Annotated in this window: 101 protein-coding genes, 9 tRNA genes and 2 other annotated features (1 of these 112 running past the window's edge); of the genes, 11 read left to right on the top strand and 99 right to left on the bottom strand. The window is 30.2% G+C overall.

The annotated features are described in order from the left end of the window. From QMG30_RS17070 to QMG30_RS16980, 19 genes are all read right to left on the bottom strand, one after another. On the bottom strand, positions 1-210 hold the 5' end (the start) of the coding sequence (locus tag QMG30_RS17070; RefSeq protein ID WP_281817457.1) for an alcohol dehydrogenase catalytic domain-containing protein. The gene continues 876 nt to the left of window position 1, outside the view; only the first 210 of its 1,086 coding nucleotides appear in the window; its start codon is at positions 208-210; its stop codon lies beyond the left edge, outside the window. A 170-nt stretch (positions 211-380) separates the two neighbouring features. Beyond that, positions 381-1,373 (bottom strand): ABC transporter permease, encoded by a 993-nt coding sequence (locus tag QMG30_RS17065; RefSeq protein WP_281817456.1) that lies wholly within the window; start codon positions 1,371-1,373, stop codon positions 381-383. Then, positions 1,366-2,880: a sugar ABC transporter ATP-binding protein gene (locus QMG30_RS17060; RefSeq protein WP_281817455.1), complete on the bottom strand. Its 1,515-nt coding sequence runs from the start codon at positions 2,878-2,880 to the stop codon at positions 1,366-1,368. Before QMG30_RS17060 ends, QMG30_RS17065 begins: the two co-directional genes overlap by 8 nt. A 108-nt stretch (positions 2,881-2,988) precedes the next feature. Continuing rightward, entirely contained in the window at positions 2,989-3,948 is a 960-nt protein-coding gene (locus QMG30_RS17055) for an ABC transporter substrate-binding protein (protein ID WP_281817454.1), read from the bottom strand. Between the two features lie 253 nt (positions 3,949-4,201). Next, complete coding sequence (locus QMG30_RS17050) at positions 4,202-4,777, bottom strand: ANTAR domain-containing response regulator (protein ID WP_281817453.1); 576 nt, start codon at positions 4,775-4,777, stop codon at positions 4,202-4,204. 43 nt (positions 4,778-4,820) lie between these two features. Continuing rightward, positions 4,821-6,683, bottom strand: coding sequence for an ATP-binding cassette domain-containing protein (locus tag QMG30_RS17045; RefSeq protein ID WP_281817450.1), 1,863 nt, complete (start codon positions 6,681-6,683; stop codon positions 4,821-4,823). A 326-nt stretch (positions 6,684-7,009) separates the two neighbouring features. Beyond that, positions 7,010-7,720 carry an L-ribulose-5-phosphate 4-epimerase gene (locus QMG30_RS17040; RefSeq protein WP_281817449.1) on the bottom strand — a complete coding sequence of 237 codons (711 nt, stop codon included), beginning with the start codon at positions 7,718-7,720 and terminating at the stop codon, positions 7,010-7,012. 387 nt (positions 7,721-8,107) lie between these two features. Next, positions 8,108-8,761 carry a zinc dependent phospholipase C family protein gene (locus tag QMG30_RS17035; protein WP_281817447.1) on the bottom strand — a complete coding sequence of 218 codons (654 nt, stop codon included), beginning with the start codon at positions 8,759-8,761 and terminating at the stop codon, positions 8,108-8,110. Positions 8,762-8,837: 76 nt separating this feature from the next. Further along, the gene (locus QMG30_RS17030) at positions 8,838-9,389 is read right to left on the bottom strand and encodes a GNAT family N-acetyltransferase (RefSeq protein ID WP_330680770.1); all 552 of its coding nucleotides are present in this window, start codon (positions 9,387-9,389) and stop codon (positions 8,838-8,840) included. Between the two features lie 145 nt (positions 9,390-9,534). Further along, positions 9,535-10,080 (bottom strand): GNAT family N-acetyltransferase, encoded by a 546-nt coding sequence (locus tag QMG30_RS17025; RefSeq protein WP_281817443.1) that lies wholly within the window; start codon positions 10,078-10,080, stop codon positions 9,535-9,537. Positions 10,081-10,120: 40 nt separating this feature from the next. Then, positions 10,121-10,261, bottom strand: coding sequence for a hypothetical protein (locus tag QMG30_RS17020; protein WP_281817441.1), 141 nt, complete (start codon positions 10,259-10,261; stop codon positions 10,121-10,123). Positions 10,262-10,287: 26 nt separating this feature from the next. Next, positions 10,288-10,872, bottom strand: a complete 585-nt coding sequence (locus QMG30_RS17015) for a hypothetical protein (protein ID WP_281817440.1) — start codon at positions 10,870-10,872, stop codon at positions 10,288-10,290. 101 nt (positions 10,873-10,973) lie between these two features. Then, on the bottom strand, positions 10,974-11,333 hold the full coding sequence (locus QMG30_RS17010; protein WP_281817437.1) for a hypothetical protein: 360 nt from the start codon (positions 11,331-11,333) through the stop codon (positions 10,974-10,976). Positions 11,334-11,364: 31 nt separating this feature from the next. After that, entirely contained in the window at positions 11,365-11,823 is a 459-nt protein-coding gene (locus QMG30_RS17005; protein WP_281817436.1) for a GNAT family N-acetyltransferase, read from the bottom strand. A 120-nt stretch (positions 11,824-11,943) separates the two neighbouring features. After that, a complete protein-coding gene (locus QMG30_RS17000; RefSeq protein ID WP_281817434.1) occupies positions 11,944-12,876 on the bottom strand; it encodes an amidohydrolase family protein in 933 nt (310 codons plus the stop codon). A 20-nt stretch (positions 12,877-12,896) separates the two neighbouring features. Next, positions 12,897-13,877: a ribose-phosphate diphosphokinase gene (locus QMG30_RS16995; protein WP_330680769.1), complete on the bottom strand. Its 981-nt coding sequence runs from the start codon at positions 13,875-13,877 to the stop codon at positions 12,897-12,899. A 43-nt stretch (positions 13,878-13,920) separates the two neighbouring features. After that, complete coding sequence (locus QMG30_RS16990; protein WP_281817432.1) at positions 13,921-15,006, bottom strand: threonine aldolase family protein; 1,086 nt, start codon at positions 15,004-15,006, stop codon at positions 13,921-13,923. A 25-nt stretch (positions 15,007-15,031) separates the two neighbouring features. Further along, positions 15,032-15,883, bottom strand: coding sequence for an MBL fold metallo-hydrolase (locus tag QMG30_RS16985; protein WP_281817431.1), 852 nt, complete (start codon positions 15,881-15,883; stop codon positions 15,032-15,034). Between the two features lie 22 nt (positions 15,884-15,905). Continuing rightward, positions 15,906-16,556 carry a class I SAM-dependent methyltransferase gene (locus tag QMG30_RS16980; RefSeq protein WP_281817429.1) on the bottom strand — a complete coding sequence of 217 codons (651 nt, stop codon included), beginning with the start codon at positions 16,554-16,556 and terminating at the stop codon, positions 15,906-15,908. Between the two features lie 159 nt (positions 16,557-16,715). Between QMG30_RS16980 and QMG30_RS16975 the strand changes: the two genes are divergently transcribed. After that, positions 16,716-16,787 (top strand) — tRNA-Gly (locus QMG30_RS16975). 219 nt (positions 16,788-17,006) lie between these two features. Here the strand turns inward: QMG30_RS16975 and QMG30_RS16970 are convergent. The 26 genes from QMG30_RS16970 to QMG30_RS16845 form a co-directional block, all read right to left on the bottom strand. Next, positions 17,007-17,690, bottom strand: a complete 684-nt coding sequence (locus QMG30_RS16970) for a hypothetical protein (RefSeq protein ID WP_281817428.1) — start codon at positions 17,688-17,690, stop codon at positions 17,007-17,009. Between the two features lie 581 nt (positions 17,691-18,271). Next, positions 18,272-19,408 carry a M15 family metallopeptidase gene (locus QMG30_RS16965; protein ID WP_281817427.1) on the bottom strand — a complete coding sequence of 379 codons (1,137 nt, stop codon included), beginning with the start codon at positions 19,406-19,408 and terminating at the stop codon, positions 18,272-18,274. Positions 19,409-19,766: 358 nt separating this feature from the next. Then, positions 19,767-20,123, bottom strand: coding sequence for a 50S ribosomal protein L20 (rplT, locus tag QMG30_RS16960; RefSeq protein WP_281817426.1), 357 nt, complete (start codon positions 20,121-20,123; stop codon positions 19,767-19,769). A gap of 30 nt (positions 20,124-20,153) precedes the next feature. Then, positions 20,154-20,351, bottom strand: coding sequence for a 50S ribosomal protein L35 (rpmI, locus tag QMG30_RS16955; protein WP_281817424.1), 198 nt, complete (start codon positions 20,349-20,351; stop codon positions 20,154-20,156). Positions 20,352-20,378: 27 nt separating this feature from the next. After that, positions 20,379-20,873: a translation initiation factor IF-3 gene (infC, locus tag QMG30_RS16950; protein ID WP_281817422.1), complete on the bottom strand. Its 495-nt coding sequence runs from the start codon at positions 20,871-20,873 to the stop codon at positions 20,379-20,381. Positions 20,874-20,932: 59 nt separating this feature from the next. Beyond that, positions 20,933-21,065 (bottom strand) — a sequence feature (ribosomal protein L20 leader region). Between the two features lie 321 nt (positions 21,066-21,386). Next, positions 21,387-22,610 carry an S-methyl-5-thioribose kinase gene (gene mtnK / locus QMG30_RS16945; protein WP_281817419.1) on the bottom strand — a complete coding sequence of 408 codons (1,224 nt, stop codon included), beginning with the start codon at positions 22,608-22,610 and terminating at the stop codon, positions 21,387-21,389. A 21-nt stretch (positions 22,611-22,631) separates the two neighbouring features. After that, on the bottom strand, positions 22,632-23,678 hold the full coding sequence (locus QMG30_RS16940; protein ID WP_281817416.1) for an S-methyl-5-thioribose-1-phosphate isomerase: 1,047 nt from the start codon (positions 23,676-23,678) through the stop codon (positions 22,632-22,634). Positions 23,679-23,808: 130 nt separating this feature from the next. Then, on the bottom strand, positions 23,809-25,125 hold the full coding sequence (locus QMG30_RS16935; RefSeq protein WP_281817414.1) for a Na+/H+ antiporter NhaC family protein: 1,317 nt from the start codon (positions 25,123-25,125) through the stop codon (positions 23,809-23,811). A 68-nt stretch (positions 25,126-25,193) separates the two neighbouring features. Next, positions 25,194-25,841 carry an L-fuculose-phosphate aldolase gene (locus QMG30_RS16930; RefSeq protein WP_281817412.1) on the bottom strand — a complete coding sequence of 216 codons (648 nt, stop codon included), beginning with the start codon at positions 25,839-25,841 and terminating at the stop codon, positions 25,194-25,196. Positions 25,842-25,901: 60 nt separating this feature from the next. After that, positions 25,902-27,062 carry an iron-containing alcohol dehydrogenase gene (locus QMG30_RS16925; protein WP_281817410.1) on the bottom strand — a complete coding sequence of 387 codons (1,161 nt, stop codon included), beginning with the start codon at positions 27,060-27,062 and terminating at the stop codon, positions 25,902-25,904. 16 nt (positions 27,063-27,078) lie between these two features. Continuing rightward, positions 27,079-27,846: a DeoR/GlpR family DNA-binding transcription regulator gene (locus QMG30_RS16920; protein ID WP_281817409.1), complete on the bottom strand. Its 768-nt coding sequence runs from the start codon at positions 27,844-27,846 to the stop codon at positions 27,079-27,081. Between the two features lie 299 nt (positions 27,847-28,145). Then, positions 28,146-30,065, bottom strand: a complete 1,920-nt coding sequence (thrS, locus tag QMG30_RS16915) for a threonine--tRNA ligase (RefSeq protein WP_281817407.1) — start codon at positions 30,063-30,065, stop codon at positions 28,146-28,148. Positions 30,066-30,089: 24 nt separating this feature from the next. Continuing rightward, the gene (locus tag QMG30_RS16910; RefSeq protein ID WP_281817406.1) at positions 30,090-30,485 is read right to left on the bottom strand and encodes a bacteriohemerythrin; all 396 of its coding nucleotides are present in this window, start codon (positions 30,483-30,485) and stop codon (positions 30,090-30,092) included. A gap of 154 nt (positions 30,486-30,639) precedes the next feature. After that, positions 30,640-30,842, bottom strand: a binding site (T-box leader). Between the two features lie 168 nt (positions 30,843-31,010). Beyond that, a complete protein-coding gene (locus tag QMG30_RS16905) occupies positions 31,011-31,757 on the bottom strand; it encodes a YdcF family protein (protein WP_281817404.1) in 747 nt (248 codons plus the stop codon). Positions 31,758-31,804: 47 nt separating this feature from the next. Further along, on the bottom strand, positions 31,805-32,686 hold the full coding sequence (gene hslO, locus QMG30_RS16900; RefSeq protein ID WP_281817402.1) for an Hsp33 family molecular chaperone HslO: 882 nt from the start codon (positions 32,684-32,686) through the stop codon (positions 31,805-31,807). Positions 32,687-32,698: 12 nt separating this feature from the next. Continuing rightward, a complete protein-coding gene (locus QMG30_RS16895) occupies positions 32,699-33,460 on the bottom strand; it encodes a class I SAM-dependent DNA methyltransferase (RefSeq protein ID WP_281817401.1) in 762 nt (253 codons plus the stop codon). Between the two features lie 254 nt (positions 33,461-33,714). Next, entirely contained in the window at positions 33,715-37,470 is a 3,756-nt protein-coding gene (locus QMG30_RS16890) for an endo-alpha-N-acetylgalactosaminidase family protein (RefSeq protein WP_281817400.1), read from the bottom strand. 98 nt (positions 37,471-37,568) lie between these two features. Further along, positions 37,569-39,725, bottom strand: a complete 2,157-nt coding sequence (gnpA, locus tag QMG30_RS16885) for a 1,3-beta-galactosyl-N-acetylhexosamine phosphorylase (protein ID WP_281817399.1) — start codon at positions 39,723-39,725, stop codon at positions 37,569-37,571. Positions 39,726-39,739: 14 nt separating this feature from the next. Continuing rightward, on the bottom strand, positions 39,740-40,588 hold the full coding sequence (locus QMG30_RS16880; protein WP_281817398.1) for a carbohydrate ABC transporter permease: 849 nt from the start codon (positions 40,586-40,588) through the stop codon (positions 39,740-39,742). Between the two features lie 4 nt (positions 40,589-40,592). After that, positions 40,593-41,465, bottom strand: a complete 873-nt coding sequence (locus QMG30_RS16875) for a carbohydrate ABC transporter permease (protein WP_281817396.1) — start codon at positions 41,463-41,465, stop codon at positions 40,593-40,595. 132 nt (positions 41,466-41,597) lie between these two features. Further along, on the bottom strand, positions 41,598-42,944 hold the full coding sequence (locus QMG30_RS16870; protein ID WP_281817394.1) for an ABC transporter substrate-binding protein: 1,347 nt from the start codon (positions 42,942-42,944) through the stop codon (positions 41,598-41,600). Between the two features lie 218 nt (positions 42,945-43,162). Then, positions 43,163-44,737: a response regulator gene (locus QMG30_RS16865; RefSeq protein ID WP_281817392.1), complete on the bottom strand. Its 1,575-nt coding sequence runs from the start codon at positions 44,735-44,737 to the stop codon at positions 43,163-43,165. Further along, positions 44,738-46,525: a sensor histidine kinase gene (locus QMG30_RS16860; RefSeq protein WP_281817389.1), complete on the bottom strand. Its 1,788-nt coding sequence runs from the start codon at positions 46,523-46,525 to the stop codon at positions 44,738-44,740. It abuts the gene before it with no gap. A 345-nt stretch (positions 46,526-46,870) separates the two neighbouring features. Further along, positions 46,871-47,743 (bottom strand): sugar phosphate isomerase/epimerase family protein, encoded by an 873-nt coding sequence (locus QMG30_RS16855; RefSeq protein ID WP_281817387.1) that lies wholly within the window; start codon positions 47,741-47,743, stop codon positions 46,871-46,873. A 10-nt stretch (positions 47,744-47,753) separates the two neighbouring features. Continuing rightward, positions 47,754-48,611 (bottom strand): sugar phosphate isomerase/epimerase family protein, encoded by an 858-nt coding sequence (locus QMG30_RS16850; protein WP_281817384.1) that lies wholly within the window; start codon positions 48,609-48,611, stop codon positions 47,754-47,756. A 22-nt stretch (positions 48,612-48,633) separates the two neighbouring features. After that, a complete protein-coding gene (locus QMG30_RS16845; protein ID WP_281817381.1) occupies positions 48,634-49,698 on the bottom strand; it encodes a Gfo/Idh/MocA family protein in 1,065 nt (354 codons plus the stop codon). A 281-nt stretch (positions 49,699-49,979) separates the two neighbouring features. Between QMG30_RS16845 and QMG30_RS16840 the strand changes: the two genes are divergently transcribed. Beyond that, positions 49,980-50,858 (top strand): AraC family transcriptional regulator, encoded by an 879-nt coding sequence (locus QMG30_RS16840; protein WP_281817378.1) that lies wholly within the window; start codon positions 49,980-49,982, stop codon positions 50,856-50,858. Positions 50,859-50,968: 110 nt separating this feature from the next. Here QMG30_RS16840 and QMG30_RS16835 read toward each other — a convergent pair whose 3' ends face one another. The 14 genes from QMG30_RS16835 to QMG30_RS16770 form a co-directional block, all read right to left on the bottom strand. Further along, positions 50,969-51,154: an alpha/beta-type small acid-soluble spore protein gene (locus tag QMG30_RS16835; RefSeq protein ID WP_281817375.1), complete on the bottom strand. Its 186-nt coding sequence runs from the start codon at positions 51,152-51,154 to the stop codon at positions 50,969-50,971. Positions 51,155-51,213: 59 nt separating this feature from the next. Beyond that, positions 51,214-54,909, bottom strand: a complete 3,696-nt coding sequence (gene addA / locus QMG30_RS16830; protein WP_281817373.1) for a helicase-exonuclease AddAB subunit AddA — start codon at positions 54,907-54,909, stop codon at positions 51,214-51,216. A gap of 328 nt (positions 54,910-55,237) precedes the next feature. After that, positions 55,238-55,654: a YjdF family protein gene (locus QMG30_RS16825; RefSeq protein ID WP_281817372.1), complete on the bottom strand. Its 417-nt coding sequence runs from the start codon at positions 55,652-55,654 to the stop codon at positions 55,238-55,240. Between the two features lie 355 nt (positions 55,655-56,009). Further along, a complete protein-coding gene (locus tag QMG30_RS16820) occupies positions 56,010-56,618 on the bottom strand; it encodes a V-type ATP synthase subunit D (protein ID WP_281817521.1) in 609 nt (202 codons plus the stop codon). A gap of 54 nt (positions 56,619-56,672) precedes the next feature. Continuing rightward, positions 56,673-58,064 carry a V-type ATP synthase subunit B gene (locus tag QMG30_RS16815; protein WP_281817369.1) on the bottom strand — a complete coding sequence of 464 codons (1,392 nt, stop codon included), beginning with the start codon at positions 58,062-58,064 and terminating at the stop codon, positions 56,673-56,675. Beyond that, complete coding sequence (locus QMG30_RS16810) at positions 58,061-59,848, bottom strand: V-type ATP synthase subunit A (protein WP_281817368.1); 1,788 nt, start codon at positions 59,846-59,848, stop codon at positions 58,061-58,063. The genes QMG30_RS16815 and QMG30_RS16810 overlap by 4 nt, the downstream gene beginning before the upstream one ends. 13 nt (positions 59,849-59,861) lie before the next feature. Next, positions 59,862-60,458 (bottom strand): V-type ATP synthase subunit E, encoded by a 597-nt coding sequence (locus QMG30_RS16805; protein ID WP_281817367.1) that lies wholly within the window; start codon positions 60,456-60,458, stop codon positions 59,862-59,864. A gap of 66 nt (positions 60,459-60,524) precedes the next feature. After that, entirely contained in the window at positions 60,525-60,833 is a 309-nt protein-coding gene (locus QMG30_RS16800) for a V-type ATP synthase subunit F (protein WP_281817365.1), read from the bottom strand. Positions 60,834-60,855: 22 nt separating this feature from the next. Further along, positions 60,856-61,281: an ATP synthase subunit C gene (locus QMG30_RS16795; RefSeq protein ID WP_281817363.1), complete on the bottom strand. Its 426-nt coding sequence runs from the start codon at positions 61,279-61,281 to the stop codon at positions 60,856-60,858. Positions 61,282-61,395: 114 nt separating this feature from the next. Next, entirely contained in the window at positions 61,396-63,324 is a 1,929-nt protein-coding gene (locus QMG30_RS16790) for a V-type ATP synthase subunit I (RefSeq protein WP_281817361.1), read from the bottom strand. Between the two features lie 15 nt (positions 63,325-63,339). After that, positions 63,340-64,380: a V-type ATPase subunit gene (locus QMG30_RS16785; RefSeq protein WP_281817359.1), complete on the bottom strand. Its 1,041-nt coding sequence runs from the start codon at positions 64,378-64,380 to the stop codon at positions 63,340-63,342. 4 nt (positions 64,381-64,384) lie between these two features. Continuing rightward, entirely contained in the window at positions 64,385-64,696 is a 312-nt protein-coding gene (locus QMG30_RS16780) for a ribonuclease H2 subunit B (protein ID WP_281817356.1), read from the bottom strand. Between the two features lie 104 nt (positions 64,697-64,800). Next, the gene (gene addB, locus QMG30_RS16775; protein WP_281817354.1) at positions 64,801-68,211 is read right to left on the bottom strand and encodes a helicase-exonuclease AddAB subunit AddB; all 3,411 of its coding nucleotides are present in this window, start codon (positions 68,209-68,211) and stop codon (positions 64,801-64,803) included. Between the two features lie 141 nt (positions 68,212-68,352). After that, positions 68,353-69,543 carry a polysaccharide deacetylase family protein gene (locus QMG30_RS16770; RefSeq protein ID WP_281817352.1) on the bottom strand — a complete coding sequence of 397 codons (1,191 nt, stop codon included), beginning with the start codon at positions 69,541-69,543 and terminating at the stop codon, positions 68,353-68,355. 186 nt (positions 69,544-69,729) lie between these two features. Between QMG30_RS16770 and QMG30_RS16765 the strand changes: the two genes are divergently transcribed. After that, positions 69,730-70,173, top strand: a complete 444-nt coding sequence (locus QMG30_RS16765) for a hypothetical protein (RefSeq protein ID WP_281817351.1) — start codon at positions 69,730-69,732, stop codon at positions 70,171-70,173. Between the two features lie 10 nt (positions 70,174-70,183). Here the strand turns inward: QMG30_RS16765 and QMG30_RS16760 are convergent, their stop codons facing one another. After that, a complete protein-coding gene (locus QMG30_RS16760) occupies positions 70,184-70,468 on the bottom strand; it encodes a hypothetical protein (RefSeq protein WP_281817350.1) in 285 nt (94 codons plus the stop codon). Positions 70,469-70,565: 97 nt separating this feature from the next. Then, positions 70,566-71,462, bottom strand: coding sequence for a YegS/Rv2252/BmrU family lipid kinase (locus tag QMG30_RS16755; protein ID WP_281817348.1), 897 nt, complete (start codon positions 71,460-71,462; stop codon positions 70,566-70,568). A gap of 384 nt (positions 71,463-71,846) precedes the next feature. On the opposite strand from QMG30_RS16755, the gene QMG30_RS16750 reads away from it, so the two are divergent. Further along, the gene (locus QMG30_RS16750) at positions 71,847-72,479 is read left to right on the top strand and encodes a helix-hairpin-helix domain-containing protein (protein ID WP_281817346.1); all 633 of its coding nucleotides are present in this window, start codon (positions 71,847-71,849) and stop codon (positions 72,477-72,479) included. 34 nt (positions 72,480-72,513) lie between these two features. Here the strand turns inward: QMG30_RS16750 and QMG30_RS16745 are convergent, their stop codons facing one another. Further along, positions 72,514-73,086: a hypothetical protein gene (locus QMG30_RS16745; RefSeq protein ID WP_281817345.1), complete on the bottom strand. Its 573-nt coding sequence runs from the start codon at positions 73,084-73,086 to the stop codon at positions 72,514-72,516. A gap of 207 nt (positions 73,087-73,293) precedes the next feature. Here QMG30_RS16745 and QMG30_RS16740 point away from each other — a divergent pair, with 207 nt between their 5' ends. After that, positions 73,294-74,274, top strand: a complete 981-nt coding sequence (locus QMG30_RS16740; protein ID WP_281817344.1) for a CgeB family protein — start codon at positions 73,294-73,296, stop codon at positions 74,272-74,274. A gap of 209 nt (positions 74,275-74,483) precedes the next feature. Here the strand turns inward: QMG30_RS16740 and QMG30_RS16735 are convergent, their stop codons facing one another. The 10 genes from QMG30_RS16735 to QMG30_RS16690 all read right to left on the bottom strand — a co-directional run bounded on the left by QMG30_RS16735 (position 74,484) and on the right by QMG30_RS16690 (position 86,635). Further along, positions 74,484-75,521 carry an NAD-dependent epimerase gene (locus tag QMG30_RS16735; RefSeq protein WP_281817342.1) on the bottom strand — a complete coding sequence of 346 codons (1,038 nt, stop codon included), beginning with the start codon at positions 75,519-75,521 and terminating at the stop codon, positions 74,484-74,486. A 26-nt stretch (positions 75,522-75,547) separates the two neighbouring features. Next, entirely contained in the window at positions 75,548-77,839 is a 2,292-nt protein-coding gene (locus tag QMG30_RS16730; protein ID WP_281817341.1) for a glycosyltransferase family 4 protein, read from the bottom strand. Between the two features lie 46 nt (positions 77,840-77,885). After that, the gene (locus QMG30_RS16725; protein WP_281817339.1) at positions 77,886-78,959 is read right to left on the bottom strand and encodes a glycosyltransferase; all 1,074 of its coding nucleotides are present in this window, start codon (positions 78,957-78,959) and stop codon (positions 77,886-77,888) included. 108 nt (positions 78,960-79,067) lie between these two features. Then, positions 79,068-80,615: a collagen-like domain-containing protein gene (locus QMG30_RS16720; RefSeq protein ID WP_281817337.1), complete on the bottom strand. Its 1,548-nt coding sequence runs from the start codon at positions 80,613-80,615 to the stop codon at positions 79,068-79,070. A 75-nt stretch (positions 80,616-80,690) separates the two neighbouring features. Beyond that, positions 80,691-81,917, bottom strand: coding sequence for a glycosyltransferase family 2 protein (locus tag QMG30_RS16715; protein ID WP_281817336.1), 1,227 nt, complete (start codon positions 81,915-81,917; stop codon positions 80,691-80,693). A 13-nt stretch (positions 81,918-81,930) separates the two neighbouring features. Next, the gene (locus QMG30_RS16710) at positions 81,931-82,602 is read right to left on the bottom strand and encodes a glycosyltransferase family protein (protein WP_281817335.1); all 672 of its coding nucleotides are present in this window, start codon (positions 82,600-82,602) and stop codon (positions 81,931-81,933) included. A gap of 27 nt (positions 82,603-82,629) precedes the next feature. Further along, positions 82,630-83,673 (bottom strand): glycosyltransferase, encoded by a 1,044-nt coding sequence (locus tag QMG30_RS16705; RefSeq protein WP_281817334.1) that lies wholly within the window; start codon positions 83,671-83,673, stop codon positions 82,630-82,632. 15 nt (positions 83,674-83,688) lie between these two features. After that, positions 83,689-84,984 (bottom strand): nucleotide sugar dehydrogenase, encoded by a 1,296-nt coding sequence (locus tag QMG30_RS16700; protein WP_281817333.1) that lies wholly within the window; start codon positions 84,982-84,984, stop codon positions 83,689-83,691. Next, the gene (locus tag QMG30_RS16695) at positions 84,981-85,487 is read right to left on the bottom strand and encodes a GNAT family N-acetyltransferase (protein ID WP_281817331.1); all 507 of its coding nucleotides are present in this window, start codon (positions 85,485-85,487) and stop codon (positions 84,981-84,983) included. The genes QMG30_RS16700 and QMG30_RS16695 overlap by 4 nt, the downstream gene beginning before the upstream one ends. A gap of 2 nt (positions 85,488-85,489) precedes the next feature. Next, positions 85,490-86,635 (bottom strand): DegT/DnrJ/EryC1/StrS family aminotransferase, encoded by a 1,146-nt coding sequence (locus tag QMG30_RS16690; RefSeq protein ID WP_281817330.1) that lies wholly within the window; start codon positions 86,633-86,635, stop codon positions 85,490-85,492. Positions 86,636-86,796: 161 nt separating this feature from the next. Here QMG30_RS16690 and QMG30_RS16685 point away from each other — a divergent pair, with 161 nt between their 5' ends. The 3 genes from QMG30_RS16685 (at position 86,797) to QMG30_RS16675 (ending at position 89,819) form a co-directional block, all read left to right on the top strand. Then, entirely contained in the window at positions 86,797-87,810 is a 1,014-nt protein-coding gene (locus QMG30_RS16685) for a glycosyltransferase (RefSeq protein ID WP_281817329.1), read from the top strand. 113 nt (positions 87,811-87,923) lie between these two features. Further along, entirely contained in the window at positions 87,924-88,772 is an 849-nt protein-coding gene (rfbD, locus tag QMG30_RS16680; RefSeq protein ID WP_281817328.1) for a dTDP-4-dehydrorhamnose reductase, read from the top strand. Between the two features lie 33 nt (positions 88,773-88,805). Further along, a complete protein-coding gene (locus QMG30_RS16675) occupies positions 88,806-89,819 on the top strand; it encodes a glycosyltransferase (protein ID WP_281817327.1) in 1,014 nt (337 codons plus the stop codon). Positions 89,820-89,881: 62 nt separating this feature from the next. Here the strand turns inward: QMG30_RS16675 and QMG30_RS16670 are convergent, their stop codons facing one another. From QMG30_RS16670 to QMG30_RS16635, 8 genes are all read right to left on the bottom strand, one after another. Beyond that, positions 89,882-90,955 carry a DegT/DnrJ/EryC1/StrS family aminotransferase gene (locus QMG30_RS16670; RefSeq protein ID WP_281817326.1) on the bottom strand — a complete coding sequence of 358 codons (1,074 nt, stop codon included), beginning with the start codon at positions 90,953-90,955 and terminating at the stop codon, positions 89,882-89,884. 20 nt (positions 90,956-90,975) lie between these two features. After that, positions 90,976-91,623 carry an acetyltransferase gene (locus QMG30_RS16665; protein WP_281817325.1) on the bottom strand — a complete coding sequence of 216 codons (648 nt, stop codon included), beginning with the start codon at positions 91,621-91,623 and terminating at the stop codon, positions 90,976-90,978. A 37-nt stretch (positions 91,624-91,660) separates the two neighbouring features. After that, a complete protein-coding gene (locus QMG30_RS16660; RefSeq protein WP_281817324.1) occupies positions 91,661-92,536 on the bottom strand; it encodes a glycosyltransferase in 876 nt (291 codons plus the stop codon). 114 nt (positions 92,537-92,650) lie between these two features. Next, positions 92,651-93,631, bottom strand: a complete 981-nt coding sequence (rfbB, locus tag QMG30_RS16655; RefSeq protein ID WP_281817323.1) for a dTDP-glucose 4,6-dehydratase — start codon at positions 93,629-93,631, stop codon at positions 92,651-92,653. Between the two features lie 20 nt (positions 93,632-93,651). Beyond that, the gene (gene rfbC, locus QMG30_RS16650; protein ID WP_281817321.1) at positions 93,652-94,206 is read right to left on the bottom strand and encodes a dTDP-4-dehydrorhamnose 3,5-epimerase; all 555 of its coding nucleotides are present in this window, start codon (positions 94,204-94,206) and stop codon (positions 93,652-93,654) included. Positions 94,207-94,212: 6 nt separating this feature from the next. Continuing rightward, positions 94,213-95,079 carry a glucose-1-phosphate thymidylyltransferase RfbA gene (rfbA, locus tag QMG30_RS16645; protein WP_281817320.1) on the bottom strand — a complete coding sequence of 289 codons (867 nt, stop codon included), beginning with the start codon at positions 95,077-95,079 and terminating at the stop codon, positions 94,213-94,215. A gap of 167 nt (positions 95,080-95,246) precedes the next feature. Next, positions 95,247-96,263 carry a glycosyltransferase family 4 protein gene (locus QMG30_RS16640; protein WP_281817317.1) on the bottom strand — a complete coding sequence of 339 codons (1,017 nt, stop codon included), beginning with the start codon at positions 96,261-96,263 and terminating at the stop codon, positions 95,247-95,249. Between the two features lie 4 nt (positions 96,264-96,267). Beyond that, positions 96,268-97,275: a glycosyltransferase family 4 protein gene (locus QMG30_RS16635; RefSeq protein ID WP_281817314.1), complete on the bottom strand. Its 1,008-nt coding sequence runs from the start codon at positions 97,273-97,275 to the stop codon at positions 96,268-96,270. A gap of 186 nt (positions 97,276-97,461) precedes the next feature. On the opposite strand from QMG30_RS16635, the gene QMG30_RS16630 reads away from it, so the two are divergent. Next, positions 97,462-97,680 (top strand): hypothetical protein, encoded by a 219-nt coding sequence (locus QMG30_RS16630; RefSeq protein WP_281817312.1) that lies wholly within the window; start codon positions 97,462-97,464, stop codon positions 97,678-97,680. Between the two features lie 624 nt (positions 97,681-98,304). On the opposite strand, the gene QMG30_RS16625 is transcribed toward QMG30_RS16630, so the two are convergent. Continuing rightward, positions 98,305-98,922, bottom strand: a complete 618-nt coding sequence (locus tag QMG30_RS16625; RefSeq protein ID WP_281817309.1) for a class I SAM-dependent methyltransferase — start codon at positions 98,920-98,922, stop codon at positions 98,305-98,307. A 254-nt stretch (positions 98,923-99,176) separates the two neighbouring features. Here QMG30_RS16625 and QMG30_RS16620 point away from each other — a divergent pair, with 254 nt between their 5' ends. Further along, entirely contained in the window at positions 99,177-103,574 is a 4,398-nt protein-coding gene (locus QMG30_RS16620; protein WP_281817307.1) for a glycosyltransferase, read from the top strand. A gap of 115 nt (positions 103,575-103,689) precedes the next feature. Here the strand turns inward: QMG30_RS16620 and QMG30_RS16615 are convergent, their stop codons facing one another. The 6 genes from QMG30_RS16615 to QMG30_RS16590 form a co-directional block, all read right to left on the bottom strand. Beyond that, positions 103,690-104,049, bottom strand: a complete 360-nt coding sequence (locus QMG30_RS16615) for a hypothetical protein (protein ID WP_281817305.1) — start codon at positions 104,047-104,049, stop codon at positions 103,690-103,692. A 315-nt stretch (positions 104,050-104,364) separates the two neighbouring features. Beyond that, positions 104,365-104,721 (bottom strand): hypothetical protein, encoded by a 357-nt coding sequence (locus tag QMG30_RS16610; RefSeq protein ID WP_281817303.1) that lies wholly within the window; start codon positions 104,719-104,721, stop codon positions 104,365-104,367. A 310-nt stretch (positions 104,722-105,031) separates the two neighbouring features. Continuing rightward, the gene (locus tag QMG30_RS16605; protein ID WP_281817301.1) at positions 105,032-105,385 is read right to left on the bottom strand and encodes a hypothetical protein; all 354 of its coding nucleotides are present in this window, start codon (positions 105,383-105,385) and stop codon (positions 105,032-105,034) included. 79 nt (positions 105,386-105,464) lie between these two features. Then, the gene (locus QMG30_RS16600; RefSeq protein ID WP_281817300.1) at positions 105,465-105,914 is read right to left on the bottom strand and encodes an S-Ena type endospore appendage; all 450 of its coding nucleotides are present in this window, start codon (positions 105,912-105,914) and stop codon (positions 105,465-105,467) included. Positions 105,915-106,186: 272 nt separating this feature from the next. Further along, positions 106,187-107,158 (bottom strand): glycosyltransferase family 4 protein, encoded by a 972-nt coding sequence (locus tag QMG30_RS16595; protein WP_281817298.1) that lies wholly within the window; start codon positions 107,156-107,158, stop codon positions 106,187-106,189. 832 nt (positions 107,159-107,990) lie between these two features. Next, complete coding sequence (locus QMG30_RS16590) at positions 107,991-108,839, bottom strand: DUF8814 domain-containing protein (protein ID WP_281817295.1); 849 nt, start codon at positions 108,837-108,839, stop codon at positions 107,991-107,993. Between the two features lie 135 nt (positions 108,840-108,974). Between QMG30_RS16590 and QMG30_RS16585 the strand changes: the two genes are divergently transcribed. Then, a complete protein-coding gene (locus tag QMG30_RS16585; RefSeq protein WP_281817294.1) occupies positions 108,975-109,151 on the top strand; it encodes a hypothetical protein in 177 nt (58 codons plus the stop codon). Between the two features lie 99 nt (positions 109,152-109,250). Here QMG30_RS16585 and QMG30_RS16580 read toward each other — a convergent pair whose 3' ends face one another. The 12 genes from QMG30_RS16580 to QMG30_RS16525 all read right to left on the bottom strand — a co-directional run bounded on the left by QMG30_RS16580 (position 109,251) and on the right by QMG30_RS16525 (position 115,289). Beyond that, positions 109,251-111,212 carry an FtsX-like permease family protein gene (locus tag QMG30_RS16580; protein ID WP_281817292.1) on the bottom strand — a complete coding sequence of 654 codons (1,962 nt, stop codon included), beginning with the start codon at positions 111,210-111,212 and terminating at the stop codon, positions 109,251-109,253. Further along, complete coding sequence (locus QMG30_RS16575) at positions 111,202-111,960, bottom strand: ABC transporter ATP-binding protein (RefSeq protein ID WP_281817290.1); 759 nt, start codon at positions 111,958-111,960, stop codon at positions 111,202-111,204. The genes QMG30_RS16580 and QMG30_RS16575 overlap by 11 nt, the downstream gene beginning before the upstream one ends. Positions 111,961-112,148: 188 nt before the next feature. Then, complete coding sequence (locus tag QMG30_RS16570; RefSeq protein ID WP_281817287.1) at positions 112,149-113,162, bottom strand: sensor histidine kinase; 1,014 nt, start codon at positions 113,160-113,162, stop codon at positions 112,149-112,151. Next, positions 113,155-113,865: a response regulator transcription factor gene (locus tag QMG30_RS16565; protein ID WP_281817286.1), complete on the bottom strand. Its 711-nt coding sequence runs from the start codon at positions 113,863-113,865 to the stop codon at positions 113,155-113,157. Before QMG30_RS16565 ends, QMG30_RS16570 begins: the two co-directional genes overlap by 8 nt. Before the next feature lie 634 nt (positions 113,866-114,499). After that, positions 114,500-114,573, bottom strand: a tRNA-Arg gene (locus tag QMG30_RS16560). Positions 114,574-114,632: 59 nt separating this feature from the next. Continuing rightward, a tRNA-Leu gene (locus tag QMG30_RS16555) sits at positions 114,633-114,718 on the bottom strand. A 7-nt stretch (positions 114,719-114,725) separates the two neighbouring features. Beyond that, a tRNA-Val gene (locus tag QMG30_RS16550) sits at positions 114,726-114,798 on the bottom strand. Between the two features lie 19 nt (positions 114,799-114,817). Continuing rightward, positions 114,818-114,894, bottom strand: a tRNA-Pro gene (locus tag QMG30_RS16545). 25 nt (positions 114,895-114,919) lie between these two features. Then, positions 114,920-114,994, bottom strand: a tRNA-Asp gene (locus QMG30_RS16540). A gap of 18 nt (positions 114,995-115,012) precedes the next feature. After that, positions 115,013-115,086: transfer RNA gene (locus QMG30_RS16535), tRNA-Ile, on the bottom strand. 6 nt (positions 115,087-115,092) lie between these two features. Beyond that, positions 115,093-115,165, bottom strand: a tRNA-Thr gene (locus QMG30_RS16530). A 52-nt stretch (positions 115,166-115,217) separates the two neighbouring features. Next, positions 115,218-115,289 (bottom strand) — tRNA-Glu (locus QMG30_RS16525). Positions 115,290-115,343: the final 54 nt, after the last annotated feature.

Raw genomic sequence — 115,343 nt, 5'->3', positions numbered from 1 at the left:
AACTTTGAACCAAGGAACTTCTCCTCCCCAAAACATATCAGAACCATGATATGCTTTTATATCACTACCACATATACCACAAGCTCCAACTTTTATAACTACTTCTTCAAAGCCAGCTCTTGGAACATCTACCTCTGTAACTTTGTAATCTTCTGGGCCATATGCTACAACTGCTTTCATTTTTTTTGGTAAATCAGTTAAATTTGTCATTTTTCATACCTCCATTTTTATTAAATTATTGATTGAGAAATTGCTAACTCCTAATTTAATTCTATATGCACAATATGTAGATTATAATAGTAAATCGAATCCAACATTTTGTGCTATAGAAATCAGCAAAAGGTAATTATGCAATTGTCTTTGTTGATATCTTTTATAGATTAATCTTTGTTGCGTCCACTAACATATACTGCGGCAATTATAATCAAACCTTTGAAAATTCTTTGAACATAAGGAGATACTCCAATCAAGTTAAGCCCATTGGTTAATACTCCAAGCATCATTGCTCCAAGTAGAGTACCAACGATATGTCCTCTTCCTCCGGCAACATCAGTACCTCCAAGAACTACTGCCGCTATAGCATCTAACTCGAATCCTTCTCCAGCCATAGGTTGACCTGACATCAATCTAGAAGTAATGATCACTCCACCAATAGAAGCTGTAATACCACTTACCACAAAGGGGATTATTTTATAAAGTTTGACTTTTATACCTGATAGGCGAACTGCTTCTTCATTACCACCAATAGCATAGATATAACGACCTATTGGTAAATGATTCAAGATAATGTATGCAAGGATATATACTATCACCATGATAACTACTGGTATTGGAATGATGTTGAAAAGATATCCTCTACCAATATTGGAAAAACTTGAAGGTAAACCGTTTAATGGATACCCCCCTGTATATAAAAGAGCTAAGCCCCTAGGAATTTGCATCATAGCTAATGTTACTATTATAGCTGGCAACTTCAGATAAGATATGATTATACCATTAATAAGTCCTAATGTTGCCCCTATAACTACACCGATTAATATTGCCCCGAACCAAGGTATTCCATAATCCACCATGGCAGCTGCCATCATAGTCCCTGTAAAAGCCATTACTGATCCAACGGACAGATCTATCCTTGAACTTAATATTACGAAAGTCATACCAACAGCCAGAATAGCATTGATTGTTACCTGCCTTAGTACATTACTCATATTACTTGCAGAAAAGAATTCTGGTGAAAAAATGCCCATAACGATACATAAAAGGATAAATCCTGTAAGTGTCAACATCATAGGCTCTTTATAAAACTCTGATATCTTCATCCTTACATTTCTATAACATAATTTCTGATTCTTTATTTCATTGACATCACTCATTATTAATCCCTCCAGTTGCATAATGCATTACTTCTTCTTGACTGGTATCTTCACCAATCATTTCTCCTGTTATTTTTCCGTTATATACAGTTATGATACGGTCACTAACTCCTATTATTTCTGGTAATTCTGAAGAAATCATGATAATGCACATACCTTCATTCGCTAATTCTCTCATAAGTTTGTGAATCTCATATTTCGCACCTACATCGATTCCTCGTGTGGGTTCATCGAAAATCAATATATTGCATTTGGTATTCATCCATTTAGCTAAAACAACTTTCTGTTGGTTACCACCACTCAAATTTTTAACCTTTTGATTAATAGTGGGAGTCTTGATAGATAACATCTTGACAAAATCATCTGCAACTTTATTCTCTTTTTTCTTATTGATTAATCCAATATTACTGCAGGATTTCTTCAAATTGGAAAATGTAATGTTATCTTTTACCGTCATCCCTAAAATGAGTCCTTGGGTTTTTCTATTCTCTGGTACAAGACCTATACCATATTTTAATGCATCATTTGGTGATTTGATTTCAATTGTATTACCATTCAGATTAATAATTTTAGAATCTGCCTTATCAGCACCAATCAATAATCTTATTGTCTCTGTTCTACCTGCTCCGACTAAACCAGCTATACCTAATATTTCACCTCTTCTGAGGTCAAAACTTATATCATCAACAATTTTACCTCTTTTTAATGATTTCGCTCTTAGAATTACATCATTATTTTTGATTTGCTCATAGTGTGGCCTTTCTGGATAATTGTTATCACCTATTTCTCTACCTACCATCATTTTTACAAGTTCTTTTCTAGTAATATCTTTTACACATCCAGTATTTATATGTTCACCGTCACGTAGACAAGTATAACGGTCACAAATCTCAAAGATTTCATTCATATGGTGTGAAATGAAGATCATTGTCACATTGTTTTCTTGGAGTTTTTTTATCAACTCAAAAAATTTATTGGTTTCATTTTCCGTAAGACTTGCTGTTGGTTCATCCATAATTAAGACTTCAGGATTTTCCGTCAATGCCTTTACTATTTCTACTAATTGCTGTTGTGCTACAGTTAATCTGGAAACTGGAATATCTAAATCTATTTTGACATTAATATTTTCTAACATCTCTTTTGATTTTTTTTTCATTAACTTACGATTCAATAAACCATTCTTTTTCCTTAATTCTTTTCCTAAAAAGATATTTTCATAGGCATTTAGATAAGGTATTAAACTGAATTCTTGATGTATTATACTAATCCCTAGTTTTTGTGCTTCTTTAGGGTCAGATACGATCATTAACTTACCTTTATAAAATATTTTTCCTTTAGTAGGTTGATATATCCCAGCCAAGATTTTCATAAGAGTTGATTTACCTGCACCGTTTTCACCTACCAAAGCATGTACTTCGCCGATATTTATATCAAAACTTACTTGATTAAGTGCTATAACACCAGGAAATTTTTTAGTAATATTAGAAATCTCGAATATTTTCTTCAAAGTAACACCCCCCATTTTTTCTAAATATATTGCTTGTATATATTTACAAGTCCAATCATGATACTATTCTTCTTAGTTCAAACAAAGGGAATACCCTTTGTTTGAATGTTACCAACTAAAGCCTTCTGCATTATCCTTAGTCAATAATGTTACATCTATTGGCATTACTTCTGGTACATTAGCTCCCCAATATTTTGCAAGAGCGATACCTAATCCCACTCTAATCTGGTCACGAGGATATTGAGCAACAGTAGCTTTAAAAATATCTCCATTCAAGATAGCTTCAACTGCTTCTGGATGTCCATCGACACTATATAATTTAATGTCTTTTTTGGAACTTTCTATAGCTGCCAAACAACCCAATGCCCCTCCATCATTAACACTAAAAATTGCATCAAGTTCAGGATTTGCTTGCATCATGTTTTCTGTTACTGTCATACATTTATCACGTTCTTGCTCTCCATTTTGATTATCAACTATTTCAATATCTGGATATTCTGCCATAGCTTCTTTAAAACCCTCGACTCTTTCAAGAATTGGTACCACTGGAATACCATTGATAATTCCTACTTTACCTTTTTCACCTAAATCTTCTGCCATTTGTTTTCCTGCTAAATATCCTGCTTCTTTATTTTTTGAACCTGCAAAAGAGTCAATTGGACCATTAGCTTGAGCATCTATTGCCACAACTATCACACCAGCTTCTTTAGCTTCCACAACTGCTGATTCAATACCTACACTATCTGTAGGATTAATCAATAAAATATTAGTTCCTTGTTCAATCATATCTTCAACATCACTTATCTGCTTATTTACATCATGACTAGCATCTGTTACATAAGTGGTGGCACCAATTTCCTTAGCTGCATCTTCAAATGCTTCATGCATAGTAACAAAATAAGGATTATCCATCTCTTGGAATGACATACCAATAGTTAAACTCTTCTTTTCTTCAGTAGATCCATTAGAATTATCTTCATTAGCTGTCTTATTCGTTTTTGAACCACAACCTGTAAATACCATAATTAAAGTTAATACCAATACCATTAAACATTTCGCTTTTTTCATAATATCTCTCTCCTTGTATTTATTAATTTGGAATGTACATATCTTGTCATGTGTTTCATGTGTAAATCAATAAATTCTTTGTCCCAATTAATTTATTACCATAATCACCTCCCAGATTAATTTTGAGACATAGTTGATAACCTTATATTAAAATAAAAGCCTTATAGATAGATTCACAGAATTACTCTGTAACATCTGTCTATAAGGCTATCATGACCTTATAATATAAGTACCTTTCATAAGTACTTTAGATTCAATTGTTCAAAATTTCTTTAGCTTCAATTATTTTTTTAGCTAATTTTATCATTTTTATATTCTTGTCTCTACTCATTTTCTGTAACTTTCTCATTGCTTCAGGTTCTTTCAGATTCATAGTGTCCATCAATATTCCTTTTGCTTTTTCAATATATTTTCTAGATTCAAGAAGATTTGTTGTGTTTTTTAGTTTAGCTGACAACTTTTTATATTCATTGAACCTTGACATACTAGTTTCAATTGCCACTTTAATGTCCTTCTCTGAAATAGGCTTTATCAAATAACTATAGACTCCAACCTCATTGGCTCTCTTGATTAATTTATCCTCATGGTATCCACTCACAATAATACTGGGAATACAATATTTTTCATTAATTGTTTTTAACGCTTCGATACCATCTATTAATGGCATATTGACATCCATTATAATCATATCGGGTTGTTTCTCCAAGGTCAATTTTATTGCTGCTAATCCATCCGTAGCTTCTCCAATAACCTCATGTCCAAGCTCTTCAAGATTAGCTTTTAACCCCATCAAAGATATATACTCATCTTCTGCAATTACAATTTTCATATCATCTTTTCCTTTCATTTCACTATTGTCTATTCATACTTGCTTACATACCTACAAATACTTTACAAGATGATAGGCTTAGTTCAATTTTGGCACCCTGATCATTTGAAAATTCAACTTCTCCTCCAAATTCATTTTTAATTATAGAAGATACTATCGTTAGTCCTAAACTATTTACTTTTTCTATATCAAAACCTTTTTTAAATCCCAAACCATTATCATGTATTATAATTAAAACTTGATTATCTTTTCTAATACCCTTTATATTGATTGCATTATACCTTTTTTCAAAATCTGGAAAAGCATGTTTATTGCAATTACTCACTAGCTCATTTATTATAAGAGCTATTGAAGTAGCTTTACTGTACGGTATAAACATATCTTCAATATCCAGCTTAATTTCAACTCTTGTATCCACATTGATAAATTTTATGATAGCACCAACCAAATCCTTTATATTAATTATACTTCTCCCTATTTGGTCTTTTGATAACAAATCGTGTACTGCCGCAATACTCTTAATTCTAGATACTATATTTTCTAAAACAGGAGTCAAGAATTCTTTTTGTTCTTCATCCAAATATCTCTTTTGCAATATAATGAAACTGCTTATGGCTTGAAGATTATTCTTAATTCTATGATGGCTTTCTTGAAGTAAAGCTGAACGCCCCATAAGTCTTGTATCTTCAATTGCTATTGCTGCTTGTTTTGCAAAAGCAAGTAAATACTTTGCTTCATCAGTAGAATGAACATATAAATCCTTATAGAGTATCTGTATAACTCCTGATACTCTAGACCTTACTAGAAGCGGAATACAAATGATAGTTCTGATATTTTCTTTATATTCAAACAAACTGTCAAATTCTTTATCTTGTTGGTTGGAATAATATAGTGTATCTTTTTTTATCAATCGTATTACGAATTCTTTTTTGAGTTTTGCATGTAAATCGTTTATCTTGAAAATCTTGAAAGTATCGATGATTGAATCCGTATTTACATCCAATAAATCAATTCTGCAACCATCGGCATTCATTGCCTTCGTTACACTTTCGGCCAAGAACAGCAATACATCTTTTAACTCATATTCTGATGTTAGAAATTCAGCCGCTTTGAAAATGGAATCAAGTATTTCCTTGCTTTCATAATCTCTATCCAGCTCATTCTTTTTGTAATGGTTGTTGTTGAGGATATTAAGCAGTTCCTGAGGATTGTTCTTCACTTCTTTACCTGTGAATCTTCCCTTTATCCTACCTTTGTATAAAACAGAAATATTGTCAGCTATCTTTAAAGCTTCCTGCCAGTTCTTAGTGACATATATCATACTTACGCCATTCTTCTTATATTCTCTAAGGAAATCATATAATTTAATGACTGTTCTTGTACTTAACTTCTCAGTTGGTTCAAACAAAACAACAATTTTAGGATTACCGATAAAAACCTTAGCTATCTCGACTAATTTTCTGTTTTCATCTGTGAGACTAGATACTTTCATATCTACATTGATATCAATATTAATGCGTTCTAGAATTTTCTTGGCTTGCTTCTCAACTTGCTTCCACTTAATCAATCCAAACCCTTTTGTTTTTGGGAATTTCATCAATGCAAGATTTTCAGCAATAGTAAGGTCATCAACTAATGTATTCTCTTGAGACAAAAATGATACTTCACTATCACTACCTACTTTAAAAGAATTCCTTAAGACTTGTCCCTTATAAACAATTTCACCTTTGATCTTAGGGGTAACTCCTGCCAGAGTATTGATAAATGCCTTCTGTCCAGAATTGTTTTCTCCTACAATAAAATGAATCTCTGAAACACTCAAATTCAAATTGATATCATGGATTTGGAAACCATCTAAACTATGTCCACTTAAATTCTTAATCTGTAATATAATATTATCATCCAAAAATGAATTCCTCCATTAACTGCATAAAAGAAAAAATACCCATAATGTATGCAAAACAAAAAGAACATACATACTAGGCATTCTAGACCTTTTCAATAATTCACCAACCATAAGTGAATTGTTTTATATCGTGTTTATATTATACAGCAGTTATTTTTAGCTGTCAAGCATTTTGTACATATTTTTTATTTATTAGTTGGTGTTTTATAGTAAAAAAATACATAACATTGCTAAGGTAATATATTTTTTATATTACAAATATATAATTTACGGTCTATAAATCATATTTATAAGCCATATTGTACAAAAACCTCTACCAATCTAATTCAATCTATATTACTCTCTTTCTGTTGACCGTAATAAGCATTTTTCCCATGTTTCCTAAGAAAATGTTTGTCCAGTATGATCTGCTGCATGGATTCAGTATCTTGGTTTCTACGAAGCAATTGAGTCCGAAAAGCCATTTTAGCTACTTCTTCTAGAACAACAGCATGGTAAATGGCTTCTGCAGGTGTTTTTCCCCAAGTAAATGGGCCATGTTCATTCACTAGAACTGCTGGAATCTCCAATGGTCCTCTACCTTCAAATGTTTCTACAATCAATTTCCCTGTACTTCTTTCATAATCATATGTTTCGTTTTCTTCCATCAATCTGGTGCAAGGTATTTCTCCCCAAAAATAATCTGCATGAGTAGTTCCAAATGGTTTTATTCCTATCCCTGCTTGAGCGAAGCTAGTAGCCCAAGGTGAATGGGTATGAACGATTCCTTTGACCTCATTGAATGCTTTATATAATTCAATATGTGTTTTCGTATCTGATGATGGATTAAGTTCTCCTTCAACCACGTTACAATCAAAATCAACCAAAACAATATCCTCTGCCTTCAAATCATCATATGATATACCACTTGGTTTAATTGCAACCAATCCTGCATCAGAATCAAATCCAGAAACATTTCCCCATGTATAGACCACTAGATTACGTTTTGATAATTCCATATTGGCTTCATATACTTCTCGTTTAAGTTCTTCTAGCATTTTAGTTAAACCCTCCTTGTCATTTTTTTGTAGCATTTTAATCAATAAATTTAATGTTGTAATCTCCCATTCCACTACTAGATATTTGAATAAAAACAAAAAAACCTTATAGATGTATTTACAGAGTTTTTTCTCCGAAATATAATCTATAAGGCTTTCATAACCTTATCATTTTAGTACCTACCATAAGTACTAAATCAACTTTATTCTTTTTTTTATTATACAATCCTTTTTTGTGACAGTCAATATAAATATGTTTTCACCATCTCTCATTTTACAAGACTATCTTTTATAAGGCTACATGTTACCTCTGAAATCTCCTTATAATAACTTCGTGCTTCATCTAAATCTATATTTGATGTATTACCACAATTTAATATTATACCACTATAACCAGGTTTTACCATATAAGATATTCTTAATGTATTTTGATTCCTCGCTTATGAATTCTATAATATTTGGTAGTGTAACATATTCATTTTCAGATACATCTATAGATTCCCTATCTACATAGCTTTCTCCAAGAATCCGTTGCTTCATTAGATTGATTTCTGATTCTTTTACAATATCATTTATGTCATATGCTGTTGACTTCTCTAGATATTCCCATATCTTCTTTCGTTCTGGATGTAAGTACAATTCATAATCAATTATGTATGATTCTTCATGATACATATTACCTTTTTCACTGTTACCCTCAATAGATTTTCTGAACGGTGTCCATATCTTGATATTATTCTGGATATCAGCTAATATATGGCAACAATAACCATAAATGAAGTCTTTATTATTAGCATTCCTATTCTTATCTAGAAAGGCTAGTACATTTTTAGCCCACTCATCATTATTGGTAACTCTACCCCACTTCTCATTCCCTACACAAAGATGACTTTTGAATTTCATATCGCTGTCATAGTTACTGCGGTTATGTACAGAATCAGGTGCAACAGATCCTAGCATAAAATCGTTGGGGTTTTTAATTTGTGGTGTATCTTTTATTATATTATGTGCAATCAACAGATGTGTCATTGCAAAAGGCATAACACTTCCACCTCACTTTACAATATCTAAACCATTTATATTTTTACCTAATTAAAGTTAATATTTTTTTCAAATACTATCTTTCTATGCTATCTGATAGAAATTCTTCATCCAATATAGCATACTGATAACAATCATGCCATATAGGTTGCCCATTATCAGATTTTGAGAAAAATGCTATTTTCTTGAAATATCCTTCTTTTCTCATCATAAGTCGTTCTAATAACCTCCATGAAGAAGTATTTTCAGGATTACATTTACCAATAATCCGATGAACTCCCAAATTTTCAAAGCCATATTTCATGACTCTTTTACAAGCTTCCGTTGCATAACCTTTTTTATAGTATGTTGGATTGAATACATAACCGATTTCCCATGTTAAGAATTCTTCTGGCTTCTGTTGCTGAAAATAAACATTGCCTATCAACTTATTATTTACTTTTAAACATACTGCCCAAAAAGCTTTATTATCTGATCGTGCAATCGCAAGCTGTTTGCATTCTTCTTTACTTAAAACATTATATGGTTCATACTTGACAACTTGTTCCTGTGAAAGGTAATCATACATATCACTCCAATCTTCAGGACAAAATCTTCTTATGAATAATCTATCTGTTTCTAATACCACTAAAATCATCCCCCATATTTATTATCATAATATCTTATATTTTTTTATTAAATAACACTCTGTTCCACATAGTTAACATTTTTAAAACTGAATCATAATCAATAATACGTTAAGCGTAATGTTCTATAATTTTTCAATATTGAAATCAAAAATTTTTATAAAATGTATTTAAATTAACAAAATGTTCTTTTGATAACTCATAATAAATGAAAGACTGTAACTCACCCAGTTGATTTTTCCATGAATCATAATTGGTTTTCACTTGTTTGAAACCTATTTTTTCATAAACATGTTGAGCTCTCTTATTATTAAGATTAGTATCTAATACAATTTTTTTCACATTGTATTCATCAAATAAACTAGTAATAAATAATTTAAGTATTATTGTACCTAATCCTTTATTCTGTCTTGTAACATCACAAATTTTTATTCCCATTTCAGCAGTATTGCAACCTATATACCTATATGACATTTCTCCTATTGGCTCAATGTTGTATTCAATAATTAATCTTCTACGCGTTTCATCAGAATCATTTTTCAAATCATTCTTAATCTTTTCTTCTGTAGTTTCAAGTCCATGTGGAAATCCAGCGTGTGCCATTATCTCACCATTATTCCACCATTCACAAAGTATTTTAGAATCCTTCAATTCTGCATTTCTTATAACTATATCTTCATGTTGTATTAACATTTTGTCACCTCACAACATATTAATATTTAAAATCATTTAACTATCTCCCACTATTTCTATTAATATAAATATTTAATGCTTGTACTCCTTTAATTGCAAATATTATAATTGCAAAATACATACCTATTCTTAATATTGATTCTATATAGGGTAGAATCACCATCCCACTAATATAATCCATATTTTCTCTCCTGATATCATTTTATTTTAATTAAGATTCCATTCTGTCAGACCACTAATAAATTGTAATGCACCTTCTATATCTAATTCAGAAACAATCACTTTACCATCTTTTCCTGTCCATGAATATCCTGATTCATTATCTTTATCATCTACAGTAATAAACATTTTACTGAACTTCTTATCAAAATATAATACACCAAATACTTCATTTAATATTTTTCCTCTATAATATTGATAAGAGATACGTATCATGTAATAATTATCAAATTTTATAAGATCTTGTTCCATATAATTAACATTCTTAAAAACCGGTTTATTATCAATAGCTACTTTACCACTGAAGTTCAATGGAAATACATTTTTATGTTCATCAAAATCAGGTATATCTTTGTTTCCTATAATCATATTAATCCTTACTGTATCTTTTCTTAATAAGCTTTTTCTTACAACTCCCTTTATACTGACATTTATTTTGTTATAATCATCGCTACCTAATCTGAATTCTATACATTCCTCTTGAAAATTAATTGGTTTTTCCCAATAATTCCATGATACAAAAATCAATAGCACTATTACTCCTATAACTAGTACCCTTATAAAAGCTTTCATTATTACCCCTCCAATAAAACGAACATAAATATTAGTATAAATTATAAAATCTAAACATTTTAAAACTAAGAGAATATATACCCAACCAATAATATAAGCATTTAAATTCCAATTTTATATTCCCTTTTAACAATAATTGCAATTGAACAGACAATGAACATCTCAAAAAGTTCTACATTAAATACCAAAAAGGCTAATTGAATCAATAATATCCCTAGAAATAATTGTATAATACGTAATTCATTATTATTAATGTACCTTGGCATAATTACCATCCAAAATAATGTTATAATAACTATTCTAACTGATATACCTATAATGGATCCGAAGATATAACTTAATATTACCATCATATCAGTTTTTGGTACTTCTAAGATTATCCTGATTATAAGCATTATAAAATAACCTATTAATATAGATTTGCTGATTTTATTCTTTAAAAGTGTTTTGCTACATTTCATACTATCACCCTTATTATTGATACTACGACAATTATACTATAAGAAATTTTTCATAATTAATCCATCCATCTTTTCTTCCAATCTCTTCATAATTTAGCTTATTGAATAAATATTGGGCCGGATTAGTTTCTAAAGTTGATAAAGTAATTTTTTTATAATTGCTTTTATATATTTGTTCTTCTACTTTAATCATTAAATCCGTGGCGATGCCCATGTTTCTGTAATTTTTAGATATATATATACTAAAGACACATGGATCGTCATTATAGATACTCCAATAGCTATGACCTATAACCTTACTATCTATAGTGGCTACAAACATTCTATGAATATTATCTAACATCATTTTCATATTACGTTCCTTAGCCGAATCCCATCTAAATAATTGTTCAAATTCATGTTCTATAATATATTCTCTTTCCATTAGATATACTTCATCTATATCACTTTCTTCTGCTAATCTAATTAAAATCTTACTTTTATCAATCATAGTTTCTCCTATCTATTACTATTTATCAATCTTGTTAACATAAACATATTATAACATACTCACAATGTTATTAAATATCCCTAGAATTATCTGATACACTAATTAGATGTATAATACTAATCAATAAATAGATAATCCTTTCTCTCTTATTTCATTTAATTCCTCAGCAGATAGAATACCTCTATTATACAGATTCAAATATTCATTGGAAACGCTTTGATTAAAAATAAGCATATCATCAGTATTAATCGTTACAGGTATCCCATAAGAAAATAATTTTACAATTGGATGAGTTTCATAGCTATTCACTCTATTAAGCATAACGTTACTAGTTGGACAAATATTCAACTGAACCTTATTGGCTGCTAACCACTTCATGATTTCAACAGAATTTACTGCATTGATACCATGTTGAACCTGATCCAACTCCAACATATCAACTGCTTTTCTTACTGATTCAGCATCACCAAACTCACCAACATGAGCTTTTAATATCATTCCTTTATTTTTCGCTTTCTTATAAATATTTTTATAATTATCAACTGGTTGTGTATCATCTCCAACTAAATCAATTGCCTTAAAATAATCTAAACTTAAAATCTCATCAAAAATATACTCTTCTGGTTTGATATCATCTGTACGCCCCATAGAAATCTCTGGTATGAATAAGACCTGTGGAAATATTTTTTCTTTGATTTTCTCTATGTTTTCTATATATTCATCAAAACTATTATTAAAATGAATTTTATCTCCTATACCAAAACTTAGTGTCAGAACACTTACCCCATCTTCCTTGGCTTGTAAGAATGCCCCTTCAATTCTTTTAATGAAACCTTGTTTTCCAATACAATGAGGCTTAATATTCATGTTATACCATTCTTGCATTTCATTGAGATCATTAAACTTGATTGGTAACGTTTTAGTTATGTTACTTCCAACTACATAATCGATATTTCCACCTCTAGTAGCATGATTATGCAGATCACTTTTAGAAATTTTCTTTAGACCATCTATATCATTGTTTTGTAAATAACTAATAAATTGTTCCTTCATTTTTAAAATTTAATACCCCCTTAATCTTCTATTTGTATCACTTTCTTTGGAACTTTTTCAAATAGAGGACTGACAGATTCTCTTTTGTGAATTCTATTGATAGTCTCAGCGAATAATGGAGCAACAGATACGATCTTGATTTTTTTACAATCCATAATATATGGGTTATATACAGAATCGGTAGAAATAAGTTTTTCTATTGGGCTATCCTTAAGCTTTGCTACTCCTTTTTCATTTAATAATATATGAGATAAACTTGCATATATTTTCTTTACACCACGTTTTCTAAGCTCATTAGCCAAATCAATCAATGTTCCTCCAGAAATACTAAAATCATCAACAATTAATGCATTTTTACCTTCAACATTACCTACAATTTCAATTATCTTGGCATTCTCATCATGTCCTTCTCTTTCCTTATCTCCAATTGCTACTGGAACACCTAAATACCTTGCTATTTTTCTCGCTTCTTTAGCAAAACCTGAATCTGGTGATACTACAACTAAATCCTCAATATTCAAAGATTTTATATACTCACATAGTATTGGAAGAGCGAATAAATGATCAACAGGTTTCTTAAAAAATCCTTGAATCTGAGGACTATGAAGGTCCATAGTGACTACTCTATCCGCTCCAGCTAATTCAATACATTCTGTACATACCCTTGCACGTATTGATACTCTAGGTTCATCTTTTTTATCACCTTTTGCATAAGAAAAATATGGCATTATAACTGTAACAGAACTTGCACTTGCTCTTTTGAATGCATCAATCCAAAACAGGATTTCTGTAAATTCATCATTAGGATGTAATCCCATAGACTGAACAAGATATACATCTTTATCTCTAACAGTCTCTTCTACTTTTACATACGTATTACCTTCACTGAAAGTAATGACTTTTGATTTTCCCAACTGTGAATCTAGATAATTACATATTTTTATCGCAAAATCTTTACCAGTACTACCTGCAAATACTTTTATTTCACTTTCAGTACCCAACACTATCACTCCTTGATTAATTTATTTTTCTATACCCCTACCTTTACATTATCTTATTGATTTGTGTATTCAACTCATCAAAACATCTATCTAATTTTCCCTTAGGTATTTTTCCATAAGCATCTCCTATACTTATATCAAATACATACCCATCTTCAAGTTCATTAAAATAAGGTGTTATTCCTACATCAACCCTTTTCATAACAGCTATTAACATACTCTCTAAATTTTGAATATTCTTGCTGAAATGAACATTAAACATGTTTGATACAGGTATCTTTGGTATAGTGTATATCTTATTAACACTATTAAAATGTTTAGCTAATTCCATAGACTGCTCATAATATATTTTCATTTTCTCTATTCTTCTTGTCATATAATAATCTGCACTTAAAATATATGGATATAGACTAATTAAATCTCCACCATATCTCCTTTTCCATACCTTTGATTGATTCATAAATTCCTCAGGACCTGCTAATATTGCTCCTGCTACACCACCGATACTTTTATAAAATGAAACATAAACACTATCAAATTCTCTACAGATTTCATTTAATTCTTTCTTATAGTAAGGAGCTGCCTCCCATAATCTTGCACCATCAAGATGTGTTTTTATATTATTTTCCTTACAATAAACAAGTATCTCGCTTAATTCATCCCATGTAGGAAGCTGTCCACCTATACAATTTTGCGGTAATTCTATTAATAATGTAGAAATATCCGTTCCTATTTTCTTCAGGTCATCAATAGTGAATAAACGGTCTTTCTCACCTAAAAGTACTGTTTCTATATTATGGAGTTTCTTTAAACCATCTTGTTCATATATTTCTAAATGACATAATGGATGATAAGCTACTCTATATATTTTCCTTTCATCACACCACATACGTAGAGCGATTTGCTGTGCCATAGTTCCACTGGGGAAAAATACTGCCTTTTCTTTACCAAGAATACGTGCTACTTTATCTTCGAAATCATTAATTATAAATCCTTGTCCATAAAAATCTATCATCCTATCTGGCTCTACCTTATCTATTACAACTTTTAAATCGTTAACAGAACGTGAACCATGGTCACGTAATTTATATTTGGTTTTCTTGTAAGTTTCACTCAATAATTTTGTCATTAGATTCCTCCTAGTTTATAACTAACTATATTTCTAGTTTCATACCATCATAAGCAAATTTGAAATCTATGCCTTTCTTTCTGTAAATCTCTTCGACTTTAATCAAATCATCGTATGACAATTTGTCTAACTCTTCTATATGACTTAGAACTATTTTATCAGCATTTAGATTGTCTACTATGTGTAATGTTTCTAAAAAAGTACATTCCAACTTTAAAGTTGGGGTATCTACAGGTAAGTTTCTTACATTAGTTATAGGATTAAATTCAAATACGCCTGCAGGTAGTACAGCCAAATCAACCTTTCCTAAATCTTTTGGAACTTCCCATCCGATAAGTTCATCCATAATTATTAGCACTCTTTTAGATAGACTTTCAATTAGAAATCCATATACATATTCCTCTTTAAGACGTATTGGCTTAATCACCGCATTATCTATTTTATATTCACTGTTATCCGATAAAATAATAGTTTCAATTATACCTATTTGTTTGAAATACTCAAAATGGTTCCATATACCTAATCGTTCCCTAAATCCTGGCATAACACCTTCAGGTATTAATATTTTAGTACTATTATCTTTAGGAAGATAACTTCTAAAATTATGATTCATCTCAAAAACTCTCCTACCCATAGTATGATCAGGATGCCAATGAGAATATATACAATATTTTATATCTTCAATATTGCTCCTATTTATCTGGTGAACAATATCTTCTGGAGTATCAATCAACAGATTAATGTCATGAATGAAAACACTTGGTCCCATTCTAGAATATGGTACACCTTTAATTCTTGCTTCCTTACAAATATTACAGTTACATAAAGGTCTTGGAATAGGTATTGCACCACCAGAACCTAATAATTCAATAATCATATCTTCACCTCTTTGATTAAAACTAAATACTAAAACTAAAACATTTATTATTCTTATAAATAATGTTTCTATCATCATTTGAATCTTTGTTAAAAAATAGAATTTCATATTTACTTAGCAATCTTTTTATTTCCTCATCAGTATACTGTCTGAATATCATTCCTTTTCTTTTCCCTTCTGTATAAATCATACTACCATCATCTAATGTATCATGCGCAATTGCTTTATCTTCAGCTTCTACCGAATCAAAGCTTATGTAAATAATACCATTTGGCTTAGTAATTCTAGAAAATTCTTTAATAGCAGTTTTTGTGTCCTCATATGTAATATGGTCAAGTACAGAATGTGCAATAATTGCATCAAACATATTATCATTGAATAATATATTTGTTACATTACAATTTTTATAGTTTTTGTAGTCTAAATTGATATTTTCCATAATATCTTTGGTAATTTTAATTGCTCTTTTGGAAATGTCTGACCCATAAACTTCATAATTATTAGCACTTAATATAGCGCTATAAGTACCAAATCCACAGGCAATATCACATACTCTTTTCACATTATATTTTGAAAAATACTTAAGCCACTCATGCTCTTCGTTCAAATCTATATAATTAATGAAATCCTTATAACTTTTAGCTTCCCATATCTTATCCCAAAAATCATCCATATAATAGCATCTCCTAAAATAATCTATCACGATTCTTGAAATATCTCATATAATAATTTTATCATATAATATAAATAAATCTACTAAAAACTATTGACATTTTGGTGATTTCTGATAAAATATATCTTGCGTTAAATTATTACCAAACATAAATTATAAGCGTGAGTGGCTCAGTGGTAGAGCATCGCCTTGCCAAGGCGAGGGTCGCGGGTCCGAATCCCGTCTCGCGCTTTATTCATTTAAAAGAAAACGTCTCATCAATATATCCTTTTGGTGGGATGTTTTTTTATATAGAAAAACATAATCTCTAAATTAGCAATGTCATTAAGTTAAGAAATGTTAAGAAAGAATCCAAGAAAGAAAACAACTTAATTTCTATCTTGGATTCTTTTTTTAAACTAAATGACAATCCCCCAAATATAAAGTATATTTAAGGATATTTATATTTTTTTAGTTTTCGGTTATTAGATATAATGGTTGATATTTTTTGTAATATTTTATGATGTCTCTAGTTCCATCTCCCTCAGCTACGACACTATTTGTGTTAATAACTCTTATCTTTTTTCCATCCTCAAACTCTATAACTGTTACTTCTATGAAAGCGTAAGGTTGTGTAGGTATATAACTATTGCTACCAGCACAAACAGTTCCTGTAATCCTATAATCTTTTTCTTCTAGATTATAAATGGCATTTATTAAATTTCTACCACTAGTATCACTTGGTATAATCTCTTTATTATGTGCATTCTTATAATCAAAAATGGAAGAATTAAATTTTGTTCCAAATAACCCACAGAATAAACGAGATCCAAATCCTTCATAATTAAATGAAATATCTTTTTTAAGAATTGACAATTCTTCTTGAGAAAAGTTAGATATATTTTCTTTTATTAATTCTACAATTTCTTTTTGAGTAACACATTTTACTGGTGTATCTATCTTAAATTCACAAGTAGCACCTCTAGTTATTCTCATACTTGATCTTCCTGCCAATCCATAACCGTTAGAAATCTTAAGAGATTTATATTCTCTAGTTCTATCATCATAATTAGTTTCCTTAGCAAAGATTAATGAAGAGCTTGTAAGTACCATAGAAATTACTAATATTATACTAAAAATTTTTTTTGTTTTCAAATTCAATTCCTCCTATTAGCTATATTTTTTTGTTTATTTTTGTATTTTTTATAATAATTTACTATATACACCTTAATTTGTTTTAAAATTCAATCCTCCCTCATCATTCTTACAGTAAATTATGTTTAATAGTTCGACAAATTATCTAACTTTCTTTACCATTGTCTAACTTTTTAGTAATATAATCCTATTTATAAAACTATATTCAACTACTCGAATAGGCAAAATTCAGTTAATGATTATGGTAAAAATTTCACGTTTATGGACATTGACTTTGCGAAGCAAAATCTCTCCCTGGGCACCTAACAAAAAGTGAATTTTATCCAGAGTACTGATAATATCGAACAATGAATCTCTTGTAGCAAACTATAAAAGATTTTTTCATACCGTAACTTCCTTAAAACACTATATCCAAAGGGCTTGGCCACATCTTTTTACAAATTTGTCAAGTATTTTCTTAAAATATTACATAAAAAAAAAGCTCTGTGTGTTAACACACACAAGAACTCTTTGCTTTTATTAACTTAATAACATTGCCTAAATGAGCTTATTTTAATATAATTTAGTTTTTGGAATATTTATTACATATATTGTTCAAAATACTCTTCATAAGTAATTCCTTTTTCATATATATCTTCAGCAATGTCTTTACCTAAATAACGAATGTGCCATGGTTCGTATTGATATCCTGTTATATCTTCTTTTCCTTTTTCATAACGAATGATAAAACCAAATTTATGAGCATTCTCAGCTAACCATTTTCCTTCTTCCAATTTACCAAATCTTTCTTGTAGTGCATATCCTACACCCGCACATGAAACATCTATCGCTAATCCTGTTTGGTGTTCACTTTGACCTGGCTTAGCACTAATCTTATTGGCTGCTTCATAACCTCTTTTGTTAACATTATAATTGAAGATTGAATTTTGCTTGCTATATGAACGGAATCCAGAAACCCCTACAATCTCTATTCCTTCTTGATTAGCTTCTGCAACAAGTTCTTCTAAAGCATGTGCAGCTGCTTCTCTTAGATATCTTTTTTCATTTTCACCTTCAAATGAAAACTTGATGTCTGGTTTAATTAAATCATCAGGCTTGTAATCACTAGGTAGATTCCTTTCCTTATTGACTAACACATGTATATCTGAAGGGTTTGTTACAATATGCTTTCCTTCATCATCTATCATTATAGTATTATCTTTATTGTTAGCATTATTATTGGTTACAATGTCTTTATTATTATTACTTGTATCTTTAACTGTATTTGTTTCAGCTTTTTGATCTCCTGTTTCACTAACTTCTAAGTTTACAGTTACAGCATCAAACTCATATACAAATTTTATTTTAGCGTTTTCTCCTACCTTGGCATCTTCAGAAACCTTAATATAACCATCTTCAACAGTAAATTTATCATTATTAGATATAACGATTAACTTATCCTCATCAGTTAAATCTTTTAAACTTCCATCTGTCATCAATCCATTAACAGTTATTTTATATTCATCACCAGCTTCTAATGATAAATCATCTTCGGATATCTGTAATTCCTCAATAATATTTTCTTTTTCACTAGAAGTATTTTCTTGTGTTTCACTTTCATTTCCTTGTGCAGAAGTGTCATCTGTATTTTTATTGTCTTTTATTAAGCCAATAGCTAGAACAAACACCAAACACAGAGCCCCTATAATTAATACTATTTTACCAATGTTTTTATACATCCTCATCACCTCTTGTGTTTTGATATAGCCATTTTAACATAGAGGCTTATTTATTACAACATAATATGACATAATAGAAAGTATTGTTACTTTAGTATTTAAAAACCAATTTTTTTCTTGTTGTAATTAACTATTATTCTATATCCGTTTTGTTTTAATTACATTATTTCATTATATATACACAAAACATTACTCAAAAAGGCTTTTACATTAATAAAAATAACTATATGAATTTAATAGAAAGTTAATATTTTTTTAGTTTACAAATTTTACAATAAAATACATTTTTGCAATCAAAAAACTCTCTAAAAATAGAGAGTCTATATTGTTTAATCTTATATTAAATTATATAATCAAATTAATTAACTTTAGCTTTTGCAGTTTCTACTAAGTTAGCAAAACCTTCAGAATCGTTAACTGCCATTTCAGCTAACATTTTTCTATTAATATTAACATCTGCTAATTTAAGACCATACATGAATTTACTATATGATAAACCATGAACTCTAGTTGCTGCATTGATTCTTGCAATCCAAAGTCTTCTGAAATCTCTTTTCTTAAGTTTTCTTCCTGTATATGAATAAACACCTGACTTCATTACCGCTTGTTTAGCAGTTCTGAATTGTTTAGATTTTGCTCCTCTATATCCTTTAGCTAACTTTAAAACTCTTTTACGTCTTTTACGTGTGTGTAAAGCACCTTTAATTCTTGCCATGATTTTTCCCTCCTGTTCGTTTTATATATTTTAAACGTATGGTAATATCTTCTTTATTACTTTTTCATTTGACTTATCCATCATAGCTGCATGTCTTAATGTTCTCTTTTTCTTAGCAGTTTTCTTAGTCAAAATATGTCTTTTGAATGCTTTATTTCTTTTTAATTTACCAGTTCCAGTTTTTGAAAAACGCTTTGCAGCGCCACGATGTGTTTTCATTTTAGGCATAATAATTTCCTCCTTATATAACCGTATTTATCTTTTTTTCGCCATAAACATAACCATACTTCTACCTTCCATTTTTGGATATTTTTCAATATCCGCAATGTCTACTAGACTTTCTGCAAATTTGAGCAATATTTCTCTACCTATTGCAGTATGAGCTAATTCTCTACCTCTAAAGCGCACAGAAACTTTTACTTTATCTCCATTATTTAAGAATTTTTGAGCATGTTTCATCTTAGTATCTATATCGTGTTGTTCAATATTAGGAGATAAACGAACTTCTTTTACACTGATGATGTTCTGTTTCTTCTTTGCTTCTTTTTCACGTTTAGCTTGTTCATATCTATACTTTCCATAATCAATTATTTTACATACTGGTGGTTTTGCCTTAGGAGAAATTTTTACTAAATCCAAGTTCTTTTCTCTTGCAAGTCTTTGAGCATCTCTTGCTGACATTATACCCAGTTGGTTACCTTGATCATCGATTAAACGTACTTCTCTGTCTCGAATTTGCTCATTAATCATTAATTCGCTAATAGTAGTACACCTCCAAAATTTTTTATTTACAATTCGCCTTTATCTTTATACAATAAAAAAAGCGCGTATTTAAATACCCACTCATATACATAACATAATCAATGAACTAACATTTTTTACGTATTATACCCTAGTAGCAAAAAACCCTAAGGTGAGAAGTGGATACTTCTACTTATTTTACTTCTAATTAATTATACAGGTTCATAGACTATATGTCAATAGTTTTTGATATTTTAATTGAAGTTTCAATAAAAGTATTAAATAGTGACAAAAACAAAACTAATGTATATATAGATAATTCTTTTCTAACTTTAACTGGCACTATGATTTCTTGACATAAAAAACCTCCAAAGTAAATCATCTAATTATAATTATTAAGATGTCTACTTTAGAGGTACCATATCATTCTGATATAGAATTCATCTATTTTGTTAATTATATGAATAACATCAAAATATATTTATTATGGCTAAAATCTCAATCCTAGTGGTAATTTAATATTTATACTAGATGTTTTTTTAATATATCTATGAAATCTTTACCATTCTTAATATTATTACGACTAATTATCATTTCTTTTCCAATGTTAATTAATAATCTTTCAGCTTTAACCCGTTTATCAATGTCTTCAATTGTAGTTACATCTGCTACTTTTGAATCGCCAACAACTCTTCTAATTATTTCAAGTCCAGCGCTACCAGCAGAATCAGCTAATACTGAATCTAAATACCATTTTCTATAATAATCTTTTTTAGCCATTTCATCAGTAACAATTTCTTTATATAAATTATTAAATTTATATATAAATAAATCTACGATTTCTTCTATTGTTCTAGATAACCAATCAAGAAATTCTTTTTTATTTAATTCTTCATCTTTATCTACGTCAGCTACATATGCATGAGCCCATGCAAAGAATAAATTACCAATAACATTTCCAACATCATAACCCATAGGTCCATAAAAAGCAAATTCTGGGTCTAGAACTTTTATTCCAGTTTCATTAGCAAATATTGAACCTGAGTGTAAATCTCCATGAACTAGTGCCTGAGCATTATTCATAAAGTTATTCTTCAACTTACCCACTTCGAGGATTAGATTCTCATCATCATATAATACTTCTTTAACAAACTCAAAGTTTTCTTTTAATATAATATTTCTACCTTTGTAATCAATATAAGGCTCTGTGAATACAAGGTCTTCTGATATCTTACATAAATCTTTATTAATATACTCTTTTACTTGATCCTTCTTTTCTCCTGAGTCCATAACCAAGTCTGTTGTTGGTAATAGTGTGTTTACTAAGAAAGTTGTAATATCCTCAGCTAAAGTTTGGAAAGTGTTCCTCTTTAATAGTTCTGTTCTAAGATTATGATATGCAGATACATCTTCCATAGCCAATATACACATTACAGAATCATATTTATATATTTTAGGAACTAAGTTAGGTGCTAATTTTTCTTGTTGCATTAATACCATTGCTTCTATTTTATTTCTATTTACATCTAATGCTCTACCTGATGATCTAAGCACTGTATCAGCATGTTTAATAATAATAGATTTATTTGTATTTTTATCCCATACTTTAAACACATAATTAATATTTCCATCACCAATTTCTTTGGATTGCAACTCAGCGTTATCATCAAAAAAATCAAGTTTTTCTAGTACATACTCAATGGCATCTTGTTCATTCATTCTAAAATGTTTATCAAATTTAGACATTAATATCATCTCCAATTATTATTACCAGTAGTTATCTGTTTCAGTTAAAAAATATCTATTCAAATCATATGGGCTATATATGCCCTTATCAGTTACTACTCCACTTACTAAATATGGTGGCGTTATGTCAAAAGCTGGATAATACGCTTTAACACCCTCTAATGTATTTTTTATCCCTCTGAATTCTAATACTTCTTTTGGATTTCTTTCTTCTATTTTAACCTTATCAATTGTGTCCCTATCAGGAATTCCTGTTACGAAATATGGTACTCCAAAATGTTTTGCCACAATTGCAATCTGCATTGTTCCTACTTTATTAACAATATGTCCACCCATACATATAGAATCAGCAGCTGATGTAAATAAATCTATATTTTTTGTCTGCATAGTAATCGCTGGCATATTATCTGTGATAACTGTTACATCAAATCCTTGATCATGTATTACGCTTGCTGTAAGTCTTGCACCTTGTAAGAAAGGTCTTGTTTCCGGACAAAAGAACTTAACAATTTTATTTCTTCTCTTAGCTTCTTTTAACATCATACCTATTATTGTTTCACCAAAACATTGAGTCATCACTTTACCATTTTGTGGAAACATATCCACTAAATAATTAGCAACTTCACCAATTTTTGAATATCTTCTATTCATTGAATCAACAGTATGTTTGAATATTTCTTCATCAATTCTCTGTGAATTTTCTAAGGCTTTTTTTGCAACTTCTAAACAGCCATTTACAACTAGCGCCATTCTAGAAACTGTTGTAGGTCTTGCATGTGATAGTGTATAAGCTGCATCTTGAAGATAATTCATCTGTTCTTCTTCTTTTAAATCTTTGCATTCATAAGCGGCAAGTGCCATACCCATTCCAGCTGCTGTATAAGGTCCTGCGCTTTGAGTTACCATATCAGCAATTGCCTTAGCTACTTCCTGATGAGATGCACATGTAACAAATCTAACTTCTGTTGGATAAATTCTACGGTCTAATATTTTAACTTTTCCAGATTCATACCAAGCGACATTTTCATATCTTAGCATAAATGCAAGATCTTTATCTATTCTTTCCATTATTGCTCATACCTCCTGCAATACTTACCTTTATATTTTTTTGAATATACCATATATAATATTCACAACACTATATAGGGTATATTCAGATTATATATTTATATAATTATTTATATCTCTAATTCAAATTTTATTTTTTTACTCTTAGCTTTTTATATTTAGGAAATCCAATAATAATAGACAAACTACCCATTATCAACATTAATATTGAATATATTGAATATGGTACTATTTCAACAGGTGAAATATGTCCTAAGCCTGCTGCTAATAATAATTGTCCTCCATATGGGATAATTCCTTGCACTGCTGCAGAAAAAATATCTAGTAAACTAGCTGTTTTTCTAGGATCGATATCATACTCTTCTGATATATCTTTTGCTAATGGACCTGCTGCAAGGATAGAGATTGTATTATTTGTGGTAGCAGCTGTAATTAGTCCTACTAATGCTGCAATTCCAAACTGTCCACCTTTTTTCCCTTTTACTTTAGCGGTAACTTTTTCTAATAAATAGTCAATTCCACCATAGTATTTCATAAGTCCAACTAAACCAGCAACTACAATTGCAATTATAGCTAGGTTTTCCATCCATCCCATACCTCTTTGTAAAACACCTAATAATTCCACACCATTAAAGCTAGAATTAAGCAACCCAATAATTGAACCCACACCAATACCAATTCCCAGTACAGCCATTACATTAAGTCCTATTAGTGCACTAATTATTATCGCTACATAAGGTAAAATATTTACAAATGAATACTCATAACTCTCTAGATTAACTACATTGAAAGGAACCATTGCTAATATTATTAATGTTACTATTACCGCCGGTAAAACAATAAGAATGTTTGATTTGAATTTATCTCTTAACTCCACATTTTGAGTTCTTGTTGCAGCTATTGTAGTATCTGAAATAAATGATAGATTATCACCAAACATTGCACTACCAACAACTGTTGCTAATACTAAAGCCATACTAATATCTGCTTGATTAGCGATACCAACACCAATTGGTGCTAAAGCTGTAATTGTACCCATTGATGTTCCCATTGAAAATGATAAGATACATCCAATGATAAATATTCCTGGTAAGATCATGTTAGCAGGTAGAACTGTTAATCCTAGGTTAACAATTGAGTTTACCGCTCCCATAGCATCAGCTACAGAATAAAAAGCTCCCGCTAGTATGAATATAACAACCATTAAGATTATTGTTTCTTCACCACCAGCTCTTGTAAATATAGCTACTTTGTCTCCAAAGCTTGTTTTACCACCTTTTTTATCCAATAATAAAGCAAAACCCGATGCAAATATAAATGCTACCAACAATGGCATACTACTAAAATCTTTTGTTATAATTCCTGTACCCATAAATAATACCAAGAACACTATTAATGGTAATAATCCTTTAAAATTACTATTACTATTTTCTTTGTTATTGTTCATGTTTAACCTCTCCTTAATGTTTAGTAGTTTTTAGTCAATTTGAATCAATAAATATTATGTAACTTTTTTTATGCTCTCTGTCCATATCCTTTAAACATTTCCAACATTTTATTTACTTCTTGCGTGTCGAGAATTACAGGTTCACCTATAGATTTTGCTCTATAGTATACCTCAGCACATAGTTCAATCTCTTCTGCTTTGCCAAAAGCACTTGGTAAACTTTTAGCACCTACCAATAATCCATGATTAGCTAAGAATACTGCATTTCTGTCTTTCATAGCTTCAAAAGCATTTTGAGCAAGTTCTTCAGTACTATATGTTGCATATTTAGCGCATCTTACATTTTCACCTCCTGATACTCCTATTAGATAATGAGTTGCTGGCAACTCCCAACGAAGACAAGCTAGTATCGTTGAATATACTGAATGAAGATGTACGACTGAATCTATGTCCTTTCTTTCTTTGTAGAAAATTTTATGCATTGAATATTCTGATGAAGGTCTTTTATCACCATATACAACATTATCTTCTAAATCCATAATAACAATATCTTCAGGTTTCATTTCATAGTAATCAATTCCGCTTGGAGTAATTGCCATTAGTCCTTCTTCTCTCATGAAAATACTAAGATTTCCACCTGAACCTTTAGTTAAATTTCTATCAACCATTTTCTTACCATATTCCACTAGTAATTTTCTTTGTTCTTCAAATTTCATTCTATTAATAACCCCTTTCACATCTGTATATTTAAATCTATTCTATGTCTTTTTCAACAATTATTTTGCAATGTTTAATACTTCTATAATATCCTTTTCTTCTAACTGCTTAAATCTCCCAACGAATCCTGCTTCGCCAACTGCCTTTTTAGCCATTTCCTCAAATCTATCTAATGGAATATTAGCTTCTGTTAATGTAGTTTTTAATCCTAGAGATTTAAAGAACTCTTCAACACATTGTATTCCTTCATTAGAAGCTTCTTCTTTATCAGAATTGGTAACTCCAAACACTCTAGTTGCTAATTGATTGAATCTGTCTATATCTTGATCTTTAACGTATTTCATCCATGCTGGATATATAATTGCCATTCCACCACCATGAGTAATATCGTATAAAGCACTAATCTCATGTTCAATTCTATGAGAACCCCAGTCTGAAGCTCTTCCCACATCCATAGTACCATTATGAGCTATTGTTGCTATCCACATGAATTCAGCACAATAATCATAGTTTTTAGGATCTTTTTTTAGTTTTGGTCCTATTTCCAATAATGCTTTCATAGCACCTTCAATCATGTAATCAGTTATAACCACATTTTTAGTAGGTGTAAAATATCTTTCGAATAAATGTGTAAGTGTATCTGCAATTCCACAGGATAACAAATAAGGTGGAATAGTATAACACATTTCTGGATTAAGAATTGCGAATTCAGGCATAATAATTTCTGTGTCAATACCACATTTTAAATTCTCTTCTTCATTAGTAATAATACTACTTTCTGACATTTCAGATCCGGAACCTGGAATAGTAAGTACCACCCCTACTTTTAGAGCTTTTTTTGGAGTAGCTTTTCCTGTGTAGAAATCCCATACATCTCCATCGTATTCAACACCCATAGCTATTGCTTTTGATGAATCTATTGCACTTCCACCACCGATAGCTAAGATGAAATTGATATTTTGTTCTTTACATATCTTAATTCCTTCTTTCACTAGAGATAATCTAGGATTAGGAACTACACCATCCAAAATAACATATTCTATATTATTTTGTTCCAAAGATTTGGTTATTCTATCAAGTATTCCATATTCTTTTAAATAATCTCCACCATAATGTATCAATACCTTTTTACTATATTTGGAAACATGTTTTCCAACTTCATTTTCTCTACCTTTTCCAAAAATAACTCTTGTTGCTATCTTATAATCAAAATTTTGCATGTATTTCACTCCTTAGTTATTCGCAACATACGACTTCTATTTTATGTTTTTTTAGAATTTCAAGATTCTCATCAGACAGTTGTCTATCAACAATTATTACATCTAAATCTTTTATGTTGCATATTTTGTTAACTGCTGGTTTTTCAAACTTTGTATAATCCACTACAAGAAATTTTTTAACTGAATTGGTCAACATTCCTTTTCTAACTCTAGCTTCTAAATTATGATTATCTGTCACACCGAAAAACAAATCTATTGAAGAACAACTAACAAAAGCTTTATCTGCTGAAAGGTTCATTAGACTATCTGTAGTCATATAACCTACATAAGATTTAGTTCTTCTTCTTAGTGTACCTCCTAAACAAATAATTTTTATTAACGAATTATCGGCCAATTCATTTGTTATTTTGATAGAATTAGTTATTACCGTCACTTTTTTCTTGCTTAAGTTTAAGTTTTTTGCTATATAAAGAGCTGTAGTACTACTATCAAGCATAATAGTGTCTCCATCATCTATAAAGCTGACGCTCTTGACACCAATAATTTGCTTTTCTTTTATGTAAATTCGCTCTCTTATCTTAACAGGTACTTCAGTATCCGATGATTCATATAGATAAGCTCCACCACGAACACGCTTAAATTTCATAGTTTTACTCAGTTTTTCTAGATCTCTTCTTATTGTTTCTTCTGATACATCTAACAAATCACTTAACTGGCTTATAACAATACTTCCGTTTTCTTTAAGCAATTCTTCGATTTTTTTCAATCTATCTATAGCTAACATTTTGCATCTCCTTTTGATATATCATAATCCACAAATTTTTCATCTATAGCATAATAATCTTAGCAATAAAGTTAAACCACATTTTCTCACATTTCTTAACTGTTGTTTACATTTTACCACATTATCCAACATTAAGTCAACTACTATATAACATTTTATCTATTATTTTTTAACATGATGTATTAAGACCAATTCTACAAGCATAAAAAGGTCAGCACTTTTACAAAACAAAAAAAAAGGACAGTATTTCTACCATCCGTTTCAATGTAAAATCACAAAATTTTACGCATACCTCTTTATTAATTTTCAACTTCTACAATTTCTTTACTTTCAATCTCTTTTTCGATTCTACCTATGAATTCATCTATAGAAACTGCTCCTTCATCGCCTTTAGCTCTACTTCTAACTGCGACTTTGTTTTCATCTTGCTCTTTTTGACCAACTATAAGAAGATAAGGAACTCTTTCCATTCTTCCTTCTCTAATCTTGTAACCGATTTTTTCAGCTCTTTGGTCAAATTCTACTCTGATTCCTTCAGCTTTCAATCTGTCTACAACTTCACTTGCATATTCATTATATTTATCAGAGATTGGTAATACTTTTACTTGAACTGGTGCAATCCATGTTGGGAAAGCCCCTGCGAATTGCTCAATCAATATACCGATAAATCTTTCAATACTTCCAAGAACAACTCTATGAATCATTACAGGACGATGTTTTTCTCCATCTTTTCCAGTATATTCTAAGTCAAATCTTTCTGGTAATTGGAAGTCAAGCTGGATTGTTCCACACTGCCATGTTCTTCCTATACAGTCTTCAAGATGGAAATCGATCTTAGGACCATAGAATGCTCCATCACCTTCATTAACAACATAGTCAAGACCGTTTTCATCAAGCGCCTGTCTTAGTGCCTCAGTAGCCATTTCCCAATCTTCATCTTTACCCATGCTATCTTCTGGTCTAGTGGATAACTCCATATGGTATTTGAATCCAAATACTTTGTAGACTTCGTCTATCAAATTGATAACTCCAAGGATTTCATCTTTTATCTGCTCAGGTAACATAAATATATGAGCATCATCTTGTGTGAAGTTTCTAACACGCATAAGGCCATGTAATGCTCCAGACATTTCATGTCTATGAACAAGTCCTAACTCACCAATTCTTAGTGGTAGATCTCTGTAAGAGTGCATCTTATTCTTATAAACCAACATACCTCCTGGACAGTTCATAGGTTTTACAGCAAAAACTTGCTCATCTATCTCAGTAGTATACATGTTTTCTCTATAATGATCCCAATGTCCCGAACGAATCCATAAATCTCTATTTAAGATAATAGGTGTTGATATTTCCTCATAACCTGCTCTGTTATGAACTTCTCTCCAATAATCGATTAATGTATTTCTAAGTACCATTCCTTTTGGTAAGAAGAATGGGAAACCAGGTCCATCATCGAACATAGCAAATAATTCAAGCTCTTTTCCTAATTTTCTATGGTCTCTTTTCTTAGCTTCCTCTAGCTTTTGAATATATTCATCAAGTTCAGCCTTTTTATTGAAAGAAGTACCATATATTCTAGATAACATTTTGTTTTTTTCATCACCACGCCAGTAAGCTCCTGCTACAGATAATAATTTAAAAGCCTTTACAGGTTTTGTAGTCATAAGGTGAGGTCCAGCACAAAGGTCTACAAATTCTCCTTGTTCATAGAAAGATATTACAGCATCTTTATCTAAATCTTCAATAAGTTCCACTTTGTAATCTTCGCCTTTTTCTTTCATGAACTTAATTGCTTCTTCTCTAGGCAATTCAAATCTTTTAATTTGAAGATTCTCTTTAGCTATTTTTTTCATTTCTTTCTCAATTGCTTCCAGATCTTCATTTGTAAAAGGTGTTTCCTTGTCAAAGTCATAGTAGTATCCATTTTCGATTGATGGACCTATCGCTAATTTAACTTCTGGGAAAAGTCTTTTTACAGCTTGTGATAGGATATGTGCTGTTGTATGTCTAAAAGCACTTTTACCTGCGTCATCGTTGAATGTCAATATATTGAGGTCAACATCTTTATCTATTACATATCTAAGGTCTACAACCTCTCCATCTACTTCTCCTGCACAAGCTACTCTTGCAAGACCTGCACTAATATCATTGGCTATGTCAATAACTGACATTCCATTTTCATATTCTTTTTTTGAACCATCTTTCAAAGTAATAATCATTACCATTTCTCCTCTCTAATCGATTTAAGCGTATTTAGAATCTACATCAATGATATGATGTACTATCCAGTCAACCAAAAAAGTCAACATGTTATTAATATACTCGTATTGATTCTCATCAAAATCAGTTTCTTTGAATTTTTCCAGTTTCTTAACAAACATTTTGTGTTCCACCTGATGTACCAGAAAATCATCCTTGTCATATCCATTATTCTGCATGTATATTTCTTCGTAATCAAAATGATATACCGTGTAGTCCACCAATTCATTAAGTATTTCCATAAACTCATCGTAACAATCTATTCCTTCACGGATATCCTTCGTGAGTTCACTAACCTTATCAGCTATTTCAAATAAATGTCTGTGCTGATTATCGATTTCTTCAATCCCTAGATTGTAGTTATCTTTCCATTCTAACATCAATAACACCTCCATATTCTTATTGTGTCAAAATACTGAGCTGTCTTTAATTTGATTCTAAGAATAAACACTATCCACATATGGACTGTCATATGCTTCTAATATATATTCACTTATAATATAAAAAACTCGCCTCCTTACTACACTTATTGTAGTAAGGGACGAGATTATATACTATTCCCGCGGTTCCACCCTTATTGTTTCAAGAAACCACTTATATATGATTATAACGTAATCAACGGACTTAATTAGAGCCACTCAGAGGTAGTCTTCAAATGCTTCCATATAAAAGCCTCTCAACATATGGCTTTCTCTCTGTATACTTTCCCATCCTACTCATCTCTTCACAGTGTTTAAAAAGTTTGTTGATATAATTATATCATTCACTAATAGTTTGTCAACAATAAAGTAGACTAAATATCAAAATCCTTAGAAAAATTGACGTTATTCTTCTTCAGCTTTTTTTATCCCAGATTTCAACATATCAATTTCAATATCTTTTAGCTTGAAAAACAATAAAATTAATTAGAATACTGTATCTTTTATTACAGCAAAAAATTCTCTGACATAATAGTGTGGAATTATTGGTAATAAAGTTTTTGCTGGAACTCCTTGTACATCATTAAAATATTTTTCTGCAATCTTTTTGGCTCTATAAACGTGGTAATTACTTGTTATTATTGTTATAGAAGCATTATCTTTTTCATTATTGATAATATCAAAACTATATTTGAGATTTTCCTGTGTACTTGACGATTGGTCTTCCTTGATTAACCTATCTTCATCAATACCCTTATCTATAAGATATCTCTTCATAGCTTCTGCTTCAGTTATATCTTCACTTGGTCCTTGACCTCCAGATAATATCACCTTGCAATTATTGCCTTTAATATACTCATACGCCGCTTCAAGCCTATTGGACAGAGTAAGCGAAACCGTTGTACCTCTAACAGCAGCACCTAGTACTATAGCATAATCTGTTTCTTCATAGCTTTCCTTTCTCATACTATCTCTTACGATAAAAGATTCAAATATCAAAAACACTACCAGTAAAATAATAATAAATAGAAATACCGCTACCCTAATTACTTTTGGAACATTTAACTTAACGGTATCATAGTTCTTGAATATAAAATGAAGTATGAAACATATTACACAAACTAATATCCAAAAAAATGAAAACCCAGCACCAGCATTATAAGCAGTCAAATATAAAAAGTATAATATACTAAAACACCCTAGCAGCAACGAAAAAGCAGCTAATATACCCATTGGTTCTCCCTCCTTATTAATCATTTCATCCCCATCAACATTATAAGTTAGCTTCTAGCATACTTTAATAGAGATTTTAATTCATCTACTGTAAAATAATATTTTTTATTACAGAAATGACAATTCAATTCTATTGTCTTACCCTCATCAATCATTTCGTTAATATCTTTGCTACCAATACTAATTAGAGCTTTCTCTACTCTCTCTTTAGTACAATTACAGAAAAACCTAGTAGGTTTTGTCTCTAGAATTTTTGGCTCCATACCTTCCAATAACATATTTATTACTTGTTCAGGTGTTTTTCCTTCGCTCATCAATTCAGTTATAGACGGCATTTTGCTTATTCTCTCTTCAAGTTTATTAATTACTTCTTCATCTGCATTTGGAAGAAGCTGAATAATGAATCCTCCACTATGCTTTATACTATAATCTCTATCTACCAGTACACCAAGTCCCACCGCTGATGGCACCTGTTCGGAAGTTGCAAAATAATAAGTCAAATCTTCCGCAATTTCTCCTGATACTAAATGTGTTTGTCCCACATATGGATCTTTTAGTCCAATGTCCTTTATGATATTCAAAATCCCGTTTCCTAGAGCTTTTGAAACATCAAGTTTTCCATTTTCTTTTAATGGTAGATCAACAATTGGATCATAAGGATAACCTTTTACATTGGCATTTGCATCTGATGTAACTACCAAACCCTTTATTGGTCCATCTCCACGTATTTGAAGAGTAATAAGGTCATTATCATTTTTTAACATACTACCCATCATTGATGCAGCTGTCATAAGCCTTCCTAATGCAGCTGATACTACTGGCGAAGTATTATGTTTATCTCTTGCCATTTCAACCATATTTGTCGTAACTGCTGCAAATGCTCTTATTTGATTATCACAAGCTGTAGCTCTAACAATATAATCTTTCATATTAAACTCCTTTTATGTTTGTTTTCCTTGTTCTCTAGCTATAAAATATACTCTTTCGCTAGTATGCGTTGGTAACTCTAAAGTAAAAGCATCAAAACAATTAATATATTCAAGTCCTGATTTTATTATTAACTGTTTTACCTTATCCAAATCATACATTTTTTGATAATGGGTTTCAGTGTATCTATTATAATGATTGTTTTCATCTTTTATAAATAAGGTTAAGTCATATTCATTAATCTCATCTTCTTCATAATAATAGTTGTCCCATATATAAGCACTATCTTCACTAGTTTCAGCAAATGTATTATCACTTAAAACATTATTATATTTGTAATAAGTATTTAAATCGAAAATAAATAAACCCTTAGGGTCTAAATAATTATTTGCAAGCTTAAAAACTTTCAACAGATCATCTTCGTCTACGATATAATTAATACTATCGCAAATACTTATAATACAATCAACTGTACCATATAATTCAAATTCTCTCATATCCTGTAGTAGATAAAGTATATCACTATTGTTTTGTCTAGCTTTTTCTTTAGCCACACTCAACATGTCACTTGAATTATCTACTCCTATCATATCTATACCTTTATCTGCTAATAATTGTGTAACATTACCTGTTCCACAACCTAGATCAAGAACCAATTTAGGTTTTTTATAATAATATTTCTCAATAATTCGCAATATATAATCCACCCAATCATCATAGGGCACATTATCCATATATCTATCGTAAACCATAGCAAATGTATTATAACTTGACATTCTTGCACCTTCCTAATTAACGCTATTTAAACACTATGCTTTTCCATTATAAATATTATCTAAATGTAAGTCAAGAATAGTAGCATTGGAATTTGGAGAACAAGATTAGAAATTCATTAAAACAACTATTTTACATAAATTTAATATGTTTTAATAAGACAAAAAATAAACATGTGAATATATAATATATCTACATGTTTATTTCATTAAAATAACTTCGGAAAATTTAACTGTCTTATCTATAAACTACGTATCTATTTTACAGTTACTGTAGCAATAACTATAACCTCAAATCCATTAACATAACCTTTTACTTGGAAAGTTCCTACTTGTAAGTAATTTTCTCTTTCAATACCCTCCCATGCAATAGGTAAATCCATTACACTATCATCACTTAACTTAGTTGGTAATTCTGCTGGAAGTACTGGCGTATAACCTACGTTAGTTTCTATAGCTATTGGGTCTGCTTCTATAATAGTAACTTCTTCTCTATACACTTCTATTTCAGCAATACTTGCCCATCCGCCATGACCTTCAAGAGCTTCAAGCTTAACATATCTAGCACTTGTTGGGTCAAAACTTACCGATTTCTTGTTAGCATTAACCTCCCAATTACCTTCTGCTATTTTAGTGTAATCCACTCCATCATCAGATACATATAATCTATATTGAGATATAATTCCATTTAATTGGCTACTCCTTGGCTGTACTTCTACTTTATCAATCATATAATTATCATTAAGATTTAGTGTAATTGCTTGTGGAAGAGGATCTGATAGATCCCATTTTGTATGCCATAGAGTTCCTATATCTCCATCAATAGCATTACATGCTGGTTCCCAACCTTCTTCACTTGTTGCTGTTGCAGTCATATTGGATTGTGCAACCTTACTAAGATCAACTGGTGTTATCTCTGTTGGCTCAGCTGGCAGATAATCTATTTCTCTTATTACAAGATTATCTAATACAAAATCTTTGGAATTTCCAACAACGCACTTAATTCCAATAAAACTATTTCCTGAATCGGAAGCTTGAAATGACTTTTTGAATTCTTTTGGTTCGTCAGCGAATTTGATAGGTTTTCTATATACTTCTTCTGTACCATCTCCGATTACGAATTCATAAGCATCATCAGCATTTGCTTCATATTGGAAAGTAACTTCATAGCACTGTCCTTCAATAAATCTTAGATTTTGTGGTATTGTTTGATATACTAGGCCAGTTGATTCTTTATGTGCTTTTAATGACCAAATACCATCAATGACATCATCGATTTCTTTACCGTTCCATCCTTTTTGAGTATATGGAGCATGAAGCTCTGATAGATGAGTTCTTGGGTCATTAGTTCCTCCTGCTGCACCTTTAACAAATGGATATATACCTTGAACTATATTCTCAAAATCCTCTGCAAAATATACATCATCAGCTTTAGTAACTCTTTCGGTCTTAACGATACGCAAATCATCGAATACTACTGTATCTATTCCCTCATCTACTTTTACATATATTGTGGCAGAATCATCTCCTGCTGGTACGTCAAACAAGACTCTCATTCTCTGCATATTCGTATTGTTTTTCGAATCAGCTGATATATAATTTTGGGCTATGGAACTATCTGTATAATTAGAAACATCTGTACCATCAGTTGTTATTGCTCCAATAGATGCACGTCTATTTCCTTTTACTTCTACATATACAGATGCAGCATATGTTCCCTCTGATAATCCCGTGATTTCTTGACTTATAGTCGCTCCATTGCCACCATCTACTACTAATTCGTATTGTGAATTGTAATTACGCTCTACACTTACTCCTTCACCTGTTACTGTATAGCTATCTAAATTACCATTATTAAAACCAGGATCATTAATTAATGTTCCCTCTCCAAAATTGACATCTTCTGTTATATCTACTTCTTCTTTATATACTACGTAAGGCGTAGATGCTTCAGCTGTTATAGTAACCACTCCATCAACAACCTGTAGATCTTCAATAAATTGTTTTCCTTGGTCAGTAAGTTTATATAACTTAACTGTGTCTAGTTCTTGGTAGCTTAATGGTAATGTCCAAGCACTTGTTCCACCTAATTTATTGTAGTGATATAATTTATCTTCTGTTTTAGGCTCCCATGGTAATAGATATTTATCTCCTTCAAGAACCTTAATACCATCTTTAGTTATAACTTTATTGCCAGTCTTGTTGCTTACACTGACATTGTTAGTTAAGTTAATAGTATCATCGTCCCATTTCATTATTTGGAAATGTTGTAGAAACTTAGTAGGCATATTAGTTTCAAATACCATTCTTATAGCCTCATCAAAGTTTTTGTGTCCTTGCCATCCTTCATAATCAGCTACCTCTGCTCCTCCAAGTAGCTCATTACGTGCAATCCATGTATCTTTTTGATGATTACGTATGAATCTAGCAATTTGACTATTAAAACCTTTGATATTTTTTCCACCATAATTATATTCTACAGCCCAATGATACCAAATTGAATCTTCTTCTAGAGTATTAGGGAATTCAGTTGTCATTGCCCAACCAAGAGAATTAACTTCTCTAGCTAACCTTCTTCCATTCCATCCATTTTCATACCAAGCATCTGCGTATATGAAATCAAGATTAGGAACTTCTTCCTTTAATGCTTTAAATCTATTCAGACGGTTATCAGTTGTAGCTTCTCTTCTCATTGTAGGCTTATCAAAATCAAATGATGCATCTAACCAATCCCATCCACGTTTATCAAGATTAACTAACTCATTATCAAATGCATATGCTTCTGGATGTGCACCTGTTGCAGATATATGAACTCCGAAGAATCCATTATATTTATGTCCTTTATCAACTAATGTATTCATATCTTCCGCTCCACCTTGACGTATTCCAATGTGTCCTGCATAATCAGGGTGAGCTGAATCATGTCCTTCTGATTGATATCCTTTCAATTCAACAAATTGTCCAAGTCCGTCAGTTGCAAGATATAATCTCTTAGTCTCATCAAGAGTTTTTAGAAATGGGTTAGTTGCTTGACTTGCAAAATTAAATGGAATTCTATGTATCAATAGATTAGGTACCATTTCACTTCCTTGTGGATTATTCATTATTTCACGAAATGCAACTGCGGCATCCTGCCAGTCAACACTATCATCATTATTGATATTACCTGTAATAACGACTTTTGCACTTGGTAATGGTTCTGTATCATCAATTTTCTCTGGTCTATACAACCAAGAAGTACTCCATAATGAAGTAACATAATAGTCATCTTTTCTTACACTTTGTTTATAGATACGATCATTATCTGTATCTATACTGTAATCAGGTATTGCATTAGTCCATATTGTTGCTGCCAATTCATCAGTATTAAGAATTGCATACATATAATTTACCGGAGCATTATCTATACTACTATCATTCTCTAATGATGTAAAAATATCACCACTTCCATCTACAGCAGTATACATACGTGAACCTGCAAATGCAGCACCTTTTTGATTGCTATGTACTGATAATAAGCTATGATTAGGTATTTCTATATCATTTACTAAAGTATCTCCATTTTCATCAATATTAGTTATATCAAAAAATAGCTTGTTATCTACAACTTCCAACTTAGCAGTTATTGAGACATCAATATCCGCTATATCAAGAACATATTCTGCTTCATTATCATCACTTTTATTAAACCCAACTTCTGGATGATACATTGTTCCATTAATCTTAATACTATCTAATGTCTCTTCTTGACCATACATTATTTCTCCAGTAGCCATTTGATATTTTTCGATTCTAGGAAAATTCATATCTACAAAAACGGTCATTCGAGTAGAAGAGATAGTAGTCAAATTACTATCAATATCCTCAACCCCATTAGTATAAGAATGTTGCTGTTCATCATTATTAGTAATTTCTTGTGCTGATACTTGTATTGAACCAAAAACTTGCAGTGACATAAATACAAAAGATAATATTACTACTTGTACACCTCTAAATTTACTTTTTTTCCTCATATACCTTTCCTCCTTGGTTTAAATGAAATATAAATAATTAATCAACTTCCCCTCTTCAATATTTCATGCGGTATAGGAAAGTTGAGATAATCACTTCTCTAAATATTGAACCACTTACTCTCCATAGGATTAAGTTCTATCTCTATAGAATCATTTACTCTTTCTTTGTATACAATTGTTTTTTGTATTTTGTCTGAATTATTAATTACTATATACTTCCCTGCTTCTTTGTAACAAGCACACTCTGTATGGATGTTATCAGTAGTCCATTTATATTCTATATCCCCATTCCCAGTAACCCAATATATACTACGATGTAATAAATCAACGTTTTCATCACTATATGGTAATCCGGACATATATACACTTCTTCCCTTACCATATGTATTAACAGCTAAATTAATATCCCCTTCGTCCATTGTAAGAATTTCTGTATTTTCACTAGCACTTCTAATCCATTTTATTCCTTCACCACAATCAAATGTATTATTATCCTGTAGGATAAAGTGTCCATCAGTCAATTCATCATAGTTGGTATAACTTAGAGTATATCCTGTCTCTTTGTCAACACCTAATACATCTGATAATTGGAAATAACATCCTTGCCTTTGATAAGCAGTAGGTTCACCTATTCCAATGAATCCTCCACCATCATAAACCCATTTTCTTAATTTCACCAATAGTTCTTCTTGTGCCCAGTATTCTCCACCGCTCCAAGAAGTTCCAGCATCACCGGCATTGATAATAACCCCTATATCATCGCTGATGTCTTTTTCTATAATGTCATCAAAACTTATAAACTCTACATCTACAGCCATGCCACTCAAACACTCTATAACACCCACATATGAATATATTTTTTTATACCATAACGCATGTGCTACTTGATTAGTCTGCCATTTTCTAAGATTCCCCCATGCATTTAAGATAGCTACTTTAAATGGTGCTACATAAGGTTTTTTATTATCCATGTTGTTATGTATTTCTCTGAACTCGTCACATATTGCTTCTATTCTACTGACGAACTCAGGAAACTTAAGTGCAAGACTTAGATAACCACCATAACCCATCCTATCAACAGGATTTCTCAATAAGGCTCTCCTAGCCGCTAGCCATATTTCATTAGTTTCTTTCATTACGTCATTACCTTCATAGAATGTATCTGGGAAAAAATAAGGCAAGAATCTTCCCTCAGTGTATTCTACATTAGGAATATCTGCTATCATACGTAAAGTAGTCCCATTTCCTACAGATCCTACTACTGCATCAAGTCCTATAGATTCAAAATATTTTCCATAAGGTTCTGTTCCAATCCAATTATCCCCTAAAAACATCATGGCTTCTTTTCCATACTTATGAGTTAGAGCTACACATTCGTGAGCTAATTCTGATACAAATTTCTGTTGGAAATCTATGTAATCTCTAAAAACTTGTTTTGGTATTCTAAAAGGAGTATTATAATATCCTTCATCCACTATATCTTCTTGTGATATTTTATAACCTTTTTCCTCTTCAAAAGCTTTCAAAGCTTCTGGACTGACACTAGAACTGTAACCGAACCAGTCAACGAATTTTTCTTTAGCCATTTCATTGAATATTAATGTAAAATGGTAGAAAAAAGTTGTAAATCTAACTACATCTACATCTTTATTCTCTTTCAACCATTTTTCAAGATACTCAAGAACGTGTTCTTTTGTTTCATCGTGCCTGACATCATAAGGAATCTCATGAGGCTTAGTCCAATTATTGGTTATATGATTATACATCTGTGTACTATCCCATACCTGAAATGCGAAAAAGCTTACAGTATATGTATGAAACAAAATTGGTTGATTAATAATAACTCTGTCATTATCTGAATCATACTCCCACTTGGAAGAATGTAGTACTTTTCCTGTAGTTCTGTCAATAACCTCCCACCATTTTTTTGGATCATTGTTATAATTAACTTTAAATTGTTCTTCAAAAAATCCATTCATTATATTGATTGTTAGAGGTTTATTGACAGCAGTAATACGCTTAGTCATCAATGAAACCTGCTGAACTTGTTCTTCATGTGCTCTAGCCCATTCTTGATCTGACCTTGTTGGGAAATATGATGAATATACTTTCATATGAGAATCTTTAATTCCAGCTATTAATTCTGTACCATCACTATTACGTACTGCATCTGCTCCCCATCTATCCAATAACTTAATTATTTCCTGCTCTATTCCTTTTTCAATAGGTAATGTAACCCTTCCTTTTGTCTTCATCTTAAGCTGCCTCCTTATTCTTTCACTGCTCCAGCTACTATACCATCAAATATGTATTTCTGGAAAATAATATATAATGTTACTGTAGGTATCATTACAATGATTACAGCAGCACTTAATTGAGGCCATGCCCCACTTCTCTGGCTGGCAAAACTCATTAGCATAGTTGTCAATGTACGTTTACCTTCTGAAGGCATATACAAATATGGAATATACATATCATTCATTACTTCAACTGCCTTAAGAATTCCTAATGTAGCAGTAGCTGGTACAACCATTGGGAATATGACTTTTCTATATATAGTAAAGTATGAAGCTCCATCAATCATAGCACTTTCATCGATACTTAGAGGTATCTGGTTCATGAATTGCATATATATATATATCTGCATCAAATCAGTACCGATATATATTACTATAGGTGCTAATAGCGTATCGTAAATACCTACTTTTGATATTATTCCGAACCTTGCGATTTCAGTAACAAAACCTGGTACAAGCATACCCATCAAGAAAATCAAATAATACATTTTCTTCAATTTGAAATCAAAGCGACTCAATATATAGGCTATCATCGTGGATAAAATAGCATTGATTACTACAGAAACCGTTACTAGAATAAGTGAATTCTTAAGTCCTGTGAAAACATTACCTTTTTCGAATACGAATTTGAAATTATCCCAGAAAAACTGAGTTGGAGGTTTCAACGGGAATTCTGAACCGATTTGAAATTGTGTTTTGAATGCTGCAAATATTGTAACCAATATTGGTAAGAAAACGATTAAAGTAATTACTAAGAAAAATAATAATTTTATCGCTTCTACAATCCCTTTCTTAGCTTTATATTTATTAGTGTTTTTCATGTAATCACCTCTTCTCCGATATTATCTTCTTCTGTATAGTACTTAAAATCACTATCATAACCAATAAAACAACTGCCATAGCTGAAGCCTTACCAAAATGACTGTATTTGAATGCTTGTTGTATTGTATATAGCGTGAATGTTGTACTTGATGTTCCTGGACCACCACTTGTCATTACAAATGGAATATCGAATATCATTAAAGCTCCTCTGACATTCAAGAACAAAATAATCTCTATTACAGTTCTGATATTAGGTATTACAATCTTTGAAAATACCTTGAAAGAACTAGCTCCATCAACTCTAGCAGCTTCTAACATTTCTTTTGAAATGGATTGAATACCTGCTAAGAACAATATGATATGGATACCACAGAAACGCCATATGGATACAGCTGATAATGAAAAATTAACTGTTTCCTCACTACTGATCCATTTTACTGGGTTAGCACCAAATAATGCTAGAATCTCATTTAGTACACCACCTTGGGAGCTATAAAGAAATGAAAACATATATGCTACGGCAACACCATTAATTATATATGGTAAAAAAACAATTCCTTTGAACGTTTTTGAGAATCTAACTTTATCATCTAACAAGAAAGCTATAAACATCTCAATAGGAATAAACATCAAGTGAATCACAAAATAAATTCCATTATTCCTAAGACTGACCCAAACGTCATTATCTTTGAAAACATCTATATAATTATTAGTTCCTACAAATCCTATTGTCTTACTCATACCATCCCAATCTGTAAAACTCAAATAGAAAAGTTTAAACAGAGGATATATTACGAATAGTGCCAATAAAATAGTAGGTATAATTAAAAAGCTTACTATTATAATATTTTTTTGTCTATTTCTATTATCGAACATCTATATTCATCCCCTCTAAAAGGTACTTTTTAACTAGTTATTGTTTAAATAAAGCTTTGGAAGAAAATTGATTATATCTTCTTTCAAAGCTTTGATTTACTAACTTAAATAAGCATTTACTTAATATCCAACTTATTTATTTCTTGCCGCTTTCCATTTCTTATTCATATCACCCATCATTTTCTCTAAATCTTTGCCACTTAACATTTCTTGACCCATACCTTTCATATCAAAGCTGATAGTATCTGCTATTCTCTTATATTCTTCATTTCCTGCATCGTATACAACATATTCTAGATCTATATCTTCAAAAGCTTCATTGAAGAACGGTATATCTGCACTTACGCCTTTCATAGTAGATAATTGTTGTGTATAATCTATATATTCTTTATAATAGTCACTCATAAAGAACCAGTTGATAAATTCTTTTGATTCTTCTATATGTTTGCTTGTCTTAGGAGTACCCATGAATCCTTCTGCAGTTGTAATAACATTTAATGGTTGTTCCTTGGAATCATTAACAGGAAGTATAAATATTCCCAATTCCTCTTCTTTTTTACCACCCATAGTATCATATTCTTGTGCGAACCATTGTCCTGCTGCTAACATTGCTCCTTGACCTGCTAAGAACATAGCTTTTTGTTGGTCCCATCCATATCCAAGAGGATCATCACCACATACTTCTGAGTCGTATAGATTTTTAATCTTAGTATATGCTGTATAGAAAGGTTCACCTTCAGTAAAAGGTTCATCTTTACTAGCCATCACATTAAGATATTTTCCATCATTAGCTTCCAATAATGGCATATATTCATTAAATGGATAAGTAGTCCAAGAATCTTTTCCTCCAAGTAGTAACGGTATATATTCACCTTTTTCTTTTATTGTTTTAGCAGTATCAACAAATTCATCCCATGTACGAGGAATGTCTAAGTCATATTTTTCAAATATGTCTTTTCTATAATAGACAAATTCATTAAATGAACCTTGTGGAATACCTATAACATTTCCATCCAAAGCACAATCTGTAGCTATATTATTGTTTTTAGTTGCTTCAAGGTCATTTAATGGTACCATTATATCTTTATATGTAAGTAGATTACTTGCTCTTACTAAGAATACATCTGGCAACTGATTAGCTGAGTTTCTTATTTTCATAGTATTGTCATATTCTGTCGGTTGAATCTGCTCTACCTTAATAGTTACGTTAGGATATTCTTTTTTGTAAGCTTCGCTTACGTTATTGATTTCTGTCAAGTACTCGTATCCCACTTCATTCCATGATACAAAAGTTAAAGTTACAGGTTTTTTGTCCTCACTGGCATCTTTATTTTCTTTACTTTCTTCTGAAGCTTCTTTTGAAACTTCTTGTGATACTTCTTTTTCCTTTTTATCTTCCTTTTTCTGGCAACCTACCCCTAGGATACCTATTATTAAGGTTACACATAATAAGACGCTTACTCTTTTAAATAATTTCATTCATGTTCCCTCCTATAATTTATATACTTTTAATTACATTAGTTGTAATCTCTATGTATATAATACATTATTGTTTTGTTGTTTTTAATGATTTATGGTAGGTTGTTCATGATGTTTTTTGTGCAATTATTTATTTTATATTAATTTATCGAAAATGCAATTAACATTTTCATGATATTTAATGCTTTTCATGATGTTTTTTTGTTATATCTAATATATCATGATTTTTTATATTGTTTCGGACTCATACCTACTATTTTCTTGAAAGTTCTGCTGAAGTGTTCTACATTAGCATAACCTACACAATAACATATTTCATAGATCTTCATATCTGTATCACCAAGTAGTTCTTTCGCCTTCTCTATTCTTTTTTTGGTTAAGTATTCGGTAAAAGTCAATTTAAGATCTTTAGCAAATATTTTGCTAAAATAAGCCTCGCTAAGATGTACGTACTCACATACATTCTTGAATGTGATTTTCTCCTTATAATGTTTTTCTATAAATTGTTTTGCTTTTTTAGTGGATTGACTTATTTCCTGATATTTATCTTCTTGTAGATAATTGATGATCTCTTCTATTATACTTTTAATCCAATTATTTACTTCTTCTACAGTTTCATATGATTTTATATGTTCATAGAAATTCACTTTTTCATTAGGAAGCCTATAATCTTTGTCAATATCGTTCATATATTGTGAAATCAAGAAGAATAGTTCCATGTAAGAAGTTATGATGTCATTTATTTTTCTGACTTTGAACTTGCTTATACTATAAAATATCTTATCTAATTCATGATTTACAGATTCCTTGTCAAGTCGATTCAGTGCATTTATTAGATTTCTTTCTTGACCTATAATGCTATGCCTATTACTTTCTTTCACATATACGGAATCTTTAGGGTAGATATTTTTCCCTTTACCTAATAAAAATCTTAGCTGAGAATTCTTTTTTGCTTGTTTATAAGAAATAGGTATATAATCATATCCGTTTTTTGTTTCACTGATACCAATACTTATATTAATATTGACTCCGTTAAAAAGTACATGTCGTACAGCTTCTAACGCTTCTTCTATATGCTTATTGATTTTACTGATATTATTTGTTCTGTCTGATAGAATCACTACATACTCACTTGAAGATATTGCTACTACTTCTCCATATTGTAATTTGATTAATACTTGATCTATCGCCCTTAGTACACTTCTCTCAAAGTCATTGATACTATTACTATACCTTTTACTAATCTGTTGGTAATTATCTATTAGAATACAGCATACAGTCATATTATTACTTATTAATTTCAATTTATAAGTAGCTATTTGTTGTTTTAGATTATATTTCTCACCATCATTTAATAAACTTTTTATGTATTTATCTTTATCTTTATTAATTATATTGTTGTTTTTATTAATATTATCATGTTTTTTTATTACATTAATAATTAACTCTAGAACTTGTTCAGGTTCCATCTCCCTTTTTAAAATATAATCAGTTACCCCATATTTAAAAGCTTGACGAACTAGATTGAAATCATCATATGCACTAAGTACTATGATTGAAGGATTAATATTCATTTTTCTAATTTCTTCAATCAATTTCAATCCATCCATAACAGGCATGTTTATATCAGTTATCACTACATCTACATCCATATTGTTTTTAATGATTTCCAATGCCTTTTTCCCATTAGGTGCTTCTAAACTCATATCAATGTTATGTTTTTCCCATTCAATTAATGTCTTTAATGCAAACCTGAATATGGGTTCATCTTCTACTAATAATATCTTATACATTTACTTTTCCTCTCCTTCTCCTATAATCGGAAGTGTCACCGTAACTTTAGTGTATCTCATATATTCACTTTTTATTGTAATACCATATCTTTCCCCATGATTTAATTTAATTCTTCTCATCACATTATATACCCCTATGTGATTAAAGCTTTTTTTATCTTCACTTCTTTGATTATTAATTATGTCATGTATTCTTTCTTTCTCAATTCCGATACCATTATCTTCTATATCAAATATTAAATAATCCTCTTTTATATATCCACTAACCTTAATGATACCTTTTCTATCTACTTTACTTAATCCATGATGTATAGCGTTTTCTATTAGAGGCTGTAATGTAAGTTTTATCATATGCAAAGATTTGATTTCATCACTAATATCATATGCCACAGTGAATAATTCATCAAATCTGACTTTCATTATGTATAGATAATTATTGAGATACTCAAGTTCTTGATTAACCGTAACTAAAGAATTGTTTTGCTTGAATAAAGCAGATAATAGATTCATGAAAGCATCTGTCATATTTTTTATCCCATCAACTTTTGCTATCATAGCCATTAACCTTATGGATGTCAAAGTATTATATATGAAATGCGGTTGAATCTGGGCTTGCAATGCTTTTATCTCTTCTTTGCTTTTTTCTTTTTCTTGTATGTCTCTTTCAATCATTAATTTATTTATTTCAGATACCATTATATTAAAAGATTCACCCATCTCAACTATCTCAAGACTACCTTCCACAACTATTCTGTCATCAAAATTACCTTTTTGAACACTTTTCATCTTACTTATTAATTGTTTTATAGGTGAGACTATATCTTTTATAAAGAAAACAGCAAAAATAACAAACAAACAAACGATAACAACATATATTAATACAAAATACAGCATAACCTGATTCATTTCACTTGTCAGCAAGTTATAGTCAATAATATTGACCATCAGCCATTTTTTATTATTAGTGAAATAAGTATATACCATACTTTTTTTGTTGTTGAACAATATATTATTATAGCTTTTTTCTATATAGTCTTTATTAAATAAATTATATTCTTTTATATCCTCTTTTGAAAAAGCACTATTAGAAGCTACTATAATATCATTATCTTTATTTATAAGTAAACCTGTTCCCATTCTATGATTTTGAAATTTTGCATATATAGTATCTATACTTTTAGGCATAAACACAAAACAAACAACTTCCACTTGATTCTGGTCTCCTAATATATCCGGACTCATAGTAAATAATAATTGCTTCTGGCTTAATCCAGTATTGATCATTTCATTGGTTCCTTCAGGCATTATGATCCTACCTCTGTTTTGTATAGCTTTCTTATACCAAGATTCTTTTCTGACTGTTTCTTCATTCTCTTTCAATGGACTCTTAAAATAATAATGTCCTCCACCTTTGTAAAAGAAAATAACCGAATATATGTCATCAGAGCAATTAATTAATGAATTGATTTTTGAATTGATTTGATTAGATAAGTCTAAACGATAACCCTTAGCTTCAGATTGCTTCATCATTGAAACCAAGTTAATTATCTCGGAATCATTTCCTATCATAGCACCTTTTAGAGAAACATTATTAAGTTCATCCTGTATCCTAATTGACATTTGTTCCATTGTTTGCAATACCATTTCCGAATAATGATCCACAAATATATTTTTATAAGCCATATTCAAAAAAAAACTTATTAATAATACAGGTATAACAATTATAATAATAAAATTCAGAAAATACTTTTTAGTAATACTATGCTTCTTAGCATCTTTTTTTCCCATAATTATCCCCCAATTTATCATGGTCATATTCAATCATAAAAAGGCTACGCCTTTCATAAAAATTTTTAAGAAAATAGAAAGTAGTACTATCTTGTTTAATAAAAAATAATGACCATAACAAAAATTTTTTCATTTTGGTCATTATCATTAATTTAATTATAACTTATGTATCACTTTATATTCAATACCCAAATGAACAATTTATTAATTTTTATAATTCCATTTTAATTGACATGTTAATAATAAGAATTATAAATATCACAAACTAAATAGGCTCTGTAGATAAAACAGAACCTATTATGATACAATATTAAATTATGTCATTAAATCAATATTTATTTGTCTTTATGCCATTTCTATGAATTTACGCAAATTAGCTAAACCTAATTCTATACCTTTTAATGGTTCTTCAAGTCCTTCAAATTCAATAGACAAAACACCCTTGTAGCTGTTATTCTTCATTATTCTTAAGCATTGCAGTATAGGAACATCTCCATGACCTATAATAGCGCCTCTTAAATAATTTCCACCTCTTGATAAAAACCAGCCTTCTCCAGGATTAGGTAACATACCCGATTTGATATGAAAATCTTTTGCATGTACATGAAATGCATAAGGCATCAATAGACCTACTGCTTTTTCTGGAGCTTCATCCACACATATAAAGTTTCCCATATCAACAAGTAGCCCAAAATTAGGATGATTGACACCATTAACTAATTTTTCTAACCTATCACTGTCTTGACAGAAATATCCATGATTTTCAACCATAGTCTTTATACCGAATTTCATAGCGTATTCAGTTACTTCCTTACACCCTTTAATTAATCTTGGTAAAGCATCATCAAAAGATTTTGGTCCGTTATAATCATTGGTAAATCCTATGGTAGCATCATGTCTCAATGTTTTCGCTCCAAGTATTCTTGCAACATCAACTTCTTTTTTAACTCTCTCTATCTCAGCATCTAGATCACCATTACTACCATTAATAAAATCAGCACCAATTGTATAGCTTTCTATTTCTATTCCTACTTTTTTACTTTCTTCAAACGCCATTTTTGCAAAAGACTCATTTGTTTCTCCATCTTCTAAAATGAAATTGATGAATTCTATAACGTCAAAACCCATTTCTTTTGCTTTTTTTATTACATCAATCTGTTTTAGCTTACCAGATTGCACTAATCTTATGAAACTGTAAGAACTAACTCCTATTTTCATTCTTCATCACCTATCTTATAATTTTCTCAAGAAACTCTACTGCCTCACGAATATCTTTTTCTGGATTGTTTCCTACTTCTCTTTCAATAGTTAAAAAACCGTTATAACCAATATCCCATAAAGCCTTTATATAATTATCAAAATCAACGTTACCAGCACCTAAAGGTTTTTCTAAGAAATAATCATCGCAATGAAAACCTTCTGGTATTCCTTTTGCAAAACAATCATATATATATTCTGGATCGGATTTCTTCACCATGATACCATCTTTTGCATGTGTATGAACTATATAATCTTTTAATGTATATACACCTTTTACAGGATCATCTCCTGTAACCATAACCAGATTAGCAGGGTCATAATTGACTCTTACTCCTTTACTATCTAGACTATCTAGAAATGTTTTTAGAGTTTCTGCTTTTTCTGGACCTGTTTCAATGGCGAAATATGCCCCTACTTCATCTGCATAATCACCTAATTTTTCGCAAGCTTCCTGCATGATTTTGTATCTAGCATGAGACTTGTCATTTGGTACAACTCCAATATGTGTAGTAACAATATCTGTCTCTAGATCCTTAGCTAAATCCATTATTCTCTTAGATATCTCTATTTTTTCCTTGTTATCCTCTCTAATCGTAAAACCATGACCACCTAAATCACCACATAAGGCAGAAACTGTAAGTCCATTAGATTTTATATAATCAAGTAAATCTTTTCTATCTTGTTTAGTGAGATTATCTGGTGACATATCACCTTTTACAGCATATATCTGAATACCTTGAGCTCCAACTTCTTTTGCTTTTCTAATTCCTTCCTTGACTCCCATTCTAAATGAGTCTACTATAACACCTATTTGATTTTTTCCCATTTCAACTACCTCCTGTTAATATTTATAATTTAACCTCATGTCCTAACTCAGATGATTTATATATAGCATCAAGAATTTTCATGATAGCTACTCCATCTTCTCCTGGATTTCTACACTCTACTTTATTAACTATACAATCAATAAAGTGTGCTGTTTCTCTCTGAAATATTGCAGCGAATTTATTTTTCTCTTCTTGTACAATAGGTCTTTCTTCAACAAAGTAATCATTATGTTCTTTATAGAATTCAAGTTCCGGTTCCATCTTAACACCTGCTTTGTCTCCATAGAGCATTAAATAATTATTATCCTCTTTAGTATGTAAAACCCAACTGGTCTCAATATTCAATGTCATGTCATTATCAAATTTAATCAATGCAGTTGCTGAATCTTCAACATCACAATAAGGATTATTCTTATCATAATCTTTAGCATTATATTTAGTCATGCCTTTTATATATGATTTGATTCCTAGATGATTAAATGTAGATGCTGTCACTGATACTGCCTTTGGTTTGCCTGTCAAATAACTGATCAAATCAATTACATGAACACCTAAATCAATAACAGGTCCCCCTCCTGAACGTTTTTTGTCACAGAACCATCCACCTGGATTTCCCCATTTTCTTATATAACCTGTTTTTGCATAATAGACATTACCTAATTCACCTTTTTCGATGACTTCTCTAATATAATCTGTATTTTTTTCAAATCTCCTTACGAATCCGACCATCAAAAGCCTTTTTGTTTCTTTTGCTGCATCAACCATTGTCTGCGCTTCATCAGCATTCATAGCTAAAGGTTTTTCGCATAAAACATCTTTTCCTGCTCTCATAGCAGCAATACTGATAGGTGCATGAGAATTATTCCAAGTAGTTACACTAACTGCATCTAACTCTTTCATCTTAAGCATCTCATTGTAATCAGTGAAAACATGTTCAATATTATGCTTAACAGCATATTCCTCTGCTTTTTCATTATCCAAATCACAAACTGCTACTATCTCTACATTTGGAAGTTCTTCATAGCCCTGAACATGATATTCACTAATATTTCCTGCCCCTATAATACCTACTTTGACTTTATCCATTTTCCATTCACCTCATAATATTATTACTCAACTTTCGTACCCTAACTCAATGCAAATAAACTATTATGTTTTATTATGACTCATCCATTAGCTTTCTAACATGATATGAAAAAGTTGAGTTGTTATTTTTACATGACCTTAATACTTGTATTTACATTTTCTATTTTGTAGTCTATTATAATACATATATACTAATTCTACTTTAAATCTATTGCTCAAAATTATAACTATATTGCTTACATTTATTAAACTGAAAATATTATGAAAGGTAATTATTTTAAATGGATAAATCATTATTACGTGAAAAAATGACTATGCCTAATCCTGATTTCTGTATGAAACTAACTAAAAATCATTCAAAAGGGGTTAATTCTACTGCTTTTTATACTCATTGGCATAGGGAAATGGAACTATTATACATAATAGAAGGATCTGCTTTGTTTAAGTGTAATGATAAATCATTTGTTGTCAATGAAAAAGACCTAGTAGTAGTAAATTGCAACGAAATTCATTATGGGCAAAATATAACTGAAGATTTGAAATATTACTGTATAATATTAGATCCCCACATTCTAAATAGTAGGATTATAGATTTATGTGATTCAAAATATATTAATCCAATAATTGAAAATAGGATATTATTTAATAGTGTAATAGTTAATGATAATTTGGTGGAAGAATATATCGAATCAATCAATTATGAATATACCAACCGTCAAGTTGGTTTTGAATTAAGTATAAAAGCCTCTTTATATAAGCTCATTGTTCTTTTAATGCGTAATTATATACGAACAGTGCTTACAGATACTCAAGTGAAATATCGTACACTCAATATTGATAGATTCAATGGAATCCTTAAATACATTGAAAATAATTTTACCAATGATTTAACCTTAGAGCATATGAGCGAACAAGCACATATGAGTAAATATCATTTTTGTAGAATGTTCAAGAAGATGACAGGTGATAATGTAACTCACTTTATTAATTCATTACGGATACAAGAAGCGGATAATTTACTTATTAACTCAGATTTATCAATAAGTGAAATAGCTTTTAATGTTGGTTTTAATGATACCAGTTATTTTAGTAGGATATATAAGAATTTCAAGAATACATCTCCATCCAATAGGAGAAAATTGTTTATAGAAAACAAATAGGCTACGCCTAATAAAAGATTTCAAGAAAAATAGAAAGTAGAACTTTCCTATTTTAATTAAAATAACCTTGCTATACACTTGGCAAGGTTATTTACCTGATTTAGAACAATCTATTTTTTAACACTTCGCTTACGTTTAGTCATTAATCCTCCAATTCTGCCTGTTTCTTTGGCAGTCAAGGATTTCCATCCACCAGCAGTTACCTTATCTAATAAACCTAGTTCTTCAGCAATTTCATATTTAAGTTTTTCATTCTCATTAATTACTTTTTTATCTTTACTCTTGCTATTTTCCATATATAACCACCCTTTCTATTTTAATTATGGGGTTATAATAGATATTTTATACAATAATACTAATTTTTATCAACTAAGATAGCTTTATTGATGCTAAAGGAATATAGTATTCTTTCATTTACTTTCTTTCCAGTTATATTTTCAAGAGCTTTTGAATATAATTCCATTTGTTTTTTATATCTTTTTACAAGTGTTTCTTCCTCATTATTCTTTAGATAATCAGTCTTGTAATCAACTAAGATTATCTTGTTGTCTTCAATGAAATAGCAGTCAATGACACCTTGGACTAAAGCTTTTTCGTCAATATCGCAATCTTTATATATCTCTTTTAAAGGAACTCCTAGAACAAATGGTACTTCTCTATATAACATTCCATTTGACTCGGCATCAACCATTCTTTGTAATAAATTACTTGTACTAAAAAGTGATATAGATTTTATTTTTATACTTTTTTTCTCTTTTTCAGTTATTATTTCAGCTTCTTGCAGGCTTTCCAGATATTTAATAATATAATTGTGATCTCCTAGTTTTTTATAATCAATATGCTGCATTACCTTATGGAATGCTGTACCTTTTTCACTGGATGTCAATTCTAGTTTTTCTTCCATGAATCTAGGCTTATATGGTTCAAATTCATTAAACATTTCATCATAGTCTACCATTTCGTCAGGCATACTTTGTTTTTTGATTTCAGATACAGAAATCTTAACGGGTTTTAAAATTGAATCTTTATGAGGATATATCCAATTGAGATTACTATCAAAATACTCTTTGTCATGTTCACTATATTTTTTTGCATAATCCCAATTTGATAAGCTTTCAAATGTTTCATCTTTAACCGTCGCTATATCCTCTTCTCTAGTTAAAATATCATCTTTTGTGAATACCCTTATATTCCATGAGGAACTATGGTTGAATAGTTCTTCTGGTGAACATATGGAAGGATTGGATAATAGATTCCTAATGGATTGACCATCTTTATGTCTTAAAATGGTAGGTATAATAAAATCCAAGTAACAATGTCCTTTTGAAATAATTTGGGGTATTAATAAAGTATCTTCAAAGAATAGATATCTGGATAGTTTTTCAGCTTTTTTACATATATCTTTCAGACTTCCCACTAATATCAATTTTTCTCTAGCTCTCGTAAGAGCAACATATAATATTCTTATTTCTTCTGATAGACTTTCATTCTTGATTTTTCTACTGATAACTGATTTTGGTAAAGTCTTGGTTTCATATCTCATTTCATAGTTAACATATTTAGGTCCTATGCCTATATCTTGATGTAATAATATAGGTTTATTCAAGTCCTGCATATTGAATTGTCTACCCATCCCAGCTATAAAAACTATAGGAAATTCAAGTCCCTTACTCTTATGAATACTCATTATTCTAACCAAGTTTTCACTTTCTCCAAAAACAGTAGCTTCTCCCATATCTATGGAATACTTATGTATCTTTTCTAAATACCTAATGAAATTAAATAACCCTTTATAGCTAGTTGATTCATATTTGATAGCTTTGTCTATAAGTAAATCCAGATTTGCTTGTCTTTGTCTGCCACCTGTCATTACTGAAATATAATTATAAAAATGAGATTTATCGTAAATATCTAAAATAAGTTCATCAAGAGGCATATAAACTGCTTTATTCCTCCATTCTTTCAATTGTTTATTGAACTTATCTAGTTTTCTACTAAGTTCATCTTCATTAATCGTACCAATCATATATTGAGTAAATGCATCGTAGTATTCTCCATCAGGCAGAGCTGCTTTTATTCTTACTAAATCATCAGCTTTCAACCCTACAATAGGTGATCTCAAAACAGCTATTAATGGAATATCTTGTCTTGGATTATCAATTATCTTCAATAACGAAAGTACCGTCTTAACTTCAATAGTGTCAAAATATCCAGATGTAGCATCTGTATAGGCTGGTACATCATAATTGATTAATTCGTTAACAAATGTTTCTGCTAGACTACTTGTTGATCTCATCAATATAACTATGTCTTTAAACATAGCTTTTCGGTACTCTCCTAATTTTTTATCATATATGAAATAAGGGTTTTCTGGATTGACCATCTTTTTTATTCTATCTGCAATTACTTTTGCTTCAAGTATTTCTTTTTCCATTCCTTCTTCTTCCATCATATCCTTATTATCTATAATGACCACTTCTGTTTCTTCTTTAGTTTGTATATTTTCACACGCTTTATAATCTGCTCCAAGATATAAAGCAGCTGACTTGTCGTACACAACATCACCATATGTACTGGACATTATTTGGCTGAATATATAATTGGTACTATCAATAACACCTTTTCTACTTCTAAAATTCTTATGCAGATTAATCTTTTGGTACAAACTTTCTTCTAATGAATAAGTTTCATATTTTTCCATAAACAATTCAGGTTTGGCCAACCTAAATTTATAGATACTTTGTTTTACATCACCAACCATAAACATGTTGGGGTTTTTCGCTAATATCTTAGATACGCTTGTTAAAATGGTTTCTTGTACTAGATTACTGTCTTGATATTCATCTATAAGTATTTCATTGAATTTATCTTGTAATTCAACTGCAGCATCAGATGGTACTTTATTTCCATCTTCATCTTCACCTATTAATATATCTAAAGCAAAATGTTCTATATCATTAAAATCTATAATGTTTTTCTCTGACTTGGCACTTTGGTATTTGTCAATGAATTCTTTTACCAGATTACATAATGTTCTTATAACAGGATAAGTATTGTTTATATCGTTTATTATGCTATCTCCACTCTTATAAAAGAATTCATCTTTCAATTTAGTAAAACCATCTTTTACATCGTCTCTTATGTCTTTGATTCTAGTTTTCAGAACCTCATCTACATCTTTTTTACATCTACCTATAGCACTGAATTTAATATTTATTATTACCTTGGAAATATTTTCAAAAGATGTCCCAAGAGTATCATATACTGTTCTTAAATTTTTTATATCTTGTTTTATTGTATCCAAATATCCTATAGGTCCATTATCAATTAAACATTTTTTTTCGCATTCTTCTAATATTCTAATATACATTGAAATTTCTCTATTCAAAATATTATTAATAATTTTTATCCAAGGAGTGCTGTCAAGGTTGTCTATATTATTAAAATTAAGTTGCTCTGATTTATCTTTTAACCATTTTTCTGGCCAAGGATTGCTAATGGCGAACCTATGTAATTCAAGAATTAATTCTTCAATTTTTTCATCTGATTTCCCTGTTGCATAACTTTCTATGAGATTAGTAAAATCTAAGTTATCTTCTGATTGATATTTTTCTTCTAATAATTCTTTTATAATATCACTCTTAAGAAGAGTCAATTCTGTTTCATCAGCTACTCTAAATGAAGGGTCCAAGTTAATAAGGTGGAAATTATTTTTTATTACATTAAGACAAAAAGCATGTATAGTCATAATATTAGAATTTGGTAACAATGATAGCTGTTTATGTAAATATTTGTTTTCAGGATTATCATCTATTTTTTTTTCTAGTGCTTCTGATATTCTTTCTCTCATTTCTGAAGCAGCTGCATTGGTAAAGGTTACTACTAGGAGACTATCAATACTTACTGGATTTTCTTTATCAATTACCATTTTGATAATTCTTTCTACAAGTACTGCTGTTTTTCCAGATCCTGCTGCAGCTGATACTAATAAATTTCTATTACGTGTATTAATAACATTTTGCTGTTCTTCAGTCCATTTTACTTCTCCCATTGGTATCCTCCTAAATTTGTTTCTATATCTGTATGTGTATATAATAATTATAATTGATATGAGTTGGGGAAGCAATAGGGGGGGAATTAAACATTTTATAGTATTGTTATATTATATTTTTAGTTAGACTCACGGGAATATACGTAGTGATAAAATAGTTAGTTTTACTTCGCCTTACTCCTTGAAAGGACCGGTCTTCGTAAAACTAACTATTTTATCACGTTTAATTTTTGTTGTATTGTTATTTAGTTTTTAAGTTGTTTTGTTTATGTATGTTACATATTTAATTATGATTATATGTGATAGTTATGTTATAAACAATTGATTATTAATGTCCTCTTTTTTTTTGTTTCTTTTTTTGTTGTTTCTTTTCATAATTTAGTTTAGTTATTTGTTCTTTATTTATTTTTCTCTTTTTTTTACTCTCCATTTTATTCAATTCCCTATTCATGCTAATGGCTCTTTGGGCTTTTGTTCCTATTCCTGTATTGTTAACTTCTTTTTTAATCATTTTCTGCATTTTCTTGTAATTGAGTTTTTTATGTTTATTAGGATATAGGTTATCTTGTATTTGGTGAGTAAATCTTAATTTATCAAATTCTTTTAATATCAATTTATAAATTTGATAATCTTTTGGTTCAGTTCCAAATAGATGTTTATACACACAATAGCTGTCATCATAATATTCTTCGAATATTCCAATCCAAAATGTACCATCAAATAAAACTGTCAAATCAATTTTCATAATTCTTCCCCCTGTAAATTTTCTTATGAAGAACGGACAACCCCAGGGGGGGCAGGTTACTGATATCATATATACCTATGATACGTTTGGACTACCAACCAAACTGTGTTTTTATCTCCATATTTATTGTTAAATTAATCTGCACTCGGCTAAGATCAAAATTTTCTGAGCCACATTGCAACTTTGTGTTTAATAAAGTAACTAATTTATTTATTATATTATCACTACAAAAAACCACGTAGGAAGTATAAAGTGTTATAATCACGCAGACCGACCGCTTTTCAGGGTAAGGCAAGTGATTGTGACACTTTATACCGACTTACCAAACTTTACACCAACTAATCAACTTTATCAACTAATTTCTTTTTATCATCTTCAACCTAGTGAATTCTTCTCTTTCTTTCTCTTCCAAAGCACTTTGTATATGCTTCGTCAGATCTGTATATCTTGGTATCATTATGTTTTTAAGTGCATTAGCCCTTTTTTGAGTTCTTTTTATGTTAATTGCCAATCTATATATTGCATTTTCAACTTCAGCCATCAATACAGTTAATTGTTTAACTTTATAAAACTTACTAAAAGCTTCATCAAGGGATAATGTAGTTCTAGCGAAACCATACTGTGGATGTATTTCCTCTTCAGGTATGCTAATTATTGGAATCTCAACACCCATAATACTTCTTGTCTTTATTTCAATATCTTTTTCTTCTTCTACAGCAGTCCCTATTTGTTCAACTGTACCTATACCAATAGACATATTGGCATTCTGTAGAGCATTGTAAGCTTCTGTAAAAGTGGAATCAATATGAGATTGGATTTCCTCAGCCTTATCTATTAGAAGCATCATTTCTCTTACCAGTATGTTTCTTTTTTTATCAAGCAATTCATAACCTTGTTCGGATAATCTAAGTGTATTCTTCGCTACAATCAGATTACCTTTAGTAGGAAATAATGTTGTATCCATATCATTCACTTTCCTTCACCTAAAGTATAAAACCATTAAATTAAGAGTTGTTGATCAATGTTCCTCATAATAAGGCTTATAATACTTGTCAAGTATATTTTCATCGACTCTATCCAATTCTTCTCTTGGTAGAATACCAAGTAGTCTCCAGCCTAAGTCGAGAGTTGAATCCATGACACGATTTTCATCCCTAGTTTGAGCTACAAATAATTCTTCAAACACCTTACCGAACTCCATATACTTTTTATCAATATCAGACAATTCATCTTCACCGATTACTGATGCTAGTGCTTTAACTTCTTGAACATGAGCATATGAAGCAAATAATTGATTCGCTATCTGTGGATGGTCTTCTCTAGTGAAACCTTCTCCAATACCATCTTTCATTAATCTTGATAGTGATGGCATTACTATTATTGGTGGATAAATACCTTTTTGATGCAATGATCTATCTAGAACGATTTGACCTTCTGTAATATATCCAGTCAAGTCAGGTATTGGGTGTGTTATGTCATCATTAGGCATAGTCAATATAGGTATCTGAGTAATTGAACCAGATTTTTCTCTTAACATTCCAGCTCTTTCATATAAAGAAGCAAGATCACTATACATGTAACCTGGAAACCCTTTCCTACTAGGTATTTCACCTTTTGAAGATGATACTTCTCTTAAGGCTTCACAATATGAAGTCATATCAGTTAGAATAACAAGAACATGCATATTATGTTCGAATGCTAAGTATTCAGCAGTGGTTAAAGCACATCTAGGTGTAACAATCCTCTCTACGACAGGGTCATTAGCACGATTAAGGAACATTACTACTTTCTGTAATACACCACTTTCTTCAAAGCTTCTTCTAAAATATTCTGCAACATCATTTTTAACACCCATAGCTCCAAAAACAACTGCAAAATTATTTTCGTCATCATTACCTGTAAGTTTTGCTTGTTTCACTATCTGCACCGCAAGTGCATCATGAGGCAAGCCATTTCCAGAAAACACAGGTAATTTCTGTCCTCTTATAAGAGTAGTAAGACCATCTATAGCAGATATGCCTGTTTGAATATAATTCCTTGGATATTCTCTAGATATAGGATTTATAGGACTTCCATTAATATCCCTACTTACATCAGGAATAATATCTCCAAGCCCATCGATAGGTCTTCCAAGTCCATCAAGTGTTCTTCCTAATATCTCTTTTGATAAAGGTATTTCAAGAGATCTTCCCTTGAAACTTGTTCTAGTATTAGAACTTGATATACCTGTTGTTCCTTCAAATACTTGAATGACAGCAATATCATCTTTGATTTCAATAACTCTACCTACTCTGTTTTCTCCATTATCAAGTTTAATATCTACCATTTCTTCATATGATATATCTTTTACCCCTTGTATGATTACAAGAGAACCTGTTACTTGTTTTAATCCTAAATATTCTATACTCATAGCTTCTTCCTTTCGAAACTCTTATAACTTTCCTTTACTCCATCATAGAAATCATCAATTTTTTCTCTTAAAGCATCAAATTCTTTTAGATTATCATTACCTACATTATATTTAACTTTAATAATATCATCATATATACCAGTTTTTCTAAGCTGTGACATAGGTATTCCACCATCGATAAGCTCTTTTGATTTGTCATTTAAGTATAGAATTATCTCCATCATTCTATATTGTTTTTTCATAGGTACATAAGTATCAATATCATTAAAAGCATTTTGTTGTAAGAAACCTAATCTTATGACTTTCGATATTTCAAGAGTCAACTTTTGGTCTTCCGGTAAAATATCAGCTCCAATTAATTTAACAATTTCCATAAGCTTGCTTTCAGATTGAAGTAAACTAACTATTTTAGTTCTTAATTCAAAGAAATCATCAGCTACTTTAGTTTCATACCATTTTTCTAGATCATCAATATATTCGCTATAACTATCTAACCAATGTATTGCAGGATAATGCCTCGAGTAAGCTAACTGTCTGTCAAGAGCCCAGAAACATCTAACAAACCTTTTTGTATTCTGAGTTACTGGTTCTGAGAAATCTCCACCTTGTGGTGAAACAGCACCAATAATACTTACTGAACCTTCAGTATCATTAAGATTATCTACATATCCCGCTCTTTCATAGAATTGTGATAATCTTGATGGTAAGTATGCAGGGAATCCTTCTTCCGCTGGCATTTCTTCCAATCTACCAGATATTTCTCTTAATGCTTCGGCCCATCTTGAAGTTGAATCCGCCATTATAGCAACATGATAACCCATGTCCCTATAATATTCTGCCAAAGTAATTCCCGTATATATAGATGCTTCTCTTGCTGCAACTGGCATATTAGATGTATTAGCAATCAATATAGTTCTATCCATTAATGACTTACCTGATTTTGGGTCGATAAGTTTTGGGAAATCTTCAAGAACCTCTGTTATTTCATTACCTCTTTCCCCACAGCCTATATATACAATGATATCTGCATCACTCCACTTTGCAAGCTGATGTTGAGTCATAGTCTTACCCGTTCCAAATCCACCTGGTATAGAAGCAGTACCTCCTTTTGCTATAGGAAATAATGTATCTATAACTCTTTGTCCTGTAATAAGAGGAATTGTAAGTCTTCTTCTGTTTTTAAAAGGTCTTGCCATCCTTACTGGCCATTTTTGAATTAAATCCAATTCCTTTATCTCATCTAGATCTGTCTTTATCTTAACTATGGTGTCATGAACTTTATATCTTCCATTAGGAGCAGCATATTGCACAACTCCAGACATATATGGATGTAACATGACTTTATGTGTAACCAAGTCAGTTTCTTTTATCTCAGCTATTACATCTCCGCCTTTAATGCTATCTCCTTTTTTAACAATAATCTCTACAACCCATTCTTTATCAGTATCTAATGATTCTAGATCTAAACCTCTACTAATGAAAGAACCAGAAATCTCTTCCATTTTTTTAAGTGGACGTTGAATACCATCAAAAACTCCACCTATAATACCAGGTCCCAGCTGTAACGACATAGGTTCGCCAGTAGATACTACTGGTTCGCCTACTTTTATCCCTGTAGTAGATTCGTAAACCTGAACGGTAATATCATCATTTTCTATGCTAATGACTTCACCTATTAACTTAGAATTACCCACTAAAACCATTTCTAACATCTTGAATTTGCTGGTACCCCTTACAGTTATAACAGGTCCATTTACACCTACTATTATATTTCCTTCGTTCAATATGCCACCTTCTTTACTCAATCTCAAGATTACAATTATGCAAAAATATTTCTTTCTGCCCGTACAATTTACTGTAAAATGAATCATCTATGAATATATTTCTAGTCTTATTGAATATTTTACATCCACCGATCATTTTATTATTCTTATCTTCAAGAGCAACATTGTTGTCAAATTCTTTATTAAGTGGAGCAAGATATTTTTCATCTGTATTAGCAATATATATCAAAATATCTCCCTTACCTATTTGTTCTATATCTTCTTTTATCATTTTTTTAAGATATGCACAATAATCCTTTTTAAGAGTAAAATTCTTCAATTTTTTCTCTGCATCTTCAAAAGTATCTTTTATAATATCTTCTCTAGCCTTTAATATCTTTCGTTTACTATCCATTATGGACCTTGATAATATTTCATTTTTTTCTCTTTGAATACTTTTTAATCCATTTTGAATTATTTCATATGCTTTGGATAGATATGCTAGCTCTTTTTCTTCGTATATTGCTTCAAGTTCTTTCTCTGTCTGCTCCATTATAGCTTTCCTCTTTTTAGATACATCCGTCATAATATCATGGGCAAACTTATCTATCTTCTCTTCAACAATTCGCATAATTACCCTTCTTCCTATATACAGTATTAAACGAAAACAAACAACTTAAATTCATTATTACCTTAATTATATCTTAAGTCCTATAGCTTCTCTTACATACTTAGTAATTGAATCCGGTGTTCTCCCTGTACCATGTCTATCAGGAATTTCCACAATTAAAGGTGTGTGATAATTGAGTTTGATATCATCAATTTTATCAGGAATCAATTTACCTATCTTTTCTGTTATTAATATAATCCCTATCTCCCTATCTTTTAAAGCTATATCAAGAGCATCGCTTACTTCTTCTATGTCATGTACAATTACACCTTCAACACCTGCTAAACGCATACCAGTTTTCGTGTCAATATTATCACTTATAAGGTACATTTTCATATTTCATCTACCTCCGCATATATTAACCTAGAATTAATATAGATATTATAAGTCCATAGATAGCAATACCTTCTGCAAGACCAACAAAGATAACTGTTTTACCTAATAACTTTGAATCCTCACTTATAGCACCTATAGCTGCTGACCCTGATACAGCAACTGCTATACCTGAACCAATAGCAGCTAAACCAGTAGATAATGCAGCTGCAATGTATCTCATACCTTCTGCACTAGCAACTGCTTTTTCTGCAGTTTCCGCAGCAAGAGCAGTAGTTCCTCCTGTTAATAGAACAACTGTAGTTACTATCAAGATACCGAAAAAACTTAAAACATTAATACCCAAAATAGTTTTTGCCTTACTTCCATTGATACCTCTCCTGATTGCATATACTCCAGTCCCCACTGTTACAACCACTAATATAAGTGCTAAACTCATTACTATATCCATTATATTTTCCTCCTTATTTTTCACAGCTAGATTGATTTTATCAAACTAGCATAGTTAATAATTTTTAATGAATTCTAACAACTAAAAATTATGTAATCTATTACATCTCAGATTTTAAGTTGCTTGTTTGTCTTTAATCTTAAACGGATTAAAGGTAATACCTTCACCACTGAAGAATCTACTAAATAGCTCATAATACTCAAGTCTTAATCCTTGAATACCCACTATCAATCCTTCTAAGCATATAATCAAAATATTACCGAAAATCATTACAAGTACACTACCTGTACCTCCTACCATATCTGCCATCATATGAAAAGCTAAGAAAAATCCCACATGATTAAGTGCAAAAGCTCCAACCCTTATGAAAGATATAGTATTACTAAGTATTGCAAGCAATGTCTCGATAAGTTCAAAAATAGCTTCAATAAAATATCCACCTTTGTCTTCTGGCAATATATGTTTCTTTTTCTCTATCAAGTTTCCCAGAGGATGGGATAAAAATATTAAAATCAATGGTACAACGATTAATAAAATAATTTGCCAAGGAGCGATGGTGTAATCAGTCCTCAATACTTTTGATAGAACCAAATATATTAGTGCTAAATAAAATACTAATCCTGTTATACCATTTCTATCAAAAAATAATTGTCCCATTTTTTTCTTTTTGATTGCATTCCATATATTTAATATCATTGCCATTATTAATAATAAAACACCAAATGATACTGCTATTATTAATATTAATTGTTTATTTTCCATAGGATTAATCATCGGAATAAAACCAAATAGTTTTCTTAATACTTCTTCATTACCAAACACTGAACCATAAAACACACCAAATATTCCTGATGCTACACCTGCGTATATACCTATCTTACCAAGATTACTACCTTTTTTCTTATAGATATAATAGCCTAATAACGCTATAACTAATCCCTGTCCCAAATCTCCAAACATCATACCAAACATTAATAAATACGTTATAGCTACAAATGGTGTAGGATCAAGCTCATTATATGAAGGTGTTCCATACATCTTTACTAATGACTCAAATGGTTTAAAGAATTTATTATTTTTAAGTTTAGTAGGTGGCTTAGTCTTTTTGACAGCCTCATCTTCTTCTACAATACATGTTATATCGTCATCTTCTTTAATTTTCTCCATAAAATCATTTAATTGGCTCTTAGGAACCCATCCTGTAAGATAAAAGGCATCTTTTGAATGTACTACATGCCGTCTTACATCAAATACTTGATCTAACTGATTGATTATATTATAAATATCAGTTATCTTGTCATAATTCTCTTTATAGAAGTTATCAATTTGGTTATCAATCTGTTTTTCTTCATCAGCCAATTTGGTTAGAGTTTCATCTATACTTTTTATTACTTCTTTTGGATGTCCCTTTACTTCACCTGATATTCTAATTCTTTCAAAATAAAGAGATGCAAATAAACTGTCAATACTTTCCTGAACGATTTTGGGCATAAAATAAAGTAAAAATACATGATCTTCTTCTTCGAACACTTTAAAAACAATAACTTCCAAATCCTCAACATAATGACTAAGTTTCTCAAAACTATCCTTTGGCATTTTACCAAATCTGAATTTCATAAATTCAAATTCGAACAATTTATTAATCTCAATGTCTACATTTTTAATTGGAATAATTTGTTTTCTTATTCTCTTATTTATGATAGTTTTATTTTTAATATCTTCTTTTTGTTGTATAAGAGTTTCCAGCTCATTACTCAGCTCTTCTACAACAGGTTCAACATCAAGAGCACAGTTGATTTGTCTATCATCAATATCAATCTGTTCTAGTTTTATGTCAAGATTCTCACATAATTTGCCTAACTTTTTAAATACGTTATCATAAGGATTGTGAATAGAGAAAGGGTATAATCCTTTAACTGAATCTAGTATTGATATTGCATTTACTAACTGTACATCATAAGGTAAAACATTCTTAATAACAAAATAATCTAAAGCTTTAATTGGTCCTGCTACATTTACAAAAAACATTTTTTCGATTGACATGAAATCGCCTCCTCCCTATTTTCCAAAACCTATTAAAAATTTTTTAATTTTGTTTGGATCAACATCATATCTAATTCCTTCAATAATAGTTGTTATATTCATTATTTCAACTTCTTTAGCGAACATATATCCCAATATAGGAGCAATTGAAAATGGATACATATTCATATTTTTATCATGAGTTTTGAGTATATACTCATAAAATTCTTTTTCCCAATAATGCTCGTCCGATGATAAAACGTCATTATATGGAGTTTTTTTCAATATTTCAATTATTTCATCTACACTATTACAATTGATAAGTTCTTTCAGATTATTTTTGCTTAACTTATAACGATAAGGTATATGGTACCTATACAGCATTTCTTTAGAGATATTATAATAGCTTTTACCTCTATATATCCACATAATGTTTCTTAGGTCCGCTTCCATACCAATAATATAATCTGCCACTTTCTTATCTGTACCTCTAACTAAATCAAGCTGTGCAATAAGTTTTTTATAATAATACATATCAAGTGTCATTTCAGCAGCAAATACATCTATATTTTTGTCATCTATTATTAATGGATTAAGAATAGGATAAAAATTAGTTTCCTTCAAACCATTAACAAAACTCCTAATATCTTTAGCACTAAATAACTTATTAAAATCAATAACACTATATTTGTTGATAAAAAACAGTCTTCTATCAATTTGATGTATATCTCCACCCATTTGTAATGTCCTAATCATTTTCTTTAAATCTTCTATTTCTTGTTTTCTATAGATATATCTGAAAACGGACTTTTCATTACCCTTAAGATATCTACCTATTTTAAGAGCTTCTTTTATGGTAGATTTGTATAACAGCATTTCCAGAATGCCTCTATGAACATTACTTTCATTAAGTTCTTGTAGAAAATCACTATAGTAAGTATTATTTTTTAAATAAGTTGCAACTTCCAATACACTGTTACGTAGAAGTAGTTGCTCATAGTCATCTTTTGTAAGCATTTTACCTTTCATCGCTTTGATTTTAGTAGACAGATGACTGTACTTGAACGTTGCTAGCATATGCTCACCTCTCTAGAACTGCTTTTACAAGTTCATCACTCCACATTTCTCTTTTTTCATCACCATACTGCTTCATTTTTTCAAGTTTTGATTGTGCTTTTTTTATGTTCTCATCTGCTTCAGCCTGTGCTTCATCTAGTTCCCTTTGCCTTAATTGCTTAACTTTTCTATTGGCATCATGTAATATTTTATCTTTTAACTCATCAATTCTCCTATTCATCTCTTTATTTTTGTTATCTTTTTCTTCATTTGTAGTATCTAGTACCTCTCTAGCCTTATTCTCAATAGATATGATTTTATTGATAATAGCCTCCACTCTTGCACCTCTTTTCTGTTATTATTTTAGATATATTTTTGTTTTTTAATACCTTCTCTAAATAAAAAATCTAATTATTATCATATCAAAGTTTTATAATAATCTCAACTTTTATCTATCTTTTTCCAGACATCATTTTTATCTATGTTTTCTAATATTCGATACTCATTTCCATTAATGGAAGAATCAAATTGACAAATAGAGGAATATTTGCAATATTGGCAAGCATCACCTTTACTATTTTTGTAAGGATAGATTAAAATATTACCATTCATTATCTCTTGCCCTATTTCTTCAGCCTTATGTTGAACATAATTCATTAATTTACCAAATTGTTCTTCAGAAGCTACTGAAGACCTTTTGCCTATTTGCCCTTTTTTAGTTATTTGAACTGGTATTATATTAGAATAATTATTTATGTCATTATCCATTTTGTTGATGATATCTATATCTTTTAAAACTAAACCATTCATTTTAAGACTTTTGATTATTTGCTCTTGTAATTCATCACTATCAATTTCAGAATCTGTTTTTATTATTGGATCATCAATATGATAGTAAAAAACACCAGCTGGAACTATTTTTTTGGTAGTTTTCTTCTCTTCTAATTCAGTTACTGCATTTAGATATACTAATAATTGTAACTGTAACCCATAATAAAGAGCAGCAATATCAAACTGTTTATTACCTGATTTATAATCAATTACTTTTACATAAATAGTGTCATCGGTTTCATATCTATCTACCCTATCAATCCTTCCTTTTAATTTCATGGTTTTTTCATCATCAAAATCTATTTTTAAAGAATCTATATCACCTTTGTCAGGGTCAAATGCCACTTCATAATCAGTAGGTTTGAATTCACCTTTTCTTATATGATATTGAAGTGCCCAAACAGCTCTTTTAGTTATTCTGGTAAGCCTTTTGATCAAATATGCATTTCTTCCTGTACTATAAAAAATATTATTACAATACTTATCTGCAATTTGAATAACCGTTTCTTCAACTAATTTATTTCTATCTTCATCTTTCAGATCTTTCCAATCTAGTTCCCTTTGATTAAGTTTCTTAGAAAATTCATCTATTGATCTATGAAACAATATACCTATATCCGGCAATGTTATTTCCCTTACTACTCTTTCTGACACATGTAATCCATAATCCAGGAAATGTGCAAATGGACATTGAGAAAACTCTTCTAACCTAGAAACACTATTTACAAGTGTATCTGTGTAGATACTTGTTACCAACTCATCCGATAAAGAATTTTCTTTATTGACATGATACAATCCATTTACTGCCCATTCAAGAGTATCTTTCCATGTGTTATTCGTATAATACCAACTATAGATGTCTTTCCAATAACTATTGAAACCATTACTATAATAATCTCTTAACTTACTCAACATTTTTCTAAATGTAGGTTTTTGAAGATATATATTATCATCATCAATATACTCTATATCTATAACTTGTAAACTCATAAAAATTTTTTTGATACGGCTTATAAGGATTGATGGTCTAATTGATTTACCGTCAATATCCGTTCGAGGATAACTTAAAAATAGCTTCTCACTAGGTTTAGTTAATCCTACATATATTAGGAATTGCTCTTCAAATACTTTTTTCTTGCTATTAGGAGAAAGTTCAATACCTTTATCTAACAATTTATCTTTATCTGTGTCAGATAGAATGTTCGCCTTTACAGATATCTTAGGTATCTTACCTTCATTAAGCCCTACTATAAATAATGCCTTTATTTCTCTAAGTCTAGACCTCTCTAAATCTCCAACTACAATTTGGTCAAGCCCAGGAGGAACCAGTCCCATTTCACATTGCTCCAACCCTGATTCTAATATGACACTATATTCTTGCAATGTAATTTCTTCATCACCTAATATATCCACTATATTATCTAGCAGTTCCATTACAAGTTTAAAAATCACTTTATATTCTTTTTCCAGCAATAATTCATCGTTTTTACGGAATCGTTCACTTATATCAAATAATTTTTGTTCAATATCAAGTTCAGATATAAGATTATATAACGCTTGCGTAATAGTTTTGACTTTTGCTTTTTTATGCCCCATATTATTCTTAAATGATAAAAGAGGTTCAATAATCCTAGTCCTAGTCATGTTTATTCTTTGTAATTGTTTATCTGCATATTCACTATTATCTTTATTATTTATAAATGGATATTCAAATTCATTTTCCCATTGTTTTCTACCTTTTATTCCATATGCAAGAACATAATTTTCTATAATATCTATATCTGATACAGGTACAGAAGTTAAATAGGTCTTCAAATATCTAAATATCGTTTCATATGTAAAACCTTTATCTATTATTGAAATAGCGGCTCTAATTAATTCAACAAACGGATTGGACATTATATCTTTTTTCTTATCGATAAAAAAAGGTATATCATACTCTCTAAAGCATTGAGAAATTATTTTTTCATATCCATTCAGATCACCTGTTACTACAGCTATTTCTCTATATCTATAATTATTTTCTTTTACTAGATCAATTATATTATTAGCTAAAGTTACAACTTCTTTTCTGATATTAGGAGCAGTATATACATGTATTCCTCCATCTTGGTCATTGTACACTTTATAAGGATACCTAAATATATTCTTTTCCAGATGCTCCAAAGCTTTATTTTCATATCTACCGTTTGTATTATGAAGTACTATATTTTCTAATACTTTAACTTTACTCTCTTTAGCAAAACTATTTAATTTGCTTACCGCTTTTTTGGTTTCATAGAATAATTCAGATTCATCTGATAAATCATTAAGTGTGTTGACATTATCTATTGTGAGCGTTATATAGGTTTTTTCTACCTTTTTAACGATTTCATTCAATAATTTATATTGTATAGGTGTAAAGCCATAAAATCCATCAATCCATATAGTAGCTTCACTTAATAGATTAGATTTTGATATGGACTCACTTAATATATCAAGTGTCTCTTCATTAGTTATGTAATCTTTTTTAATATATTCCTGAAAACCATTATAAACTATCTGCAAATCATTTATTTTAGTTTGCAATAAAGGTTTATCCATTAATTTCTCCATGGAATCATTGAGATTCTTAGCAGATATATCATACTGATATAACTCAGTTATAACACTTTTCAATTCTTTTATAAAACCTGGTTTTGTAGAATTTCTGTAAAATAATTTTAGATTTTCCTTATTATCTTCAATTACTTTTCGTATTACCATTCCTTTACCAGTATTACCTAATAAAGTTTTATTGGCTCCACCTATTTCATCAAATATTCGATATGCCAGTCTTTGAAAGCTTAATATTTCAATTTGCATAATACCTGATGATGGATGTAGCTTCACAATATCTTTCTGAGTCTCCAAAGTGAATTGTTCAGGAACTATCATAATAAGGGGTTTATTAATATCAGTTAATGATTCTTTTATTATGCTGTTATAGCAATAATATGTTTTACCCGAACCTGCGCAGCCTAAAATATATTGTAATGACATATTAATCCCCCTAACTTCAATTATCTATATGTTATATTTATTGTTTTATATTAAAAATTCCCAACATTATTATTTTACCAGATTAATTGCTATATGTTAAGAAAAAATTGACCTAATCATCTATTGATTAGGTCAATTTAATTATTGATTTAATTTATATAAGTATAGCTCTTTATCTCCTAATTTATCTTTGTTTACATGCTCTTCATCTTTTTCTAATATTGAAATTCTATTAGGATTCCCATCAGATATATATTTTCTCTCTGGATGTTTCTCATAATCTTCCAAAAACCACCATAGATCCTGTACTTCCCCTTTTGAACCCCTAGCTCTAGCTACATTCAATGAGTTGAATTTCACATGCAAAGGTGAATAATAAGGACCACTTGGACCTTCCCTTAATCCTATCACATAATTATATTCAATCTCTTTATATTCCCCTTTCGCAACTAAATTCCTTAAAGCCTTCACTGGTCTAATTCCAAAAGGATATGAAAAAGAATCTACTTTATACTCTGGTATAGCATTTTTAATCAACTGGTCGACTATTCCTATCTCACTCATAATCTCTCTTGAAGATATTTTATTCAGCTTAACGTGAGTCGCCGTATGATTTCCAATATCATATCCATGGTCCACTAACCAATTGAGTCTTTCCTCAACTGTTCCAGCACCTTCAAAAATAGCTGTACCATTTATGTATAATGCCGCTTTACTATCAAAACCAGGATGTTCTTTAGAAAATCTTTCTAAAATCTCTATAGCAGTTCCGGTTTTAGGAACTAAATCACCATTTTCTTCTATTAGAGAAAAGGTTGACTTCAATCCATCATCAAATGTCAATACTATAGGTGTACAACCAGCCTCAATATCGATATTATTATCAATATAATCTCTCATTGATATAGGTCTATATCCATGATCATACATGAATTGTAATTGTTCTGTAAACTGCTCTTCTGTTATATGGTAAGGTGGTATATCTTTTATACCGTGATACATTACAACTATTATATGACCTATTTCATTTGGTTTTACTGTTTGATAATCAATTTGTATTGGTTTTTCATTGTCTATATCATTACTCTCATTATCATTACTATCAACAGATTTCTTATTATCTTCATTGCTTTGATTATTTTCACTATCACTTTCTATTTTTTCACCATCTTGTTTAATATCTATTTCGGGGTTTGATCTATCTGTTTTTTCAATATTATTTTTATCTTCATCTATTATTTGAAATGAACATGAAGTGAATAACAAAGTAATTACTGTTACTAAGATAATCAGTTTAACTTCTTTTGAGAATTTTACTCGATTACAATTCATTATGCTCATACCTTTCTATGTCTAATATCATGAATATGATTATCTATTCATCTTTATATTAATGAATTTTGTGCTATTCTTGATAATATATTTAATAATTATAAAAGAATTTTTCTATTATCTTCATATTTTAGTAGTATCTTAAATAAAATATATTAATCGGACTATTTGTATAAGGAGGCAATTATGAAATCAACCAAAATTATCGTTCTACAGCTAAAACAAATAATTTACACCGTACTATTTGTAATAGTTGGAATATGTTTAATATTATTGCTCATCTACATGTTCAACAATAAAAGCGATACAAAAGCACCTGTGATGGCTACTTATGTTCCCGGAGTTTATACATCATCTATTGTACTTGAAAATCAACCAATCAATGTTGAAGTTATGGTTGACCAAAATCATATTAACTCAATAAAACTAACTGATCTCGACAGTGCTATAGCAACACTTAATCCAGCTTTAGTTCCAACATTGAATGATATTGAAATGCAACTTGTCAACGATACTAGTTTTGAAAACCTAGAAATCAAAACAGATACAAAATATACGTCATCACTGCTTCTTGGCGCAATAGAAAAAGCCCTTGATAAGGCTAAGCCGGAAGACGTACATAAAAAATAAAAACAAATGATTATAATTGCCAATCAACCCAATATTTATCTACTTCATTGTTAACTACTGCAACTAAGTATTTATCAGCTATTTTAAATATATCTGTCTCATCTTTTAACTCTATTATGATAGAATTAGGTCCAAACTTAATTCTATTATTTTTAGTCTTTTTTTTGTTTTCTTGCATAATAAATGCTCTAAATTTGCTTTCCCATTCATTGATTTGGGATTCTTCTATTTCTTCATAACCGTACATCTCAGCTTTAATTTCCTCAATAAATTCTTCCATTTCTAATTTAATCATATTAACCTCCGTATAGTTTTATTATTAATTTTATTTAAATATTTATTATTGTATTTATATCTACCCTATAATTATAAATTACTACTCTTGTATAAGTTTATAAGTTACAGATAACTTTTAAAGCCTTCTTCTTAACTTCAATATGCAAAGGATATTCTGGACCACTTTCTCCATCTATATCAGATTCTCTAAACATATTTAGACCTTTTATACATTCTATATCTATTTTGTTGTCTTGAAAAAAAACTATATTCCTATCTTGAAGATGTTCTCCAATTAATATTTTACCAAATAAAATTGCAACTTCATTAATAGTACATGCTTTTATTCCGATAAAATCCATTTTACCATCATCAATCTCAGCATCCGCTCCTAATTTATTAAATCCTCCAGCACTTCTTCCATTTAGGACTAGAAATAAATAGAAATAATCATCCAGTACTTGTTTTGAATTTGTAATTCTATAACGAATTTTTCTGAATCTAGGTAATTGCTGTACTCCTTTAATATAATATCCAAGCTTCCCTAATGTATTTTTCAATTCTAGATCCATATTCTGTGAAATATTTGTGAATAATCCTCCACAACACACATTAATAAAATATTTATCGTTGACTTTACCGACATCTACATTTCTAACATTCATTTTAGCAAGAGTCTCTATACATTCTCCATATCTTAAAGGTAATTTTAAATGAGATGCAAAATCATTAGCTGTACCTGCAGGAATTACACCCAATGGTACATCTATATGATGCTTCATTATACTATTTACCGCTTGATTAACTGAGCCATCTCCTCCTGCTACAATTATTGCACTACAATTACGAAAATCTTGACATGCTAAATAACTAGACATATCTTCTTTACTTTTGGTTCTGTGTATTCTAGTCTCATAGCCTACATCTTGAAAAATAGATATAAATAAATCTAGATAAGCTGGAAAATCTAAATTTCCAGACATTGGATTATATAATAATTCAACATATTTCATTGGGATACCTCAAATCTCAATTATATTAACAAAATTTACATGCCAAATTCAATAGATCTTTTTGTTATTTATAATATTGCCATAACAATCATCTCTTATTTAATATTACTCAAATAAAATTATTTTATAAATAAATATCTTTGGCTTATATCCATCAATTAATCTATGTATATAACATGAATTAATATAATAATAATATATAGTAATATTATATTGTTCTTACTAATTATTATACACTATAGCCTTGCTAAAGCAACCTTTTTCTGGATACTTATGACAGAATATATATTGTAGTTACATTTTTTTATTATGTATTAATATGACTATTTATGTTATAATATATTTTATATAAATTATAATTTAATAACAAGGAGGATACTTAACATGGGCAAAGAGCCAACTAATTCACTCGATTCAAGAGATAATTACCGTAGACTTAATAAAAAAACATACTCTTATATCGCAATTGGTTTATTGATTGTATTTCTAATAATTTTATTCATACCAAACATGGAGTATTGGGATATATGTTTTATAACTTATAGCTTACTCTTTTGGATAATAATCATTCCAGCAAGTATCTGTAGATTACATGATATCGGAAAAAGCGGCCTTTATATATTATTAGGGTTAATTCCGATTTGTATTATTGTGATGATAATATACTTGTGTACTAAAGAAGGAACCATAGAGAATAATGAATATGCTGAATCTGAAAATACCCCACCTAGACCATCTGTAACTAGTAAGACTACATATACACAATTAGTAAGTAAAGTTGATATCAATAGATCATCCAAAAAAGATATCTCTAAATTATATGGACTAGGACCTTTACAAGCTAAAAAGATTATCAAACATAGAAATCAAATAGGTTATTATTACAATATGAATGAATTCGCTACAGACCTTAACCTTGATAAACATACAATAGAATCACTTAAAGATAAGTTAACATTTTCAAAGCCTACTGTTAATGATAATAAAGACTATAATCAAAAAAAAATTGATCATTAACCTGCTGTTTTTATTCTAAACATTATTAATAAGATTATTTTTTCTTGTTTAATGAATTAATAACTACTTGAAACAGTTTGTTCTGATCTATAAAAATGTTAAATTGTATATTATGATAAGTAAATATAATTACATCTCTTTTTTTATATTTAATTTCAAGTATTTCGTTGATAGGAATTACATATTGTTGATTATTAGAAAAAAGTATCATTCTTTTATTAGTAACATATAATTTGTTTTTTTGTTTTTCTGTTTCTATACTTTTATTAACTCTATAATATGTATCAGGAACATTTTGTAGTAATCTGGCATATTCATTAAAATGGCAGATTTCATCCTCTACTAGAATGATATTATCAGCATCAAATGTTATCAATTTTTGTGTTCTATTTATATACTTTATAAATTCTTTTACTTGCTTTTTACCTAATCTACTACGACTATAATTGATAATACAATTAGGAAAATTAAAGCATAATACTAGGAGAACTAATAATATAAAAATATGTTCATAATAACCTTTGATCAAAAATATAATACATAGAACTATTATTACTCCACTTATAATATAACAAAAAAATTTAACTATATTATTAATTATATTCATTTTAGTCTACCTTTCAAAAAAAATATAAGAAATATAAAGTTGCTCATATTTTTATTATTTTGATAAATACATTTTTATATTATATCATGCTTATAATATTTTTGATATAATTTATTATTAATGCATTTACTTAATAATAAATGTATGTTCTATTTCTTGATCTTTAATAATAATGATAATATATAACTTATGAATGTAGGTGTTAATATGAATATATTATTCTTTGAAAATGATGATAGATTTATTTTCGGACTTCCTCTTGGTTTTCGAGATGCTGGCTATAAAATTATTGTATCAGGAACCATTAATGAGGAAAAAGTATATAAGTTACTAAAAAAATTCAAGCCTGCTATGGTAATTCTTATGGGTTGGACAACACAACATACAGATTATAATTTAAAACTAATCAGTACAGCATGTGATGAATTGACGATTCCTATAATATATTGGGCTACTGAAGATCCAACTTTCATAAATGAATTTTCTATACCTCTAATCAAGAAAACAAACCCTAAACACGTATTCACTGTATCCAAATCTTGTATTTCAATATACCAATCATTAGGTATCGAAGCGACACATCTGCCCTTTGCTTATCAACCAAGTCTTCACACACCAGTAAAATGTGAAGATTGGTGTAGTAAAGATATTGCTGTAGTCGCTAATGCTTATCCTAATGTTCTTAACTGGGATAAAAATCATTATAGAAAAAAATCTCTTGAAATATTGATCAAACCTCTTATTGATAATAATGTTCCAATTGATTTCTGGGGAAAGCACTGGGACAAAATGGACTCTTTTCTAGGCAAACCTATAGACAAAAAATGTATTCATGGATATATTAATTATTTACAATCAAACAAAATATACCGTTGTTCTAAAATAAATATAGGACTACAAAATTATAAAGATGAATTAATTACTATGCGGACTTTTGAAATCCTAGGTTCTTGTGGTTTTTTAATAACTTCTTATAACTTAAGATTATGCGAACTATTTACCCCTAATGACGATTTAATAGTTTCTTCCTGCAAAGAGGAAACTCTTGAATATGTTGATTTCTATTCTAAGCATGATACATTAAGAGAAAAAATAAAAGTAAATGGGAATAAGGCTGTTCAGATTCACACTTATAGAAATAGAGCAGAAAAAATAATAAGCACATTAAAAAAAGAAGGCATTATATGACCTTCACACTTAAATATATCTTATATATTCTAATGGAGATAATTGCGTAATTCCTAATTTAATTCTATACTCACAATATGTAGATTATAATTGTAGATTGAATTAGGAATATTGTTCTATAGAAATCAGCGTAAGGTAATTATGCAATTATCTTAATCAATAAAAATCAAAACTAATTAACAATAACTATTTTTCATATATCATCAATGTCATAACTTATAATAATTCTTATACCAATCAACAAAATGAGATATCCCTTCTTCTATGGTAGTACTAGGAGTGAAATCTATATCTTTTTTGATATCTTCTATATCAGCATATGTCTTGGGCACATCTCCTGGTTGCATGGGTAAGTAATCCTTCTTGGCTTTTATGCCTAATTTACTTTCTAATACGGAAATGAAATATTCTAATTCAACAGGACTATTATTACCTATGTTATATATTTTATATGGAGCATAACTCTCATTACAATCACTAACACTATCCCCTCTATCATTACCCTGTGGGATATAAGGTATAATTCTGTAAATGCCTTCAACTATATCATCTATATAAGTAAAATCCCTTACCATCTTACCATAATTAAAGACTTTTATAGGTCTATTTTTGATAATGGCATCTGTAAACAGAAACATTGCCATATCAGGTCTGCCCCAAGGCCCGTAAACCGTAAAAAATCTCAAACCAGTTGTAGGTAGATTGTATAAATGGCTATAGGTATGTGCCATCAATTCATTGGCTTTCTTAGTAGCTGCGTATAGACTTACAGGATGGTCCACGTTATGACTGGTGGAAAAAGGTATTTTTTTATTACCACCATATACCGAACTAGAAGAAGCATATATGAGGTGCCTGACATCATACTCTTTACACGTTTCCAATATGTTCAAGAAACCTACGATATTAGAATCTATATAAGCTCTTGGGTTCTCAAGACTATACCTTACTCCTGCTTGCGCTGCCAAATTAATTACATATTCAATATGATTGTCTCTAAATATTTTATTGACCTTATGACTATCCTCCAGAGTAATTTTATAAAACTTGAATTCATCATATTCTTCTAAAATGGCTAGTCTGGATAATTTCAGATTAATATCATAATAATCATTGACATTATCCAACCCAATGACACTAATGTGCTCCTCCAATAATCGTTTAGCCAGGTGAAATCCAATAAAACCTGCACATCCAGTAACCAATACACTACTGTCATCAGGTAGATTCTTCAATAGACCTTTCACTTATCCTACTCCTTCCACTCAACTTATTATTCATATTTCAATTCATTGGTTTCATATCCAATTTTCCTGAAAAATTCTACATTCTGTAATATATTCTTATCAGTAGGATTAAAACTCTTAGCCAACTCGTTATATTCAAAAGATTTTTTTACTTTTCCCATATTATAATAGCATACACATAACTGTAAAAATGGTTTCCATGTATATGCTGCTTTATCAACAACAGGAAACTCATTATTTCTAGGTAGATCCAGTGTAGTAGCTAATTCATACCAGAAAGCAGCATCTTCATAATTCTTTTCCTGCAAGTATGTATACCCTATAAAGCAGCATTCCTCAGCTCTGGGAAGTGTATACTTGAATGTCATATAACAATACAATCTACAATCATCATACATACCTTTATAATAATAGCTGTAATATATTTTTCTATAGGCTTCTATTATCTTTTCTTTGTCACCGTCTTTATTATCCTCAACAAATTCCATAAAACTTTTTATTGCCTCATCATACAGTTTGTTCTCATATAATCTCACTGCATAATCAAAAGTCTCTTCCATAATATTTAACCCCTTTTTCTGATTTGACCCATCAACTAATTTTTCAGTTACACTTATGATATCTACTATGAATTCTTCAAATATTATTCCGTCACCATATATATTTATGTTTCTGACGATTTCTTCCCTCTTCGACTTATCATGAAATATATCAGGTATCAGAAGCTGTAAATAATATATGTCTGGATGATTGTGCTTAACATTATCAAGTACATCATTAATTATCTTCACAGATTCATTGAACCTCTTCAATTTTATTAGACAATATATTACCCATCTCTTGTATACCATATCCTCTTTAATATCCGGCTGGCTATTAATCCAGATTATTGTATCTTCATAATTCTCTGTTCTGATATTTTCATAGAGATATTTTGTATAATTATCTTTTATATCTAATTGATTTCCCTGGGTTTTAGTATATGAATATTCAACTGCACAGCTATGAGCATCTTCTCTATATGCTGCTTCTTCCCATCTGACAACAGAGAATTCATCTGTTATTTTATATTGAAAAGGAACATAGACCTTCCCGTTTGTAGTTGTTCTCAATATTTTAATGAACTTTTGGTAATCCTCATAAACTAAGAAATCTTCTTCTCTAACTCTTATCTTCCAGTCTTCTATCTTATTAAGATTTATTGTTTCATATTTATTTTTCGTGCAATAATAGGTGTACAGTTTATCAATTATGAATTCCCAACTGAATATTTTAACAGTCTCCAATCCATTTTCCATCAACTTATCCTGTAGAACCTTATCTCCTGCCAAGTCAATTATCCTATCAGCTATTTCATGTGGAGAATGACTTGTTATCAATGCATTTTCTTTATTAACTACATAATCCCTTACACCTATACAGTCAGTAGTGATAACTGGACATCCACAAGCCATAGCTTCTATTACAGGTAAAGAAAATGATTCATAATATGAACCGTTTACGAAAATCTCTGCATTCTTATATAATTTCCCGATATTTTCCTGACTAGGTGAAATAAAAACTTGAGAAATCACCTTATCATTATTTGATGAAGGGCTAACTGGTGTTATCCAATATAATTTCAGATCAGGCATTTGCTTTTTGACTATACTATAAGCGGCTATAATATCCTGTATACCCTTGAACTCAAGTCTGTCAGAACCCATCATCAATATATATCTATCTTCTACTTCTACGTCAATTTCATTATTGAATATATTTCTATCTATCCCATTATGAATAACATTGGCTTCTCTATGGAATATACTGTTAATCAATCTATCAGCTTCATTAGAAACTGTAAAAATATCGTTAGCCAATTGAAATTGAAGATTAATGAACTCTTTACTTTCTTTACTTAATCTGTCATTGCAAAAGAGATGAAAATCACCTTGTTCAAAATATATTACTGGTGCTAACTTGGTTTTCACACATTCTCCAATATGAGTATAATATGTTGCAATTATCAGATCACAATAGGGTATGCACATAGATAATTTGGTGGTGAATGGTACTTGGATATAATCACATTCAATGTTGAACCAGCTAGGCTTTCTGAAATAAGCCACTATAGTTACTTTCAATCCCTTTTCTATCAATCTGTTAGCTTGTTGAAATATAATTTTAGCTGCACCACATATTGTTGTATTACCCATAACATATACTACATGGAACTTATCATTACAATCTTCTTTCTTTACCAGTTTTTCTCTAGCATCATTGATATCCATATTTTGTACACGTGTATTGAAATCTTGTTTTATAATTTCATTAATCATATATAACTCCCATATTCAACAATATATTTAATGATTCATATTGAAACTACTCATATCCAAGCTCTTTAAAGAACTTTTCATTATATTTGATACTCTCGTTATCACTATTGTATATTGCAGCTATTTTATTGTGCTCATATGATTTGTCATTATCTCCAAGCTTATAATAACAGACACATAATTGTAGATGTGGTAGCCATGTATAAGCATTCTCATTGATAAAACCCCAATCACTTGTAGGTCTCTCTAATCTGGTAGCTAGTTCATACCAGAAAGCGGCTCTTTTATAATCCTTTTGATTGATATAAGATAAACCTAGTCTGCAACAATGCTCTCCTCTAGGTAAATCATATTGGAATGTTCTAAAACAGTATTTTCTACCTTCTTCATATTTTTTCATACGGAAATAGTAATCCGCTATCTTACCACATGCCACGATATTGTCCTCTATCCAACCATTATTCTCGTCAAGGTATTCATTGAATACTTCTATGCCTTCATCGTATAACTTATTGTCGAACAACTCTTTTGCATAATAATACTTTTCTCTAGGATTCAACTTATATCCTTCAGATATTTTTTGTTTATATATATTGATATTCCTCTGACCTACGTTATGAACTCTTCTGTGAGTTACACTTATATCAGTATTGCAAACTTTACCTTGCACATCTATATATTCGTGAACAAATCCATGCCATTTGAATTTTCTCTTTCTTTTTACTATCCTATTTCTTCTGAATCTAAGAATGACATTACCATCATCATCAAATGCATAATTATAGAACATAGAATATGCTTCATATTTTTTGTCCATATTTTCTTTTAATTTCTTGAATTTATTTCTATCTTCTTCCAACAGGACATCATCTGCATCCAACCATAGAATATAATCACATGTGGCCTTTGAGAAACTATAGTTTCTAGCAGCTGCAAAATCATTTATCCATTTGAAATCATATATTTTATTAGTATATTTCTTAGCGACTTTTTTAGTTTTGTCTGTTGAACCAGTATCAACTATTACTATTTCGTCTACAATATCGCTAACCGATGACAGGCAGTTATCCAGAACATCTTCCTCATTCTTGACTATCATACACAAACTTAGAGTTTTCATTGAATTTCTCCATTTAATAAAATTCTTCATGATATTATATGCAAAGAAATTTAATTAGCTACGGGAAATTAAATAAGGATACCCGTAAGCATCCTTATTCCATAAATACTATCTTAATTCTATATCAGCTATCTTACATATTGTTATAGCATAGTAATCTTGCATAACACCGCTACCTTGAGCTCTAAAAACTGCGATACCTAGGCCAACGCCTACAACAGTAATATTGGAAATGTTTTGGAACATTCCAGAAGCAAGTGTATCAACATTCACATCTGTGTTTATTAACATCTCTATTTCTTCTCTTAGTGGAGCTTCACAACATTCACATTCACCTAATATCGGTTCTGTTGGAGTTGTTAATCCATCTAATATCTCCTGTTCTGTTATGACAGTAGTATTAATTGTAAACTCTAGTGCTACAAGTTGACATATTGGTACTATGAAATCCGCTATTTGAGTTATATTATTAATAACTGGTGTCAATGGACTTTGATTAGTTCTTGGATCTTGGGTTGTTGTTGCAAAATCTACTGTGGTAATACCTAAATCAATTAAATTATCAATAAATTTTTCCCACGGTTCAACACAACATTCACACAAACCTGCTCCCGGAGGACCAGTGTCTCCTGTTGGACCGGTATCTCCTGTTGCTCCGGTGTCTCCCGTTGGGCCGGTATCTCCTGTTGCTCCGGTGTCTCCCGTTGGACCGGTATCTCCTGTTGCTCCGGTGTCTCCCGTTGGACCGGTATCTCCTGTCGCTCCAGTGTCCCCTGTTGGGCCGGTATCTCCTGTTGCTCCGGTGTCTCCCGTTGGACCGGTATCTCCTGTCGCTCCGGTGTCTCCTGTTGGACCGGTATCTCCTGTCGCTCCAGTGTCTCCCGTTGGACCGGTATCTCCCGTTGCTCCGGTGTCTCCCGTTGGGCCGGTATCTCCTGTTGCTCCGGTGTCTCCCGTTGGACCGGTATCTCCTGTTGCTCCAGTGTCTCCCGTTGGGCCGGTATCTCCTGTTGCTCCAGTGTCTCCCGTTGGGCCGGTATCTCCTGTCGCTCCAGTGTCTCCCGTTGGGCCAGTGTCTCCTGTTGCTCCAGTATCTCCTGTCGCTCCGGTGTCTCCTGTTGGACCGGTATTTCCCATTGGACCGGTATCTCCTGTTGGTCCTGTTGGTCCTGTTGGTCCCGTTGGTCCTGTTGGTCCCGTTGGTCCCGTTGGCCCCGTTGGTCCCGTTGGCCCCGTTGGTCCCGTTGGTCCTGTTGGTCCTGTTGGTCCTGTTGGTCCTGTTGGTCCTGTTGGACCTCTTTTACCTTTTGGTCCTGTTGGTCCTCTCTTACCTTTTGGTCCCCTTGGACCTCTTTCACCTTCTGGACCTCTTTCTCCTTCTGGACCTCTTTTACCCCTTGGACCTCTTTCTCCCTCTGGTCCTTCTGGTCCTCTTGGACCTCTTGGTCCTCTAGGTCCTCTTGGTCCTGGTCTTCCTATATCACCTTTTATACATAATTTAATAGGAGTACATATAATCTTACCATCTTTATCCTTTTCTTTTTTACACCTGAATAAAACATCATCATTACAACAATATCCTAAATAATCTAAACATTCTTTATCAGTATCATTATAATATTGGCAATCATGATAACCATCATATGGTTCTTTCAATATTCCTTCACCTCCTTAATTACAATATATGATAAAAGAATTAAGTTGGTTAAAGGTTGGTTAAAAGGTTTCATATTAGATTACAATCATATCCAACTCATTTGCATGATATACTATATATTTATTGACAAAATCACAATTGACACTAATGACTGAATCATATTCACATATGAATTCAATCAGGTCTATATGATTAACCGAATCATTCATAAAAGATACTTTCTGTTGATTCAATTTTTTTCCTATAATACCTCTAATCATATTTACTTTCTGATGAAAATGGAAATAATTATTTGGTATCCAAACATATATCTCTTCATTTTCATTGAGTTTATAAAGTACTCTTAACAGTTTATCTTTCCATCTGGAATATATATTATCCCAATTGGCAACTAACAGTATTTTATTTGTTTTTTTATTGTTAGTTTCATGTTTGACATCATAATCGAATTCATAAGGTATAAAGTGTTCTTCTCTACCATAATTATGTTCATCAACATACTTTTCTCTATTGACATATACTGAACTTTTTTGGGTATCTGTTGTCAATTCCCATTTTCTATGGAATTTGCTTCTATTTATTGTGACATAATGATTCATATTACGTCTTATGCTTCTAAAAGTTTTACTTCCCATATGATAAACAAAAGAATTGCCTGTTACAGCAATCTTATACCCAGCCAGTCTTGCTCTCAGACACCAGTCATCATCATCAAAATGACCTAACCCATAGAAAAAATCATTCCCGCCTATTGTTTCCAATACACATCTTTTTAATATTATACACGCACCTATGACACGAGAAGTATAGGTAACCTTATCTTTATTTTCCTTTATGAAATTTTCTGCGTACTTATTTATTTCTTCTAACGAATTAAGTCTGACACGTGTACTTTGAATACCAGAAGCATATGATAGATACGGAGCCGCAAAACCTATTTTTTTATCACTGGTGAGTAGATATACAATACCATTCAACCAGTCTTTTGGGAAAATGAGATCATTATTGAGTACTCCTATTATTTTCCCTCTACAATAAGATAATCCCATATTGACTCCAACGGGATATCCCATATTCTGTGGCAACTTGATGTTGATTATTTCAATATTTTTCTTGTTATATACTGTTTTAAGTTCATCAATTACTTTTTGAGTATCATCAACGGACCCATTGTCAACTACAATGATCTCTATACCTTTACCAATCACATTCACATCAAAAGATGCTATTAATGTCTCAACTGCTTGTTTTGTCAGCCCACTATTGTTATAACATAATATCACAAAGCTATAATAAGGCATATATCTATTCCTTTCATGATTTTAATTCATTTTTATATTCATCCAGAAATATCAATCTGTATTTTTTATAATCAGTAAGTTTCACAATACCACAATCATGGATACACCAAGGTACCTCTTGATACGGAACAGCAATTTTGTAATTTTTCTTACTGAATTCCATACATTGAGATATATCATAGAAATGCCAACCATCAAATATATCCTCTCTCCAAGGTATATCATATTGTGTTATCATCATTAGACCATCAATAGCAGCTACATAACTTAATCTGTCATTTCCTGCTTGTCTAAAATCAAGCAGTTCCTTTTTTCCTCTATGACTATCATATACTGTACCTACTTTTTTAACTGACCTCCACCAAACACCATCTGATGGTATATACTTAGAACCTATAACTCCTAACAATCCAATCTCCTCATGTTCTTGGAATATACCAATTATGTCATTCATGAAATTCTTATTGATTATGAATACATCCTGATGCAGATACACTTTATATTTGGCATCTGTTCTTCTTAATCCTTCATTATACCCTTTGGTCATACTTGATTGATTTCTTATGTCTATAATCTCAACAGTGAATTTATCAGGAACCAATAAAGCATTTATATAATGAATCGACTTTCTATATAGAGCATCATCATTAACACACATGATGAAAGCTATCTTATTTTCATTCATTTATTTCACCAAACTTTACTTTAACCATTATTTTTTTACTGATTTATAAGTTATCAGATATGGCATGGATTTCATTATCTCTTCTGCTATCTTCTCTATACTGAAATCTCTTACCAATAGATCATAAGCATTCTTTTTGATTCTATTTCTCATATCATTATCTTCAATCAATGAAATCAAACCATTAGTCCAATCTTCTATCGTATTGTTGACTAGCAATCCGTTTTCATTATCCTTGACAATATATGTAAAAGGTTCTACATTAGAATATATTCCTGCTGCATGTATTGATCCATACTCCAAAAATTTGTTGAAATATTTACAACAGTGGAACTTGGAATCCTTAAGTGGAGCAACAGCTATATCCCATTTCCTTGAAATCATGTATTTTATATAATCATCATAATTTCTCATATATGGTGAATACGTAACAGGTTTATTCCTATAAGTATGTGGATTGAGTCCACATATTTCTATTTTGACTTTCGTCTTATATTTATCAAGAACAGTAAGTAAAGGTTTTAATAACAACTTTTCTATGAAAGAACTATGGTCTTTTCCTCCAGCAAAACCAATAGTCAGAACATCATTGTCAGTTATGGCTTTACTATTCTTATTATATTCAAGTAGTACTGCTGGTGCCCCCGTTACACTTATTTTCTCGAATATATTTTTATATCTATCTCCTATATTATCATTAGTAGTCCATAGGCAATGGCTCGTATTCATTATTATTTTGACATTAGCTCTTATATTGGGTTTCTGAAAATATGATTTATTATAAGATCTTGACAGTTCACCTATGTTTAGTAAATCATCATCCAAATAATATATCACATACTTTCCCCAAGCCTTAGCTTTTCTTATATTGTTTACATCTATAGTTTCTGCTCCTCTAATGCTTATGACAACATCTGATTGTAGTATATCCTCCTCAGTGACACGTCTACTTTCTTTATATACGAAATTTATAAATTTCTTGTTCTGCAGGAATTGTAACGGTTTAATTACTCCTACTATAGCTGAGGGAATTGTATTGTAACAAAATGCTAGAATCTTAGTTTTTTCCACATTGACTCCCCTCTCTTATAATCTCCAATAATCAAATATTTTCTCCGATTCATTTTTATCGAATATACCTTTCACATCTATTAAAATTGGTTTATCTATTTCTTCATTATAATATTTTAATATATCTTCTACATCCATTTCTCTATACTGTTTATGTGAAACACATAGGATTATTGCATCCACATCTTTTACATCTTCCAGTTTCACTAGATTGAATTCATATTCCTTACTGACTTCTTCATTATCAGCTAATGGATCTGTAACTATGACATTGATCTCATATTTATTAAGTTCATCTATTACATCTTTGACTTTGGAATTTCTAAGGTCTGGAACGTCTTCCTTGAATGTCAATCCCATTATAAGTACTCTTGCATCTTTTATCTTGTGATTGTTTTCTATTAATTTCTTGACTGTTTTCTCAGCTATCATTTTACCCATATTATCGTTGATTCTTCTTCCCGATAATATCACTTCTGGTCTGTAATCCAGTTGTTGGGCTTTGTAAGTCAGGTAATAGGGATCAATACCGATACAATGACCACCAACAAGTCCCGGTGAAAAATTCAGGAAATTCCATTTGGTTGAAGCGGCGTCTAGAACTTCCCTAGTATCAATACCCATTTTGTCGAATATGATGGCAATCTCATTAACGAATGCTATATTGATATCTCTCTGGGAATTCTCAATAACTTTGGCAGCTTCAGCTACTTTTATGGAAGATGCTCTATATACTCCTCCATCTGTCAAAATACTATAAGTCTCAGCAATTATATCTAGAGTTTTTTCATCACAACCCGAGACTACTTTTTTGATTTTATCCACTGTATGGACTTTATCTCCTGGATTGATTCTTTCTGGTGAATATCCAACGTAGAAATCTTCTCTATATCTAAGTCCTGATTCCTTTTCCAGAATAGGTACACATATCTCTTCTGTGACACCAGGATAAACAGTGGATTCAAAAACCACTATTGACCCTTTGGTAAGATTGGAACCTACTATCTTGGTTGCGTTTTTCACTGGGTCAAGATCAGGAAATTTATCTGATGTAATAGGAGTAGGAACAGCAATTATATGAAACTTAGATTGTCTCAACATCTCTGGATCAGTTGTGAACATAATATCCCTTACATTACTTAACCTTTTCTCCCCCACTTCATTAGTAGGATCTTTACCTTGTCTATATAAATCTATCTTTTCCTGTTTAACATCAAATCCTATTACTTTTTTCCCTCTTTCAGCAAAACAAACAGCTAAAGGTAATCCTACATAACCTAATCCTATCACTGATATAACTTCTTTGTTCATCTATTTAACTCCATTCTAATTAATATCTTGTTATTAGCCCTATATCTATAACATATTCTAAATCCACATTTTTGGTATATGTTTATAGCGATTTCATTATCATCAAATACATTCAGATATATCTTATTCAGGTCAAGATCATCAAAAGCGAATTTGCACAATAATTGAACAACTTCAGATCCAATATTTTTCCCTATGGCTTCTTCCACACCAATAAATAATCTGCCGAATTCAGCCCTTTCATCATCAACATTATATATGGCCGCTATACCTACAGCTTGTTTTAAATCATTGCACTCTTCAATTATGAAAATATAGTCGTTAGGGATTTTCAGATAATCTTCATACCATTTGATCTGTTCCTCTATTGTTATCAATTCATTGTTGATGAACCATTTTCTGATTGATTCTTTATTTCTCCAAGTAACCACAGATTCTAAATCATTTTCGTTTAAAGGTCTTAAAAGAATCTTCTCACCATTTATAATATAATCATGTTCCATATTTAATCCTCCTTGATGCTTGAAGCCAATTTTATTACATTATTAGATATTTCTTCCACATCATCTTTCGTAAGCCTTAAGTGCAATGGAAGAGATATAATTCTTGAACTCAATCTATGGGCATTAGGACAAGTTCCTTTTCCATAAGAATATACACTGTATTCCGTATTATCTCTGTAATGTACTCCTGGATATATATCATTAAGGTTCAGTGCAACTAGAAGTTCATCTCTATTATTTACTTCAATAATATATAGATGTCTTGAACTCTCACATCCTTTTGATACTGGTACAGGCTTAACTAGATTCTTATGATACTTGAAAGCTTCATCATACCAAGACGCAATCTGCCTTCTGTATGCATTATCTTTATCAAGATATCTGAGTTGAACCAATGCGATACTTGCCATTATCGAATTCCCATGATATTTGTACCCTAGATAATCAACATCATATCTCCACTTATAAGTACCATTGTCAAGTGAACGACTATACGTATCTTTATTGATACCTAACCATGAGAATTTTCTAGCTATATCATCAAGTTTTTTCTCTTTGAAACATATCATTCCTGAATCGGCTGTAGGAAGATTTTTGACAGCTTGGAAGGAATATATGACAACATCCGCTTCCTTTCCAACTATCTCACCATTTAATCTTGTACCACTCATATGTGCCGCATCCAAGATTAATTTCAGATCATATTCTTTACAAATGTCAACAATCTCTTTGTATTGTCCAGTATTTCCTCCTAACCCTACGTACATTATCGCTTTGGTCTTCTTGGTAATCTTTTTTCTCACATCTATTGGATCCAAGCATAAATACTTGTCTACATCTGCAAAAACAATATTCAACTTTTCATATGCAATCGCATGGTTAGTGGAAATGAAAGTTAATGGAGTAGATATGATCTCGTCACCTTCGTCCCATTTGTATTCGTCTTTTAATATTTTTACCGCAAGATGCAAGCCAGCCGTAGCAGAATTAATAAAATGTGCATTAGGAAGCTTGGTATAATCTTTCCATTTATCTTCAAACTCTATAGTTTTGTATCCTAACCCTGTCCAACCTTTTTCTAGGCATTCTTTTATTTCTTTAAGGCATTCATCTACCCTAAAGGTCGGTACGAACAATTGAATTGACACTTCTACCACCTCTCTTTATGTCACTTCTAACTTTAATACAAGTGTTACTATATTATATTTTCTTCTATCCAAAACGTTACAATAAATCAAATAAATCAATCACTTAAAAGGCTAATAATAGATATAATAAATTAAGAATTATTTTGATGGTGGAAGATATTATGATTATTGGATTATCAAAAAAGCCAATAGGTAGAGGTGGAGCTATCTCATGGATTAGTGCTTTCAGCAAATATTGTATTAACAGCGGACATCAAGTTAAATATGATTACACTGAAGATATAGATGTTTTCTGCTCTGTTGCTAATTTCAATACTCCTGAAGAATTAAAATATTTAAAAGATAAAAATATTAGAATACTTCAAAGAGTAGGTGCAATATTTCTTGATTACAACTATGATAGAAAATCGATTATTAAAGAAGGCAATAATAAATTAAGAAGATTGATCTCTTATGCCGACCACCTTGTATACCAAAGTAAGTTTAGCAAAAACGTACTTTTTGGAAGTCTCTATAATGGTAAAGAACCTGACGGAGATATTATATACAACTGTACTAATAGTAAAATGTTTCATCCCAATGTAAGAACTTTGAGAAAAAGGAATGGTAAAAAAACCATTTTGACTAGTGCTTATTGGGGTTCTCCTAAGACAGCTCTTGACTCTATAAAATTGTTGATTGAAACAGCTAGAAGACTTCTATGTCATCCTGAGATAGAATTTTGGGTAATGGGGCTTGCATACCCAGAAGTAGATGCGTATATAAGAAAAGCTAATCTATGTAATATAACTAAATTGAATATTCTGCAACCTCTTCCCCGAAAAATAATGCCTAATTATATTAAAACGGCAGATATGGTTCTACATCTGAAAGCTCATGAAGGATGTTCCAATGCAGTGATAGAAACTATGAATGTAGGCACTCCTCTTGTAGGATTACAATCTGGAAGTTTACCAGAATTATTGGGAAATGCTGCTCTACTAGCAGAATGTACTAGTGATATAAGGCAATTTCCAAAAGTATCTATCGATGATTTAGTTAATAAGATCCTATTGACTCTAGACTCTGCTGATGAATATGGAAGTAGAATGCAAAAGAGAGCAACCCTTTACACTGAAGAGAATCAATTCAATCAATATATAACTATATTAGAGAACCTATACCACAATAGTTGAGTTTTGACATACGCTATGTCTTTTTTATTCACACTCACCTGACAATGTATCCTTAACCTAATTCTTTTTAGTAAGTATCTATCATATATTATATAAATTCATTAATTAATGAGGTGACTGATATACGCATTCTTATAACTGGTGCTAATGGTCAACTAGGTAATGATATTCAACTATTATCTAGTCATCATAGTATTATTGCTCTAGGAAAAGATGAACTTGATATAACTGATATGAATAACATACAAGATATAATTCTCAGAATTAAACCTGATATGATTATTAATTGTGCAGCATACACTAATGTAGACAATTGTGAAGATAATCCCCGTCTAGCTTATGACATAAATACTTACGGATGCTATAATTTGGCATTAACCGCAATTAAATATGATATATGTATTGTCCACATTTCTACAGATTATGTTTTTGATGGATCAAGTGATAAGCCTTATATAGAGAAAAATACCCCTAATCCTATCAACATATATGGAAAAACCAAATTACTTGGAGAAATAATAATAAAAACCATGTGTACCAGATATTTCATCATAAGAACATCTTGGATGTATGGACAAAATGGTACTAATTTCGTTAAAACAATATTAAATCTAGCCAATAAAAATGATATATTGAAAGTAGTAGATGACCAGATAGGAACTCCTACTTATACTATAGATTTAATCAATGCAATTCATAAACTAATATTGACCCATGCCTATGGAACATACCACATTTCAAATGGTGGCCAATGCAGTTGGTACAATTTTGCCTGTAAGATCATGGAACTGACAAAATGCAATAATAAGGTTATACCCATTAAAACAAAACAGTTGGATAGAGCAGCAGATAGACCTAAATATTCTGTTCTACAGAATAAGATGCTGGAGGATAATTTCGGTTATCATATACGTGATTGGCAAGAAGCATTACGTGAATTCTTAGGTAAAATTAAAACCTGATGGAATAAATTATTGACGTATGGAGTGATTAGATTGAAAGCTTATTTTTTTCTTATACCAAGTGGTAATTCAACTACTACTTATTCAAATAGATTATTTGCTGACGCATTAAAAAAACTGGGATATGATATACATATTATCTTTGATCTGAAAGAGAAATATAATATACTTGAAAATCCCGATTGTGATGCGATATTCTTTCAGAAAACCATACAATGTCCTGCTCATACAAAAAAGCATATACAGCATTTGAAGAATAAAATCAAACTAATTCATATTGATGATGATTTTCATGATATGAAATCAATAGAAAAATTAGAAACAATCAAAATGACCGATCTGATTCTTGTAGGAACCCATAGCCATAAAGAAGTTTTAAAAGAATATACTGATGTACCAATAGAAGTAATATCTTGTATGATTGATTTTGAGAACTATACTTATGTGAAGGCAAAAGACAAATTCAACAAACCACTAATAATCAGTTGGCAACAAGCATGTGCTGATGCTTATGTCAATGATCTATTGATGATTGCTGAACCATTAATTAGAATTCACGAAAAATATAATACGAGACTTCAACTTTATGGTTGGCATATGGGAAAAGATTATAGGGATCTAAGATATAAAATAACAGAAAAACTGCCTTTCGCCGAACTAATAGAATATGAACCATTCTCAGGATATCTTACAAACATTGTTCCAAGAATAGTGAACTCTGATATTTTTATCATGCCTTATATAAAAGACAATAGTAGATTAGGTAAAAGCGGTTTCGGTCTAAAAAGATTAATGTATTCTGGTCTACCTATCGTTGCTTCCGATACACAGCATCATAGAACTCTAATCAAAAATGGTATTAACGGTTTTCTAGCAGACACTGAAGAACAGTGGTATAAATATATGGAATTGCTTACTATCAGTCAATCCTTAAGAAAAAGCTTCTCCATAAAATCTAGAAACATTATTGAAAGAGAATATAGCAATGATAAAGTCATCAAGCATTTCATTGATGTCATAAATAGACATTATTATATATTTGATTGATTATCAATTCAACTCAAACCTAGTTATTCTACTAAGCTTGAGTTTTCTTTTTAGTTGCTTTGCTAAGATATGTTATTATTGATTATGTTAATTATTCTATCTTGTTCGCATCTTTCTAATGAATTATATATGGGTAGACATAAGATTCTCCTTGAAATATCTTCTGAGATCATTACAGAACAATTTTTTACATATGGTAAAGTATTGAGTGAGGGATAAAAATATCTTCTTGGAATGATTTCATTATCTATCAATTTATCTCTTATCTTCAACAGCTCAACTTCACTCTTTAATATGATTGGAAAATAACAATAATTCATTGAACATTTATTGTTAATCACTTGATATTTGATTGATTTTCTGTTCAGGCATTTTTGGTAGTATTCATATGTTTTCTTTCTTTTGCTGATTATTTCATCAATATCATCTAAAATACACAATCCCATAGCTGCTTGAAATTCACTCATTTTGGCATTTATACCTAATTCAATGACTTTTCCATTGTTGAAACCGAAATTGATCATTTCTCTTGCCTTATTGAAATACTCTTCATTATTGACTATTAACGCTCCACCTTCAATAGTATGAAATATCTTGGTTGCATGAAAACTTATAATTGAGACATCTCCATGATTAAGTATACTACTCCCATTATAGTTCACTCCAAAACAATGAGCCGCATCGTATATGACTTTCAGTTTATTTTTCTTGGCTATATACTCTATCTTTTCTATGTCGCAACCATTCCCGAATACATGTGTTGGAACTATGCATGATGTATTGGCTGTTATACTGGATTCAATTTTGTCAGGGTCTATATTCAAGGTTTCTTCTTCTATATCAACATATATGGGGTGTAACCCTTCCCATACCAGACTGCTTGTTGTCGCTACGAAAGAAAAAGGCGTAGTTATGACCTCACCTTTTAACGACAACATCTTATAAGCCACTTGAAGAGCCAATGTTCCGTTACTTACCAATATGATGTTATCAACTCCAAGATAATCCTTCAATTTATCTTCCAAATTTCTTAGAAGTTCCCCATTATTCGTTATCCATCCAGAATCATAGATCTTATCTATGTAATATTTGAATCTATTGATATCCGGTAAATAAGATTTAGTAACATTGATCATAAGTTAATTCGCCCCCAATATTATAGATATTTATCCTCCTTATTCCTTTTTCTGACAACCTTACATGGTATTCCATAAGCAACTACATAAGAACCTATATCTCTTATCACTGTTGATCCTGCACCGATAACTGTATTGCAACCTATATTGATTCTGTGAATAACATTAGTTCCTAAACCTACAGCTGTATGATCTCCAACTATAACATTTCCACCAGTGGTTACATTAGGAGCGATTGAAACAAAATCACCTATAATATTATCATGGTCAATGGATGAATTACTATTGATTATACAATGCTTACCTATACGTGTACTACTATTTATAACTGCTCCAGCCATTATAGCGCTACCTTCTCCGATTTCAACTTCTCTAGCGATACAAGAATTAGGGCTGATACAACTAACAAACCTAAAATTAGGATTAATACTTTTTATCTCATCTGTGATTACATGACGACTCCAATTATCACCAATAGCAATTATTCCTCCGTACACATTATTCATTATAACCTCTATCTCATCAGTTAATATATGGTAACCAAAATGTGATTCAGCTCTATTATAATTATCTATAAGCCCAATAATACTATATTTCCCTTCTCTTTCAATTATATCGATTATAACTTTTGAATGCCCTCCTGCTCCAAAAACAACTATATCTTGCATATTATTACCTCTCTATTTATTTATACTGCCAATAATATCAATTTCCATTTTTCTTGAAAAAATTGAAATTATCATGAGCCATTTTTATGTCATAATAATGTTTTCTCATTGATTCGGTATCATGTATAGAAGCACAATATATAGTTCTTTTTCCGTTTCTAAGTTGTTGATAGTACATTTTCTTCTTTTCTTGTAATGATTCAGCAAATTTATCATGGCTGTAATTCTTTCTATGGATATTGAAACAAGTCCTATTCTGATTAATTAACGAGCATTCTTTTCTATATAAACATTGGTCGCAACTTATGTATTGAGTTTGATTCAATTCAATTGAAGCAGCATAACCTGTAACATATGGAGTATACTTGTTAATACGAGAGCTCATGTCCTGATCAGCAGCATATGTTTCTTCATTCCAATAACCTATATAATCAAATACCTCAGGTCTAATACAGTTAAAACACCCAATTATCATATCATATTTATAATAGCTCAATCCTTTTTGGGTTATTTTTTTGGGTTTGATACCTTTTTGTTCGAAAAAGTTTTTTCTTGCGCATCCCAAAAGACCTACATCCTGAAAAGTATCCATTGTTTCCATAAATTTAGTAACAAAATCTTGTGTTTCTATGCATACATCATTTTCGATCAATATAAAGTATTGATCTTTTTTTCTTTTACTTAGAACATAATTAATAGCATAGACGACACCATAATTAATATTGAATCTTTTCCTTGATTTCATTCTTTTATCTTTGATCCCTCGTATATATTTCCATGTGTCATCTGTTGAATTATTATCAACAATATGTAATTCAAAATCATCTGTTGATTTTAATAAAGCTGTTAGATTCTTAACTGTTAACCCAAGTCTATTGAATGTTACAAAACATACTATTGGAACTTGCATCATAATGTCCTTTCATATTATATCTACTCTATATTTTTACTATGATAATAAAAAAAATAGAACTCCAAATGTAATCTATACCTTTTAGAATTCTTTTTTTGTATGAATGATTGATATTTATATTTTATTACGATCAATTATTTTTCTCCACCAATTTTCATTATTGATATACCACTCTATAGTATCTTTCATCCCTTTTTCAAAATCATATATGGGACACCAATCAAGTTCACGTTTTATCTTATTTGCATCTATCGCATATCTTTTATCATGACCTAACCTATCCTCCACATATTCAATCGAAGAGTTATCCTTACCTAGATAATCCAATATCATTTTAACAATGACTAGATTATTTCTTTCATTGTTAGCACCTATGTTGTATACTTCTCCTGTTTTCCCTTTTTGAAGTACTTCATCTATTGCAGAACAATGGTCATATACATGAATCCAATCTCTAATGTTAAGTCCTGTTCCATATACCGGAAGGGACTTATTATCATATGCTCGACTAATCATCAACGGAATGAGTTTTTCAGGATATTGATATGGTCCATAATTATTCGAACATCTTGTTATGTTTACAGGTAACTTATATGTCTCATAATATGATTTGACCAACAGATCAGCACTTGCCTTGCTAGCTGAATAAGGATTATTAGGTGAAATAGGAGTCTTCTCAGTAAAATATCCTTCATTACCTAATGAACCATAAACTTCATCTGTAGATATTTGTATATACTTTTCTATATTATACTTTCTTGAAATATCTAACAGGACTTGGGTTCCCATAATATTTGTTCTAATGAATTCATCGCTATTTCTAATACTCCTATCAACATGGCTTTCAGCTGCAAAATTAATAACATAATCTATCCCTTGTGAAAAGACTTCTTCTACAGTATCATAATCGGATATATCTCCTTTGACGAATACATAATTGTCATTATCACTAACATCATTTAGATTATCAAGATTACCTGCATAAGTAATTTTATCATAATTGATTATTCTATAATCATCATATTTATCAAGCATATATCTTATGAAATTACTTCCGATAAAGCCTGCTCCCCCTGTTACCATTATTGTTTTCATTTTCTTGTTTCACCTCTTATTCAATGAAGTTTCATATTATTTAGTGTAGGCCATAATTTATCTTTGCCAGATAATATTATACTATCTACTCTATCCAAAGGCCAATCAATATCTATAGAAGCATCATTCCATATGATTCCGGCTTCATACTCTTTGTGATAATAATTAGTACATTGATATACAAATTGAGCATACTCTGATAGAACCAGAAAACCATGAGCGAAACCTTCTGGTATGTAGAATTGTCTTTTGTTCTCGTGAGATAAAATTACTCCATATGATTTTCCATAAGTACAACTGTTTTCTCTTATATCAACTGCCACATCAAAAACTTCTCCTCTTGTAACTCTTACTAGTTTACCCTGAGGAAATTCATATTGATAATGCAATCCTCTAAGAACCCCTTTTTGTGAAAAGGATTCATTAGTCTGTACAAAATCCATGCATAATCCTTGTTTGCAAAAATCATCTTTATTATAACTTTCCATGAAGTAACCTCTACTATCCTGATAAACTTCAGGCTCTATTATATATAGATCTTTTATATCAGTTTCTATAAAAATGAACTTTCCCATGAGCTTCTACCTTTCTATTATATACCTTAAATATTGTCCATACTCGGTCTTAATCATTGAATTGGCCAATTCCAATAATTGCTCTTTATCTATATATCGTTTTTTATATGCTATCTCTTCTATGCAAGCTATATATATCCTCTGCTGTTTTTGTATAGTCTCAACGAAATTAGCTGCATCGAGTAATCCATGGTAAGTACCTGTATCAAACCAGGATATACCTTCATTCAATATTTCTACTTTCAACTTTTCTTTTTCCATATATACTTTATTGACATCTGTTATCTCTAGCTCATTTCTATGTGATGGCTTTATATTCAATGCTATATCTACTACTTCATTATCATAGAAATACAACCCTGGTACTGCATAATTGGATTTTGGATACGAAGGTTTTTCTTCTATAGAAACTACTCTATGTTCTTCATCGAATTCTACTACTCCATAACTGGATGGCTCTTCTACATAATATCCAAAAACTGTTGCTCCATCTTCTGTTTTGACTGACCTTTGTAATACATTGTCCATCTTTTCTCCATAGAAAACATTATCTCCCAGTATCAATGCTACTGAACTGCTACCTATGAAATCTCTACCAACGATAAAAGCATCAGCTATTCCTTTTGGCTCATTTTGTACTTCATATGATATTGATATCCCCAATCTATTACCATTACCTAATAATTTTTTATAACTTCCAATGTCTCTTGGAGTAGATATAACAAGTATATCTCTAATACCAGATTGCATCAGAGTCGCCAATGGATAATAAATCATGGGTTTATCATATATAGGCAGCATTTGCTTAGATATAGCTTTTGTAAGAGGATATAGTCTTGTGCCAGCTCCTCCTGCTAATATTATCCCCTTCATGTTTCACCTCTTTTAACAAGTTGTCTATATTTTATATTATTATAATTAGTCCATAAGTGTTACTTATGCAAATAGTAATTACTAACTTCTGTACTGAGTTCATTTTAATAGTATTAAATTATTTTACCATTGTAAACTCATATGGTAAAGAATAAACAAATATCAAATCATGAAAAATCTGTTATATGTTTTTTGATAGCATCAACAAACATATCAACACACTTTTGATAATTGTATTCTGAAACCATTAAATTTTTACCTGCCAATGAAAATTTTTTCCTTAGTTCAGGATTATCAATTAGTTTTTTTAACTTTTCATACCATTCCATTTCATTTTTTGCAATAAACCCATTACATCCATCTTCAATTAATTCCTTGTGTATACCTATATCAGATACAATGACCGGAACTCCTGACATCATGATTCTTTTAAGTCCAAACCCGGATTTTCCATATCTATCGGAAATATTGAGATAAGGTACAATAAAAATATCTGATGATGCAATCTGTGGAACAATTGCTTTAATATACCTATTATATGGTAGAAAAGGAATAAATTCCGCAAATGGCAGATGTTTTTTAACTAGAACACGGTTATCAGGTTTATTGTAATGTTTTCCTTTATGCCATCCATATAATCTAAGTCTTACATTATATTCTTCGTGTATACTGGTTAAAGCATTTTTTATACTTAACAGATCATCGACATATACATCCGCAAGACTTTGCTGCCAGCCTATAATCAAAGGATTATTTTTTCTTTCTTCAAAAGATTTATATGGATAATTTTCGAAATCATGTATTGAGGTTATAGTTTCAACAGGTGTTTTTGTATATAAATGCATCTTATCAGCATGCTGTTTGTTTCCTACAAGAATAAGATTACTATTTCTTAATGCTCTGATATGCCCCTTATCTTTCATCGCCAAAAAATCATCATCTATATATATGAGATACACTTTCCCTTTTAAATGTTTTACATCTTCATAATAATGTCCTGGAAATACCGTTTTCTGAAAAATTATAACATCACAATCTTGACTTCTCAGTATTTGTTTTTTTCTATTCACATTTTGTACTATCTCCACGTCATATCCTGAATCAATTAATGCTCTTGCAAATAACTTACCTGAAATTGTTGTAGGAGCTAAGTCATTACCTGATAAAAAAAACTTAATCTTCAATGAATCACCCCTTTTTCAATAATTTTTCTATTTCTATAAAGTAATTATTGCACATATTCTCAAGAGTAAACATTTTACTTCTTTCTACTATTTTACTTTTATAATAATCATAGTTATCAAAAGTCTGCAATACCTTATCTGCCATACTTGATATGTCAACAACTGGGAAATGTTCAAATGATGGTTCACATTCTCCTCTTAATCCAGCATCTCCAAGAAGCTCTGGTGTACTACCTAGATTAAGACCAACTATTGGTTTCCCAACATTCATTGCTTCAATAATCAAATTGGAACATGCATCATTAGGTCTAGTGTGTAAAATCAAATCTGCTGTACGTATATATTCAGGCATTTTCTCTCTTGGTATGGATGTTCTCAGATCATACCATGTGATATTAGGAAGATTGGCTTTCTTTATCAATTGTTCTTGAGGTGGATAAGCATAACCTAATATCCAGAATTCCAGATCATTTCTATGAACTAATTGTTTAGCAATATCAATTATAGTTCTGATACTATAATCAGCCATGAGAGGAGTACCCCAAAAAGCTATTGACAATATGATTTTTTTATCTTTTGGTCTATCAAGTATTTTTCCTTTTTCTTTAAATATATTTTTATCTGCTCCATTGTAAACAACTACTCCTGGCAATTCACGTCCATTAAATAATTGACTTGCCATTACTCTAGAAAAATTACTTTGGTAAATGATTTTATCTGATAACCTCATTGCAGTAGCTATAGTTTTATTATACTTTCTAACCAATTTCTTTTCAGATAGGAAATCATAATAAATACCATCCATCCTATATAAAACCTTAGTACCTCTTTTTTTGATCTTCAATAACTGGTAAGGGTCAGAATAATAGGCAAGAGTTATAAAAAGGTCTACTATATCATTATGAGAAAAATAAACTTCATGACCTTTTTTAATACAATAATCGCTAAAATTTTTTACCCATGTTCTTGTTCCACCCATACCTTCTGGTTCTATTGGAAAACCTATTTTCATAACATTCCTTCTTTCAATCAATCTTAGTTCATTATATTATTATCGCTTATATATTGTTACAACTTGTACTAAAATTCTAATTTCTATATATTTAACACTATTTTCAACAATCCTCTACTAGCTTGTCACAATTTTAGCTTGTCAGGAATAATATAAACTAGGAAATCATATGAAAGGAGTGTTAGTATGTTTGGATATGGTTGTGGCTGTGGTTATAGAGGATATGGTGGATACGGTTACGGCGGTTACGGCGGTTATGGCTATGGACGTGGCTACGGTTACGGTGGCTATGGTTATGGTGGCTGTGGTTATGGATGTTGCTGTGGTGGTTGCTGTAGTCTTTGCTGTGGTTGTGGATGTGGCTGCGGTTTTAGAAGATGCTGTTGTGGATTTGGTTATTATTAATATAATGTTAAATCGGACATGTTTTGGGCTAAAAGGGTTACCCTTTTACCCTTTTTTTATATAATAATATCTATTCCAGCAATAATAATTATATACATTACAAAGAAGCTACTCCTCGTAAAAGAGTTCAAGGAAAATAGAAAGTAGAACTATCCTATATTACAAAAAAGCTATTGCATCTTAACTAACCAACTATAGTCATAATACATAAATTTATGACCAAATGTAAATTTGATTAATTATAATAGCAACAGCTTTAATTATATTCAATATTTATATTTCATTCATTATTATTGGAGGTATTCAGGTAACGTAATATATTATTTATATTAATTAGGTTAGGTTGATTATTGGCTTTTTATTTATATAATCATAGTGTCTATCTTTAGTAATCTGAACTCATTTTAACTGATAGTAATAAGATATTATTAAATGAACAAAATATCGATTCCCTATATTACATTACTCATAAGATATACTAGGTATATCTAAAACCATACATTAATTAGAAACTTCATTCACTATATTTTATTTATTATCTAGTCATCTATAATGAATACCTCACTATATAATATGATGTTATATGCTACCTTGTCCCATTTTTTTAATAATAAATTTAAAATATCATGATATTCTTTCGATTATGAAATAATAATCGTCCATTAATATATTATATTTTTTATTGCCTCTTATCAATTCACTGATTGCTCTAGTAATTCCAGGATACCTGATTTCATCATTATCATGGAGATAAGCTATTCCTCCTATTTTCAACTTAGGAAGATACAATTCAATATCGCTCTTGATATTCTCATATTTATGTCCCCCATCAATAATCATAAAAGGGATTTCCCCTCTAAGTAATGAGGCTACTTCACTAGAATAACTGGATATAGCAATACATTGTTCCTTTAGATCCTGTCGATTTACATTCTGCATATATTTGATATGGCTACCTATGACTCCACCAGATAATCTATCAAATGGATCTATACTTACAACTTTATTGTTTTTACCCATATAATTCAACATTCTTGCTACAAAGATTGCTGTAAATCCATGATAAGTGCCTATTTCTATCACATAATCATCATCTTCTATTGGTGCATTTAGAATTGATGCAGCCATAAAACTATACATATTCATCCTCATCATTAATCCATTCTTCTTAGAGAATTCTTTACATAGTTTAACTACTTCATCCGGAAGATTCCTTTCCGCTTTAATCAAATTAATTGACATCATTGACCTCCTTTCTAATAACTCATATATTCTTACAAAAAGTATCTATAAAAACTTTCCTATTGTAATATATGTTATAAAATCGTAAATGTGTACAATCTATGGATTTATGAAATTAGATATATACATTATAGACATGAAGAGAAGTTATTTATGGAATATAGTAATATACTAATTATGAAAATAATATCTTAGTATTATGAATAATAATAACCTGGATTCAATTACCATAATTATAGTAAAGGAGGCTAAAATTGGATCGATTAAGCATTATCATAAAAGGAAAGGAGACTCAACTTATAAAATATGTTGAGCTGCTAAAACCACTACTGATAAATCCGGATACTGAACTTATACTCATAAATAATGAAATCGAAAAGGTTGACATACCTTATGATTATTCAATACTGAAATTTGCCAATGAATATAACAATTTTGAAGAGTATTGCCTTACTTCATGTATCGGAGAAAAAATAATACTCATAGAAGAAGGAATGAGACTGACACCTGATATAATAGATTCAATTACTAAAGCACTTGATAGAAATGATCATTTCAATATATCAGTCAATCATAAAACATATTTGGTAGAAGACAAAGCCATCTTTTTCAATAATGAACAAATTTTTGTTCATCATAGAGGCACAAAAGGGTTCAGCAGATATGTTGACCTCACAATAGAAGATTACAGACTAATTGATATGCATAATGTAGATATAGATAGAAATATAAAGTCACTACTTGACGTGAAATACTTAAAAGAACTATTTTCCTGGTATAAAAACTATATATTAACAACTGACCATAACATTCAATTACGATTCCATACTGCTTTAGAAAAACATAAACTCTCTTTAGATAATGAAAATAAATGGATGCTAGAGGACCTGTTCATTAATTCTGATATAGATAACCTGTACACAAAATATCTACAAACAAAGAAATTGCAGCGAACAGACATTATAGAATTCAACAAATCCATCAATGAGAATTTTACGAACAATATTATAAGTAAAAATTTATACTATAGCTGGTTCATCAGGGATTCATTAATTGATATGTCAATACCTGATTATATGATTAGGATAGATACAGAATTGCAGAAATCCATAATATATTATCTCCTTGAGAATGATAAGGACTCTCAGGAATACATCTACAATTTCATTATGAATACTGCTTCGGAGTTCAAGATAAATGATGAGGAAAAACTTGTAACATATCTTATAATCATTAAGAATTATATGGATAACGTAAGCAGCACATCACTCAATTCCAAAACAAATAACCAGTTATTGCAGCTATTGAATCTGTATGTATATTGTTTTAATATCTATTTAGATAATTATGTACCTAAATATAATATCTACGGGGAAGATAAATTCATAAGTATGTACAATGATGCTCAACTATTGATAAAAGAAAAAAAAGTAGCAGAAGCCATCAGCATTCTTATGGACATATGTACTACTTATCAACAAAAAACTAAAATACTGTATTATTACATCCAGAAATTAAAATTGGCAAATAATTATTACCCATATGTTCTAAGTATCTGTATGATAGTAAAAGATGAAGAAAAAAACATCGCTAGATGCCTACATAGCTTGAAACCACTTGTAGATGCAGAATTAGCTGAATTTGTTATTGTTGATACTGGCTCTACAGATAATACTGTAGAAATAGCTAAGAAATATACTGATAACATATTATATTATAAATGGACTGGGCATTTTTCTGATGCTAGAAATTATAGTATTCTATTTGCTCGTGGAGAATACATTATGATTATGGATGCTGATGAAGAATTTCAGCCAAAAGAACTCAATAAGCTGATTGATACCTTCACCAAAACCGATTATAGGACTTACAATACATTTACTCTTAGGATATTAAGTTATACCAATACAGAATTAACCAACTACACCGGATTAACCCAATCACGTATATTCAGGAATGATGGAGAATTCTATTATTACAACGCTGTCCATAATCAACCAAAAAGTAGTTTGCCAGTCAAAAGTCTTGATATTGAGTTTCTCCATTATGGATATATCATGACTGATGGAATAAGAGAAAAAAAATTCGCAAGAACTGGTACTCTGCTAAAAAAAGAATTAGAGAAAGACCCTTACAACTTATATTTCAGATGCCAGCTAAGCTCCAGCTATGGTATGTATGGAGATATTGTTTCAGCAGTAAAACAAGTAGATATATATATGCGTATAATAAAAGATAACAATATGATAAATGATCTGATTTTTATGTATTATAATAATGCTATAGCTTTATATATGAACATAGGAAGATATGATGATGCAGAAGCCGTTTGTGATAGAGGATTAACCTACAAACCAGATTTTATAGACTTCATATATTACAAAGCATATATTCTATTCACCAAAGGTAATTATGAATCTTCAATAGTATTTTTTACTAAATATCTTATGCTTCTACAGAATTATTTCAAATTAAAAATAGCCAATGACCCAAGGTACAATTTTTATACAATAGCAAACAAAGAGACCGCTATCAGGTTAATCATAGTATCCAATTATAGATTAAAAAAATATGAAGATTGCGTGGCTATAATAAACCAGATCAAAAACAATGATACCCTATTCAATTGTATCCATGAAATCATTAATTCTTATTATTATACCAATAGATACGTAGAAATTGCCAATTTCTATAATAATGCTATATTAAGTGGAGACGAAGCTATAAAAAGTATATTTAAATTTTTCTTGCTAGACAATCTGCATGATTCAGATACCGAACAATCAGAGAAATGTCTTTCTGCTCTTTCATCTAATCATGTTGATGAAGCGTTACTAAATGAAATCAGAAAAAAACTTAGAATGACATATTTTCCTGACGTAATAGATAGTCTTGATATGGTCAATAAATATGATATTAATGGTATTGATTTTGAATGTGCTTCCAAGGTATTGAAAAGTATCATACCAATACTGAACAGCACTAAGACTGCTTCCACTAATATGACAGAAATATATTTGATAAAACGGGCTGTCAGAGTTATATTACACCGTGCCAAAGAAATGGTTGTTTCCAATATACTAACTGTAGATAAATTAAAATCTATTTTCCAGAAATATATGGAACTGACATCAATCATCATATCACAGAAAAAGTTGAATCTGCTTGAAGACAAAGAAATCAGATTTATTACTGAGATGAATCTTGCTTTATCAGATGATACAGATGATGAATATAAGATATATCATGCCAAAAAAGCTGTCCATAATTATAATGAAATGAATTATATCATAGATATAATCTTTAATGACACATTAAATAAAACTCCAACCAGTAAAGTCAAGATGTCTGCTCAAGATTATTCCTCAGAAGCTGACAAATTAATTAATAATAAATCATTGCATGAAGCAGAAAAATGCTTATTGACAGGTATAGAGAATTATCCTGACAATAGCGATATATTCAGTAGATTATGTAAGTTATACAGTAAGAAAAATGATACCAAAAAGCTTATAGAAATTTATAGTAAGTTCAGAATGATAAATCCTAATATTAATATTGATCATAGAGAATTCATCCCTCATAAAAGCCTTGACAACATTAAAGACATAAAAGTACTTCAAGGCACAATGGATTTAACTAAAAAAACATCAAACATTGCAGAAATATTAAACTCCAAAGGTATCAATACTAAAATATTGAATTATGTCAATAATTATACTTATAATAATCCAGACTACAAATTGGATTTAAATAAATTCAGTTCTCCTAATGACATGTTAAAGCCAACAATAGAGGCAGCTTCAAAGATCATACCTAATTTTGATGTCTTTCATTTTCATTATTTGAAATCTCTTACATTAAATTACTCTGACTTGGTTGTTTTAAAAGAATTGAATAAAAAAATATTCATGAACGTTTGGGGAAGAGACGCACTCCTCTCTTATAGAGCAGCACAATATAATCCATATGTAGAGATTAATCTACAAGCTGATGAACATATAAGAAGTATACTAGAAAAAATATCAAAATATATTCCATGCTGTATTGTCAGCAATGCTGAATTGATTGAACATGTAAAAGATTATTTTGAAAAAGTTGAACATATAAATATGATGGTGGATATTGATAAATATGTGCCAAATAATGAATCTCAAAACATACCTAATAGAAATTTTACTATTATACATACACCATCTTTAGTTAGTGATACACAAAGCATAATAAAAGCAGTTGAAAACCTCAAACAAAAATACGATTTGAATTTCTACCAAATGCAAGAAATGTCCAGTGAAAATGTCATAAATGATATTCCAAAGGCAGACCTTATAATTGATCAGATAACCCAAGGAACCTATAGCCATCTTGCCATTGAATCCATGGCTCTAGAAAGACCTGTCATTTCATGGGTCAGCGACTATATGAAAGATAAATATCCAAAAGACCTGCCTGTAATAAGTGCCACTCCTGAAAATATTGAAGAAAAATTAGCATATATATTAGATAATAGAGATATGCTAAGAAATGTAGGTATTGAAGGAAGAGAGTATGTAAAAAAATATCACAATTCTCACATAGAAATCAATAAACTTATTGATTTGTATACTAAAAACAAAGAACTACCCCTCATAAAAGATTTCAAGAAAAATTGAAAGTAGCACTTTCCTATATTATTAAAATGAAGGGACCTTACGTCCCTTTTTTGATTGAGATATTCAATTATAGTGATAATCTATTTAACTACAGTAATATTAATTCAGTTTACTATTAACAACATTCAAATCCATTAGCTATTATTGATACACAAAGTTCGGTTGTTCCTGCAGGAGCTACTATCTCAACACTCCTTAGTGGATTTATACTAGCTGAGAATATATCAAAATCAGTAATTACTGATATATCTCCACCATTGACAATTATCTGTACTGGATTGGCTAATGGAGCTTGAGGTTGAACTACAACTGTTCCAGATAATGCAAGTATACCTATTTCTGCTAGCCATATATTGAATGTACCAGCAGCAGTGAATGTGATAACTTTATCTGTATAGCCATATTGTACACTACATTTGCAACCTCCAATTAAACTACTACCAATACCACAACAAGTACTTATATTACATCCCATTATTATTTCTCCTTTAAATTTAAGATTTTTTTATAACATATTCAATTTCGATCACAAGATTTATATTATAAATATAGATCCTGTCATCAAACTTTTCTATATGAATATCTCAATAATATATTATGCTAGTACTAACTTACTTGTCCCTATTTCTCAACTAAAATAATATTATACGTGTGTCATTATTTTAATAAAAATGAAGAAACAAACTGTTTCTTCATCATATGAGATATTCTAGGTAAATGATAAGTTTTTCATTCTATATAAATCATAACAAGTTAATTATGTCATTTTTCATTAGCTAACATATTCTAATTAACAACATTCAAATCCAGTAGCTATTATAGATACACAAAGTTCAGTTGTTCCTGCACCAGTAATTATATCAACACTCTCTAGTGGATTTACACTATTTGATAAGATATCATTTTGAATAGCTATTAATGCACCACCATTAATACTTACAAATGTATTATTAGGCAATGGAGCTTGAGGTTGAACTACAAATGTTCCAGATAATCCAGGTAAGCCCATATCTGCTTGCCATATATTGAATGTACCAGCAGCAGTGATTGTAATAACTTTATCAGTATAGCCATACTGAACACTACATTTGCAACCTCCAATTAAACTACTACCAATACCACAACAAGTACTTATATTACATCCCATTATTATTTCTCCTTTCAATTTAAGATTTTTTTATAACATATTCAATTCCTATATACAAGATTTATATTATAAATATTGATCCTGTCATCAAACTTTTCTATATGAATATCTCAATAATATATTATGCTAGTACTAACTTCCTTGTCCCTATTTCTCAACTAAAATGAAACAATGTCATCGTTTTAATAAAAATGAAGAAACAGACTGTTTCTTCATCATATGAGATATTCTAGGTAAATGATAAGTTTTTCATTCTATATAAATCATAACAAGTTAATTATGTCATTTTTCATTAGCTATCATATTCTAATTAACAACATTCAAATCCAGTAGCTATTATAGATACACAAAGTTCAGTTGTTCCTGCAACAGTAATAACAGAAACATCATTAAGTGGATTAACGCTTCTAGCATAGATATCATCAGTTATTGGTTCTGGAGTAGCGCCATTAATTGAAACTTGAGTAAGACCTGGTAATACAGCTTCAGGTTGAATTACAACTGTTCCAGAAATTCCTGTTAAGTTGACAGCTTGCCATATATTAAATGTACCAGCAGCAGTAATTGTAATGACTTTTTCAGTATAACCATATTGTACACTACATTTACAACCTCCAACTACAGTACTTCCAATACCGCAACAAGTGCTTATGTTACATCCCATATTGTCATCTCCTTTCATAATTATGTTGAAATACTTCTCATTATAATCACTTAACCTAATAGGAAAATCTATCTAATGTCTAATATACACATGAAATAGAGTACCATTTTGTATAGTCTTCATCACATATGGTACATTTTTCTCCTTTTCTTTTTAAGTCAGATATATAATGAACAGCTATCTCATAGCATCCAAAACAAAACTCTTCATCTGAGCGACAAAGACATTGGGCTGCTATACTGTTAACATTTTGAATTGTAATGCTTTTTTCTTCATGAGGTAAAACTTTAACAATAACGCATTCTTTACCCTTAAATCTTAATCTTAATAAACAATCCGATTGATTTTCTATTTTTATTGTTACTGCTGCTTTAATACCTATACCTTCCCATATGGTACTAAAGCATTTTCTACGTAATTCAAATTTATTGGAAATCACGTCGGTAATATAACAATCTGGTTCTTTCTTGCAATCATCTTCTCTGCAATAGCATTTTGTACATCTAGTTTTGGTACATGTTCTATACACTTTAGATTACCTCCTATTATGAATATCTCAATATATATTATGCAACTTATAAGCTTCTTGTCCCTATAAATTTAATTTTATATATGATTTTTTTATAAATGAATATATTACCTCATATAAAGTAAAATTATAGGATTTTTTACTATAAATTAATATCTATGATTAGCACGTATATCCAAATAAACAATCAACTACTATCCCCTCACATAGTATATGAAAATTAACTATACAAAAAGAAATGTCTAATATCTTTGTTCTTTGGATAATATCTGCTAAACAGTATAATCATTTTTATCATTATTCTTAAATTCTGACTCTAGTAATTTTCTGATTTTATTTGTTTTTTCTTCAAAATAGTAATAGTTTTTTACAAAATCTCTATACTCTCTTGAATCATAATCTTCTTTAATTATATCTAGCAACTCACCAATCGTATTCCATATATATTTTCCCTTATAAATATTTCTCGCACCAACAAAATTATGAATAAGAGGTTTAATACCTTTTGCCATTGCCTCCATAACACTTAGATTCTGAGATTCAAAGACACTAGAACATATTATATATTCTTTATCTTCCAACCACTTATCAATATCATCTACCCATCCTTCATAGATAACATTATTAGACAATCCCATTTCAATAATCATTTGCCTAAGATATAAAACATATCTTCCATCTTGGAATTTTCCTGCTATATATAACTTGTATCTGTTATCTCTTTCATATATTGATTTAAATGCTTGTAGCAAAAGCATTGGACCTTTTTTATAATTGATATATCCTACAGATGCGATATTAAAACCAGGTTTTCTTTTTTTGAAGGAGTATTTCTCTATATCTATACCATTAGCTATGACTTCAATTTTATTACTATCTACATGATGTTCTTTAACCATCAGTGTTTTTATATGATTTGCAACAACTATCAACTTATTGACAGCATTCCAATTTACTGAAGAGGGATAATTTGTAAAAATCTCATAACTATGAAGTCTACAAATTATAGTTTTTTCTTGTGCCCTATCAAGTTTACTCCCATAAATAAGTAATTCATCACACCATTCGAACCAACTAATGTCAGCCCATTCCATTTCTTCATCTATAATGCTATAATCTGAAACAATTATTTTCTTGGTTTCAAAGTTCTTAGATAGTTCAACTATAATATCATTTATAAAATTATCTAAACCTTCTTTAACAAAAAATGCTATTTTGCTATTGCCATCAATTTTACCTGTCACGAAATCACCCCTTATATGATTTTACCTGTTAATTCATATTATGTTATTTCGATAATAATGTTCAGGTAAGTGATTTCAAATTACATCTGTAAAACTATATAGGACAAACCTTTAATTATGTTCATATACTATAATGAGATATTATATATTTTATAGGTCCATGAATTCGTAGGATTAGATGATAAAGTTTATGTCTATTTACTATTACTTTAATGTATTGTGACTATAGACTCATTACCAGTAATGAAAATTGAATTGAAAAATCTAATATATATGCTTACTCAATAACATATCTTTAGAATTGATCAGGAGGTGATCTTATGGCATGTAATAACAACAATGTTTTATAGAAAATATAACTCTCTGTGTGAACTATTTGTAGAGAACATTTTATTAATTTAAAAAGCATGTTTTAGGCATAAAAAATAGAACAAGCCTATTACAAGATTTGTTCATTTTTTATCCTTTTTGATTATTATATGGTATCAATAACACCTATAAAATTAAAAAGTCTGTCATATAATTGCAAAATAAATTGGAATAAAAAGGATAAGTTTTTCAACTTACCCTACAAAATAACACTTTAATATATGTTATATCAAATTTCATGACAAATACTAAACAAATATTTTAATAACATATCTTCAAAATTTTACAAATAGCAATATCATTGGTGGTAATAATATTTCATCATTAAGATTATTACTTGGGCATTCTAATATCAAAATTACTAAAGCTTAGCCTTTTAATTAGGCTTTATATAATCCTAACTACTAACTACATCTATAATTTTAATTGAATTTTTAAACTCAATATAATCATATTAGATTAGTTACCCTTTTTGACACATTGGTAATCTGCTAAAATCCACCTCAACCCATGCATTTTGTAAATGATCTAATCCTAATTTCTTAGCCGTTTTTGTATTCACATCAATTCCTGCTTGTAATCGTACTATTCTTCCATATTCATCTTTACCATCATTATAGTTATCAAAAAAAGCCGCTTGTGCCATTGGCATCATACAATCTAAATCTTTATATTTCCGACATGTACAATTCCAATAATCATCTTCTATATTATATGGACCTGCCTCTTTAACTATTAGATCCTTCAATGTAGTACCTTTATAAGAAATATCTATAGGATAGGATTTTGTATATATTTCCTTACATTCAGGAGTTAACCACTCTAATTTTCCGATGTTGGCAAACTTCAAACACAAAAATGGCAATGCATTTTCGCAATAGCATTGTGTTGCATATACTGTACCAATTCCTCCAAGTAGTGTTTTAATATTTTTTTCTCTTAACCATTTCTTCCTATAATCCCTTTCTACATCAAACCATTCCTTCAAATAATTATTAAACTTTTTATACTTCTCATCACCCATTATCCTTATAAATTCAGACACTATTCTTTGGCTAACATCTTCAAATAGCTCGTTATATTCTCTTATTGCTCTTTTAGATAATACACTTCTTGATTCATCACTCAGCATCATTCCTCTTGTAACTACTAAATCTTTCATTTCTTCTATTTCTTCAGGACTTAGATCAAGTACTTTTTGCATTTCTATTAGATCTGGTTCTAATCCAGCAGTATTACTTAAATATCCAAAGATTTTAAATACCTCGACAGGTGATAATTCATTATTGTTACTTCCATATAGATAATACATCTTATACCTCATTCTATTATTCAGTATATATTATGCTACTAAAATTAACTTTGGCATACATTTACCACCAATAGATTAACGATATTAGTTGATATTAATATCTGTGAATGTTAAAATATACTGAGGTGATAATATATGAAATCAAAACTAGCAAGAAACGGATTAATTTTTGCTACATTGTGCTTTTTAATAGGCAGTTGTATATTCATGTCTGATAATCAAACAGCGGCTCTACTTGATTTAATAAGTGCTTTTCTATGTTTAATAGCTGCTTATAAACAACATAAGAAATATAAAGAGTCTATTCACTAATATAATCATTTGTTTTCATATGTATGATATAAATTGTCAACATGATATTGTTGTTAATATATTTCATTATATTTTCATATTCTCTTTCACATTGTTGCATTATATCTCTCTTGTAACATACCTATACAAGTTTCTAGCTGTACATTTATAAAACAAGTAATGCAATACAATAAAGGCTATAACAAGTTTTACATTTTCTAATATTAATGAGTTATTAAATGTAACCATTCCAGTATGTTTCATTAAAACAAATATTAATATATAGCTGTAAATGATACCAGATATTATAGGTATTAAAAATAGTGGCTTTATTGACCTAGAAATATTTGTTTTTATTTCTTTTTTTGTAATTCCAACCCCTTTAATCTTATCATATTTTTGTTTAACTTTATCTTTTTCACTGATTATTTTAAAAGATAATATATTTCCAGCAGAAATCAAGAATAAAATAGCTATGAAAAAAGTTATGAAAATTATAAATTTATTTTCCTCCATTGAATTTTTATAGCATTCTACACGATTAGTAATATAAAAAGGATATTTATACCACTTAGTATCTTTCTTGGTCTTTTCTGTTTTATATTCAGAGAATTCATCATATAATGTATTTTCTATTTTGCTTGACACTACTTTTATTTTACTTTCCTCCTGAAAATCACCATATAGAAAAGTTCCTTTTCTATCATCCGATAATTGGCTGGAATAAGAATTATAATCATCATTATCAAGTATAAAAATATATCTATTATAATAACGATTGGTTTTGTTCATAATGTTTTTGCTTATGTCGCTTTCAATTATAAGCTGTTCATTATTTTCTTGTAACGTTATAAATCCTTCACTATACCAAAAATTGTCAAATGCGCCATTTCTTATAATTACTACTTTTCCACTAGATACATCAATATTTTCTCCATATAACAGTTTGCTATCATTTTCATTAACAAATACAGGTTCATATAAAACTGGAAACTTAGCTATTGGCATAGTAATGAATTCCAATTTCTTACTGTCTACTAGCTGGCAATCATACTCATTTAACACTGATTGATATATTTTGTTAAATTCATTGTTTATGTGATCATTATAGACATAAGCATAATCATATGGATTATTTTCTCTGTTCTCTATTTTTATGTTAATAAAAGAATTATAAGATGTCATAGTAAATATGAATATTAGTATACATAAAATTGTAAGTGAAAATATGTACTTTTTATTATCATTCAACTTATGACTCATTTCAGTGATACTAAGTATTTTCTTCAAGTAAAGCTTTTCATTTCGCTTCGCACCATGTATAATATAATAACTTGATTGGCTGATGACTATATAAATACCAATAAAAGATGTCAAAATAATACCTGTATAGAATAATCTATAATTGCTTTCTAGCTCTCTAAAATTCATCTTATATAATAGATACATAGGTGTTACAGTTAATAATATTCCAATTACTAGAACTATGATACTATTATGTTTAGTTTCCTGCTTAACCTTATTATTTTTTACAATTTGTACTATTTCTAGTTTTCTAATACATCTTAGTGTATTAAATGTTGTTACCATATAAACGATAAGAAATCCAAAAAAAGTATGTACTAAGTTAATTAGAGATAGATGATAAGCAATAACGTCAAAGTCCAATACATGGCTAAACAAAAGCAAAAACAATTTTGAAAAAACTATACCGCAAATAATACCCACTAATAAAGAACAAGACGATATGATAAGATTTTCAATAGCAATCATTTTTTTGATGTCCTTAGTTCTCATACCCAACGTTAAATACAATCCAAATTCTTTTAATCTAGATTGTAAAAAAGTTTTGTTGGAATGTATCATATGAAAGATGGAGAATAGTATAATAACTAATAATACCAATACCAAAAAAGTTTTAGCAATTTCATCTTTATAAAAGGCATCTATAAAATTAGGATTTAATCTTATAGAATTAAACAAGAAAAATATAGTTATACAAAATACATTATTGATAAAACAAATAGAATAATCTTTTAAATTATACATAAAATTTTTAATAATAATATCTCTAAATTTCATCAACTGCACCTCCTGATAAGGAAAGAGCATGAATAATATCACCTAAAAAGTTCTTTTTATCACCTTTCTTCATCATTTCAATAGATAGTTTACCATCTTCTATAAAGATAACTCGATCGCAATAACTTGCTGCAAAAGGATCATGTGTTACCATAAGAATAGTTGATCCTAACTCTTTATTCATTTTACTTATATAGTTCATTATTACACGTGTGGACTTAGAATCAAGATTTCCTGTTGGTTCGTCAGCAAATAATATCGCCGGTTCATTAATAACAGCTCTTGCAATTGCTGCTCTTTGTTGCTGACCACCTGATACATTCCATGGATATTTATCTTTTAATTTATATATATCAAATAAGGACATTATTTCTTTAGCCCGTAACTTCATACTTTGTGGCTCTCTTTTATCAAGTATCATAGGAAGCATGATATTTTCTTGCAAAGATAAACTATCTAATAATTTGAATTCTTGAAAAACGAAACCTAAATTTCGTCTTTTAAATAAAGCTAACTCGTCTTTATTTAGCTCACCAATATTATTACCATTGATAATAATACTGCCTGAATCTGCGTTATCTAAGCCACTTAAAACATTTAAAAGCGTTGTTTTCCCACTTCCTGAAGAACCCATAACACCTATGAATTCCCCTTCCTCAATTTCAATAGAGAAATCATCTAATGCAACAACTTTATTATCTTCTTTTCCATAAATTTTAGTTATATAATTACCTTCTAATACATTCATAATATTCTTTTTATGATATAGTAACCTTAATATATCATATACTCCTTTCATTAATCATTCATTATGCTCTACTTAATAGGCTACTTAACTATAAACTAATATTATAGCTTTTGTGGAAAATAAGATATTGATTATATTGAATAAAGTATTACATTTTTGTAATTATAGGAGAAACGCTAAATATTGATTTAATCATAATCACTATAATAATATATATATACTGTCGTTCCTATATCCTTTTTTGATTCAATCTTAATCTTATGTTTTAATTTATCACATATTTTTTTACATAAATATAAACCAATCCCGCTAGAATTAGGTGATAATCTTCCATTTTCTCCTGTAAAGAAAGGTTGAAAAGCCCGTTTTAGATCATAATCAGGAATACCTATACCAGAATCTGATATTTTAACTTCTACATAGGATTTTTTTTCTGATATTGAGATATTGATATTATTATCAACATGTTTCAACACTGAATATTTTATAGCATTAGACATTATTTGTTGTAAAATTACTTTATTCCATTTTTTATCTGTAATAATGGATATATATTCCTTTTCATAACTTAGCTTTGGATAAATATTATTGATGATAAAATAATTTTTATTCTCAGTTATAATACTTTTCATTTCTTCAACAATATTTAATTTTGTTGGACATACATCCTTTGAAAAATCACCAAATCTTAACATGTTTAGTCCCATTTCTGACAGATAATGTATCTTATTTATTTCATGGTTTATTAGATTGATTTCGTTTTCATCATAAGTTTTTTTATTAATCCTTTCTATAATAAGCTTAATAACTGTAATAGAAGCTTTCATATTATGTATACAAAGAGAAAAAAATCTTATGTTTTGTTTATATTCTGATATGATTGTTCTTATTTTTCTTATATGCCTACTTTGATTAGTCTTAATATATTTGATAATCTCTAATTGTTCCTTACCATAATTATCTTTAACAGAAAAGTCTTTGCCATCTTTCATTATTATCTTCATAAATTGATAGAATTTCAACCAATCAAGAACTAAATATATAATTAATAAGAATGCTGCAACTATAATTGGATATACAATACTTCTACTTTTTTGTTGATATAAATTAAAATAATTGATCAGTAAACTTGTATTCAACACATAAAATATTATTAGTTTTATTCTATCTATAAAAAAAATCTTTATCATTTTACTATTCATAATCTATAGCTCCTGTATCAAAAAAATAACCCACAGCACGTTTGTTTTTTATGGCTGTTTTACTTATATTAATTTCTTCCAATCTGTTTTTTACCCTTTTTATATTAACATTTAATGTGTTCTCATCAATAAACGTATCACTGTCCCATAAAGCATTTAAAATTTCTTCTCTAGATATTACTTTATTTTTATTGCATAAAAAAAGTTTTAGCAAAGTAAGTTCATTTTTGCTTAGAACTGCTTCTTTATCTCTGTAACTTATTCTGAATTTTTCTAAATCTAGTTTTATACCACAGACCTCTATTATATTATTGTTTTGATCTGATTTATCATAACATCTTCTTAACAACCCTCGTATTTTTGTATGTAACATTTGCATACTAAAGGGTTTTATTATATAATCATCCGCACCTAGTTCAATACCGTGAATTTGTTCTAATTCTGTGTTATTGGATGAAATGATTATTATAGGTTTATTGGATTTTCTACTGAAAATTTCACATAACATATAACCATCATAATAGGGTAGATTTATATCTAGTAACGTTAAATCAGGATTAATGCTAAAATAAGTTTTATCTATATTTTTAAAATCCTTTGTAACAATAACTTCGTATCCATACCTCTCAAGGTTTTGTTTTAATACATTCCTTAAAGAATTATCATCTTCAATAATCAATATCTTCATTGGCATTCTATCCATATGTGGAATCCTCCTTGCACCAGTTTTATTTATTCAGTTATGATAATACAATCGTGGCTAATACCTCTAGAATAACTTATTATCAAATGTAGTTAAATATATATCCACAAAATATAACATTAATCAAGATTATAACACGTTTCCGAATAAATCTACAGATAATTTAATGATATAAGTTCGTTACCATAACTATCTTAAAAATTATTATAAACCGTATATTACCTTTATCTAAGTATTTTGTCAATAGCTTTTTAACATGACATAATAAATAATAAGTTCAATGGATTTCTATCCTTGGTGGTGGTGATATTTCATCATTGAGGTTATTACTTGGACATTCTGATATTAAAATAACCGAAAAATATTTACATATATCAAATACATTGTTTTTGACTGCTGGAAAAGATAATATTTATAGACTAAATAAAGTATTTTTTAAACGGTTTTATGATACTTTCTCATCCTAGTTAAAGTACATCTTAGAAATTTAACGATACTTTTAAGTACCAATTTTAGCAGTCAGAAGGGGGGTTATACAATTATAGTATAATCCCCCTAAACTATGCTTAAAACCTCTATTTAATCAAATAAAAACCCTCGGCAAGCACTAACTGCAAACCCAGAGTTTCTGTGACGTGCGCAAGAAGATTCGAACTCCCGGCCTTCTGATCCGTAGTCAGACGCTCTATCCAGCTGAGCTATGCGCACAAAAAAATATTAAATTATCTTATTAAGATATAAAAAGCACCCAAGGTGCTATACATTAATGCCGGAGACCGGAATCGAACCGGTACGATCTTTAAGGACCGCAGGATTTTAAGTCCTGTGCGTCTGCCAGTTCCGCCACTCCGGCATTTTAATGGGCGCAACAGGGCTCGAACCTGTGACCCCCTGCTTGTAAGGCAGGTGCTCTCCCAGCTGAGCTATGCGCCCTTATTAAATTAGTTACGTTTGGTCTGGGTGACAAGACTTGAACTTGCGACCTCTAGAACCCCATTCTAGCGCTCTACCAAACTGAGCCACACCCAGACAATGGAGTGTAACTGTCACTAAACGACCCAGAAGGGACTCGAACCCTCGACCTCCGGCGTGACAGGCCGGCGTTCTAAACCAACTGAACCACTGGGCCTAATTAGTTATTATAAAATGGACCTTCAGGGACTCGAACCCCGGACCAACCGGTTATGAGCCGGTTGCTCTGACCAACTGAGCTAAAGGTCCATATAGAGCCGACGATCGGACTTGAACCGATAACCTGCTGATTACAAGTCAGCTGCTCTGCCAATTGAGCCACGTCGGCATATTAATATATAGAAAACAATTTATACATTAATACTACTATATCTATATGATGACTCGTAGGGGAATTGAACCCCTGTTACCGCCGTGAAAGGGCGGTGTCTTAACCGCTTGACCAACGAGCCTTATTTAAACTCCCCGAGTGGGACTCGAACCTACAACCCTTCGGTTAACAGCCG

It is taken from the genome of Vallitalea longa (assembly GCF_027923465.1).
Taxonomy (GTDB): domain Bacteria; phylum Bacillota; class Clostridia; order Lachnospirales; family Vallitaleaceae; genus Vallitalea; species Vallitalea longa.
Note: the sequence above shows the minus strand (reverse complement) of the source record. Positions and strands in the feature narration are given on the sequence as shown.

Bases quoted from the DNA above. Each gene is read 5' to 3' on its own strand.
- rpmI (WP_281817424.1), bottom strand. From the start codon at position 20,351: ATGCCTAAAATGAAAACACATCGTGGCGCTGCAAAGCGTTTTTCAAAA.
- QMG30_RS16750 (WP_281817346.1), top strand. From the start codon at position 71,847: ATGGGCAAAGAGCCAACTAATTCACTCGATTCAAGAGATAATTACCGT.
- QMG30_RS16755 (WP_281817348.1), bottom strand. From the start codon at position 71,462: ATGAAATATGTTGAATTATTATATAATCCAATGTCTGGAAATTTAGAT.
- QMG30_RS16635 (WP_281817314.1), bottom strand. From the start codon at position 97,275: ATGAAAATAGGTTTTCCAATAGAACCAGAAGGTATGGGTGGAACAAGA.
- QMG30_RS17065 (WP_281817456.1), bottom strand. From the start codon at position 1,373: ATGAGTGATGTCAATGAAATAAAGAATCAGAAATTATGTTATAGAAAT.
- QMG30_RS16920 (WP_281817409.1), bottom strand. From the start codon at position 27,846: ATGTTAGCTATAGATAGATTGAAAAAAATCGAAGAATTGCTTAAAGAA.
- QMG30_RS16785 (WP_281817359.1), bottom strand. From the start codon at position 64,380: ATGCTAGCAACGTTCAAGTACAGTCATCTGTCTACTAAAATCAAAGCG.
- QMG30_RS16725 (WP_281817339.1), bottom strand. From the start codon at position 78,959: ATGAAAACTCTAAGTTTGTGTATGATAGTCAAGAATGAGGAAGATGTT.
- infC (WP_281817422.1), bottom strand. From the start codon at position 20,873: ATGATTAATGAGCAAATTCGAGACAGAGAAGTACGTTTAATCGATGAT.
- QMG30_RS16875 (WP_281817396.1), bottom strand. From the start codon at position 41,465: ATGTTCGATAATAGAAATAGACAAAAAAATATTATAATAGTAAGCTTT.
- rfbB (WP_281817323.1), bottom strand. From the start codon at position 93,631: ATGAAAACAATAATGGTAACAGGGGGAGCAGGCTTTATCGGAAGTAAT.
- QMG30_RS16815 (WP_281817369.1), bottom strand. From the start codon at position 58,064: ATGAGTATAGAATATTTAGGATTAAAACAAGTAACAGGTTCTCTTGTA.
- QMG30_RS16930 (WP_281817412.1), bottom strand. From the start codon at position 25,841: ATGAAATTTGAAGAACAAAGAAAATTACTAGTGGAATATGGTAAGAAA.
- QMG30_RS17020 (WP_281817441.1), bottom strand. From the start codon at position 10,261: ATGGATTATATTAGTGGGATGGTGATTCTACCCTATATAGAATCAATA.
- mtnK (WP_281817419.1), bottom strand. From the start codon at position 22,610: ATGTCTAAATTTGATAAACATTTTAGAATGAATGAACAAGATGCCATT.
- QMG30_RS16660 (WP_281817324.1), bottom strand. From the start codon at position 92,536: ATGATGCAAGTTCCAATAGTATGTTTTGTAACATTCAATAGACTTGGG.
- QMG30_RS16990 (WP_281817432.1), bottom strand. From the start codon at position 15,006: ATGACAAAATTATTGAGTGAAACTTACAAGAAAACCAAATATAAATTA.
- QMG30_RS17015 (WP_281817440.1), bottom strand. From the start codon at position 10,872: ATGAAAGCTTTTATAAGGGTACTAGTTATAGGAGTAATAGTGCTATTG.
- QMG30_RS17040 (WP_281817449.1), bottom strand. From the start codon at position 7,720: ATGCTAGAAGAACTTAAACGAGAAGTATATGAAGCCAATATGGAATTA.
- QMG30_RS16730 (WP_281817341.1), bottom strand. From the start codon at position 77,839: ATGATTAATGAAATTATAAAACAAGATTTCAATACACGTGTACAAAAT.
- QMG30_RS16790 (WP_281817361.1), bottom strand. From the start codon at position 63,324: ATGTCAATCGAAAAAATGTTTTTTGTAAATGTAGCAGGACCAATTAAA.
- QMG30_RS16575 (WP_281817290.1), bottom strand. From the start codon at position 111,960: ATGAATGTATTAGAAGGTAATTATATAACTAAAATTTATGGAAAAGAA.
- QMG30_RS16590 (WP_281817295.1), bottom strand. From the start codon at position 108,839: ATGTATTATCTATATGGAAGTAACAATAATGAATTATCACCTGTCGAG.
- rplT (WP_281817426.1), bottom strand. From the start codon at position 20,123: ATGGCAAGAATTAAAGGTGCTTTACACACACGTAAAAGACGTAAAAGA.
- QMG30_RS16740 (WP_281817344.1), top strand. From the start codon at position 73,294: ATGAATATATTATTCTTTGAAAATGATGATAGATTTATTTTCGGACTT.
- QMG30_RS16565 (WP_281817286.1), bottom strand. From the start codon at position 113,865: ATGGATAGAATGCCAATGAAGATATTGATTATTGAAGATGATAATTCT.
- QMG30_RS16940 (WP_281817416.1), bottom strand. From the start codon at position 23,678: ATGGAAAGAATAGATAAAGATCTTGCATTTATGCTAAGATATGAAAAT.
- QMG30_RS16795 (WP_281817363.1), bottom strand. From the start codon at position 61,281: ATGGATATAGTAATGAGTTTAGCACTTATATTAGTGGTTGTAACAGTG.
- QMG30_RS16965 (WP_281817427.1), bottom strand. From the start codon at position 19,408: ATGTATAAAAACATTGGTAAAATAGTATTAATTATAGGGGCTCTGTGT.
- QMG30_RS16585 (WP_281817294.1), top strand. From the start codon at position 108,975: ATGAAATCAAAACTAGCAAGAAACGGATTAATTTTTGCTACATTGTGC.
- QMG30_RS16865 (WP_281817392.1), bottom strand. From the start codon at position 44,737: ATGTATAAGATATTATTAGTAGAAGATGAACCCATATTCAGGTTTGCA.
- QMG30_RS17050 (WP_281817453.1), bottom strand. From the start codon at position 4,777: ATGAAAATTGTAATTGCAGAAGATGAGTATATATCTTTGATGGGGTTA.
- QMG30_RS16610 (WP_281817303.1), bottom strand. From the start codon at position 104,721: ATGGGATGTAATATAAGTACTTGTTGTGGTATTGGTAGTAGTTTAATT.
- QMG30_RS16770 (WP_281817352.1), bottom strand. From the start codon at position 69,543: ATGAATTGTAATCGAGTAAAATTCTCAAAAGAAGTTAAACTGATTATC.
- QMG30_RS16925 (WP_281817410.1), bottom strand. From the start codon at position 27,062: ATGCAAAATTTTGATTATAAGATAGCAACAAGAGTTATTTTTGGAAAA.
- QMG30_RS16805 (WP_281817367.1), bottom strand. From the start codon at position 60,458: ATGCGAATTGTTGAAGAGAAGATAGATAAGTTTGCCCATGATATTATG.
- QMG30_RS16855 (WP_281817387.1), bottom strand. From the start codon at position 47,743: ATGAAAATAGGAGTTAGTTCTTACAGTTTCATAAGATTAGTGCAATCT.
- QMG30_RS16715 (WP_281817336.1), bottom strand. From the start codon at position 81,917: ATGCCTTATTATAGCTTTGTGATATTATGTTATAACAATAGTGGGCTG.
- QMG30_RS16980 (WP_281817429.1), bottom strand. From the start codon at position 16,556: ATGGATGATTTTTGGGATAAGATATGGGAAGCTAAAAGTTATAAGGAT.
- QMG30_RS16625 (WP_281817309.1), bottom strand. From the start codon at position 98,922: ATGTCAATTAATTTGATTAAAGCGGAAAGGAATCTTCCGGATGAAGTA.
- QMG30_RS16820 (WP_281817521.1), bottom strand. From the start codon at position 56,618: ATGGATACAACATTATTTCCTACTAAAGGTAATCTGATTGTAGCGAAG.
- QMG30_RS17055 (WP_281817454.1), bottom strand. From the start codon at position 3,948: ATGAAAAAAGCGAAATGTTTAATGGTATTGGTATTAACTTTAATTATG.
- QMG30_RS16760 (WP_281817350.1), bottom strand. From the start codon at position 70,468: ATGATTAAATTAGAAATGGAAGAATTTATTGAGGAAATTAAAGCTGAG.
- QMG30_RS16605 (WP_281817301.1), bottom strand. From the start codon at position 105,385: ATGGGATGTAACATAAGCACTTGTTGCGGTATTGGAAGTACTGTAGTT.
- addA (WP_281817373.1), bottom strand. From the start codon at position 54,909: ATGGGAGAAGTAAAATGGACTGAAGAACAGCAAAATGTTATTAATACA.
- QMG30_RS16850 (WP_281817384.1), bottom strand. From the start codon at position 48,611: ATGGGAAAAAATCAAATAGGTGTTATAGTAGACTCATTTAGAATGGGA.
- addB (WP_281817354.1), bottom strand. From the start codon at position 68,211: ATGTCATTACAATATATTTTAGGCTGCGCAGGTTCGGGTAAAACATAT.
- hslO (WP_281817402.1), bottom strand. From the start codon at position 32,686: ATGAAAGATTATATTGTTAGAGCTACAGCTTGTGATAATCAAATAAGA.
- QMG30_RS16905 (WP_281817404.1), bottom strand. From the start codon at position 31,757: ATGGGTATATTAGCTGCTTTTTCGTTGCTGCTAGGGTGTTTTAGTATA.
- QMG30_RS17035 (WP_281817447.1), bottom strand. From the start codon at position 8,761: ATGCCTTTTGCAATGACACATCTGTTGATTGCACATAATATAATAAAA.
- QMG30_RS16570 (WP_281817287.1), bottom strand. From the start codon at position 113,162: ATGAATAGTAAAATGATAAAGATTTTTTTTATAGATAGAATAAAACTA.
- QMG30_RS16580 (WP_281817292.1), bottom strand. From the start codon at position 111,212: ATGAAATTTAGAGATATTATTATTAAAAATTTTATGTATAATTTAAAA.
- rfbA (WP_281817320.1), bottom strand. From the start codon at position 95,079: ATGAAGGGGATAATATTAGCAGGAGGAGCTGGCACAAGACTATATCCT.
- QMG30_RS16700 (WP_281817333.1), bottom strand. From the start codon at position 84,984: ATGAACAAAGAAGTTATATCAGTGATAGGATTAGGTTATGTAGGATTA.
- QMG30_RS16985 (WP_281817431.1), bottom strand. From the start codon at position 15,883: ATGATTATTGAATTATTAGGTTCTGGTGGTGCAATACCTATTCCAAGA.
- QMG30_RS16845 (WP_281817381.1), bottom strand. From the start codon at position 49,698: ATGGATAAAGTCAAAGTAGGTATTATAGGGGCAGGAAATATTAGTGAA.
- QMG30_RS17025 (WP_281817443.1), bottom strand. From the start codon at position 10,080: ATGTTAATACAACATGAAGATATAGTTATAAGAAATGCAGAATTGAAG.
- QMG30_RS16670 (WP_281817326.1), bottom strand. From the start codon at position 90,955: ATGATCAATGTTACTAAATCTTATTTACCGGATATCAATAGATTCAAA.
- thrS (WP_281817407.1), bottom strand. From the start codon at position 30,065: ATGATTATTACTTTGAAAGATGGTTCAAAAAAAGAATATGAAAATGGA.
- QMG30_RS16765 (WP_281817351.1), top strand. From the start codon at position 69,730: ATGAAATCAACCAAAATTATCGTTCTACAGCTAAAACAAATAATTTAC.
- QMG30_RS16615 (WP_281817305.1), bottom strand. From the start codon at position 104,049: ATGGGATGTAATATAAGTACTTGTTGTGGTATTGGTAGTAGTTTAATT.
- QMG30_RS16825 (WP_281817372.1), bottom strand. From the start codon at position 55,654: ATGAAAATTGATTTGACAGTTTTATTTGATGGTACATTTTGGATTGGA.
- QMG30_RS16895 (WP_281817401.1), bottom strand. From the start codon at position 33,460: ATGTCAAGTTATAATACATTTGCTATGGTTTACGATAGATATATGGAT.
- QMG30_RS16870 (WP_281817394.1), bottom strand. From the start codon at position 42,944: ATGAAATTATTTAAAAGAGTAAGCGTCTTATTATGTGTAACCTTAATA.
- QMG30_RS16880 (WP_281817398.1), bottom strand. From the start codon at position 40,588: ATGAAAAACACTAATAAATATAAAGCTAAGAAAGGGATTGTAGAAGCG.
- QMG30_RS16860 (WP_281817389.1), bottom strand. From the start codon at position 46,525: ATGGGAAAAAAAGATGCTAAGAAGCATAGTATTACTAAAAAGTATTTT.
- QMG30_RS16630 (WP_281817312.1), top strand. From the start codon at position 97,462: ATGTTTGGATATGGTTGTGGCTGTGGTTATAGAGGATATGGTGGATAC.
- QMG30_RS17010 (WP_281817437.1), bottom strand. From the start codon at position 11,333: ATGAAATGTAGCAAAACACTTTTAAAGAATAAAATCAGCAAATCTATA.
- QMG30_RS16910 (WP_281817406.1), bottom strand. From the start codon at position 30,485: ATGTTAGAATGGAAAGATAACTACAATCTAGGGATTGAAGAAATCGAT.
- gnpA (WP_281817399.1), bottom strand. From the start codon at position 39,725: ATGAAGACAAAAGGAAGGGTTACATTACCTATTGAAAAAGGAATAGAG.
- QMG30_RS16890 (WP_281817400.1), bottom strand. From the start codon at position 37,470: ATGAGGAAAAAAAGTAAATTTAGAGGTGTACAAGTAGTAATATTATCT.
- QMG30_RS17000 (WP_281817434.1), bottom strand. From the start codon at position 12,876: ATGAAGGAACAATTTATTAGTTATTTACAAAACAATGATATAGATGGT.
- QMG30_RS16685 (WP_281817329.1), top strand. From the start codon at position 86,797: ATGATTATTGGATTATCAAAAAAGCCAATAGGTAGAGGTGGAGCTATC.
- QMG30_RS17005 (WP_281817436.1), bottom strand. From the start codon at position 11,823: ATGATTGATAAAAGTAAGATTTTAATTAGATTAGCAGAAGAAAGTGAT.
- QMG30_RS16710 (WP_281817335.1), bottom strand. From the start codon at position 82,602: ATGAATGAAAATAAGATAGCTTTCATCATGTGTGTTAATGATGATGCT.
- QMG30_RS16835 (WP_281817375.1), bottom strand. From the start codon at position 51,154: ATGGAAAATAGCAAGAGTAAAGATAAAAAAGTAATTAATGAGAATGAA.
- QMG30_RS16695 (WP_281817331.1), bottom strand. From the start codon at position 85,487: ATGGAACATGATTATATTATAAATGGTGAGAAGATTCTTTTAAGACCT.
- QMG30_RS16665 (WP_281817325.1), bottom strand. From the start codon at position 91,623: ATGCAAGATATAGTTGTTTTTGGAGCAGGAGGGCATTCAAAAGTTATA.
- QMG30_RS16935 (WP_281817414.1), bottom strand. From the start codon at position 25,125: ATGAACAATAACAAAGAAAATAGTAATAGTAATTTTAAAGGATTATTA.
- QMG30_RS16840 (WP_281817378.1), top strand. From the start codon at position 49,980: ATGGATAAATCATTATTACGTGAAAAAATGACTATGCCTAATCCTGAT.
- rfbC (WP_281817321.1), bottom strand. From the start codon at position 94,206: ATGGGAAAGTTCATTTTTATAGAAACTGATATAAAAGATCTATATATA.
- QMG30_RS16745 (WP_281817345.1), bottom strand. From the start codon at position 73,086: ATGAATATAATTAATAATATAGTTAAATTTTTTTGTTATATTATAAGT.
- QMG30_RS16800 (WP_281817365.1), bottom strand. From the start codon at position 60,833: ATGAAAATGTACCTTATAAGTGATAATATTGACACGAAAACTGGTATG.